The sequence below is a fragment of the Amycolatopsis sp. lyj-90 genome, assembly GCF_046549035.1.
In the GTDB taxonomy this organism is placed as follows: Bacteria; Actinomycetota; Actinomycetes; order Mycobacteriales; family Pseudonocardiaceae; genus Amycolatopsis.
Map to the genome: position 1 here is coordinate 110374 of NZ_JAJPWP010000007.1, position 113046 is coordinate 223419.

103 protein-coding genes (1 of these 103 only partly in view) are annotated in these 113046 nt (G+C 69.9%); 50 read left to right on the forward strand and 53 right to left on the reverse strand.

The genetic code is table 11. The features are described 5' to 3' along the window. The first annotated feature begins 108 nt into the window (after window positions 1-108). The gene (locus ACLJPX_RS26845) at window positions 109-2223 is read left to right on the forward strand and encodes a HelD family protein (RefSeq protein ID WP_101609800.1); all 2115 of its coding nucleotides are present in this window, start codon (window positions 109-111) and stop codon (window positions 2221-2223) included. A gap of 251 nt (window positions 2224-2474) precedes the next feature. On the opposite strand, the gene ACLJPX_RS26850 is transcribed toward ACLJPX_RS26845, so the two are convergent. Next, entirely contained in the window at window positions 2475-6269 is a 3795-nt protein-coding gene (locus tag ACLJPX_RS26850; RefSeq protein ID WP_410603478.1) for a helix-turn-helix domain-containing protein, read from the reverse strand. 194 nt (window positions 6270-6463) lie between these two features. On the opposite strand from ACLJPX_RS26850, the gene ACLJPX_RS26855 reads away from it, so the two are divergent. From ACLJPX_RS26855 to ACLJPX_RS26910, 12 genes are all read left to right on the forward strand, one after another. Continuing rightward, on the forward strand, window positions 6464-7459 hold the full coding sequence (locus ACLJPX_RS26855) for an LLM class flavin-dependent oxidoreductase (RefSeq protein ID WP_174720448.1): 996 nt from the start codon (window positions 6464-6466) through the stop codon (window positions 7457-7459). A gap of 436 nt (window positions 7460-7895) precedes the next feature. Beyond that, complete coding sequence (locus ACLJPX_RS26860) at window positions 7896-8690, forward strand: MlaE family ABC transporter permease (RefSeq protein ID WP_076155564.1); 795 nt, start codon at window positions 7896-7898, stop codon at window positions 8688-8690. Next, window positions 8690-9541: an MlaE family ABC transporter permease gene (locus ACLJPX_RS26865; protein ID WP_101609801.1), complete on the forward strand. Its 852-nt coding sequence runs from the start codon at window positions 8690-8692 to the stop codon at window positions 9539-9541. Before ACLJPX_RS26860 ends, ACLJPX_RS26865 begins: the two co-directional genes overlap by 1 nt. Further along, a complete protein-coding gene (locus ACLJPX_RS26870) occupies window positions 9538-10812 on the forward strand; it encodes an MCE family protein (RefSeq protein ID WP_410602780.1) in 1275 nt (424 codons plus the stop codon). The genes ACLJPX_RS26865 and ACLJPX_RS26870 overlap by 4 nt, the downstream gene beginning before the upstream one ends. Then, the gene (locus ACLJPX_RS26875; RefSeq protein ID WP_101609803.1) at window positions 10809-11810 is read left to right on the forward strand and encodes an MCE family protein; all 1002 of its coding nucleotides are present in this window, start codon (window positions 10809-10811) and stop codon (window positions 11808-11810) included. The genes ACLJPX_RS26870 and ACLJPX_RS26875 overlap by 4 nt, the downstream gene beginning before the upstream one ends. Next, window positions 11807-12796, forward strand: a complete 990-nt coding sequence (locus tag ACLJPX_RS26880) for an MCE family protein (RefSeq protein ID WP_410602782.1) — start codon at window positions 11807-11809, stop codon at window positions 12794-12796. The genes ACLJPX_RS26875 and ACLJPX_RS26880 overlap by 4 nt, the downstream gene beginning before the upstream one ends. Next, window positions 12793-13785 carry an MCE family protein gene (locus ACLJPX_RS26885; RefSeq protein ID WP_101609805.1) on the forward strand — a complete coding sequence of 331 codons (993 nt, stop codon included), beginning with the start codon at window positions 12793-12795 and terminating at the stop codon, window positions 13783-13785. The genes ACLJPX_RS26880 and ACLJPX_RS26885 overlap by 4 nt, the downstream gene beginning before the upstream one ends. Further along, the gene (locus ACLJPX_RS26890) at window positions 13785-14840 is read left to right on the forward strand and encodes an MCE family protein (RefSeq protein WP_410602784.1); all 1056 of its coding nucleotides are present in this window, start codon (window positions 13785-13787) and stop codon (window positions 14838-14840) included. Before ACLJPX_RS26885 ends, ACLJPX_RS26890 begins: the two co-directional genes overlap by 1 nt. Next, complete coding sequence (locus ACLJPX_RS26895) at window positions 14840-16033, forward strand: MCE family protein (protein ID WP_410602786.1); 1194 nt, start codon at window positions 14840-14842, stop codon at window positions 16031-16033. Before ACLJPX_RS26890 ends, ACLJPX_RS26895 begins: the two co-directional genes overlap by 1 nt. Beyond that, window positions 16018-16521, forward strand: a complete 504-nt coding sequence (locus ACLJPX_RS26900) for a hypothetical protein (RefSeq protein ID WP_410602788.1) — start codon at window positions 16018-16020, stop codon at window positions 16519-16521. The genes ACLJPX_RS26895 and ACLJPX_RS26900 overlap by 16 nt, the downstream gene beginning before the upstream one ends. Next, window positions 16518-17129 (forward strand): hypothetical protein, encoded by a 612-nt coding sequence (locus ACLJPX_RS26905; protein WP_410602790.1) that lies wholly within the window; start codon window positions 16518-16520, stop codon window positions 17127-17129. Before ACLJPX_RS26900 ends, ACLJPX_RS26905 begins: the two co-directional genes overlap by 4 nt. A 62-nt stretch (window positions 17130-17191) precedes the next feature. Continuing rightward, window positions 17192-17851: a hypothetical protein gene (locus ACLJPX_RS26910; RefSeq protein WP_410602792.1), complete on the forward strand. Its 660-nt coding sequence runs from the start codon at window positions 17192-17194 to the stop codon at window positions 17849-17851. A gap of 53 nt (window positions 17852-17904) precedes the next feature. Here the strand turns inward: ACLJPX_RS26910 and ACLJPX_RS26915 are convergent, their stop codons facing one another. After that, window positions 17905-18819: an RCC1 domain-containing protein gene (locus ACLJPX_RS26915; protein ID WP_410603480.1), complete on the reverse strand. Its 915-nt coding sequence runs from the start codon at window positions 18817-18819 to the stop codon at window positions 17905-17907. 345 nt (window positions 18820-19164) lie between these two features. Here ACLJPX_RS26915 and ACLJPX_RS26920 point away from each other — a divergent pair, with 345 nt between their 5' ends. Genes ACLJPX_RS26920 through ACLJPX_RS26930 form a run of 3 tightly spaced genes read left to right on the forward strand, consistent with a single transcriptional unit; the run spans window position 19165 to window position 21892 of the window. Beyond that, window positions 19165-19791, forward strand: coding sequence for a DUF6801 domain-containing protein (locus tag ACLJPX_RS26920; RefSeq protein ID WP_184894092.1), 627 nt, complete (start codon window positions 19165-19167; stop codon window positions 19789-19791). After that, window positions 19791-20483 carry a DUF6801 domain-containing protein gene (locus ACLJPX_RS26925; RefSeq protein ID WP_410602794.1) on the forward strand — a complete coding sequence of 231 codons (693 nt, stop codon included), beginning with the start codon at window positions 19791-19793 and terminating at the stop codon, window positions 20481-20483. Before ACLJPX_RS26920 ends, ACLJPX_RS26925 begins: the two co-directional genes overlap by 1 nt. Before the next feature lie 32 nt (window positions 20484-20515). Beyond that, complete coding sequence (locus tag ACLJPX_RS26930) at window positions 20516-21892, forward strand: DUF6801 domain-containing protein (protein ID WP_410602796.1); 1377 nt, start codon at window positions 20516-20518, stop codon at window positions 21890-21892. 79 nt (window positions 21893-21971) lie between these two features. On the opposite strand, the gene ACLJPX_RS26935 is transcribed toward ACLJPX_RS26930, so the two are convergent. The 5 genes from ACLJPX_RS26935 to ACLJPX_RS26955 form a co-directional block, all read right to left on the reverse strand. Next, window positions 21972-23252, reverse strand: coding sequence for a PucR family transcriptional regulator (locus ACLJPX_RS26935; RefSeq protein ID WP_410602798.1), 1281 nt, complete (start codon window positions 23250-23252; stop codon window positions 21972-21974). 230 nt (window positions 23253-23482) lie between these two features. Further along, window positions 23483-24277, reverse strand: coding sequence for an arginase family protein (locus tag ACLJPX_RS26940; RefSeq protein ID WP_410602800.1), 795 nt, complete (start codon window positions 24275-24277; stop codon window positions 23483-23485). Window positions 24278-24380: 103 nt separating this feature from the next. Next, window positions 24381-27758: a pyruvate carboxylase gene (locus ACLJPX_RS26945; protein WP_410603482.1), complete on the reverse strand. Its 3378-nt coding sequence runs from the start codon at window positions 27756-27758 to the stop codon at window positions 24381-24383. Between the two features lie 88 nt (window positions 27759-27846). Beyond that, window positions 27847-28746 carry a S8 family peptidase gene (locus tag ACLJPX_RS26950; RefSeq protein WP_410602802.1) on the reverse strand — a complete coding sequence of 300 codons (900 nt, stop codon included), beginning with the start codon at window positions 28744-28746 and terminating at the stop codon, window positions 27847-27849. 61 nt (window positions 28747-28807) lie between these two features. Then, a complete protein-coding gene (locus ACLJPX_RS26955; RefSeq protein ID WP_410602804.1) occupies window positions 28808-29992 on the reverse strand; it encodes an erythromycin esterase family protein in 1185 nt (394 codons plus the stop codon). Between the two features lie 31 nt (window positions 29993-30023). Between ACLJPX_RS26955 and ACLJPX_RS26960 the strand changes: the two genes are divergently transcribed. Next, window positions 30024-30638 carry a TetR/AcrR family transcriptional regulator gene (locus ACLJPX_RS26960; protein ID WP_410602806.1) on the forward strand — a complete coding sequence of 205 codons (615 nt, stop codon included), beginning with the start codon at window positions 30024-30026 and terminating at the stop codon, window positions 30636-30638. Window positions 30639-31454: 816 nt separating this feature from the next. Further along, the gene (locus ACLJPX_RS26965; RefSeq protein WP_410602808.1) at window positions 31455-31862 is read left to right on the forward strand and encodes a hypothetical protein; all 408 of its coding nucleotides are present in this window, start codon (window positions 31455-31457) and stop codon (window positions 31860-31862) included. On the opposite strand, the gene ACLJPX_RS26970 is transcribed toward ACLJPX_RS26965, so the two are convergent. From ACLJPX_RS26970 to ACLJPX_RS26990, 5 genes are all read right to left on the reverse strand, one after another. After that, entirely contained in the window at window positions 31852-32355 is a 504-nt protein-coding gene (locus ACLJPX_RS26970) for a GNAT family N-acetyltransferase (protein WP_410602810.1), read from the reverse strand. The two genes, ACLJPX_RS26965 and ACLJPX_RS26970, sit on opposite strands and share 11 nt — an antisense overlap. Before the next feature lie 2 nt (window positions 32356-32357). Then, window positions 32358-34442 carry a caspase domain-containing protein gene (locus ACLJPX_RS26975; protein WP_410602812.1) on the reverse strand — a complete coding sequence of 695 codons (2085 nt, stop codon included), beginning with the start codon at window positions 34440-34442 and terminating at the stop codon, window positions 32358-32360. After that, the gene (locus ACLJPX_RS26980) at window positions 34439-34819 is read right to left on the reverse strand and encodes a hypothetical protein (RefSeq protein ID WP_410602814.1); all 381 of its coding nucleotides are present in this window, start codon (window positions 34817-34819) and stop codon (window positions 34439-34441) included. The genes ACLJPX_RS26975 and ACLJPX_RS26980 overlap by 4 nt, the downstream gene beginning before the upstream one ends. A 98-nt stretch (window positions 34820-34917) precedes the next feature. Further along, a complete protein-coding gene (recG, locus tag ACLJPX_RS26985) occupies window positions 34918-37071 on the reverse strand; it encodes an ATP-dependent DNA helicase RecG (protein WP_410602816.1) in 2154 nt (717 codons plus the stop codon). A 4-nt stretch (window positions 37072-37075) separates the two neighbouring features. Continuing rightward, on the reverse strand, window positions 37076-38659 hold the full coding sequence (locus ACLJPX_RS26990) for a DAK2 domain-containing protein (RefSeq protein WP_410602818.1): 1584 nt from the start codon (window positions 38657-38659) through the stop codon (window positions 37076-37078). A gap of 133 nt (window positions 38660-38792) precedes the next feature. Here ACLJPX_RS26990 and rpmB point away from each other — a divergent pair, with 133 nt between their 5' ends. Further along, complete coding sequence (gene rpmB / locus ACLJPX_RS26995) at window positions 38793-38984, forward strand: 50S ribosomal protein L28 (RefSeq protein WP_007031450.1); 192 nt, start codon at window positions 38793-38795, stop codon at window positions 38982-38984. A 211-nt stretch (window positions 38985-39195) separates the two neighbouring features. Here the strand turns inward: rpmB and ACLJPX_RS27000 are convergent, their stop codons facing one another. From ACLJPX_RS27000 to ACLJPX_RS27015, 4 genes are all read right to left on the reverse strand, one after another. After that, window positions 39196-39873 carry a uracil-DNA glycosylase gene (locus ACLJPX_RS27000; RefSeq protein WP_101609826.1) on the reverse strand — a complete coding sequence of 226 codons (678 nt, stop codon included), beginning with the start codon at window positions 39871-39873 and terminating at the stop codon, window positions 39196-39198. A gap of 74 nt (window positions 39874-39947) precedes the next feature. After that, on the reverse strand, window positions 39948-40469 hold the full coding sequence (locus tag ACLJPX_RS27005; RefSeq protein WP_101609827.1) for a gamma carbonic anhydrase family protein: 522 nt from the start codon (window positions 40467-40469) through the stop codon (window positions 39948-39950). Window positions 40470-40477: 8 nt separating this feature from the next. Continuing rightward, window positions 40478-40948: a GNAT family N-acetyltransferase gene (locus tag ACLJPX_RS27010; protein WP_410602821.1), complete on the reverse strand. Its 471-nt coding sequence runs from the start codon at window positions 40946-40948 to the stop codon at window positions 40478-40480. A 62-nt stretch (window positions 40949-41010) separates the two neighbouring features. Beyond that, complete coding sequence (locus ACLJPX_RS27015) at window positions 41011-41967, reverse strand: thiamine-phosphate kinase (protein ID WP_410602823.1); 957 nt, start codon at window positions 41965-41967, stop codon at window positions 41011-41013. Window positions 41968-42100: 133 nt separating this feature from the next. Here ACLJPX_RS27015 and ACLJPX_RS27020 point away from each other — a divergent pair, with 133 nt between their 5' ends. Both ACLJPX_RS27020 and ACLJPX_RS27025 read left to right on the forward strand, forming a co-directional pair. After that, window positions 42101-42334, forward strand: coding sequence for an Lrp/AsnC family transcriptional regulator (locus ACLJPX_RS27020; protein WP_101609830.1), 234 nt, complete (start codon window positions 42101-42103; stop codon window positions 42332-42334). 19 nt (window positions 42335-42353) lie between these two features. Next, window positions 42354-42899 carry a DUF3515 domain-containing protein gene (locus tag ACLJPX_RS27025; protein ID WP_410602825.1) on the forward strand — a complete coding sequence of 182 codons (546 nt, stop codon included), beginning with the start codon at window positions 42354-42356 and terminating at the stop codon, window positions 42897-42899. On the opposite strand, the gene ACLJPX_RS27030 is transcribed toward ACLJPX_RS27025, so the two are convergent. Together ACLJPX_RS27030 and ACLJPX_RS27035 are read right to left on the reverse strand one after the other, a co-directional pair. Next, window positions 42900-43871, reverse strand: a complete 972-nt coding sequence (locus ACLJPX_RS27030; RefSeq protein WP_410602827.1) for a zinc-binding dehydrogenase — start codon at window positions 43869-43871, stop codon at window positions 42900-42902. Between the two features lie 33 nt (window positions 43872-43904). Further along, a complete protein-coding gene (locus ACLJPX_RS27035; RefSeq protein WP_410602829.1) occupies window positions 43905-45263 on the reverse strand; it encodes a PLP-dependent aminotransferase family protein in 1359 nt (452 codons plus the stop codon). Between the two features lie 90 nt (window positions 45264-45353). On the opposite strand from ACLJPX_RS27035, the gene ACLJPX_RS27040 reads away from it, so the two are divergent. Next, window positions 45354-46007 carry a pyridoxamine 5'-phosphate oxidase family protein gene (locus ACLJPX_RS27040; protein WP_410602831.1) on the forward strand — a complete coding sequence of 218 codons (654 nt, stop codon included), beginning with the start codon at window positions 45354-45356 and terminating at the stop codon, window positions 46005-46007. 78 nt (window positions 46008-46085) lie between these two features. Here ACLJPX_RS27040 and ACLJPX_RS27045 read toward each other — a convergent pair whose 3' ends face one another. Together ACLJPX_RS27045 and ACLJPX_RS27050 are read right to left on the reverse strand one after the other, a co-directional pair. Then, on the reverse strand, window positions 46086-47522 hold the full coding sequence (locus tag ACLJPX_RS27045; protein ID WP_410602833.1) for a sensor histidine kinase: 1437 nt from the start codon (window positions 47520-47522) through the stop codon (window positions 46086-46088). Continuing rightward, window positions 47519-48217, reverse strand: coding sequence for a response regulator transcription factor (locus ACLJPX_RS27050; protein ID WP_101613432.1), 699 nt, complete (start codon window positions 48215-48217; stop codon window positions 47519-47521). The genes ACLJPX_RS27045 and ACLJPX_RS27050 overlap by 4 nt, the downstream gene beginning before the upstream one ends. 146 nt (window positions 48218-48363) lie before the next feature. On the opposite strand from ACLJPX_RS27050, the gene ACLJPX_RS27055 reads away from it, so the two are divergent. The 6 genes from ACLJPX_RS27055 to ACLJPX_RS27080 all read left to right on the forward strand — a co-directional run bounded on the left by ACLJPX_RS27055 (window position 48364) and on the right by ACLJPX_RS27080 (window position 53362). After that, complete coding sequence (locus ACLJPX_RS27055; RefSeq protein WP_410602835.1) at window positions 48364-49710, forward strand: ferric reductase-like transmembrane domain-containing protein; 1347 nt, start codon at window positions 48364-48366, stop codon at window positions 49708-49710. A gap of 18 nt (window positions 49711-49728) precedes the next feature. Next, on the forward strand, window positions 49729-50154 hold the full coding sequence (locus ACLJPX_RS27060) for an FMN-binding protein (protein ID WP_410602837.1): 426 nt from the start codon (window positions 49729-49731) through the stop codon (window positions 50152-50154). Further along, window positions 50151-50888, forward strand: a complete 738-nt coding sequence (locus tag ACLJPX_RS27065; RefSeq protein ID WP_410602839.1) for an FAD:protein FMN transferase — start codon at window positions 50151-50153, stop codon at window positions 50886-50888. Before ACLJPX_RS27060 ends, ACLJPX_RS27065 begins: the two co-directional genes overlap by 4 nt. Window positions 50889-51047: 159 nt before the next feature. Further along, window positions 51048-51428, forward strand: a complete 381-nt coding sequence (locus tag ACLJPX_RS27070) for a VOC family protein (RefSeq protein ID WP_101609839.1) — start codon at window positions 51048-51050, stop codon at window positions 51426-51428. Next, a complete protein-coding gene (locus ACLJPX_RS27075) occupies window positions 51425-52249 on the forward strand; it encodes a class I SAM-dependent methyltransferase (RefSeq protein WP_410602842.1) in 825 nt (274 codons plus the stop codon). Before ACLJPX_RS27070 ends, ACLJPX_RS27075 begins: the two co-directional genes overlap by 4 nt. A gap of 96 nt (window positions 52250-52345) precedes the next feature. Further along, window positions 52346-53362, forward strand: coding sequence for an asparaginase (locus tag ACLJPX_RS27080; protein ID WP_410602844.1), 1017 nt, complete (start codon window positions 52346-52348; stop codon window positions 53360-53362). Here ACLJPX_RS27080 and ACLJPX_RS27085 read toward each other — a convergent pair. The 3 genes from ACLJPX_RS27085 to ACLJPX_RS27095 form a co-directional block, all read right to left on the reverse strand. Continuing rightward, on the reverse strand, window positions 53359-53838 hold the full coding sequence (locus tag ACLJPX_RS27085; protein ID WP_101609842.1) for a cysteine dioxygenase: 480 nt from the start codon (window positions 53836-53838) through the stop codon (window positions 53359-53361). The genes ACLJPX_RS27080 and ACLJPX_RS27085 overlap by 4 nt on opposite strands. Window positions 53839-54097: 259 nt before the next feature. After that, a complete protein-coding gene (locus tag ACLJPX_RS27090; RefSeq protein ID WP_410602846.1) occupies window positions 54098-55123 on the reverse strand; it encodes an NAD(P)H-dependent glycerol-3-phosphate dehydrogenase in 1026 nt (341 codons plus the stop codon). Continuing rightward, window positions 55123-55866 carry a lysophospholipid acyltransferase family protein gene (locus tag ACLJPX_RS27095; RefSeq protein WP_168214384.1) on the reverse strand — a complete coding sequence of 248 codons (744 nt, stop codon included), beginning with the start codon at window positions 55864-55866 and terminating at the stop codon, window positions 55123-55125. Before ACLJPX_RS27095 ends, ACLJPX_RS27090 begins: the two co-directional genes overlap by 1 nt. A 66-nt stretch (window positions 55867-55932) precedes the next feature. Here ACLJPX_RS27095 and cofC point away from each other — a divergent pair, with 66 nt between their 5' ends. Genes cofC through ACLJPX_RS27110 form a run of 3 tightly spaced genes read left to right on the forward strand, consistent with a single transcriptional unit; the run spans window position 55933 to window position 59871 of the window. Beyond that, complete coding sequence (gene cofC, locus ACLJPX_RS27100) at window positions 55933-56562, forward strand: 2-phospho-L-lactate guanylyltransferase (RefSeq protein ID WP_101609844.1); 630 nt, start codon at window positions 55933-55935, stop codon at window positions 56560-56562. 58 nt (window positions 56563-56620) lie between these two features. Beyond that, complete coding sequence (locus tag ACLJPX_RS27105; protein WP_410602848.1) at window positions 56621-58939, forward strand: RNA degradosome polyphosphate kinase; 2319 nt, start codon at window positions 56621-56623, stop codon at window positions 58937-58939. Beyond that, entirely contained in the window at window positions 58936-59871 is a 936-nt protein-coding gene (locus tag ACLJPX_RS27110; protein WP_410602850.1) for an NUDIX hydrolase, read from the forward strand. The genes ACLJPX_RS27105 and ACLJPX_RS27110 overlap by 4 nt, the downstream gene beginning before the upstream one ends. Window positions 59872-60362: 491 nt before the next feature. On the opposite strand, the gene ACLJPX_RS27115 is transcribed toward ACLJPX_RS27110, so the two are convergent. From ACLJPX_RS27115 to leuC, 3 genes are all read right to left on the reverse strand, one after another. After that, window positions 60363-61028 (reverse strand): HU family DNA-binding protein, encoded by a 666-nt coding sequence (locus ACLJPX_RS27115; RefSeq protein ID WP_101609846.1) that lies wholly within the window; start codon window positions 61026-61028, stop codon window positions 60363-60365. A gap of 253 nt (window positions 61029-61281) precedes the next feature. Continuing rightward, window positions 61282-61884: a 3-isopropylmalate dehydratase small subunit gene (leuD, locus tag ACLJPX_RS27120; protein ID WP_410602853.1), complete on the reverse strand. Its 603-nt coding sequence runs from the start codon at window positions 61882-61884 to the stop codon at window positions 61282-61284. Window positions 61885-61916: 32 nt separating this feature from the next. After that, window positions 61917-63335 (reverse strand): 3-isopropylmalate dehydratase large subunit, encoded by a 1419-nt coding sequence (leuC, locus tag ACLJPX_RS27125; protein ID WP_410602855.1) that lies wholly within the window; start codon window positions 63333-63335, stop codon window positions 61917-61919. A gap of 79 nt (window positions 63336-63414) precedes the next feature. Here leuC and ACLJPX_RS27130 point away from each other — a divergent pair, with 79 nt between their 5' ends. Next, window positions 63415-64116, forward strand: a complete 702-nt coding sequence (locus ACLJPX_RS27130; protein WP_005158149.1) for an IclR family transcriptional regulator — start codon at window positions 63415-63417, stop codon at window positions 64114-64116. Between the two features lie 72 nt (window positions 64117-64188). On the opposite strand, the gene ACLJPX_RS27135 is transcribed toward ACLJPX_RS27130, so the two are convergent. The 4 genes from ACLJPX_RS27135 to ACLJPX_RS27150 all read right to left on the reverse strand — a co-directional run bounded on the left by ACLJPX_RS27135 (window position 64189) and on the right by ACLJPX_RS27150 (window position 67709). Further along, entirely contained in the window at window positions 64189-64581 is a 393-nt protein-coding gene (locus ACLJPX_RS27135) for a hypothetical protein (RefSeq protein WP_101609849.1), read from the reverse strand. Between the two features lie 153 nt (window positions 64582-64734). Further along, window positions 64735-65397 (reverse strand): winged helix-turn-helix domain-containing protein, encoded by a 663-nt coding sequence (locus tag ACLJPX_RS27140; protein ID WP_410602858.1) that lies wholly within the window; start codon window positions 65395-65397, stop codon window positions 64735-64737. Window positions 65398-65406: 9 nt separating this feature from the next. Further along, window positions 65407-67056 carry a right-handed parallel beta-helix repeat-containing protein gene (locus ACLJPX_RS27145; protein WP_410602860.1) on the reverse strand — a complete coding sequence of 550 codons (1650 nt, stop codon included), beginning with the start codon at window positions 67054-67056 and terminating at the stop codon, window positions 65407-65409. Further along, window positions 67056-67709 carry a helix-turn-helix transcriptional regulator gene (locus ACLJPX_RS27150; protein WP_410603484.1) on the reverse strand — a complete coding sequence of 218 codons (654 nt, stop codon included), beginning with the start codon at window positions 67707-67709 and terminating at the stop codon, window positions 67056-67058. The genes ACLJPX_RS27145 and ACLJPX_RS27150 overlap by 1 nt, the downstream gene beginning before the upstream one ends. A 178-nt stretch (window positions 67710-67887) precedes the next feature. Here ACLJPX_RS27150 and ACLJPX_RS27155 point away from each other — a divergent pair, with 178 nt between their 5' ends. Together ACLJPX_RS27155 and ACLJPX_RS27160 are read left to right on the forward strand one after the other, a co-directional pair. Continuing rightward, a complete protein-coding gene (locus tag ACLJPX_RS27155; RefSeq protein ID WP_410602862.1) occupies window positions 67888-68553 on the forward strand; it encodes a response regulator transcription factor in 666 nt (221 codons plus the stop codon). Continuing rightward, the gene (locus ACLJPX_RS27160) at window positions 68550-69803 is read left to right on the forward strand and encodes a sensor histidine kinase (RefSeq protein WP_410602864.1); all 1254 of its coding nucleotides are present in this window, start codon (window positions 68550-68552) and stop codon (window positions 69801-69803) included. Before ACLJPX_RS27155 ends, ACLJPX_RS27160 begins: the two co-directional genes overlap by 4 nt. A gap of 21 nt (window positions 69804-69824) precedes the next feature. Here the strand turns inward: ACLJPX_RS27160 and ACLJPX_RS27165 are convergent, their stop codons facing one another. Genes ACLJPX_RS27165 through ACLJPX_RS27180 form a run of 4 tightly spaced genes read right to left on the reverse strand, consistent with a single transcriptional unit; the run spans window position 69825 to window position 75903 of the window. Then, entirely contained in the window at window positions 69825-70754 is a 930-nt protein-coding gene (locus ACLJPX_RS27165; RefSeq protein ID WP_410602866.1) for a hypothetical protein, read from the reverse strand. After that, window positions 70711-75225: a hypothetical protein gene (locus ACLJPX_RS27170; RefSeq protein WP_410602868.1), complete on the reverse strand. Its 4515-nt coding sequence runs from the start codon at window positions 75223-75225 to the stop codon at window positions 70711-70713. Before ACLJPX_RS27170 ends, ACLJPX_RS27165 begins: the two co-directional genes overlap by 44 nt. A gap of 13 nt (window positions 75226-75238) precedes the next feature. Then, a complete protein-coding gene (locus ACLJPX_RS27175) occupies window positions 75239-75541 on the reverse strand; it encodes a hypothetical protein (RefSeq protein ID WP_410602870.1) in 303 nt (100 codons plus the stop codon). After that, complete coding sequence (locus ACLJPX_RS27180; RefSeq protein ID WP_410602872.1) at window positions 75538-75903, reverse strand: YbaB/EbfC family nucleoid-associated protein; 366 nt, start codon at window positions 75901-75903, stop codon at window positions 75538-75540. Before ACLJPX_RS27180 ends, ACLJPX_RS27175 begins: the two co-directional genes overlap by 4 nt. A gap of 135 nt (window positions 75904-76038) precedes the next feature. Between ACLJPX_RS27180 and ACLJPX_RS27185 the strand changes: the two genes are divergently transcribed. From ACLJPX_RS27185 to mycP, 3 genes are read left to right on the forward strand one after another with little or no spacing between them, the layout of a single operon-like run. Further along, window positions 76039-76383, forward strand: coding sequence for a hypothetical protein (locus tag ACLJPX_RS27185; RefSeq protein WP_410602874.1), 345 nt, complete (start codon window positions 76039-76041; stop codon window positions 76381-76383). Next, the gene (locus ACLJPX_RS27190) at window positions 76380-77342 is read left to right on the forward strand and encodes a DUF6177 family protein (protein WP_410602876.1); all 963 of its coding nucleotides are present in this window, start codon (window positions 76380-76382) and stop codon (window positions 77340-77342) included. Before ACLJPX_RS27185 ends, ACLJPX_RS27190 begins: the two co-directional genes overlap by 4 nt. A 28-nt stretch (window positions 77343-77370) precedes the next feature. Then, window positions 77371-78630 (forward strand): type VII secretion-associated serine protease mycosin, encoded by a 1260-nt coding sequence (gene mycP / locus ACLJPX_RS27195; RefSeq protein ID WP_410603486.1) that lies wholly within the window; start codon window positions 77371-77373, stop codon window positions 78628-78630. A 168-nt stretch (window positions 78631-78798) separates the two neighbouring features. Here mycP and ACLJPX_RS27200 read toward each other — a convergent pair whose 3' ends face one another. Together ACLJPX_RS27200 and ACLJPX_RS27205 are read right to left on the reverse strand one after the other, a co-directional pair. Next, window positions 78799-79092: a hypothetical protein gene (locus tag ACLJPX_RS27200; RefSeq protein ID WP_410602878.1), complete on the reverse strand. Its 294-nt coding sequence runs from the start codon at window positions 79090-79092 to the stop codon at window positions 78799-78801. A gap of 25 nt (window positions 79093-79117) precedes the next feature. Continuing rightward, on the reverse strand, window positions 79118-79420 hold the full coding sequence (locus ACLJPX_RS27205; RefSeq protein WP_410602880.1) for a WXG100 family type VII secretion target: 303 nt from the start codon (window positions 79418-79420) through the stop codon (window positions 79118-79120). 134 nt (window positions 79421-79554) lie between these two features. Here ACLJPX_RS27205 and eccCa point away from each other — a divergent pair, with 134 nt between their 5' ends. From eccCa to ACLJPX_RS27230, 5 genes are read left to right on the forward strand one after another with little or no spacing between them, the layout of a single operon-like run. Beyond that, complete coding sequence (gene eccCa / locus ACLJPX_RS27210) at window positions 79555-83514, forward strand: type VII secretion protein EccCa (RefSeq protein ID WP_410602882.1); 3960 nt, start codon at window positions 79555-79557, stop codon at window positions 83512-83514. 33 nt (window positions 83515-83547) lie between these two features. Next, complete coding sequence (locus tag ACLJPX_RS27215; protein ID WP_410602884.1) at window positions 83548-83928, forward strand: hypothetical protein; 381 nt, start codon at window positions 83548-83550, stop codon at window positions 83926-83928. Between the two features lie 9 nt (window positions 83929-83937). Next, window positions 83938-85293, forward strand: coding sequence for a hypothetical protein (locus ACLJPX_RS27220; RefSeq protein WP_410602886.1), 1356 nt, complete (start codon window positions 83938-83940; stop codon window positions 85291-85293). A gap of 10 nt (window positions 85294-85303) precedes the next feature. After that, window positions 85304-85720 carry a hypothetical protein gene (locus ACLJPX_RS27225; RefSeq protein WP_410602888.1) on the forward strand — a complete coding sequence of 139 codons (417 nt, stop codon included), beginning with the start codon at window positions 85304-85306 and terminating at the stop codon, window positions 85718-85720. A gap of 10 nt (window positions 85721-85730) precedes the next feature. Further along, complete coding sequence (locus tag ACLJPX_RS27230) at window positions 85731-86867, forward strand: hypothetical protein (protein WP_410602890.1); 1137 nt, start codon at window positions 85731-85733, stop codon at window positions 86865-86867. 126 nt (window positions 86868-86993) lie between these two features. Here the strand turns inward: ACLJPX_RS27230 and eccB are convergent, their stop codons facing one another. Both eccB and eccD read right to left on the reverse strand, forming a co-directional pair. Further along, complete coding sequence (eccB, locus tag ACLJPX_RS27235) at window positions 86994-88427, reverse strand: type VII secretion protein EccB (protein WP_410602892.1); 1434 nt, start codon at window positions 88425-88427, stop codon at window positions 86994-86996. Between the two features lie 4 nt (window positions 88428-88431). Next, entirely contained in the window at window positions 88432-89814 is a 1383-nt protein-coding gene (gene eccD / locus ACLJPX_RS27240) for a type VII secretion integral membrane protein EccD (protein WP_410602894.1), read from the reverse strand. A 102-nt stretch (window positions 89815-89916) separates the two neighbouring features. Here eccD and ACLJPX_RS27245 point away from each other — a divergent pair, with 102 nt between their 5' ends. Then, window positions 89917-91347 (forward strand): serine/threonine protein kinase, encoded by a 1431-nt coding sequence (locus ACLJPX_RS27245; RefSeq protein ID WP_410602896.1) that lies wholly within the window; start codon window positions 89917-89919, stop codon window positions 91345-91347. Window positions 91348-91455: 108 nt separating this feature from the next. On the opposite strand, the gene ACLJPX_RS27250 is transcribed toward ACLJPX_RS27245, so the two are convergent. The 4 genes from ACLJPX_RS27250 to ACLJPX_RS27265 are packed head-to-tail and all read right to left on the reverse strand — an operon-like array spanning window position 91456 to window position 97808. Next, entirely contained in the window at window positions 91456-93624 is a 2169-nt protein-coding gene (locus ACLJPX_RS27250; protein WP_410602898.1) for a DUF3488 and DUF4129 domain-containing transglutaminase family protein, read from the reverse strand. Then, window positions 93621-94748 (reverse strand): DUF58 domain-containing protein, encoded by a 1128-nt coding sequence (locus tag ACLJPX_RS27255; protein ID WP_410602900.1) that lies wholly within the window; start codon window positions 94746-94748, stop codon window positions 93621-93623. Before ACLJPX_RS27255 ends, ACLJPX_RS27250 begins: the two co-directional genes overlap by 4 nt. A gap of 2 nt (window positions 94749-94750) precedes the next feature. Then, window positions 94751-95704, reverse strand: a complete 954-nt coding sequence (locus ACLJPX_RS27260) for an AAA family ATPase (RefSeq protein ID WP_184894217.1) — start codon at window positions 95702-95704, stop codon at window positions 94751-94753. Between the two features lie 28 nt (window positions 95705-95732). Next, window positions 95733-97808 carry a fibronectin type III domain-containing protein gene (locus ACLJPX_RS27265; RefSeq protein WP_410602902.1) on the reverse strand — a complete coding sequence of 692 codons (2076 nt, stop codon included), beginning with the start codon at window positions 97806-97808 and terminating at the stop codon, window positions 95733-95735. Between the two features lie 129 nt (window positions 97809-97937). On the opposite strand from ACLJPX_RS27265, the gene ACLJPX_RS27270 reads away from it, so the two are divergent. Then, entirely contained in the window at window positions 97938-99245 is a 1308-nt protein-coding gene (locus ACLJPX_RS27270) for a type VII secretion protein EccE (protein ID WP_410602904.1), read from the forward strand. On the opposite strand, the gene ACLJPX_RS27275 is transcribed toward ACLJPX_RS27270, so the two are convergent. Continuing rightward, on the reverse strand, window positions 99238-99714 hold the full coding sequence (locus tag ACLJPX_RS27275; protein ID WP_410602906.1) for a TspO/MBR family protein: 477 nt from the start codon (window positions 99712-99714) through the stop codon (window positions 99238-99240). The genes ACLJPX_RS27270 and ACLJPX_RS27275 overlap by 8 nt on opposite strands. 77 nt (window positions 99715-99791) lie before the next feature. Here ACLJPX_RS27275 and ACLJPX_RS27280 point away from each other — a divergent pair, with 77 nt between their 5' ends. From ACLJPX_RS27280 to ACLJPX_RS27290, 3 genes are all read left to right on the forward strand, one after another. Beyond that, entirely contained in the window at window positions 99792-100547 is a 756-nt protein-coding gene (locus ACLJPX_RS27280; protein ID WP_410602908.1) for a nucleotidyltransferase domain-containing protein, read from the forward strand. A 758-nt stretch (window positions 100548-101305) separates the two neighbouring features. Continuing rightward, window positions 101306-101737: a pyridoxamine 5'-phosphate oxidase family protein gene (locus tag ACLJPX_RS27285; protein ID WP_410602910.1), complete on the forward strand. Its 432-nt coding sequence runs from the start codon at window positions 101306-101308 to the stop codon at window positions 101735-101737. 82 nt (window positions 101738-101819) lie between these two features. After that, complete coding sequence (locus ACLJPX_RS27290) at window positions 101820-101945, forward strand: hypothetical protein (protein ID WP_007031507.1); 126 nt, start codon at window positions 101820-101822, stop codon at window positions 101943-101945. Window positions 101946-101991: 46 nt separating this feature from the next. Here ACLJPX_RS27290 and ACLJPX_RS27295 read toward each other — a convergent pair whose 3' ends face one another. Continuing rightward, window positions 101992-102843 carry a SigB/SigF/SigG family RNA polymerase sigma factor gene (locus ACLJPX_RS27295; RefSeq protein ID WP_410602912.1) on the reverse strand — a complete coding sequence of 284 codons (852 nt, stop codon included), beginning with the start codon at window positions 102841-102843 and terminating at the stop codon, window positions 101992-101994. A 105-nt stretch (window positions 102844-102948) separates the two neighbouring features. Further along, window positions 102949-103290, reverse strand: a complete 342-nt coding sequence (locus tag ACLJPX_RS27300) for an STAS domain-containing protein (RefSeq protein ID WP_410602914.1) — start codon at window positions 103288-103290, stop codon at window positions 102949-102951. Between the two features lie 65 nt (window positions 103291-103355). Between ACLJPX_RS27300 and ACLJPX_RS27305 the strand changes: the two genes are divergently transcribed. The 3 genes from ACLJPX_RS27305 to ACLJPX_RS27315 all read left to right on the forward strand — a co-directional run bounded on the left by ACLJPX_RS27305 (window position 103356) and on the right by ACLJPX_RS27315 (window position 105909). Continuing rightward, a complete protein-coding gene (locus ACLJPX_RS27305; RefSeq protein ID WP_410602916.1) occupies window positions 103356-103733 on the forward strand; it encodes a VOC family protein in 378 nt (125 codons plus the stop codon). Between the two features lie 75 nt (window positions 103734-103808). Continuing rightward, window positions 103809-104591 carry a GAF and ANTAR domain-containing protein gene (locus ACLJPX_RS27310; RefSeq protein WP_410602918.1) on the forward strand — a complete coding sequence of 261 codons (783 nt, stop codon included), beginning with the start codon at window positions 103809-103811 and terminating at the stop codon, window positions 104589-104591. 355 nt (window positions 104592-104946) lie between these two features. Further along, window positions 104947-105909, forward strand: coding sequence for a hypothetical protein (locus ACLJPX_RS27315; RefSeq protein ID WP_410602920.1), 963 nt, complete (start codon window positions 104947-104949; stop codon window positions 105907-105909). Here ACLJPX_RS27315 and ACLJPX_RS27320 read toward each other — a convergent pair. The 8 genes in view from ACLJPX_RS27320 to ACLJPX_RS27355 are tightly spaced (at most 2 nt apart) and all read right to left on the reverse strand, a layout consistent with a single transcriptional unit that may run on beyond the window. Further along, complete coding sequence (locus ACLJPX_RS27320) at window positions 105885-107267, reverse strand: MATE family efflux transporter (protein ID WP_410602922.1); 1383 nt, start codon at window positions 107265-107267, stop codon at window positions 105885-105887. The two genes, ACLJPX_RS27315 and ACLJPX_RS27320, sit on opposite strands and share 25 nt — an antisense overlap. Further along, the gene (locus ACLJPX_RS27325) at window positions 107264-108322 is read right to left on the reverse strand and encodes a PLP-dependent cysteine synthase family protein (protein WP_101609883.1); all 1059 of its coding nucleotides are present in this window, start codon (window positions 108320-108322) and stop codon (window positions 107264-107266) included. The genes ACLJPX_RS27320 and ACLJPX_RS27325 overlap by 4 nt, the downstream gene beginning before the upstream one ends. Then, window positions 108319-109665, reverse strand: coding sequence for a Y4yA family PLP-dependent enzyme (locus ACLJPX_RS27330; RefSeq protein ID WP_410602924.1), 1347 nt, complete (start codon window positions 109663-109665; stop codon window positions 108319-108321). The genes ACLJPX_RS27325 and ACLJPX_RS27330 overlap by 4 nt, the downstream gene beginning before the upstream one ends. Beyond that, complete coding sequence (locus tag ACLJPX_RS27335) at window positions 109656-110639, reverse strand: ornithine cyclodeaminase (protein WP_410602926.1); 984 nt, start codon at window positions 110637-110639, stop codon at window positions 109656-109658. The genes ACLJPX_RS27330 and ACLJPX_RS27335 overlap by 10 nt, the downstream gene beginning before the upstream one ends. Beyond that, window positions 110636-111265 (reverse strand): ABC transporter ATP-binding protein, encoded by a 630-nt coding sequence (locus ACLJPX_RS27340; RefSeq protein WP_410602928.1) that lies wholly within the window; start codon window positions 111263-111265, stop codon window positions 110636-110638. Before ACLJPX_RS27340 ends, ACLJPX_RS27335 begins: the two co-directional genes overlap by 4 nt. Before the next feature lie 2 nt (window positions 111266-111267). Continuing rightward, window positions 111268-112011: an ATP-binding cassette domain-containing protein gene (locus ACLJPX_RS27345; RefSeq protein ID WP_410602930.1), complete on the reverse strand. Its 744-nt coding sequence runs from the start codon at window positions 112009-112011 to the stop codon at window positions 111268-111270. Beyond that, window positions 112008-112814: an ABC transporter permease gene (locus ACLJPX_RS27350; RefSeq protein ID WP_410602932.1), complete on the reverse strand. Its 807-nt coding sequence runs from the start codon at window positions 112812-112814 to the stop codon at window positions 112008-112010. The genes ACLJPX_RS27345 and ACLJPX_RS27350 overlap by 4 nt, the downstream gene beginning before the upstream one ends. After that, on the reverse strand, window positions 112807-113046 hold the 3' portion of the coding sequence (locus ACLJPX_RS27355) for an ABC transporter permease (RefSeq protein WP_233223000.1). 777 nt of this gene lie beyond the right edge of the window; 240 of the gene's 1017 nt are visible here — the last part of the coding sequence; the start codon falls outside the window, past its right edge; it ends in the stop codon at window positions 112807-112809. The genes ACLJPX_RS27350 and ACLJPX_RS27355 overlap by 8 nt, the downstream gene beginning before the upstream one ends.

Genomic DNA, 113046 nt, shown 5'->3' on the forward strand with positions numbered 1-113046 from the left:
TCAACGGCATCCGCCGTGACGTTCGGCAGGACTTGGTGAAGCCGCCGCCCAGCTCGCGTAGAGTCGTCCTTCGCCCTCGGAGGCGATAGAAGCGTTTAGGAGCGTTGCGTGTCCGAACCTCGGGTCAGACGGGCCGAGATCGCCATCGAGCAAGCCCATGTGGACATGGTCTACACCAGGCTCGCCGAACTGCGAGCCCAGGCTGAGGCCATGCGTACCAAGGGCTATGAGATCGGCCATGGCGCCGGGCGTGAAGCGATCTTCGAACAGGCGTCGATGCTGTTCGAGCGGGACATGATGGTCTATCACGCCAATCAGACCCTCCAGACTCTCGACGCGGAGTACGAGGGGCTGGTCTTCGGCAGGCTCGACCACCTCGACAACGACCACATCTACGTCGGCCGTCTCGGCATCCGCGACGCCGAGTTCGACAACCTCGTCACCGACTGGCGCGCGCCCGCGGCGGCGGCGTTCTACCAGGCGACCGCCGAGGAGCCGATGGACGTCGTCCGGCGCCGGGTGATCCGGTGTTCCGGCCAGAACGTGCTCGACGTCGACGACGACGTCCTGATCGCCGACGCGGTCCCCGAGACCATGCAGATCGTCGGCGAAGGCGCGCTGATGGCCGCGCTCGGACGGTCGCGCGGCGAGAAGATGCGGGACATCGTCGCCACCATCCAGAAGGAACAGGACGAGGTCATCCGCGCGCCGTGGCGCGGGGTCACGGAGATCACCGGCGGCCCCGGTACCGGCAAGACCGCGGTCGCGCTGCACCGCGCGGCGTACCTGCTCTACCGCCACCGCCGTCAGCTCGGCGGCGCGGGCGTGCTGGTGATCGGCCCGTCCGGGGTGTTCACCAGCTACATCTCGCGGGTGCTGCCGTCGATGGGTGAGACGAACGTCGAACTGCGCGCGCTCGGAGAGGTCCTCGACGGCCTCGAAGCGACCCGTCAGGACCCGGCGCCGCTGGCGGCGATCAAGGGTTCGCTGCGGATGCGCAAGATCCTGCTGCGCGCGCTGCGGGACACGCCGGAAGAGGCGCCCGAGGACATGAAGATCGTCTACCGCGGCGAGGTGCTGCGGCTGGACGCGCGCGAACTCGACAAGGTGCGCCGCAAGGTGCACACCGCGGGCGGGCCGCCGAACCGGTCGCGGATCCGCGCCGCGGAACTGCTGCTCGACGCGCTCGCCTCGAAGGCCGAGCAGCACGCGAAGGACGACGGCCGTCAGATCGACAAGGCCGAGCTGGTCAGCGAACTCGGCGAGCGCATCGAGTTCCACCGGTTCCTGGTGGTGTGGTGGCCGATCCTGTACCCGGCGCAGATCCTGCGCTGGCTCGGCGTCGAGAAGCGGCTGGCCGGCGCGGCGAAGGGCCTGCTCAACCGCACCGAGATCAGCATGCTCGCCGCCGACTTCGCCGACCGCTCGCGCGGCTGGACCATCGCGGACATCGCGCTCCTCGACGAACTGCGCGTCCTGATCGGCCAGCCGCCGAAGAGCCGCCGCGGCCGCCAGAGCATCGAGGTCAACCCGGAGCGCGGCGGTGCCCCGACCAGGCCCGAGCACTACGACGAGTACTCGCACGTGGTCATCGACGAATCGCAGGACCTTTCGCCGATGCAGTGGCGGATGGTCGGGCGGCGCGGCAAGTACGCGAGCTGGACCGTGGTCGGCGACCCGGTGCAGAGCTCGTGGCCGGATCCGGCCGAAGCCGCGATGGCGCGGGACCAGGCCTTCGGGATCAAGACGACGCGGCGCCGGTTCACCCTGCGCACCAACTACCGGAACTCGGCGGAGATCTTCGATCTGGCCGCGAAGGTCGTCGCCGGGCACGCCGAGGCCGACGAACTCCCGCGCGCGGTGCGGCAGACCGGCATCACGCCGGAGGTCCGGCCGGTCGAGGCCGCCGGGCTGGAGGCCGCGACGCAGGCCGCGGTGAAGGAACTGATGGGGGCCGTCGAAGGCACCGTCGGCGTGATCACCGCCATGGACCGGGTGCCGGAGGTCGAGGGCTGGCTCGACGGGCTTTCGGACGAGCGGCTCAAGGTCGTCGGCAGTCTCGACTCCAAGGGCCTCGAGTACGACGCCGTCGTCCTGGTGGAACCGAACGACCTCATCACGGAGTCGACCACCGGCCGCCGGGTGCTGTACGTCGCCCTCACGCGAGCGACCCAGCAGCTGACCGTCCTGGCTTCCAACCCGGACTGGATCCCGGCCGCCTGATCCCGCAAGTCGTCCTCTAGTTGTGGTAGTTGGGATCGCGTACTACCGCGACCAGAGGACGACTTGCGGTAGATAAGCTGAAGGGCTCCTTCAGGGCACTGGTGAATGTCCTGAAGGAGCCCTTCAGACCCCCGGTGAGTGAACGTCGTGGGGACGTGTCGCACGTCCAGGGGTATTTCTAGCGCCTATTCGTTGTTCGGTGTCACGCCGCCGTCACCGAACAACAACGCCGAACAACGAATCGGCGGTGGTCACGGGCACGGAGGCCGGTAGTCGAGCCCCGGCAGGTGTTGCTCCCACTCGGCCGCCGTGATCCGCGGATGGACGGTCGCGCAGATGCGTTCGGCGGCCCGCTCGGGGCTCGTTTCCCACAACCGCACGCTGCCGTCCGCGACGGAGCCCGCGAGGGTGTGCCCGTCGGGTGCGAACGCCACGGCGTTGACCCGGTCGACATCGTCGGTCAGGTTGGCCGACGAGCGGACCGTCCCTGGATCGGAGACATCCCATAGTCGCACGGACCGGTCGTAGCTGCCGGTCGCGAAGGTCTTCCCGTCACCGCTGAACGCCACCGAGATGACGTTGTCGGTGTGCCCGGCGAGCAGCGCGGCTTCCCGGGGCGCCGCCGGATCGGCCACGTCCCAGAGCCGCGCGGTGCGGTCGGCGCTGCCGGTGGCGGCGAGTTTGCCGTCCGGGCTGTAGGCCACCGAGAACACCGTGTCGGAGTGGCCCTTCAGCACCGAAAGCTGCTTCGGCGCCTTCACCATGGAGATGTCCCACAGCCGCGCGGTGTGATCCCAGCCGCCGGTCAGCAGGGTGCGGCCGTCCGGGCTGAACGCGATCGAATGGACGTCGTCCTCGTGCCCGGTGAGGGTCGCGAGTTCGACCGGCCGCCGGATGTCGGCCACGTCCCACAGCTTCACCGTGTGCCCGCTGCCCGCCGTCGCGAGCGTCCGGCCGTCCGCGCTGAACGCGACCGGGTCGATCTCCTCCTCCGGCCGGTAGATGACCCCGGTGTCGACCGGTCGGCGCGGATCGGTGACGTCGATCAGCCGCATCGTGTGGTCCCACGAACCGGCGGCGAGGGTCCGGCCGTCCGGGCTGAACGCGAGACCGCAGACGCCTTGGCCGAAGCCCGTGACCTTGCCCAGCTCGCGCGGGTTCCGGGTGTCGGCGACGTCGACCAGGCGGACCACGCCGTCCTGGCTGCCGGTGGCCAGCAGTTTCCCGTCGGCGCTGTACACCGCCCGGCAGGCCGATCTCGCCGGGCCGCTGATCGCGGGTCCCGGCAGATCCCACAGCCGCACCGTCTGGTCGTCGCTCGCGGTCACCAGCGTGCGGCCGTCCTGGGAGAAGACCGCCCAGACCACCGCCGCGGTGTGCCCGGTGAGCGGCGGTTTCTCGCGCGGGTTCGCCGGATCTGTGATGTCCCACAGCCGCGCGTTGCGGTCGAAACCGGTCGTGGCCAGGGTCGTCCCGTCAGGGCTGAACGCCACGGACCGCACGATGGTCTTGTGCGCGGTCATCGTCCCCAGCGGAACCGGCGCCATCGGGTCGGCGATGTTCCACAGGCGCGCGCTCAGGTCGATGCTCGCGGTGGCGAGGGTGCGGCCGTCCGGGCTGAACGCCGCGGAGTGGACGCCGGCGGTGTGTCCGGTCACCACGCCGAGCGGCCTCGCCTTGAGCGGGTCGGCGACGTCCCACAACCGCGCGGTCTTGTCGGCGCCGGACGAGACGAGCGTCCGCCCGTCCGGGGCGTAGGCGAGCCCGTTGACGTTGCCGGTGTGCCCGGGGAGAGTGGCCACGAGCACCGGTTTCGCGAGGTCGCGGACGTCGAACAGGCGCACCGTGCCGTCGCCGTCCGAGGTGGCGAGCACCGCCGCCTTCGGGCTGAAGGCCACCGCGTTGACCCGGCTCGGATGCTCCCCGACCACCACACCCTGCCCGGGTTTCGCGGGGTCGGCGACGTTCCACAAGCGCGCGGTCTTGTCCCAGCCCGCCGTCGCGACGGCGCCGCCGTCGGCGCTGAACGACACCGAGTTGACGTTGGCGGTGTGCCCGGACAGCGTGGCCAGTTCGACCGGGTGATGGGGGTTCTTGACGTCCCACAGCTTGGCCGTCTGGTCCCAGCTCCCGGTCACCATCACCTGGCCGTCGCCGCGCAGGGCGGCCGAATTGACCCGATGGCCGTGTCCGGAGACCCGGGTCGAGTACGGCGACTCGAACATCCCGAGCACGCTGCCGCGGGTGTCCACGCTCGGATCGACGCGGTACGCCGCGAGCGCGAGCTGCGCGGCCAGCGCCGGGTTCGTCGCCCGCATCTCGATGGCCTGCCCGGCGACCTTCTGCGCGAGCGCGCTGTTGCGCTGGCTGGTCGCGGTCTGCTCGGCGCGGACGGCGTACACCATCGCGGCCGTCGCCAGCACCAGCAGCACGGCCAGGAGCGCGACCAGCTGGCGCAGCCGCCGGGTGCGGCGGCGCGCGACGGCCTGCTCGTGGTTCTCGATGGCCACGCTCGCGTCGAGGAACCGGCGCTCCCGCTGGGAGAGCGCGCTGTCGTGCTCACTCGCCCATTCCATGGCGATGGCCAGCCGCGCGCCGCGATGGAGCCAGCCGTCGTCGCGGCCGACCGATTCCCACGCGTCGGTCGCCTCGGTGAGCTGGCGGTGCACGCGCAGGCCCTCACGGTCCTGGGCCAGCCATTCGCGCAGGCGCGGCCAGCCGCGGATCAGCGCCTCGTGCGCGATCTCGATGCCGTTGTCGTCGAGGGTGACCAGCCGTGAAGACGCCAGCCTGTCCAGCACGACGGCGACGTCGGGATCGTCGGCGTCCAGCTCGTCGCGGGTGATGCGGCGTTTCGTGTCCTCGGTGCCCTCGCCGAGCGCGGTCATCCGCAGGAAGATCTGGTTCGCCAGCCGCTGCTGGTGTTCGCTCAGCGCGGTGAAGGTGTGCTCGGACGTCTGCGCGACCGACCGTTCGATCCCACCGGTGGACTCGTAACCGGTGAGGGTGAGCGTGTTGCCGTGGCGGCGGCGCCAGGTCTCCAGCAGCGCGTGCGAGAGCAGCGGCAGCACGCCGGGCTGGCCGGTCGCGTCGGCGACCAGCCGCGAGACCAGCGCGTTCTCGACGCGGTACCCGGCGTCGATCGCCGGCCGCGAGATGGCCTGCCGGAGCTCCTCGGTGCTCATCGGGCCGACGAGGATCTGCGCGTCCTGCATGGCCTCGACCAGCCCGGGATGCCGCGCGCAGTGGGTGTAGAAGTCCGTGCGGATGCCGAGGACGACCCTGGTCCGGCTCTCCGGCTCGGTCGTCGCGGTGACCAGCGCGGACAGGAAGGCGGCGCGCTCGTCGGCGTCCTGGCAGAGCGTGAAGACCTCTTCGAACTGGTCGACGACCAGGACGACGTCACCCTCGCGGTCGGCGACCAGCTGACGGGCGGCGAGGCCGAGGTTGCGCGGATGCTCGGTGAACTCGGCGAGCAGCCCGCCGGGAGCGAGCCCGAGCGCCGCCCCGAACTGGACCGCGCACTCCTGAAGCGGCCGCGAACCGGGGGTCATCAGCACCGTGGTGGACGTCTCGCCGACGGCGGGCAGAAGACCCGCCCGGAGCAAGGAGGACTTACCGGAACCTGATGCTCCCAGAACGGCCAGGAATCGCTGCCCCGAAAGCCTTGTCACCAGTTTTTCGACAAGTCGTTCGCGTCCGAAGAATCGGCTCGCGTCATCCGGCCCGAATGCGGTCAGGCCGATATAAGGGGCGGATTCCCCATTCAGCGGCACAAGCTGTGAATCGCTGACTCCGGTACGCGTGCGCTCGGTCACGTCGTGCCATCGGGCCTCCCACTCCGCCTCGGGTCCGTCACAGGCCCGGACGTAGGCCAAGGCCACCGCCAAGCTGGGCATCTTCTTCCCGCCGGCGGCTTCGGAGAGGGTGCCCGCGGAGTAGTGGGCACGCCTGCCCAGCTCCCGGTACGTCGGGTTCCCGGCTTTCTCCCGCAGGCGCCGGAGATCGGCGGCGAACTCCAGCAACGGATCGTCCCCAGGGCCCAAAGGTCGCTCCGGACGCGGCACCTTAATCCTTTCTTTTCAGTGGTTTTCCCACGGTCGCATTCGGGGGCAACCGTACCGTGAAAACCGATGAAGCCCGCCGAGTATCGGACACATCGCGTCGGTTAATTTCGATCGAGTGACAGGTGCCCGATGTCACGGGAAGGGATCGGGGCCCGGGCGCGTTGTACCGAAGCGTGACCTCTTTGCCTGACATCCCGCTGTCCGTGCTCGACCTCTCGCCCGTCGTGGCCGGGGGCGGCGTTGGCGACTCGCTGCGCAACACCCTCGACCTCGCCCGCCGGACCGAAGCACTCGGCTATCACCGGTACTGGCTCGCCGAGCACCACAACATGCCCGGTATCGCGAGCTCCGCGACCGCCGTGATGATCGGTCAGGTCGCGGCCGCCACCGAACGCATCAGGGTCGGCTCCGGCGGGGTCATGCTGCCGAACCACGCGCCGCTGGTGGTCGCCGAGCAGTTCGGCACCCTGGAGGCGTTCCACCCCGGCCGGATCGACCTCGGCATCGGCCGCGCCCCGGGTACCGACCAGCGGACCGCGCTGGCGCTGCGCGGCCCCGGCGGGCTCACCGCGGAGAACTTCCCGCAGCAGTTCGCGGAACTGCTGGCCTACTTCGAGCACTCCGACCAGCGCGCCGTCAACGCCGTGACCGCCGAGGGCAACAAGCCGCCGGTCTGGCTGCTCGGCTCGAGCGGCTTCAGTGCGCGCATGGCGGGCGAGCTCGGCCTGCCGTTCTCCTTCGCCCATCACTTCAGCGCCGAGAACACGCTGCCCGCCGTCGCGCTCTACCGCGACTCGTTCAAACCGTCGGACGTCCTGGACGAGCCGTACGTCATGCTCGGCGTCTCCGTCGTGGCCGCCGAGACCGACGAGCGGGCCCGGTACCTGGCCGCGCCCAGCGGCCTGACCTTCCTCAGCCTGCGCAAGGGCCGTCCCATCCCGCTGCCGACACCGGAAGACGCCGCGGCCTACCCGTACACCGACATCGAGCGCGTGTTCATCGAGGACCGGGCCGCGAGCAGCATCATCGGTTCGCCCGAGACGGTCCACAAGGGACTCGAGACGCTGCTGACCGACACGGGCGCGAACGAGCTGATGATCACGACCATGGTGCACGACCAGGCGGACCGGGTGCGGTCCTACGAACTGGTGTCGGACCTGGCTCGCTGACCGGGCCCCCAAGAGCGCTATGAAAGGCCCGTTACTTGCAAAATTTGCAAGTAACGGGCCTTTCATGTCACTTGAGGAGGGCGCGGACGAGACCCGGGCTCGAGACTCGAGGACCGATCGAGACTCCAAGCGGGTGACCCACCCGCCGTCACTCACCCTCGCCGGGCCTCCCCGCCGCCGAACACGAACGAACGGACAAGACCCACCCCCGCCTTTGTCACAAAGGAACAAGAATTCACCGGTTACCAGGACGTGATGTCTTGATCACACCGAAGTTCTTGTCACCAAGCAGGCGCGTGATTAGCGTACCGACCAGTAGCAAACAGCACGGTAACACCCCGTTGACCCTATTCAACGATTCCGTTCCTCCATTCGGAGCAAAGGAATAGCGCAAGCTGGGGTGTATTCGCCGTGCCCGGAAAACTGGAGGGTCGGCGTGGGCGTCCGGACTAACGCACCCTCATTTCCCGGCGCGGGTGCGCTCCGGGAGACCGGCAGGCTCTACTCACTCGGCCTCGACGTCGTCCGCCTGACCTTCCGGCGGCCGTTCCAGGCCCGCGAGCTGATCCAGCAGTTCTGGTTCATCGCGAGTGTGTCGATCCTGCCGACGGCGCTGGTCGCGATCCCGTTCGGCGCGGTGATCGCGCTGCACATCGGCTCGCTGACCGCGCAGATCGGCGCGCAGTCCTTCACCGGCGCGGCCAGTGTGCTGGCGATCATCCAGCAGGCCAGCCCGATCGTGACCGCGCTGCTGATCGCGGGCGCCGGCGGTTCGGCGATGTGCGCGGACCTCGGGTCCCGCACGATCCGCGAGGAGATCGACGCGATGGAGGTGCTCGGGGTCTCCCCGATCCAGCGCCTGATCGTGCCGAGGGTGCTCGCCGCGATGGGCGTCTCCGCATTCCTGAACGGAATGGTCAGTGTGGTCGGCGTCCTCGGCGGCTATTTTTTCAACGTCATCATGCAGAACGGGACACCGGGTGCGTATCTGGCCAGTTTCTCCGCTCTCGCGCAACTGCCGGACCTCTGGATCAGCGAGATCAAGGCGGTCATCTTCGGTTTCGTCGCGGCGATCGTCGCGTCTTATCGCGGGCTCAATCCCAAGGGTGGCCCGAAAGGCGTCGGTGACGCGGTGAACCAATCCGTGGTGATCACGTTCCTTCTCCTGTTCCTGTTGAACCTGGTGCTGACGACGCTTTACCTGCAGCTCGTCCCGGCGAAGGGCAGCTGATGACCACGACGACACCCACCCGCGCCACGCGGGTCCGCGAGGCCGTGGACCGCCGGTTCGGGTTCCTGGACACGCTCGGCGACCAGATCCTCTTCTTCCTCAAGGCACTCGCCTGGGTACCGCGCGCGCTGCACCGCTATCTCCGCGAGATCACCCGCCTGCTGGCCGAAGTCAGCTTCGGCAGCGGCGCGCTCGCGGTCATCGGCGGCACGATCGGCGTGATGATCGGGATGACCGTGTTCACCGGCACGGTCGTCGGGCTCCAGGGGTACTCGGCGCTCAACCAGGTCGGCACGTCGGCGTTCGCCGGGTTCGTCTCCGCGTACTTCAACACCCGCGAGATCGCGCCGCTCGTCGCGGGCCTGGCGTTGTCGGCCACCGTCGGCTGCGGCTTCACCGCGCAACTGGGCGCGATGCGGATCTCCGAGGAGATCGACGCGCTCGAGGTGATGGGCATCCCCAGCGTCCCGTACCTGGTGACCACCCGGATCATCGCGGGCTTCCTCGCGGTCATCCCGTTGTACGCGATCGGCCTGCTGACCTCGTATCTCGCGTCGCGCCAGATCACCGTCTGGTTCTACGGCCAGTCCGCGGGCACCTACGACCACTACTTCCTGCTGTTCCTGCCACCGGGCGACGTGCTCTGGTCGTTCGGCAAGGTGCTGGTGTTCAGCGTCGTGATCGTGCTCGCCCACTGTTACTACGGTTTCCGGGCGAGCGGCGGGCCCGCGGGCGTCGGGGTGGCCGTCGGGCGCGGGGTGCGGACGGCGATCGTGGCCGTCAGCGTGCTGGACTTCTTCCTCAGCCTCGCGATCTGGGGCGCGACCACGACGGTGCAGGTGGCCGGATGAGCCGGCGCGGGCTGCGCAAAGCCGGGGTCAGGACGGCCGGGGTGTTGTTCCTCGTGGTGATGTCCGCCCTCGTGCTGCTGTCGATCAAGATCTATCAGAAGGACTTCGTCACCTCGGTCCCGGTGACACTGCAGGCGGACCGCGTCGGCAACCAGTTGCGCGAGGGCGGGCAGGTCAAGGCGCGCGGTGTGGTGGTCGGCGAGATCCGCGGCGTCCGCGCGACCCCGGCGGGCGCGGAGATCGACCTGGCCATGGAGCCCGGCAAGGTCTCCCAGCTGCCGAAGTCCGTGTCCGCGCTGCTCGTCCCCAAGACCCTGTTCGGGGAGCGGTACGTGCAACTGTCCATTCCGGACGGATCGGCCGGTCCCCCGCTGGCCTCCGGTGACGTGATCACCCAGGACCGCTCGGCCAACGCGATCGAACTGGAGCGGGTCTTCGACAATCTGCTGCCGTTGCTCAAGGCGGTGCAGCCGCAGAAGCTCGCGACCACGCTGACCACCGTCGCCACGGCGCTGGAGGGACGCGGCGACCAGATCGGTGACACGCTGGCGACCGCGGCCGAGTACCTCAAGGAGTTCAACCCGAACCTCCCGGCGCTGAACGACAACATCCGCGACCTCGCCACGGTTTCGAGGCTGTACGGGGACATCGCGCCGGATCTGCTCGATTCGCTGAGCGCCTCGGCGGTCACCCTCGACACCGTCCAGGAGAAACGAGCCGAACTGGCCACCGTGTACCAGCAGGTGACGGCGTCTTCCCAGCATGTCACGACGTTCCTCACCAACAACCGCGCCAACATCATCGCGCTCGCCGCCGACAGCCGGGCACCGCTCGAAGTCGGCGCGAAGTACTCGCCGAGTTTCGCCTGCACGCTGGACGCGCTGGCGAAACTGAAGCCGCAGATGGACAAGGTCCTGGGCAAGGGCACCGACGAACCCGGTCTGCACGCGGAGATCGTCGTCACCCAGCCTCGCGGCAAATACCTGCCGGGCAAGGACGACCCGGTCTACAACGCCACCGGCGAACCGCGCTGCTATCCGACGAACGGCCTGATGAGCCCGGGGATCGCGGCGACCGGCAAGGACACCGGCGCGCTGCCGTTGCTCCCCGGCGCGGAAGGCGACCTCGGCCTGGCGAACTCGCCGCAGGAACGCGAACTGATCTCGACGCTGGTCGCGCCGTCGGCCGGCATCCCCGCCGCCCAGGTCCCCGCCTGGGGCAGCGTGCTCGTCGGCCCGCTCTACCGCGGCACGGAGGTGACCCTGCGATGAGGAACTTCGTGAGCCCGCTGATCAAGGGGCTGATCTTCGTCGTCATCACGACACTGGCCACGGTGCTGCTGGCGGTGTCCATCACGAACACCGGCCTCGGCGACACCAAGACCTACAGCGCGAAATTCCTCGACGCGACGTCGCTGAACGTCGGCGACGACGTCCGGATCTCCGGGGTGCGGGTCGGCCAGATCGAGGAACTCGAGATCGCCGACCACAGCGTGGCCCGCATCAGGTTCTCGCTCGACTCGCAGCGCAGGCTCCCCGCCGACGTGAACGCGGTGATCAAGTACCGCAACATGGTCGGCCAGCGCTACATCGCCCTCGAACGAGGCAAGGGTTCCACGGAATTCCTCGAACCCGGAGCGGAGATCCCGCTGGAACGCACGACTCCCGCGCTGGACCTCACGGAACTGTTCAACGGCTTCAAACCGCTGTTCCAGGCGCTGTCGCCCAAGGACGTCAACCAGCTCTCCGGCGAGATCGTCCAGGTGCTGCAGGGCGAAGGCGGCACGGTGGAAAGCCTGCTGGCGCACACGGGTTCGCTGACCACCACGCTCGCCGGACGGGACAAGGTGATCGGCGACGTGATCACGAACCTGGACACCGTGCTGAAGACGATCAACGGCAAGGGTGACGCCCTGTCCACTTTGGTCTCGACGCTGCGCGAGCTGGTCTCCGGCCTCGCCGGCGACCGCACCGAGATCGGGGAAGCCGTCTCCGGGCTCGCGGACCTCACCACCGCCACGGCCGGTCTGCTCGAACAGGGCAGGAAACCGCTCAAGGACAGCATCAACGGCGTCGGCCTGCTCTCGGAACAACTCGTGAAGGGCAAGGCGGACATCGAACAGTCCCTCACCGTGCTTCCGGGAAAGCTGAACGAACTGGGGCGGATCAGCTCCTACGGATCGTGGATGAACTTCTACCTGTGCTCGGCCGTCCTCCAGACCAAACCTCCCCGCGGGGTCCCGGCGACGGCGGAGAGGTGCACGTCGTGAAACCCTTCAAGGAGCGGAACCCGATCGTCATCGGTCTCGTCGGCAGCGCCGTCGCGGCCGGGCTGCTGACCGCGACGCTCAACTACGAAGACCTCCCGATCATCGGCTCCGGAACCACCTACCAGGCCGAATTCTCCGAAGCGGCCGGGTTGCAGGAGGACGACGAAGTCCGCATCGCCGGGATCAAGGTCGGCGCGGTGAGCGACGTCCAGCTCGCCGAAGACCACGTCGTCGTCAGCTTCCGGGTCAAGGACGCGTGGGTCGGCGACAAGACCGCCGCCGAGATCAAGATCAAGACCCTGCTGGGCCGGAAGTTCCTCTCGCTGCGCCCGACCGGCGAGGCGGTGCAGAACCCGAAGCAGCTCATCCCGCGCACCCGGACCGTGACGCCCTACGACGTCACCGAGGCGTTCAACGGGCTGGCCGACACCGCGGGAGCGATCGACACCGATCAGCTCGCGGAGAGCTTCACCACGCTCAGCGACACGTTCAAGAACTCGCCGGAGCACATCCGGAAGGCGCTCGACGGGCTGACGTCGCTGTCGAAGACGGTCTCCTCACGGGACACCGAACTCAACAGCCTGTTGTCGAACGCGCACGGTCTCACCACGACGCTCGCGAACTCGAACGACGACTTCGCCAAGCTCCTCTCGGACGGCAATCTGCTGCTCACCGAACTGGACAACCGGCGGCAGGCGATCCACGACCTGCTCACCGGTTCGCAGGAGCTCGCCACGCAGCTCTCCGGCCTGGTGCGGGACAACAAGGACCAGCTCGGCGGCGCGCTCAGCCAGCTCGGAGAGGTGACCGACATCCTGCAGCGGCAGAACGACAATCTCGCCAAGAGCCTCGATCTCGCCGCGCCGTACTTCCGCGTGGTGAACAACTCGCTCGGCAACGGACGCTGGGTGGACGGCTACCTGTGCGGGCTGATCCCGGAGAACCGGGACCCCTGTACGCCGAAGATTCCCGGAGGTGGCCGATGACCAGCAGGTTCGTCACCCTCGCCCTCGTACTCGCGCTGGCCGTCGTCGGCGGCCTCTGGTGGATCTTCTCCGGCAGCGGGCTCGACCGCGTCACGGTGTACTTCTCGCGCGCCGTCGGTGTCTACAGTGGATCCGACGTGCGGGTGCTCGGCGTCCGGGTCGGCCAGGTCGAATCGGTGGCCCCGGAAGGCGAACAGGTCAAGGTCGTGCTGACCGTCGACGGTTCGACGCCGATCGCCGTCGACACCAACGTCCTGGTCGTGGCGCCGAGCGTGGTGGCCGACCGGTACGTCCAGTTCACCAAGCTCACCCGCTCCGGGAACCGGCTGGACGACGGCGCGGTCATCCCGGTCGAGCGCACCGGCACGCCGGTGGAACTCGACCAGCTCTACTCCAGCCTCGACACGCTCGCCAAGGCGCTCGGCCCCAAGGGCGCCAACGCCGACGGCGCGCTGTCGGACCTGCTGCGCACCGGCGCGAAGAACCTGCAGGGCAACGGCAAGCCGTTCAACGAGTCGGTGCGCAACTTCGCCGACCTCGCCAGGACCCTGTCCGGGAACTCGGAGAACCTGTTCGCCACCGTCGACGAACTGCAGCGCTTCACCTCGATGCTGGCGACCAACGACCGGAACGTCAGCGAGATCAACAAGCAGCTCGCCTCGGTGACCGGCACGCTGGCGCAGAACAAGAACGAACTCGCCCGCGCGCTCAACGGCCTCGGCGGCGCGCTGGCCGAGATCCAGCAGTTCATCCGCGACAACCGCGCGCTGATCAAGTCCAATGTGGACAAGCTCGCGGTGACCACCGGGACGCTGGTCGACAAACGCGCCGCGCTGGCCGAAACCCTCGACACGATCCCGCTGGCGGTGACAAACGTGCTCGAGGCCATCGATCCGAAGACCGGGAAGCTGCAAAGCCGCGGCAACATGCTCGAGTACGCCCCGCTCCCGCTGCCGGTCGCCGGCGCCACCTACACCGGGGGGCGCTGATGACCGCGAAACGGAAGACCGCCGTACTCGCCGCCTGTTGCCTCGCGCTCACGGCCTGCTCCTCCGATTTCAAGGGCGTCTACGACCTGCCGCTGCCCGGCGGCGCGGACATCGGCGACCATCCGTACCGGGTGACCGTGCAGTTCGCCGACGTGCTCGACCTGGTCCCCCAGGCCGCGGTGAAGGTGGGCGACGTCCCGGTCGGCCGGGTCGAGACGATCAAGCTCGGCGAAGACGGCTGGACGGCCGAAACCGTATTGGCGGTCAACGGCGACGTCCTCCTGCCCGCCAACGCCATCGCACGGCTGCGGCAGTCCAGCCTGCTCGGCGAGAAGTTCATCGAGCTCGCCCCGAGTGCGGCGAAGGCCGAGGGCAGGCTGGGCGAGGGCGGGGTGATCCCCGTCGCGAGCACGAACCGCAACCCGGAGTTCGAGGAGATCTTCGGCGCGCTGTCCCTGCTGCTCAACGGCGGCGGGATCGGCCAGCTGCAGACCATCAACCGCGAGCTGTCGAAGGTGATGGACGGCAACGAGGAGGAGATCCGCTCGTTCCTGTCCACTGTGGAACAGCTGGTGTCCAACCTGGACTCGCACCGCTCCGACATCACCTCGGCGCTCGACGGGCTCAACCAGCTCTCGACGACGCTGGCCAACCGGAAGCAGCAGGTCGAAGGCGCGCTCACCGACCTCACCCCCGGGCTCAAGAGCCTTTCCGACCAGCGCACCCAGCTCGTCTCGATGCTGCAATCGCTGGACCGGCTTTCCGGGGTCGGCGTCGACGTGATCAAGAAGAGCCGGGACGACCTCGTCGCCGATCTGACCGCGCTCGCACCGATCCTCAAGCGGCTGGCCGACGCCGGCCAGAGCCTGCCCCAATCGCTGGAGATCCTGCCGACGTTCCCGTTCACCGACGCCGTGCGGGACGGGATCAAGGGCGACTACCTGAACGTCTACGCCTCGATGATCCCCGCGCCGGGCGTCGAACTCCCGCCCCCGGGCGAAGGTGTCCCATCGGAACTCCCGACACTGCCGCTGCCGTCCTCCGGAGGTAGCTGATGCTCACCACCCGTATCCGGATCCAGGTGATCGCGTTCGTCATCATCGCCTTGGCGACGACGGCGTTCGTCGGCGCCAGCTACGCCGGGCTCGGCCGGCTTTTCGGGGCGAGCGGGTACACCGTGAAACTCGCGCTGACCGACGGCGGGGGCCTGTTCACCAACGGCGAAGTGACCTACCGCGGCGTCGCCGTCGGCCGGGTCGGCGAACTGCGGCTCACCGCCGGGGGCATGGAAGCGGATCTGCTGATCGACGACGACGCGCCGCGGATCCCGGCGAACTCGCGGGCGGTCGTGGCGAACCGGTCCGCGGTCGGCGAGCAGTTCGTCGACCTGCAGCCGCGCACCGGCGACGGGCCGTTCCTCGGCGAAGGTTCGGTCATCCCGCGTGAGGCGACGAGTGTCCCGCTGCCGGTTCAACACCTGCTGACCGACCTGGACTCGCTGACCGCGTCCGTACCGACCGAAGATCTGCGCATCGTCGTCGACGAACTCGACAACGCCCTGCGCGGTTCCGGCGCGAACCTCCAGGTGCTGCTGGATTCCACCACCGACTTCACCAAGCGGGCCGCGCTCCACCTGCCGCAGACGGAGAGACTGCTCACCGACGGCTCGACCGTGCTCAAGACCCAGGTCGACTCGTCGCTGGAGTGGCGGCAGTTCAGCGACAACGCCAGGCAGTTCGCCGAACAGCTGTCCCGTTCGGACGGTGACCTGCGCAAGCTGATCGCGACCGCGCCCGACGCGGCGACCCAGCTCTCCGGGCTGCTGCGGGACAACGAGCCGGGGCTGCCGATCCTGCTGGCGAACCTGCTCACCACGTCGCAGGTGTTCTCCGCGCGTACCGACGGCCTGCGGCAGCTGCTGATCAACACCCCGAAGGCGGTCTCCGCGGTCGACGCGGCTGTCGACGAACAGTCCGGCAAGATCGCCCTGGTCCTGACCTTCTTCGACCCGATGCCGTGCACGAAGGGCTACGGGGGCACGCAGATCCGCGACAGCAGGGACCTTTCGGCGCTGCCGTTCAACACCGGTGCCGCGTGCACGCTCGAAAAGGGCAACCCGAGTTCGGTCCGCGGTTCACAGAACGCGCCGAAGGGCGGCGTCCCGCCCGCCGCCGTCCCCGGCGGGTTCGGCGCCGACGGCCAGCCGACGTCCACCAGCCTCGAGGAGATGTTGTGGCTGCGCAACTGAAGATCGCGATCGCCGTGTTCACCGCGGCCTGCGCGTTCGCGGGATGGGCCGGGTACACCTGGTTCACCGCGACCGGCTCCGAGGCCGCGTCGTACGGGACCTCGCGCGACGACGCGCTGAAGAACGGGCGTGAGCTCGTCGCCCGGCTGACCACCCTCGACCACCATCGGATCGACCAGGGCATCGCCGACTGGCTCGCCGCGTCGACCGGTCCGCTGCGCGACCAGCTGAGCAAGACCGACGACGCGACCAAGCAAACGCTGGCCAAGGACGCGACCGTCTCGACGGGCAAGGTGCTCGACGCGGCGATCAGCGAACTGGACGACCACGCGGGAACGGCCAAGATGCTGGCTTCGGTGGAGATCACGATGGCGCGGGAAGGCGCGGCGCCGACGACGAAGCGCAACCGGTTCGCCGCCGGGCTGACCAGGACCGGCGAAGGCTGGAAGCTCAGCGCGCTCGACCAGCTCCCGGTGGGTGCGCGATGACCGCCACGGCCGACACCGCCGACACCGAAGCCGGAGCCGATGCGGAGACCGAGCCCGAGACCACGGCCGAATCCGTCACCGAAGAGACCTCCGACGGGCCGTCCCGGCGGCCGAAGCTGCCACTGATCCTGCTGGTCGCGGCGGCCGTGCTGGTGGCGGCGGGGGTGTGGGGCACGCTGGAGGCGAGGTCGATCACGGCGGCGCCGTCGGCGGCCAACACCGCGCTCACCGACGTCGGGGCGACGGCCGAGGTGAACTCCGCGGTGACGGTGGCGCTCAACAAGGTCTTCTCCTATTCCTACGACCGGACCGACGTCACCGAAAAGGCGGCCGCTTCGGCGCTGAGAGGTAAGGCGCTGGAGTCGTACAACCAGTTGTTCGCGCAAGTCAGGGAAAAGGCTCCGGCGCAGAAACTCGTTCTCACGACCCGCGTCTCCTCGTCTGCCGTCCAAGAACTCGGCAACGGTAAAGCACGACTGCTGGTATTCCTCGATCAAGCGGCGACCCGGGCCGACAACAATTCTTCGACAGCGGCCGCCGCGCAGCTTTCGGTCACGGCCGAACGCGAAGGCGACACCTGGGTCATCACCGACCTTGTCCCCCGGTGACAAACCGGGCATTCCCCCTTTCGTCCGCGTTATAAAACAGGAGAGAAAACGAGGAGAAACCCATGTTCGGTCGAACGCGCCCGAAAACCGCCCGTCGCCGTCTCGGCACGGTCGTCGCGCTCACCTCCGCGATCGCCGTGGCGGGCAGCCTCGCCGCCACCCCCGCCCTCGCGGACGACCCGGTGGAGATCCCGGTGTCCTACACCGTCACCGGGAAGACCGTGGTCAAGAAGACCGGCGGCTCCCTCGACCTCGGCCCCGGTCAGCTCAACGGCGCCCTGGTCATCGACGGTGACAACGTCGGGATCCGAGGCGACCTCGCGTTACCCCCGTCGACGGCGAACATCTCGCTGGTCTCGGGTGTCTTCAAGATCAAGGCCCGCGTGCGGATCGAGCCGACCGGCCCGGTCACCGGCACGCTGGCCAACGGCGACCTGACCACCCGTTCGCAGGCGAACATGCTGATCGACAACATCGTCGTCGGCCTGTTCTGGCCGGTCATCCCGCTCCCGACGGTGCCGAACGCCTGCAAGACCGTCAAGCCGCTCGACCTGACCCTGGTGTCGAAGAACGTCGACCTGTTCGCGGAGACCATCCCGTCGTCGGGCGTGTTCACGATCCCCGAGTTCAAGGACTGCTTCATCAACGACCTCGCGCTGGGCGCCCTGATCTCCGGTCCGGGCAACACGATCAACCTGAGCATGAAGTCGAACCTGTCCTGAAACCTCGTGAGTGGTAAGGACGGTTAGAACCGTCCTTACCACTCACGACAGGTTCAGCAGAAGTACGGCGCGGTCGGGTCCACGAGCGCCACCCCGGTGCTGTCACCTGCGGAAACGGCGTAGACCGGAGTGCAGACGCCGGAGAACTTCCAGAAGTCCGTCGGCGGTTCGGTGCTGGCGTCCCGGCTTTCCGACTTCACGTTGCTGCCCCAGGCGAAGACGCTGCCGTCGGACTTCAACGCCACGTTGTGGTTGAAACCGGCGTCGATGGCGACGACACCGGACTGCGCCTCCGGCGGGACCGTGGCCTGGCCGTAGCCGTTGTCACCCCAGGCGATGACGCCACCGTTCTTCAGCGCGATGCTGTGCCGGAAGCCCGCCGACACCGCCGACACCCCGGATGTCGCCGCCGCGGGCACGGTGATCTGCCCTTTTCCGTTGCTGCCCCAGGCGACGACGCCGCCGTTCTTGAGCGCGAGCCCGTGGTCGCCGCCGGCGGAGATCGCCGAGACGCCGGACGAAACCGTCGCGGGAACGGCGGTCCGCGAACCCCAGCTCAGCACGCTGCCGTTCGTTTTGAGCGCCAGGTTGAAGTACGCGCTGGTGGAGATCGCCTTGACCCCCGAGGTCGCCGCGGCCGGGACGACGTTCTGGCCGTAGAACCCGTTGCCCCAGGCGATGACGCCGCCGTTCTTGAGCGCGAGTTCGTGCGCCCAGCCCGCGGCGATCGCCGAAACCCCGGACGTGGCCGCGGCCGGAACGGTGGCCTGGCCGTAACTGTCGTTGCCCCAGGCGATCACGCCTCCGTCCTTGAGGGCCAGGTGCGTGATCGCACCCGCGGAGACGGCGCTCGCCCCGAGCGCCGCGGGCGGGATGGTCCCCTGCCCGTAGTCGTTGCTCCCCCACGGCCGCGCTTCGCCGGTGGGCGCGGCGTGGGCGGTACCGGAAAGGGAAACCGTGGCGATCATTACGGCTATCGCGCCACTCGTCACGCGCCGTGTCGTGGATCGTCGATTCTCGGAAGCCATGGGCGAAATGTTAACCCGGCTCCGCCGATCGGCCGCGTCTTTGTCACCGCCGGACAAACTTCATAATCGCATTCAGCGCGCACTGACAAGAAAGAACGGGCTACTCACCCACCCTGAAACATGTAGACATGAATCCTTGTTACGTACATAACTCGCGGGTAACCTCGGTTTACCCCACCACCGAGAAAGCCGCTCAAGTCGAGCATATTTGATCAGAAAAATCCGCCGAAAGGCGCATGGGGAAAGCCGCCCGAGACGTAAACTGGATCAAAGGAGATGACAGGTATGTCCCGCAGACTTGGCAAGTTGTCAGCAGGCGTCGCCACCACCGGCATCGTGATGGGCGCGGTCGCCGTGCTCACCGCCGGCACGGCCCTCGCCGCGACCACCTATGCCACCGGCACGGTCGCGTACATGTGCAACTTCCCCGGCATCGGCCAGCAGCAGCTGGACGTGAAGGCCCAGTTCGACGGCCCGACGTCGATCGCCTCGGGCGCCACCGCCACCCCGACGAACATCTCGGGCACGGCGACGATCAACGCCACCATCAACGCCCTGCTCAACGCCGCCAACTACGACGGCGTCCGCGGCAAGGCCAACATGCCGATCACCATCACCAACGCCACCCCGGCGTCGGCGACGGTGACGAACCTGGACGTCCCGACCCAGATCAACCCCTACGTGCCCGGCCCCCGGTCGTTCAACATCGTCCAGGCCACCGGCACCGGCGTCCCGACGTTCACCGCCGGCACCCCCGGCTCGGCGACCGCTTCGCTCGGTACCACGATCAACGCGCCGCTGGACTTCCACAAGAAGGACGGCACCTGGACCGCGTGGAACTTCAACTGCACCGTGAAGAACACCAACCCGGCCCAGAACCGCGCGTTCAGCCCGTCGATCACCATCACCTGATGAACCCTCCGTGCGGGGCGGGGACGCCCGCCCCGCACGGGCTCCACCCCCGCGACGCGAAGGGAGTCCTCATGGGACAGCGGATCCGCCGGTCAGGCGCGATCGCGGCCGTCATGGTCGGCGCGGTCTCCCTGCTCACCGCCGCACCGGCGGCGGCCACCACGTCCTTCGCCACGGGAACCATCACGTACATGTGCAGCTTTCCGACGATCGGTCAGCAGCCACTCGACGTGAAGATGGCCTTCACCGGCCCCGATTCGGTGCCCGCGGGCGGCTCGGTCACCCCGGCCGGGATCACCGGGAGCCTCGTGTTCAACGCGACGCTCAACGCCGTGACCTTCAACGCCAGCAACAGAGACGGTCTCCGCGGCACGATGACCGCACCGGTGACCGGGACGAACGTCACCCCGCCTTCGGCGGTCGTCACGTCTTTGAGGATCCCCGAACAGCTCGCGCCGTATGTTCCGGGGCCGCGCACGATCCAGTTCACGCAGGACGCGAGCACCGTCGTCCCCGGCTTCGGCGCGGGCACGCCCGGTCAGGCGGTCCTCTCGCTCGGAACCACGCTCCGCATCGAGGCCGATCTTCATCAGAAGGACGGGACGCGGAGCCCCTGGACGTTCAACTGCACCGTGAAGAACACCAACCCGGCGCAGAACCGCGCGTTCGGCCCGTCGCTCCCGATCACCTGACACACTGGCTCAAGGCACGAGAGGAACCCCATATGATGCAGCAGGTTCGCCGGGCACTCGGGAGGTTTCCCGTTCTGGCGGGCGTCATCCTGCTCGCGGGGGTCAACGGCGCGCTGGCCTCGTCGGCGGCGACCGATCCGACGGCACCACCCAAGACGCCGCTGCAGGGCGAGGCCGCCGCGCAGCGGACCCTGGCCAACACCTGCGTCTTCCCGGATCCCGTCGGCGCGCGACCGGTCACAGTGGACACCAAGGCCACGTTGCCGAAGGTCGTCCAAACCGGAAAACCGGTTCAGGTCAAGGACTTCTCCCTGACCTTCACCATCGGCGAAGGAGCGCTCGGGGCCACCACCGAAGTCGCGGGTGAAACGGCCGTCGAGCTCACGGCCGCGAACGGGGACAAGAAGACGCCGATACCGGTGTCCCTGACGATCCCGGCGACGAAGATCCCCGCCACCGGCGAACTGAAGCTGGTCGCGACGGGCAAGGTCCCCGAGATCCTGCTGAACGTGCCGTCCGAACTGCGGCTGAGCACGGGGGTACCGTCCCTGGCGCTGACCGCCGCCGAAACACCGCTCAAGCCGATCACCTGCACCCAGGCCCCGGACCAGGACACACTGCTCGGCAGTGTCGCGCTGCTCCCCCTCGGGAAACCCAAGCCACAGTCCGGCAAGCCCGATGAGCAGAAGAAGCCCGGGGCCGACACGCGGGCCGCGGACGACGTCCATGCCAGCGGCCTGTTCCCCATCGCGTTGCAGCCGTTCGAACTGCAGGGCACGTCGTCGATCACCAAGCTCGGCGCGTTCGCGCGCCTGAAGCCCGCGATCATGATCAACGCGGTCTGGGAAGTCGACCTGGAGAACACCGAAGGGCCCGGAAAGGTCACCGGCTCGCTCATCATGCCGCCGAGCCGGATGACGTTCCTCGGCTACGGCTTCGTCCCGATCAGCGCGACCATGGAGTTGCTGCCCGAGGACCACGCCACCGGCAACCACATCATCGACGTCGACGGGGTGGCGATCCCGGAGCCGTCGGGGAGCTCGACGGTCCTCACTCCGCTCAAGGTGTACGGGAAGCTGAGCGAGGTCACCGTCAACGGGGTCGTCCTCGACGTCGGCGACAACTGTCTCACGGCCGAGCCGATCAAGATCAATCTTCGCGGTGAGAAGTACGGGATGTTCACCGGCGGTGTCGTGCGCACCGATCCGCAGTGGGAGGACCCGGCCTACAAGGACTTCACCTTGCCCGCGTTCTCCGGTTGCGGGGTGAAGGAAAACCTCGACTCGCTGCTGACCGGGATGGCGTCGGGGCCGGGCAACCAGGCGTGTGTCGGCATCAACCAGGTCGGCCTGCCCTGGGAGCTGGAACGCAAGTGCCCCAACGTGGATCCGCCGGTGGCGCGCCGCTGACGAGCGTCATAAAAGGGGCTTTCAGGACGTTTTCGTCCTGAAAGCCCCTTTCATGACATCCGGGTGACCACGTCCCCGCTCAGCTCGGCGTCCACTGGGGACTGCGACGCGGCACCGGAAGCACCTCCGGGATCGCGTGGTCGGTAGCCGGATGGGAAGCCTGGCCGACCCCCGCCCGCAGCGCGAGTTCCATTTCGAACCGCGCCCCCGGGTCCCGCAGATGCGCGCCGAAGGTCGCCTGCAGCTGCCGCATGCGGTATCGGACGGTCTGCGGGTGGACCTGGAGGCGTTCGGCGATGTCGACGACGTTGCCCTGGCTGTCGAGCCAGGCACGAAGGGTTTCGAGCAGTCGTTCCTGCTGCTTCCCGGTCATCTCGGCGAGCGGGGCGAACAGCCGGTCGCGCAGCTGGCAGGTCAGCGCGGCGTCGGCGTTCACGAGCAGGGTGGCGAGGTGTTCTTCGGCGCGGATCACGCGGCGTGCCTGGATGATCCCGCGTTCGGAGAGGTGCAGCGCGTCGCGGGCCCAGCGCAGGGAATCGGCGACGGAGTCCAGCGGACGGCACGGGCCGATCGACAGCCGGTAGTCCGGCAGCGCGGCCTGGAGGGTGGCCAGCCGGGCGCCGGAGATCTCGCCGGGGACCAGCAGGCGCGGCTCGGCGCAGTCGAGTTCGGCCAGGACGTCCGAATCCACCGCGTTGTGCCGCCGCGGTCTGACGGTGTCGTCGATCGGGAGCAGCACCACCGGCGTCGCGCGTTCGGGCACCGTCCAGCCGGTCAGCTGCGCGAGTTCCGCGATCGCCTTCGACGGCGCGGGCGGGGTTTCCAGCACCAGGTGCAGCAGCTTGCGGCGCCAGGTGTCCAAGGCGCCCGCGGTGCGAGCCTTCGCTTCGAGGTAGCCGTCCAGCGCGACGGACGCGAGTTCGTCCATGAACGCGAGCATGGCGTCGGCCAGTTGCGACATCACCGCGGACGAGAGCCCGCTGCGACGGCCGACGCGCATGATGCGCCGCCAGGAGACGCGCGCGCCGACCCGGTAGGCCGACTGGAGCGTGTCGAGGCTGCGGCCTTCCCGCATCTCGTTCTGCCCGAGCCGGTGATGGACCTCGTGCGACTGTTCTTTGGAGACGGTGGGATCGGCGATCTGGGCGACGAACAGCGTGATCGCGTACTCGACGCCCGCGCGGATCGACTTGCCGTAGGGACCGTCGAGCGGGCGCGCGTACGCGGGGATGGTCGCCCGGATCTCGTCGACGATCTCGTTGGCCAGACTGCCCAGCTCCGGCCGCAGAATGTCGGCCAGTTTGCGCGGTAGTGCTGCGGGATGCGGCGCAGCGTGTTCGATTCCGCGCTCCAACGACATCGCAGCTCCTTTGCTCCGCCCAGCGTCCGGCACCCCACAATCGTCGTGGGGTGACAACGAACACATCGCAAACTCGCTCGTGAATGTGTCACCTTCCGCAGAAGAAACCGATTTCTTGTCACCGTCGTGACAAAATCACGGGTCGTCCCTGAATTTTGATGACAAGTGCCCGGCAAACGCCTCGCGTGGTACGTACGAACGGCCGAAGGTGAGGCCGCCGTAACGGAGCGTCACCGCGGCGGGGTGAGCAATTCCCCGAGTGCTTCGAGCACGGGTTCGAGCACGCGTACCTCGGTGCCCACGCATTCGGTGATCCCCGCGCCGACGACCTCGAAGCCGCTCAGCCCGCGAAGCATCGCCACCAGACGCTCGATCGTCAAGCCACCCGGCTCCGGATAGTTCAGGCCGTCGAACTCACCCGGGTCGAGCACGTCGAGGTCGAGATGGACGTACACCTTGTCCGCGCCGGCCAGCCCGGCGGCGAGGTCGGCGGATTCGACGACGAGCCCGCGATCGAGGGCGGCCCGCTCGGCGTCGTCGAAGACCCGGGTCCCGGCGAGCACGACACGGCCGGGTTCGACCGGCGGGTTCGCGGCGAAGTCCGGGTCGCCCTCGCCGAGCAGCGAACGCAGCACCATGCCGTGGAACGCGCCCGACGGCGACGTCTCCGCGGTGTTGAGATCCGCGTGCGCGTCGAACCAGGCGACGCCGAGGCCGGGGCCGAAGCGGTAGCGCGCGACCCCGATCGGGACGAGCTCGACACCGCAGTCACCGCCGATGGTGAGCACCGGCCCGCCCGGTGCCTCCAGCGCGGCGAGCTGCGCGGCACGGTTCTCCCCGATGAGGACCTCGCGGTTGGCGACGCCGTCGACGACCGGCGAGGTCTCGCGCGTCTGCCGGATGTGGTGCACCGGCACGCCCAGCACGTGACCGGCCAGCTCGGCGAGCGCGACGCAGCCTTCGGGCAATTCCGGCGCACGCTTGGTCAGCGCGCCTTGAAACTGGGGTACGGCGTTGATCAGCACCGGACCACGTTAGTGGCTGAAGGGGCCTTTCACCGCATAAGACGCGACGAAGGGGCCCTTCACCGCGTCGCATGCGGCGAAGGGCCCCTTCAGCTCACGTCAGTCACTCCAGGACGAGCAGGAGGTCTCCGCCTTCGACCTGCTGGACGGCGTTGATCGCGCGCCGCGACACCTTGCCGCCGGCGGACGCGGTGATCGACGCCTCCATCTTCATCGCCTCGATGGTCGCGACCGTCGCACCGGCTTCGACCTCGTCGCCCTCGGACACCTGCAGCGTGACGACGCCCGCGAACGGTGCGGCGATCTGCTTCGGGTCGCCCTTGTCGGCCTTCTCCGTCGCCGGGATGTCCGACGCGATCGAGGTGTCGCGGACCTGGATCGGGCGCAGCTGGCCGTTGAGCGTCGACATCACCGTGCGCAGACCGCGCTCGTCGGCCTCGCCGATGGCCTCCAGCTCGATCAGCAGCCGGACACCCTGCTCCAGGTCGACCGAGTACTCCTCGCCCGGGCGCAGCCCGTAGAAGAAGTCCTTGGACGGCAGGACCGAAGTGTCACCGTACTGCTCGCGGTGCGCCTCGAAGTCCTTCGTGGGCCCGGGGAACAGCAGCCGGTTCAGCGTCTGGCGCCGGTTCTCGGCCAGCCCCTTGCGGTCCTCTTCGGACAGTTCCTGCACCGGCTTCGGCTTCGCGCGGCCTTCGAGGGCCTTGGTGCGGAACGGCTCCGGCCAGCCGCCGGGCGGGTCGCCCAGCTCGCCGCGCAGGAAGCCGATCACCGAGTCGGGGATGTCGAACTTGTTCGGCTCCGCCTCGAAGTCCTCCGGCGAGACACCGGCGCCGACCAGGTGCAGCGCGAGGTCACCGACCACTTTGGACGAAGGCGTGACCTTCACCAGATGCCCGAGGATCCGGTCCGCGGCCGCGTACATCGCCTCGATGTCCTCGAACCGTTCGCCGAGGCCGAGCGCGATCGCCTGCGTGCGCAGGTTCGACAGCTGCCCGCCGGGGATCTCGTGGTGGTACACGCGCCCGGTCGGCGAAGCGAGACCGGCCTCGAACGGCGCGTAGATCTTGCGCACGCTCTCCCAGTACGGCTCCAGATCGCCGATGGCCTGCAGGTCCAGCCCGGTCGGCCGGTCCGAGTGGTCGGTGGCGGCGACCAGCGCGGAAAGCGACGGCTGCGAGGTCGTGCCCGCCATGGACGCGACGGCACCGTCGACCGCGTCCGCGCCCGCCTGGATCGCGGCCAGGTACGTGGCCAGCTGGCCACCCGCGGTGTCGTGCGTGTGGATGTGCACCGGGAGGTCGAACTCCTTGCGCAGCGCGGTCACCAGCCGGACCGCCGCCGGCGCACGCAGCAGGCCCGCCATGTCCTTGATGGCCAGGACGTGCGCCCCCGCGCCGACGATCTGCTCCGCCAGCTTGAGGTAGTAGTCCAGTGTGTACAGCTTCTCGGCCGGGTTCGACAGGTCCGAGGTGTAGCAGAGCGCCACCTCGGCGACCGCGGAGCCGGTCTCGCGCACGGCTTCGATCGCCGGGCGCATCTGCTCGACGTCGTTGAGCGCGTCGAAGATCCGGAAGATGTCGATCCCGGTCGCCGTCGCCTCCTCGACGAAGGCGTTGGTCACCTCGGTGGGATACGGCGTGTAGCCGACGGTGTTGCGGCCGCGCAGCAACATCTGCAGGCAGATGTTCGGCACCGCTTCCCGCAGCTTCGCCAGCCGCTCCCACGGGTCCTCGGCGAGGAACCGCAACGCGACGTCGTAGGTCGCGCCGCCCCAGCACTCCAGCGAGAGCAGCTGTGGCGTGGTCCGCGCGACGACCGGCGCGACGGCGAGCAGGTCCTTCGTCCGCACGCGGGTGGCGAGCAGCGATTGGTGCGCGTCGCGGAAGGTGGTGTCGGTGACGCCGATGGTCGGCGACTCCCGCAGCCAGCGCGCGAAACCGTCCGGGCCGAGTTCGTCGAGCTTCTGCTTCGAGCCGGGCGCGGGTTCGAGGTCCTTGGCCAGCTTGGGCAGCTTGACCTGCGGTTCGAGGGTGCGCGGACGCTCGCCGTGCGGTTTGTTGACCGTCTTGTCGGCGAGGTAGGTCAGCAGCCTGGTCCCGCGGTCCGCCGAGTGGCGCGCGGTGAGCAGATGCGGGCGCTCCTCGATGAACGACGTCGTGACACGGCCTTCGCGGAAGTCCGGGTCGTCGAGGACGGCTTGCAGGAACGGGATGTTCGTGGCCACGCCGCGGATCCGGAACTCGGCGACGGCGCGGCGAGCGCGGCCGACGGCGGTCTGGAAGTCGCGGCCGCGGCAGGTGAGCTTCACCAGCAGCGAGTCGAAGTGCGCGCTGATCTCGGTGCCGGAGAACGCGGTCCCGCCGTCGAGGCGGATGCCGGAGCCGCCGGGCGAGCGGTACGCGCTGATCATCCCGGTGTCCGGGCGGAAGCCGTTGGCGGGATCCTCGGTGGTGATGCGGCACTGCAGGGCCGCGCCGCGCAGGTACACCTTGTCCTGTGAGAGACCGAGGTCGTCGAGGGTCTCGCCGGAGGCGATGCGCAGCTGCGACTGGACGAGGTCGACGTCGGTGACCTCCTCGGTCACCGTGTGCTCGACCTGGATCCGCGGGTTCATCTCGATGAAGACGTGGTTGCCGTCCTTGTCGAGCAGGAACTCGACGGTACCGGCGTTGCGGTAGCCGATCTGGCGGGCGAACTTCACCGCGTCGGCGCAGATCCGGTCCCGGAGTTCGGACGGCAGGTTCGGCGCGGGGGCCAGCTCGATGACCTTCTGGTGCCGCCGCTGGACCGAACAGTCGCGCTCGTAGAGGTGGATCACGTTGCCCTCGCCGTCGGCGAGGATCTGGACCTCGATGTGGCGCGGCTCGACGACGGCCTTCTCGATGAACACCGTCGGGTCGCCGAAGGCCGACTCGGCCTCGCGCGCGGCGGCCTCGATGGACTCGCGCAGCTGTGCGGGTTCCAGGACGCGGCGCATCCCGCGCCCGCCACCGCCGGCGACGGCCTTCACGAAGACCGGGAAGCCGATCTCCTCGGCCGCGGCGATCAGCGCGTCGATGTCGGAGGACGGTTCGGAGGAGCCCAGCACCGGCACCCCGGCCTCGCGCGCGGCCTTGACCGCGCGGGCCTTGTTCCCGGTCAGCTCGAGGATGTCCGCGCTCGGCCCGACGAAGGTGATGCCTTCGTCCTCGCACGCGCGCGCGAGGTCCGGGTTCTCGGAGAGGAAGCCGTAGCCGGGGTAAACGGCGTCTGCGCCCGCCTTCTTGGCGGCCGCCACGATTTCCTCGACCGACAGATAGGCCCGCACCGGATGACCGGGTTCGCCGATCTCATAGGCCTCGTCGGCCTTCAGCCGGTGGAGCGAATTGCGGTCTTCGTGCGGGAACACAGCCACCGTGCCCGCGCCGAGCTCGAATCCGGCGCGGAACGCGCGGATGGCGATCTCACCCCGGTTGGCGACCAGTACCTTGCGGAACATGCCGGTCCTTCCCATCTTCGGATCGGTAGGTGAGGCACGTTACCTGTTCGGTCCCGGAGGGCGGGAGTTGTTGCCCAGGTGATGGACGTCATCCCCGCTTGAGTTGCGCGCCGGGACTCTGCAGCAACCGGTTCGCGGTGCCCGCGTGGACACCGGTCAGGACGTCCACCGAAGCGAGGTCCACGAGTGCCTTCGTGACGTCCGCCGCCGAGACCGCGGGGTGCAGTGCGCGGTACAGCGCGGCCACCCCGGTGACGTGGGCGGCGGCCGACGACGTCCCGCTGAGCACCCTGCCGCCGCTGCCCCCGGCGTTGGGTCCCGGCACGTCCACACCCGGCGCGAACAGGTCGACGACCTCGCCGTAGTTCGAGGTGGAACCGACCTGGTCGCTGGCGTCGGTGGAGCCGACGGTGAGCGCTTCGGTCACCCGGCCGGGTGAGAATTGGCCTGCGTCGGTGGCCTCGCCGCCCGCAGGGAGGGCGACCGGGACGACCGCCGCGAGCGCGCGGACGGCGGCGTCGAGCTGGTCGTTGGGCGTGCCGCCGATGCCGAGGACGGCGACGGCGGGCTGCTGTGCGTTCTGCGTCACCCAGTCGATACCCGCGATGATCTTGTCCGTCGCGCCGCCGCCCTGCGCGTCGATCACCCGGACCGGGACGATCTGCGCGGCCTTCGCGACGCCGAAGGTCCTCGACGCGGCGACCCCGGCCAGATAGGTGCCGTGGCCGTTGGTGTCGGAGGTGTCCGTGCCGCCGTTGAGGAAGTCCTTACCGGGCTTCACCCGGCCGCCGAAATCCGGATGGGCGGCGTCGACCCCGCTGTCGATCACGTAGACCGTGACGTCCTTGGCGTCGGTCTCGTAGTGATAGAGCTGGTCGAGGCCCGTTCGCTGGTCGATCCGGTCCAGCCCCCAGTTCGGCGGGTTCTGCTGGATTTCCGTCGCGGAGGCGGGCTGCGCCACGAGCACCACGAGGGCGAGTGCGGCCATGACCCTTACCAGTCGAATGATCATTCCTCGGGCCTACGCCTGCCACCCGCGGGTGGCAACCTCAACCTCCGGTCGTCACCCGATCGGTTGGGGCTGGTCGGAGGTGGCCGCTGACCGTCGATTCCGGGAAGCAGACCAGCGCGTCGAAGGCGCTGACGACGTCGACGGCGTTGAACAGGTGCGCGTGACGGATGCTCCGGGGTCCCTCGGTTCCGCGCCGGGCGCGGAGGTCCACCAGCCCGGGGCCTTCGGTTTCGACGCTGCCGTCGGCCGGGTCGGCCAGATCCTGTTCGTACACGCGGAAACCGAGCCGCGCGGCCGGATCGGGCTCGAGGCCGGTGGTCTTCCCCTTGACCGCGGTGAGGGCCAGCGCGAAGTAGTCGTCGCCGAACTCGGCCGCGAGATGGGTTCCGGCCGAGGGCGAGGTGAGTCCGGGGAACGGCGAGAACGGCACGCGCTGCAAGTGTCCGTTGTGGAGCATCACGACGATCTTCGTGTCGTCACCCTGGAGCCTCCGGATCAGGCGGACGGTCTCGGCCAGATACGCGTCCCGCGAACCGCTCTGCAGGGCGGGCGCGTCACCGGACATCATCGCGGCCACCTCGGCGAGGTAGGTGTCGACGCGCAGCGCGCCTTCGGCGTGATGTTCCGCGACGGCTTGCGCCCCGGTGTTCCCGTAAACCGGGCGCAACGAGGTGAGATGCGCTTTGAGCCTGGTGAGCGCCGCGGTGGCCTTGTCCCGCGTGGCGGCGTCGAGGGCGGCGTACTTGGCGGGCGATTCCGCGCTGCTGACCGACGCGTACCCCTTGGTCGCCTCGATCGCGGCGTCGACCAGGCTCACGGCTGGTTCGTCCACAGTGGACAGGTAGCCGCGGACCGCGTCGAGCGACGGTACGGGCGAGCCCGCGGAACTCGGCACGTCGAGGCCGAAGTAGCGAACGTCACCGCGCTCGCGGAGCCAGGTCAGCATTTCGTGCGCCTCGGGCGACTCGCCGAGCGAGAAGGTGAAGCCGTCGCGGCCGATGTCGGCGACGTCTCCGGGAGCACCTTTCAGCCAGTCGTCGACGAGCTTCCCCTCGGCGAAGCCGGACTCGAAACCGACCACGCGGAAGCCGTGGTGCTCGACGAGGTGCTGGAGCAAACGCTTGCGCAGGTCCCCGAACTCGTGGATGTGGTGGTTGTTCTCACCGATGGCGACAATCTTCGCGTCCCCGATGAGTTCGGCGATCTTCGCTGGGTCTGACATACTGGCCACACTAACGCAACAGGAGTAGCAGTTGGCAACCTCCGGTACCCAGCGGCCCGGCGGCCGGACCGAACGCACCCGCCTGGCCGTCCTGCACGCCACCCTCGACCTGCTGGCCGAACGCGGCTTCAGCGAACTGACCGTGGACGCGGTCGCCGAGCGATCCGGCGTGCACAAGACGACGGTGTACCGGCGGTGGACGTCAGCGGACGGCCTCGTCGCGGCCGCGCTGCAGATGGGCGCGGAGGACGACTGGAAGGCGCCCGACACCGGGTCCCTCGAGGACGATCTGCACGAAGTGGCGGCGGAGGTCGTGCGGTACTTCACCGAACCGGCGCTGAAGGAGTTGCCGACGGCGTCGGTACTGGCGGCCTTCCAGTCGCCGCAGGCCGCCGAGGCGCTGCACGACTTCTATCGGGACCGGCATGTCCGGATGGCGCCGATCGCGGAGCGGGCCGTCGCGCGGGGCGAGATTCCTCCCGGCACGGACGGCGACGAACTGGTGCGGGCGGTGTGCGGGCCGATGTTCTACCGGCTGTTCCTGTCCCGGGAAGGCGTCACGGTGGCGGACGCGCGAGTCACGGCGCGAGCGGTGGCCCTTGCCGCACGGGAAGGCGCCTTCGTCCCGAGCTCGCATGGGTCGTAAGAACTTTTGGCCACTCGCCCGCCCGGCAGCGGTGGTCGCCTGAAGTACGTGAAGGCCCCCTTCACTGCATCTAGCGCCAGGGTTCCGGCAAAGTCGGCTATCCGCTGGTCGCAGGGGGTGACGGAGTGGGCTCGTCAACCGTGACCAGACACGCTCCTCGAATGTCCACAGAGGACACTTCCGGCGCATCTTTGCCTGATTTGGGCGGCTTGCGAGGGGGTCGTGAGCGGTAAAGGTCGTTCTAACGCTTCTTATCACTCACGACCCCCCGCGCGAAACCGCGCAAAGCGCTCTAATCGGGCATCGGGACCCGTCCTGCAGCCCTTGCGGACAGTCGCACCCGGCCAGGCGACAACCAGCCCACTGGAAGCCTTCGAAACCTGACACGTGCGGATAGGCCGACTTTGCCGAGACCCGGGCGCCTAGCGCAATGAAGGGGGCCTTCACTCGCTCGCGAGCTTCGGATGTTGCGAACGTGGCTTTCACAACCTTCAGCGTTGCGAACGTGACTTTCGCAACGCCACTCCCCGTCAAGCCCCACCGAGCTGCGGTGGTCGGGAGGTGCGTTCGATCGCGGCTTCGGCCTGTGAGGCCACGCGGCCGTGTCGCGAAAGCCACTTTCAGGACATCAGACGTCGCGAAAGTGGCTTTCGCGACACCCGGGACGGCTGGCGTGGCCCTCACCACGACCAGACAGGGCGTCAAAGCTCGTGAGCGGCAAGGACGTTTGTCACGGCCTGCGGACACTTTTACCCTCAACCGCGGATGACTTCCGGGCCCACACTGGCGTCTTCGTGCCGAGAGAGGGAGCCCGTCATGATCGAAGAAGTCCGGAACCGGCCGCTGGAAATGCCGCGCCAGCTCAGGTTCGTCCGCGGCTTCCTCTGGTTGCAGGCGGTTCTCAACGTCCTCGTCAGCACGCTCTTGACCTTCCTGTCGATCAACGAGCTCGACCACGGCAACGAAGAAGCGGGACTCTTGCTGGCGCTGGCGATCCTCGGCTTCGTGGTCTCCGCCGTGCTGATCGCGTGCGCGGTGCGGATCTCCCACGGTTCGGCGTGGGTGCGGCCGACGGTCATGGGCGTGGAGGGGCTGTCCGTCGTGCTGGGCGCGATCAGCCTGTTCAGCGGCGGGGCGATCACCCAGCTGATCGGGATCGGCATCGCCATCGGTGTCATCGTCGTCCTCAACAAGCCCGAGGAACGCGCCTGGTTCACCCGCTGACGAGGTCGATCCGGTAGCGCACTTCGGAAAGCGGGACGTCCTCGCCGGGCATGGTGTCGGTTTTCGCCGCCCCGTCCGGCGTCCATCCCGCGGCCGAGTAGAAACGCCGGGCGCGCACATTCGTGTCGAGCACCCAGAGCGTCGCCTCACGGTGCCCGGAATCCCGCAACGCGGCGACGGCGGTGTCGAGCAGCAGCCGTCCCAGTCCGGTGCCCCAGCGTTCCGGTTCGAGGTAGATCGCGCGCAGTTGCCCGCGAATCCTGTCGACGGCGGTGAACCCGAGGAGCGAGCCGTCCTCGATCAGAACCAGGACGTCGCCCCGGTTGGCGGGATCGGCGAGGATCCGCTGCCATCGGGCGGCCCGGCCCTCGACCGAAAGATCGCGCAGGTAGAGCTCGGGCAACAGGCCCTGGTACGCCGACTGCCACGACCGGACGTTCACCTCGGCGATGGGCCAGGCGTCCTCGACGGTCGCGAGACGGATCGTGGCCATCCTCAGGCCTTTCCCTGCTTCCTGAAAGCGGCGAAACCGGTGACGGCGGCGAGCGCCAGCACCGCTCCCAGCGCGATCCCCCAGCCGGCACCGGTCACGCGCGAACTGCTCGGAAGCGCGTAGGACAGCACGCACACCATGACGGTGCCGCCTCCGGCCACGCCGCCGAGGAAGGCGATCCCGAACACGGCAGGCCGCAGAAGCGCGCCGAGCACCGTCGCGAGCAGGAGAACCACCGAGACCATGAGATAGATCGCACCCTCGTCCGCGCGACTCGACGAGTAGTCGATCAGCTCGCCCGCCTGGATCGCCAGGCCGGTCGTGGCGACGAGGGCGAGAACGACGGCCGCCACGGCGAACCGGTCACGGGGTTTGCCCAGCCCGAGCCGGAAACTCCGGTCACGCCGCACCGCCACCAAAGCGCAGACGGCCGCGATGAGCAGGCATCCGTCGGCGAGCACGTAGACAGCCGAGCCGAACGGGATCGTCATGAGCAATGCCAGCCCGCACAGCGATCCCGGACCGACCATCCGGCGCGTCTTCGAGGCGAACATCGCGGCCGCCCCACCGAGTGCGAGCGCGATGAGCGGGATCACCGTCCAGCCACCGTCCTCGAAGAAATCTTCCACGTTGCCGCTGAGCGCGAAAGCGATGACCACCAGGTAGATCGCGGCCGTGATCGCGAACCCGCCCGCCACGCGGGTGAACGGGTCGACCTTGGTCCGCGGAGCCGCGGGTTCGGCCTGCCGCACGGGTTCGGGCACCGGTGGGAGCACGAGAACCGGGACGGGTTCCGGCGGCGGACTCGGCTCGGGTTCCGGCTCGGGCACCGGAACCGGCTTCCGTTCCTCGACGAGCTGGCCCTCGACCCGCACCACCGCCTCACCGGTCGGCCCGGTCACCGTGATCCGCCCCTCGAACGCCCCGAGTTCCACCAGGTCCAGCGAAATCTCGGCCCCGTCGGCGACTTCCGTGACCCGCAGCCAGGAATGCGACGCCGCGAAACGGCAGGCCCGCGCGATCGGCGGCCCGTCCAGCCGGATCCGCGCGGTCGGCCGCGATCCCCGGACGACCTCGCCGAAACGCACCTCGCCGGGCTCGGCCCGCACCCGTCCTTCCCGTCGCGCCAGCTCGGCCGCCTCGGCGATGTGCTGGATGTCGTTCTGCGCCATCGTGGTGAGGACTTCGTGGGCCCCGATGGCGACGGGAAGGTTCTCACTCGTCAGGCGCCGCTGGAGTTCCGTGACCGCGCCGAGGCGGGTGAACATGTTCGGATCCTCGCTCGCCGCGCGCAGATCGGCCGGGACCGGCGACGGTTTGATCCGGCGGCGCCTGCTCCTGGCCAGGTACAGCTCGCCCTGCATCTCGATGTCGCGGCTGGGCGTCTGGTTCGGGTTCCGCTCGCGGACGCTGTCGAACAGATAGTCGTAAAGCTCGCTGAGCGCGATCCAGCCGTCCTCGTCGCGGTCCGCGTCCCCCGTCCGGAGACCGTCGACCAGAGCCGAGGTGAACACCGACGGCCGGGCGTGCTCGTCGGCGAGATGATCGCCCTCGAAGGCGTACTCGATGGAGTTCGACGCGGTGATCACCGCCCGCCCGCGGCCACCGAAACCACCGCCGGGGAACGCGTCGAGCACGTTGACCTCACCGGAGGAGCGCACCGCGACCCCCTGGCTGAAAGCGCCGCCATAGCAGCAATCCAGCAGCAGGACGATGCTCCGCGACCGGCTCATCCGCATGCAGCGCTGAACGAAATCGGCGGGGACCGCACTCGACGCCAGCCGTTCCGGCCGGGTGTTGCGGGCGGCGAAGAACAGCTCACCCGACTCGCTTTTCAAGCCATGGCAAGAGAAATGCACCAGCAGGACGTCGTCGGCCGCGCTGTCGGCGAACAGGTCCTCGACCCGGCTCGCGATCACGTGCGCGGTCTCGTCGCGGACCACCTGGACCTCGAACTCGCTGACGTTGCGGTCGGCCAGGACCTCGGCGAGCGCCTCGGCGTCCGCCGCCGGAGAACGCAGGGAGCTCAACCCGGGGTTGTCGTACTCCCCGTTGGCGATGATCAGGGCACGCCGCTCGCCGGTCATGGCGTCGAATGCCTGCTCACGAAAAGGTCGACGAGCTTGTCCTGATCGGTGAGGCTCGCTTCGGACAGCTCCAGCACGTCGCCGTCGATCTCCAGCCGCACCGTGCGCTTCACCCGCCCGCCGCGCGAAAGCCATTCCCGCACGGCCGCGACGACCGAGCGCAGGCCCTCGGCGGACTTCCCCAGGGTGACCAGCAGCCCGCCCGCCGTCGCGACATCGAATCCGCGGGAGCCGGGCGGAGCCGGACCGGCGGGCAACGCCTTGACGTCGGCGACCCCGCGATCGAGCAGTTCGCCCCGCAGGTACCCGGCAAGCCTTTCGACACGCTCCGCGTCGGCCCCGTCCTCACCGAGTTGGATCCGCACCGCTGACGTCATCCCCGGCCTCCCTCGCCCGCACAGGAAGAGGCTGTGCGGAACAAGAACACCCCGCCGCCCGTCCGGCGGCAAGGTCCGATCGGGCAGAGATGTTCACGTCAGCTTTTTTCCAGGTACTCCACACGATCTTCGTCGACGACGTCGGCGATCATGTGTGCCAGCCCCAGGTAATTCCCCAAAGCCGGGTCCTTTTCGACTATTTCCAACGCACGGGCGCGTGCCTCGGCGATGACTTCCTCGTCCTGCAGCAGCGACAGCAGTTTCAGGGTCGACTTCTTCCCCGACTGCGCGGCGCCGAGGATGTCGCCCTCGCGGCGCAGCTCCAAGTCCATTCTGGACAGTTCGAACCCGTCCGTCGTGGATTCGACGGCGGCGAGCCGCTCCCGGGTGGTCGTGCCGTCCAGGGTTTCGGTGACCAGCAGGCAGAGCCCCGGCACGCTGCCCCGGCCGACGCGGCCGCGCAGCTGGTGCAGCTGGCTGATGCCGAACCGGTCGGCGTCCATGATCACCATCGCCGTCGCGTTCGGCACGTTCACGCCGACCTCGATCACGGTGGTCGCGACGAGCACGTCCAGGTCGCCCTTGGCGAACGCCTGCATCACGGCGTCCTTGTCGTCGGCGGGCATCCTGCCGTGCAGGACGCCGATCTTCAACCCCTTCAAGGGACCTTCGGCCAGCTCGGGGGCCACTTCGAGGACCGCGAGCGCCGGCCGTTTGTCGCCCTTGTCCGACGCCGGTTCGTCGCCGATCCGCGGGCAGACGATGTAGGCCTGGTGCCCCTTGCCGCATTCCTCACGGACCCGCTGCCACGCCCTGTCCAGCCACGCGGGGCGCTCCGCGACCGGCACGACCGACGTCTTGATCGGCGACCGGCCCGCGGGCATGACCCGCAGCGCGGAAATCTCCAGATCGCCGTAGACGGTCATCGCGACCGTCCGCGGGATGGGCGTCGCCGTCATGACGAGCACGTGCGGGCTGGTCTCGTCGGCACCGCGGGAGCGCAGCGCGTCCCGCTGCTCCACCCCGAAGCGGTGCTGTTCGTCGACCACGGCCAGGCCGAGGTCCGCGAAGGACACCGTGTCCTGGATCAGCGCGTGCGTGCCGACGACGATCCCCGCCTCGCCGCTGACCGTCTCCAGCAGCGCCTTCTTGCGTTCCTTGGCGCCCATCGAACCGGTCAGCAGGGTCACCCGCGTCGCGTTCTCCGCGCCGCCGAGTTCGCCCGCCTGCCCGAGGTCGCCGAGCATCTCGCGCAGCGACCGGGCGTGCTGCGCGGCGAGGACCTCCGTCGGCGCGAGCATCGCCGCCTGCCGCCCGGAATCGACGACCTGCAGCATGGCGCGCAGCGCGACCACGGTCTTGCCGGAACCGACCTCGCCCTGCAGCAACCGGTTCATCGGATGCTCGGTGGACAGATCCCGGGAGATCTCCTCGCCGATCTCCTCCTGGCCCGACGTCAGCGCGAACGGGAGCCGTTTGTCGAAGGCGTCGAGGATGCCGCCGTCGGTGTGCGGACAGGCTTTCGCGGGCCGGGAGACCAGGGAATGCCGTCGCTGCGCGAAAATCAGCTGCACCGCCATGGCTTCGTCCCATTTGAGCCTGCGGCGCGCGGAGTTCAGCGCGTCCCAGCCCGACGGGCGGTGGATGCCGCGCAGCGCGCTTTCCAGGCTGGGCAGGCCGTACTGGGCGAGCAGTTCCAGCGGCATCGGGTCCTCGTCGACCTCCAGCACGTCCAGCACCTGGCGCACGCTCTTGGCGATCACCCAGGTCGGGATCCCCTGCGCCGCCGGGTACACCGGGATGATCTCGGCGAGGAAGTCGTCCATCGCCTCGGCCTGGCGTTCCGCGTCGAACAGTTCGTACTCGGGGTTCGCCAGCTGCAGGACGTCGCGGAAGGCGGTGACCTTGCCCGCGAAGAGCCCGTTCTTGCCGGGCACCAGGTCCTTTTCGCGCCAGGCCTGGTTGAAGAAGGTGCACTGCAGGCGGCGTTTGCCGTCGGTGATCACCATTTCGAGCAAGGTGCCGTTGCGTGCCTTCATCCGGCGTTTGTTGACCCGCTCGATCCGCGCCATCACGGTCGCGTGCTCACCGAGTTCGAGACCGGCGATGTCGGTGAGCTGGCCGCGTTCGGCGTAGCGGCGCGGATAATGACGCAGCAGGTCGCTGACCGTCTCGATCTTGAGGCCCTTGGCGAGTGCCTTCGCCGTCGCCGCGCCCACGACCAGCTTGAGGTCCGCGCGCAGGTTCGTCATCCGGTCACTCCACCCCCATCAGCAGCACGGCGTCGGTCTGGCCGCCGGCGTAACTCGTCAACTCGACCTCGGGATGCTCCAGGCGGAGCTGATCGGCCAGCTCGCCGGGCAACCGGACCGGGACGTCGACGCCGGTCAGCACGGTGACCAGCTCGCCGCCGAGGGCCAGCATCCGGTTCAGCACACCGACCGCCGCCGCGACCAGGCTCGTCTCCGAGGCGGGCGCGGGCTCGATCAGCACGACCTCGCCGTCGACGAGACCGACGACGTCACCGGCCTGCGCCCGGCCCACCCAGGTTAGCGACTCCTCCTGCGCGATCCGCAGCTCGCCACGCCTGGTGGCGGCGGCCGCTTCGGCCATCGCGACGACGTCGTCGTTGGTGCGGCGGTCCTTGTCGTGCACGGCCAGCGCGGCGAGCACCTGAACGGGTGACACGCACGGGATGACGACGACGTCGCGGTCCGCGGCCATCGCGTGCCCCGCCGCCGCGTCGGCCGCCGCGGTCAGCCCCTGACCGCCGGGGAGGACGGTGACGTGGTGCCCGGCGGCCTCGTTGATCAGGCCCAGCATCTCTTCGACCGTCGGCGCGACGCCCGGCGGCACGGACAGCACCGCGACCCCCTCGGCCCGCAGCAGTTCGGCCAGCGGCCCGCCGTGGACCACGGCGACCACCGAACGGTCGATACCGCCGCCGACCTCGACCGGCGTGGGCGTGATCAGCGGCTCGACCCGGACCTTGCGCGGGCGGCCCAGCTCGATCCCGGCCTCCAGCGCCGCGCCGATGTCCGCGCAGTGCACGTGGACGGCGAAACTTCCCGCGCCGTCGCCGGCCACGGTGACGCTGTCGCCCAGGCCGCTGAGGGTCTTGCGCAGCCCGGGGAGGCTTTTCTCGTCGACGCCGTCGAGGAGGTACATGACCTCCCAGGCCGTCGGCGGGTCGATCGTGTGATGGCGGTGCGCTTCGAGCGGATGTTCCGGCTCGGTGATGCCGCCGGAGATCACGCCGGCAAGGGCGTCGAGGACCGCGACCAGCCCGCGGGCGCCCGCGTCGACCACCCCGGCCACCGCCAGGACGGGCAGTTGTTTGGGGGTCTCTTCCAGGGCTTCGGCGGCGACGCTCGCCGCGGTGGCGGCCACCTCTTCGAGCGACCCGGTCGCGTCGCGGACGGTCGCGGCGACGGTGTGGAGGACGGTCAGGATGGTCCCGGCGACCGGGCGGCTCACCGCCCCCGTGGCGGCCCTGTCCGCGCACCCGAGCGCGTCCGCGAGCCCGGGTCCGTCGAGGTCCCTGGCCGCCGCCGACTCGGCGATCCCGCGCACGACCTGCGACATGATCACGCCGGAGTTGCCCTTGGCCGCCGCGACCGCGCCCTTGGCGAAGGCCGCCAGCGCCTCGGCGGTGGTCCCGGGCTCCGCCTCCGCCAGCGCGTCGCGGGCCGCGGTCATGGTGAACAGCAGGTTGGAGCCGGTGTCGGAGTCGGCGACCGGGTAGACGTTGATGCCGTCGATCGCCGGCCGCAGCACCGACAAACTGTGCACACAGGCCGCCGACCAAGCCGACACCGCCGCCACGTCCAGCACCCGCACGCCGTAACCTCCTAGCTGTTCCAGCGAGGGTATCGACCCGGTGCCGGAGGGCTCTGAGCCACTGGTTACTATGGTCGAGTTGCCCAGCATGCTGGGCGCATCATTCTTTGTCCCAGATCCAGAGGAGTTCGACGTGGCTGCCGTGTGCGACGTCTGTGGCAAGGGACCGGGCTTTGGCAAGTCGGTCTCGCACTCCCACCGGCGTACCAACCGCCGGTGGAACCCGAACATCCAGACCGTTCACGCCAAGATCGGTCTGTCCCAGCGCAAGCGCCTGAACGCCTGCACCTCGTGCATCAAGGCGGGCAAGGTCGTTCGCGGCTGAGCCGGATTTTTGGGGAATGGCGGGTGCTCTTCGGAGCACCCGCCATTTTTTATGCGCGTTCGAGCTGCCTCCGCAGTCCGTGAAGGCCTCCTTGCCTACTTTGAGGGTAGGCAAGGAGGCCTTCACGGACTTGAGCGTCACCTCAGGAGTCACACCGGCCACAGCGACGTGCGTCGCGGGGTCTTTCGCAACTAGAGGACCAATCGCGCGGTCAGGGGAGCTTCCAGTCCACGGGGCCGGCACCCTGGTCGGCGAGCAGCTGGTTCGCCCGGCTGAACGGACGCGAGCCGAAGAACCCGGCGTGCGCCGAAAGCGGGCTCGGGTGGGCCGACTCGATGCACGGCACCTTCCCCAGCATCGGCTTCAGGTTCCGCGCGTTGCGGCCCCACAGGATCGCCACCATCGGCTCGTCTCGTGCGGCGAGCGCCTTGATGGCCTGCTCGGTGACGTCTTCCCAGCCCTTGCCCTGATGCGAGTTGGACTTGCCGGGCTGCACCGTCAGCGCCCTGTTGAGCAGCAGGACACCCTGGTCGGCCCACGGGGTCAGATCGCCGTTCGACGGCAACGGGTGCCCGAGGTCCTCGCCGTACTCCTTGTAGATGTTGATCAGGCTCTTCGGGATCGGCCGGACGTCCGGCGCCACCGAGAAGCTCAGCCCGACGGCGTGCCCGGGCGTCGGGTACGGGTCCTGGCCGACGATCAGCACCCGGACGTCGTGGAACGGCTGCTGGAAGGCCCGCAGCACATGTTCCCCGGCCGGGAGATAGGTCCGGCCCGCGCCGATCTCCGCGCGGAGGAACTCCCCCATCGCGGCGACCTGCGGCGCCACCGGTTCGAGGGCTTGCGCCCAGCCTGCTTCGACGATGTCCTGCAGCGGTCGTGCGGTCACGGCGAGCGAGCTTACCCAGGCCGGTCGGCGCCCCTTTTTTCCGGTGCACTGAGACACCGGTCACCAGCGCCGTCCTAGCCCAGCCGCCGGAGTTCGACCCGGAACCGGGCCGCGCGCTCGACGTACCCGTCGACGACCCGTTTGATCAGGTCCGGCCCGAACGACGTGTTCGGCCGGGTCTTCGCCGGGACGCCGAGCGCGATGTGCCCACCGTCCACATGGGACCCGTAGGAGAGAACCGCGCCCGCGCCGACCATCCCGCCGTCCTCGACGACGGTTCCGTTCAGCACCACCGATCCCGACGCGATCAGGCAGCCCTCGCCGATCCGCGCGCCCTCGATGTGCACGGAATGCCCGACGGCGGAGGACTTCCCGATCACCGTCGGCTCCTCGCGGGTGCAGTGCAGGACGCAGCCGTCCTGGACGTTGGACCGCTCGCCGATCTCGATGTACCCGTGGTCGCCGCGCAGCACCGTCTGCGGCCACACCGACGCGAACGCCGCGATCCGGACGTCGCCGATCACCGTGGCGTCGGGATGGACGTAGGCGTCGGGGTGGATCGAGGGTTCGAGGTCGCCCAGTGCGTAGATCGGCATGCGTTCTCCTAGATCAGCGACTTGCCGAAGCAGACGCTTTCCGGTTCGTCCTTGTAGTACCCGAAACCCGGCATCTCCCGGTAACCCGCCGACAGGTACAGCGCGATGGCCTCCGGCTGTTTGTCGCCGGTTTCCAGCACCATGCGCTTCCGCCCGGCTTCGGCGGCCGTCCGTTCGAGGTCGGCGAGGATCGCCCGCGCGAGCCCGCGCCCGCGTGCCGAGGCCATCACGAACATGCGTTTGATCTCGGCGTCGCCGGGCAGCAGCGGATCGGGTCCGTCGTGCGCGCGCCAAGCGCCGCACGCGACCGGGGCGTCATCGAGGTACGCGGCCAGGAAGAGCCCTTTCGGTGCGGCGAACTGAGCGCCGTCCATCGGCGTCTCGTCTTCACTGCCGTACCGGGCGGCCAGTTCGAGCTGGGCTTCGGCCAGCAGCTTCACCGCGTCGGGGTGGTCGTAGGGCAGCACACGAAGGTCCATGAGCGCGAGATTAGCCATCGGCCGTCTCGCGGGGGAAGCAGGTAATCGGCCCAACCGGGACGCTAGCGCCAGTGCTCCCAGCCGCTCTTGTGCCCGTACTGCTTTCCGTCCACCGTCACCCCCGAATCCGGCATCGTCACGACGCCGATCTCGGTCCAGCCCTCCGGCAGGTCGGCGAACGCGGGGAAAGTGGCCGCGAACGCGTGGTCCTCGCCGCCGGTGAGCACCCACTTCAGCGGATCGGCGCCGAGGGCGGTGCCGACTTCGGTCAGCCTGCTCGACACGTCGAGATCCGCCGTCCGCACGTCGATCCCCACGCCGGAGGCGGTGGCGATGTGACCGAGGTCGGACAGCAGCCCGTCGGACACGTCGATCATCGACGTCGCGCCGCCGTCGGCCGCGCGGACGCCCGCTTCGTAGTCCGGTTCGGGGCAGCGCTGCGCGTTGACCACGCTGACCGGTGAGCGGAAGCCCCGTCCGAGCACGGCGAGCCCGGCGGCCGCCCAGCCGAGGCGTCCGCACACCGCGACGACGTCGCCGGGGCGGGCGCCGGACCGCGTCACCGGTTCCCGGCCACCGAGGTCGCCCAGCGCGGTGACACTGATCACGATCTGGCCCGCGCTCACCATGTCGCCGCCGACGATCCCCACTCCGGCGCGGTCGGCTTCGGCCCACATGCCCTTGGTGAGCTCGACGACGAGCGACGTCTCGGTGTCCGGCGGGCAGGCGAATCCCATGAGGACGGACGTCGGGCGGGCGCCCATGGCGGCGATGTCGGTGAGGTTCACCGCGACCGCCTTGCGCCCCACCTGTTCAGCGCTGGACCAGTCGAGGCGGAAGTGCACGCCCTGCACCAGAACGTCGGTGGAGACCACCGTCCGGCCGTCCGGGGTGGCCACGACGGCCGCGTCGTCCCCCGGTCCGAGCAGCGTCGACTTCGGCTGTTTCCGGCCGGACGTCACCGCCTCGATCAACCGGAATTCACCGGTACCGGCGACCGTGCCGTCATTCGGTGACACCCGTCACCTCCACTTTCCCTTGTCCGGACAAATGTCGATCACCGATAGTCGGAAGCCCTAGGTTTTTCCCGGGGCTGGCGATACGTTGCTACAACGTTCCTACCTTGAGCCGACTTTTACGAAGGGGCGCGCCGTGGTCCACGCATACATCCTCATCCAGACCGAGGTCGGCAAAGCCGCCGCGGTCGCCGCGGAGATCTCCACCATCTCCGGTGTCACCAGTTCGGAGGATGTCACCGGCCCTTACGACGTCATCGTGAAGGCCGCTGCCGAAACCGTCGACCAGCTCGGCCAGCTCGTGGTCGCCAAGGTGCAGAACGTGGAGGGCATCACCCGTACGCTGACCTGCCCGGTCGTGAATCTGTAAGAGGTGGTGTAGTTGTCCGGTGGCTGACACGGACACCGGCGCTCCCCCGAAACCACTGCTGATCGCGGCCGCCTGCCTGGCGGTCCTGCTCGTCGCGGGCGTGGCCGTCTTCGGGCTGACGCGCGGCGCGGATCCCGTCACGGATCAGGCCGAAGCCGGGCCGCTCCCGCTCGTCCCGATCCCGGCATTCCAGTCGGGTTCACCCGACTGTGCGAAGCTCGTCGGCGCGCTCCCGCACGAACTCACGTCGTCCGGGAACACGCTGGTCCGGCGGAAGCTGGCCGAGCCCGCCCCGGAGGCGGCGGTCGGCTGGGGCACCGGCGACCCGGTGGTCCTGCGGTGCGGACTCGGCAAGCCGCCGGAGCTCAACCGGACCTCGCAGCTGCGGACGATCAACAAGGTCCAGTGGCTGCAGGTCCAGGGCGAGGGCACGGCGACCTGGTTCGTGGTCGACCGTCCCGTCTACACGGCACTCACCGTGCCGGACACCGCGGGGACCGGGCCGCTCCAGACCATTTCGGACGTCATCGCCGCCAACCTCCCCGCGGTGCCGCTGCGATTCTGATCAGGGAACGACCAGCAGGGTCTTCCCGGTGTACCGCCGTCCTTCGATGTCGGAATGCGCGGCGGACGCCTCCGTCAGCGAGTACGTGCGGCCGATGACCGGCGTCAGGTTCCCGCCCGCGGCCAGCCGCAGCACCTCCCGCACCCGGCGCGGCGCGTCGGGCCAGAACCCGGCCAGCTGCGCCATGTCCACAATGGTCAGCCGGGCCCGGTCGGCGTCGCCGATCACGGTCTCCACGCCACTGGACATGCCGTAGCCGGAGAACCGGCCGCCGTTCCCGAGCAGGGCGAGCGATGCCGCGCCCAGTTCGCCGCCGACGCCGTCGAACACCACGTCGAGCCGCTTGCCGCCGGTGAGTTCGAGGACTTCACCGGTCCAGTCCGCCCCCGAGTAGTCGACTGGCTCGGCACCCAGTTTCCGGGCGATCGCCGCCTTTTCCCCGCCGCGGACCGCCGCGATGACCGTCGCCCCCGCCGCGCGGGCGAGCTGCACCAGCAGACTGCCGAGACCGCCGACGCCCGGTGCCACCAGGATCCGTTCCCCGGCCAGGACCGGAGTCTTCTCCAGCAGCGCCAGCGCGGTACTGCCGTCGTCGAGCAGGGCCAGCGCGTGCTGGGAGTCGAGGCCCTCCGGGATCGGGAAGGTGCTGTCCGGCAGTGCGATGACCTTGTCCGCGTATCCCCCGCCGTACCCGCCCTTCGCGCTGGAGATGACCGGCTTGCCCAGCCAGGTCTCGTCGACTCCGGCACCGACCGCCTCGACGGCGCCCGCCACCGCGCCACCCGGCACGTACGGCGGCTCGACCTCGAACACGTCGGGACCGTCACCCCGCCGGATGAGGGCGTCGAGCCAGCCGACTCCGGCCGCCGTCACCGCGATGCGGAGTTCACCCTCCGCGGGTTCGGGGGTGGGTAGTTGGATCGGCTCGAGAACTTCGGGACCACCGAATCGGGACACTCTGATCACCTGCATGACCGAAAGCTACGACCTCCAGCAAGGTGGAGGTCAACCGAAAACGGCGAGAAGTGGTTTGAGGGCGGATTGGAGCGCTTCCCGCGAACAGCCCGCGTACCCGATGAGGTTCCCGAACACCGTCGGCGTCCCCGCGAAGTGACGGGCCAGACCGTCGAGCCGGATCCCGGCGCGTTCCGCCGCCGCCATCCGCGCCGCTTCCTCGGCCGCCGATCCGCACGGGACGACCAGATGCGCCCCCGCGTCGTCGCCGAGCACCGGGATCCCCGCCGACGTCAGCGTCGCCGACACCAGGGACCGGCGCTCCGACAGTTCCCGCCGGAGCTTCCGCAGGTGCCGCCCCAGATCGCCGTGCCGCGCCAGTTCGGCGAGCACGCGTTGTCCCGCCGGCGACGGGCGCGTCCCGGTTCCCTCTCGGTACTCCAGCACCGCGGCCGCGACCTGGGTCGGCGCGACCATCCAGCCCGCGCCCAGCGCCGGGGTGAGGATCTTGCTCGTGGTCCCGAGATGCGCGACGACGTCCGGGGCGAGCGCGGCCAGCAGCGGCAGCGGCGCGACGTCGAACCGCAGCTCCCCGTCGTAGTCGTCCTCGATCACCAGCATGCCCTCGGCGCGGGCGAGTTCGACCAGGTCGACCCGGCGGGACGCGCTCATCCGGCTGCCGAGCGGGTACTGGTGCGCGGGCGAGCAGTACACCGCGCGCACGTCGGCCGGGACGGCGTCCGGGCGCAGGCCCTCCTCGTCGACCGGGACGGGCACGACCTCCAGACCCGCCCGCCGGAAAGCCTGCACCGCGCGCTGGTAGCCCGGTTCCTCGATCGCGACCCGGTCGCCGCGCGAGAGCACCGCGCCCGCGAGTTCGATCACCGCCGCCGTCGTCCCGCCGGTGGCCAGCACCGTTCCGGCGGCGAGGCCGCGGTGACGCAGCAGATGTTCGGACACCGCGTCCCGGTACGCGGGCAGCCCGGCCCTGTCCTCGCGATAGGTCGGCCGCGGGTCGGCGGCGGCCCGCCAGGCACGGCGCCAGGCGGCCTTCTCGATGCCGTCGGCCCACGGCACGCCTGGGGTGAGGTCGACCAGCGTGAGCGGTGCGGCGGCCACGCCCGGCGCGGGGCCTTTCGACGGCCTGTCCGCGGGTGGTGTCGTGGTGACGTAGGTGCCGGAGCCGTGGCGACCGGCGATCCAGCCCTCCGCGTGGAGCTGCTCGTACGCCGCCGACGTCACCGTGCGGCTGACGCCGAGCCGGTGCGCGAGCGCCCTGGTCGAGGGCAGCCTGTCTCCGCCGCGCAGATGCCCGTCGCCCGCGGCGGCGCGCAACGCGTCGGCCAGCTGGACCGCGAGCGGGACGAGCGAAGCGCGGTCGAGGCTGACCGGCAGGGCGGTGTCGGACATGCTGTACCCCGCGCTCTCCGGAAGTGGCCTTCTCAAGTATAGGGGAATTGGACATTATTACAGTCCACTCTCGTGGGTGAGACTACTCGCATGTCCACCCCGCTCTCTCCCACCGACCGGACCACACTCGGCCGCAAGAAGAACCGCGCGCTCACCGACCGCTCGGCGCTGTACGCGGTGCTCGACGAAGCCCTGATCTGCCATCTCGGCGTCGTGCGCGACGGCGCCCCGCTGGTCATCCCGACCGGCTACGGCCGCGACGGGAACACGCTCTACCTGCACGGATCCACCGGGGCGAAGAGTATGCGCGACTCCGACGGCGTCGAGGTCTGCGTCACGGTGACGCTGCTCGACGGCATCGTCTACGCGCGCTCGGTCAACAACCACTCGATGAACTACCGCAGCGCGGTGATCCTGGGCAAGGCGGCCGCGGTCACCGACGCCGAACGGAAGATGCACGGCCTCCGGGTGCTGACCGACCACCTCGCGCCCGGCTCGTGGGAGCACGCGCGGGACGTCAACGCGAAGGAGTTCGCGTCGGTTTCGGTGCTGGAGCTGGACCTCACCGAGGCTTCGGTGAAGATGCGCGGCGAAGGGCCCGACGACCCCGAGGACGAGGTCTCGGCCGATCTGTCGTGGGCGGGGGTGCTGCCGGTGCGGACCGTTTTCGGGGAACCGGAACCGTCGGTCGACCTGGTTTCGGAGTGGACGGTGCCGGACCACGTGAAGACTCGCGTCGGGTAGGGGGTAGCCGACGCTAGGAAAGGCCCGTTACTGGCAAATTTTGCAAGTAACGGGCCTTTCCTAGCACTCCGCGAAGCGCTACGAGAGCCGTCTGGGCAGCCGCACGGTGAACGTCGTCGCCCCCGGCACGCTCTCGACCTCGATCGTCCCGCCGTGCGCGGAAACCAGCGAGCGCACCACCGAAAGCCCGAGCCCGGTCCCGCCGTTGCCGCGCGTGCGGGCGGTGTCGACCCGGAAGAACCGGTCGAAGATCCGTTCCCGCGCTTCCGGCGGGATCCCCGGCCCGGCGTCGCTCACCCGCAGGACGACCTCCGCGCTCGAGGCGGCGCCCGACAGCGTGACCGCCGTCCCGGGTGGCGTGTGCACCGCCGCGTTGGCGAGGAGATTGTCCAGCACCTGCCGCAGCCGGACCGGATCCGCTTGCAGGACAACACCTTCCGGAAGCGGGCCGAGGGTCAGCGGATGCTCTGGGCGCCCGGCGGTGAAGGCCTCGCCCGCGTCGGTGAGCAGTTCGGCGAGGTCGACATCGACCAGCCGTAGCGGCGCTTCGCTCTCCGGCGCGTCGAGGCGCGCGAGGAGCAGGAGGTCGTCGACGAGCACGCTCATCCGCTGGGTCTCTTCCCGGATCTTCGACAGATGCGCCTCGCGTTCGGCGGGTTCGTTGGCCGCCTCGTAGCGGAAAAGCTCGGCGTAGCCCCGGATCGACGTCAGCGGCGTGCGCAGTTCGTGGGAGGCGTCGGCGATGAACCGCCGCAGCCGTTCGTTCGCCTCCCGGCGCGCGACCAGCGAGGAATCGAGGTGCGCCAGCATCAGGTTGAACGCCGTCCGCAGTTCCTCGACCTCGGCGCCGCCACCGTTCGGCCGCGCGCGCACCGGGAGATCGGCGTTCGTGGTCAGATCGTGCGACGCGATGTCGTGCGCCGTCCCGGCCATGTCGCTCAGCGGCCGCAGCCCGCGCCGCAGCACCAGCCGTCCCGCGATCACCAGCACCGCCAGCGCCAGCAGGAACGCGACGACCTCGACCATCACCAGCTGGCTCACCGTCCGGTCCAGATCCGCCTGCGGCGCGGCGCTGACCAGCACGATGTTCCGGCTCGGCTCGATCGGGCAGGCCCGGACGCGGTAGGTGCCCTTGTCCTCGATGTAGACGGTGCGCAACACCTCGGTCCGCGTCGCGTCCTCGGCGACCTTTTCGAGCGCTTTCGTGTCCGGGGGCAGAGAACCGCCCGTCTGCGGTGACGCGTCGCCGTTCTGCACCGAGAAGACCGCCGAGAACCAGCCGTAGGCCTGCTGCGGTTTCCCGCCGTGCGTGGTGCGCAACGAGGGCACCTGGCTGATCTGGGTCTTGGCGAGCTGTTCGTCGAGCCGGTCGTTCAGGTAGCCCTTCATGATGCCGACCATCACGGTGCCGACGACGGCGAACACGATCAGCGCCAGGACACCGAGCCCGAGTGCCAGCCGGGTCCCGAGCCTCGATCGGCGCCAGGCGTCGTACCACCGGCGCAGCATTTTCATCTCGCCGCCTGCCGGACGACGTAGCCGACGCCGCGCACGGTGTGGATCAGCGGTTCGCCGCCGTCGTCGAGTTTGCGGCGCAGATGCGAGATGACGAGCTCGACCACATTGGACCGGCCGCCGAAGTCGTACTCCCAGACGTGGTCGAGGATCTGCGCCTTGGTCAGCACCGAAGGCGAACGCCGCATGAGATAACGCAGCAGTTCGTATTCGGTCGGCGTCAGCTCCGCGGGTTTCCCGTCGCGGGCGACCTCGCGGGTGTCCTCGTTCAGGGTCAGGTCACCGACCCGCAACACCGCGGCCGCCCTGGACTGGCTGGTGCTGCGGCGCAGGACCGCGCGCAGCCGAGCCATCAGTTCCTCGACGGAGAACGGCTTGACGAGGTAGTCGTCGCCGCCCCGGGTGAGCCCGGCGACACGGTCGGCCGTCGCGTCCTTCGCGGTGAGGAAGACCACGGGCACCGCCGTCCCGGCCTCGCGGAGCTTGTCCAGCACGGTGAACCCGTCGATCCCCGGCAGCATGAGGTCGAGCACGACGATGTCGGGCACGAATTCGGCGGCCTTGGCGAGCGCGGCCTCGCCCGATCCGGCGGTGACGGCCTGCCAGCCCTCGTACCGGGCGACGGTGGCCACCAGGTCGGCGATATGCGGCTCGTCGTCCACCACGAGCAGGCGGACGGGGTTTTCGGTGTTCACGAACCCCATCCTCCGTGAACACGCGCGCGAGAGCGAGGCGGGAGGGCACACGACAGGAAGCCGACAGCTTCCGCCAAGAAAGGTCACAGGTTGGCACAGGAGGCTCAGAACCTGAACCGGACCGGAAGGGACCACGTGTGACAACCATGACGCAGACCGCCGTGAAACCGCGCCCGGCGATCCGTCCCAGGATCGCCGCACGCGCCGGGCTCTTGACCTTCATCGGGGCCAACGTGGCCGCCGTGACCGTGCTCTTCTTCGCCGCCGGGCCGTCGGACAACGTCCTCATCAGCATCGGCAGGCTGGCCGGGCTCTACGGGGCGCTGGCGATGGCGTTCCAGCTGTTGCTGGTCGCCCGGCTACCGTGGCTCGACCGCCGCCTCGGCATGGACCGGCTCACCGTCTGGCACCGCTGGACCGGGTTCAGCCTCCTGTGGACGCTGCTCGCGCACTTCGTCTTCATCCTCTTCGGTTACGCGCAGGTCGAGGACAACGGCGTGGTGGACGAGTTCGTCACGATGGTGACCAAACTGGAGGGGATCCTGCGCGCGGTCGTCGCGTTCGCGCTGATCCTGCTCGTCGGCGCCGTTTCCGCGCGCTTCGCCCGCCGGCGTCTGGCGTACGAGACCTGGCACTTCATCCACCTCTACACCTACGCCGCGGTCGTTCTGGCGTTCAGCCATCAGATCGCGCTGGGCGGGTCGTTCGCGTCCTCGCCGGGCGCGCAGGCCTATTGGTGGGCGATGTGGGGTGTCGCGCTGGGCTCCGTGGTCGCCGGCCGCGTGATCCTGCCGCTGGCGCGGAACCTGCGTCACCAGCTGAAGGTCGTCGCCGTGGTCCCCGAATCCCACGACACCGTGTCCGTTTACATGACCGGCAAGCACCTCGACAAGATGCCCGCGAAGGCGGGCCAGTTCTTCCTGTGGCGCTTCATGACCAGGGATCGCTGGTGGCAGGCCAATCCGTTCTCGCTGTCGGCAGCGCCGGACGGCCGCACCCTGCGGCTGACCGCGAAGGCGGCCGGTGACGGCAGCGCGTCCTTGCGATCGCTGAAGGTCGGCACCCGGGTGTTCGCCGAAGGACCGTACGGCGCGTTCACCACGATGCACCAACAGAAACCGGACGCGCTGCTGGTCGCCGGCGGTGTCGGGATCACGCCGATCCGCGCGCTGCTGGAGGAGATCTCCGGGCACGTCGTGGTGCTCTACCGCGTCCGCACCCAGCACGACGCGGTGCTGCTGCCGGAGCTGATGGGGCTGGCGCGGGCGCGCGGCGCCGTCGTCCGGGTCCTCAGTGGACCGTCCGATCTGGCCGGTCCGCACGGTCCGGTTCTCGGCGCGCACAGCCTGCGGCGGATGGTTCCGGACGTCCGGAACCGGGACGTGTTCGTCTGCGGCCCGCCCGGGATGACCTCGGCGACGTTGCGCAGCCTGCGGGAGTTGCAGGTACCCGCCGGTCAAGTCCACGCCGAACGTTTCAGTCTCGCCGCCTGAGTCAGGGAGTCCCCGATCATGAAGAAGACCATCGTCGCCGCCACGGTCGCCCTGTCGGCCTTCGGCTTCCTCGGTGTCTGGCTGTACGAACCGGGTCCGCTCGGTTCGGAGACCGTGGCCGTCGCCGCACCGGCGCCCGCGCCGTCCACCGTGTCCTCTTCGGACGGTGGCGCGTCCGAAGGCGCCGAACGCACCGTCGACGGTTCGGTGGAGAGCAACCGGTACGGCACCGTCCAGGTGCAGCTGGTGATCTCGGCCGAAGACAAGATCGCCGACGTCCGGCTGCTGCGGCGGCCGACCAGCGGGCGCGGGGTCGACGCGATCCCGGTGCTCCAGCAGGAAACGCTGACCGCGCAGAGCGCCGACATCGACACCGTCTCCGGGGCGACTTCGACGAGCGAGTCGTACGTCAAATCGCTGCAGGCGGCGCTGGACGCCAGATGAACCGCGTCGAGCAGGTGATGGGACTGCCGGTCTCGGTCGACGTCCGGGCGGGCGGTGCCCTCGTCGACCACGCGATCGACGGCGTCTTCGGCTGGCTGCGGGAGGTCGACGCCCGGTTCAGCCCGTTCAGGGCCGACAGCGAGGTCTGCCGCTACGACCGCGGCGAGCTCGCTCCTTCCCAGCTGAGCGACGACCTGCTCGAGGTGCTTTCGCTGTGCGATCACTACGAACGGCTGTCCGGCGGGGCGTTCACCGCGCGGCTCCCCGGACGGCGGCTCGACCCGAACGCGGTGGTCAAGGGCTGGGCGGTGCAGCGGGCGGCGTCCCTGCTGCTGGCCGAGGGCCTGGACGTCTTCTGCGTCAACGCCGGCGGGGACGTGGTCACCGCCGGCGAACCCGAACCCGGCCGCGCCTGGCGGGTCGGCATCCGGCATCCCGAACGGCCGAACGCGATCTGCGCCGTGGTGGAGTCGTCCGATGGTGCCGTCGCGACGTCGGCGGAATACGAGCGCGGCGCGCACATCCTGGACGGGCGGACCGGGCGCCCGGCGACCGGGCTGCTGAGCGTCACGGTCGCCGCCGACGACCTCGTCACGGCGGATTCCCTGGCCACGGCCGCTTTCGCGATGGGGACAGAGGGAATCGCCTGGGTCGCTTCGCAGCCGGGGTGCCAGGTGCTGGTCATCGACGCGGAACGGCAGGTGCACCGGTCGCCGGGGCTGCGGCTGGCTTGAGTCGTGACGTGATGGTCTCGCCTGGTCGTGAAGGCCTCCTTCCCTACCCTGAAAGTAGGGAAGGAGGCCTTCACGGACCTACTACCCGGCAGGACGCCTTTGCACCGCTGCACTTAAACCGTTGGCCGGGCTTCGCGGGCTCGGGCAGACTGCGGCTCCATGACCTCTGTCGTACAGAATTTCTTCTTCGACTGCGCCGACGCCTACGAACTGGGCCGGTTCTGGAGTGGCGTCGTCGGCAAGCCGATGGCCGAGGACGACGTGCCCGGCGACCCCGAGGCGATCATCGTGCTGGACAACGGCGTGACCCTGTTCTTCGGGCAGGTCCCCGAACCCAAGACGGTGAAGAACCGGATCCATCTCTGCCTGGAGCCCGACATCCCGCGCGACGAAGAGGTGGAACGCGTGCTGGCACTGGGCGCGACCCTGCTGCACGACCGGCGTAATCCGGACGGCACCGGCTGGGCCGTACTGGGTGATCCCGAAGGCAACGAATTCTGCGTGCTGCGCAGTGCCGCCGAGAAGGCCGCGACCTCGTGACGGACTACGTCACCGTCAACCGCGCGAACTGGGACGAACGCGCTCCGGCGCACGCCGCGTCGGCGGATTACGGCTACGAACGGTTCGTGAAGGACCCCGCGCATCTCAGCGGGGTGGTCACCTTCGACCGGCCGCTGCTCGGCGACGTCTCCGGTGCGCGCGGCGTCCACCTGCAGTGCCACATCGGCACCGACACGCTTTCCCTGTCCCGCCTCGGCGCGCGGATGACCGGGCTCGACTTCTCCGCACCCGCGCTGGAGATCGCGCGACGGCTGGCGGCCGAGACGGGCGCGGAGATCGATTACCACGAGTCCGATGTGTACAGTGCCGCCGACGTGCTGGGCGCCGGGGAGTTCGACCTCGTCTACACCGGAATCGGCGCGATCTGCTGGCTGCCCGACATCGCCCGCTGGGGACAGGTCGTCGGCTCACTGCTGAAGCCGGGCGGACGGCTGTTCATCCGGGACATGCATCCGATGCTGGGCACCCTCGACGAGACCCAGCCGCTGATCACCCCGCACTACCCGTATTTCGAGCAGGCCGAACCGCTGGTGTTCGACGAACCGGGGACCTATGTGGACACCGACGTGTCGTTCGAGCACAACCGGACGCACGAATGGAACCACGGGCTGGGTGAGATCGTCACTTCGCTGCTCGACGCGGGACTGACACTGACGAAGCTGGTGGAGCACGACAGCGTGCCGTGGAACGCGCTGCCCGGGTTCATGACCCTCGACGAGGCGACCGAGGAATGGCGGCTGGCTAAGGATCCCCAACGGCTGGCAGCCAGTTTCACCATCGAAGCGTTCAAACGCGCCTGAAACCCTCCGCGTTTCGTCCTCTGGTTGCGGTGGTTCGGAGTGCCAACTACCGCAACCAGAGGACTAATTGCGGTGATTGAGTGAAGAATGGGGCACATGTCGAGTCAGTTCAGGCGGCCTCTGGTCGCCGTCGCCGCCTTGGGCGGCACCATCTCCATGGTCCCCGGCGACGGTGAAGACCACGCGGTCCCCAGGCTCACCGCGGCGGATCTGCTCGGCGAGCTGGGCGAGAACCTGGCGATGGACGTCCGGGCGGAGACCCTCGCGGGGATTTCCAGCGCTTCGATGGACTTCGCGACCCTCGTCAGGACCCGGGACTGGGCCGCGCGGGCCGTCGCCGACGGCGCCGAGGGCGTCGTCGTGGTCCAGGGCACGGACACCCTCGAAGAGACCGCGTATTTCTTCGAGCTGACTTGGGCTTCCGAGGCCCCGATCGTCGTCACCGGCGCCATGCGCAACCCGAGCCTGCCCAGCGCCGATGGTCCGGCGAACCTCCTCGCCGCGCTCACCGTCGCCGCCGATCCCCGCAGCCGGGGCCGCGGTTCGCTGGTCGCGTTCAACGACGACGTCCACGCCGCGCGCTGGGTCCGCAAGGCGCATTCGAGCCACGTCGAGGCCTTCTCATCGAATCCCGCCGGCCCGCTCGGGCTGCTCGCGGAGGGCGCCGTGCACTACTTCCATCCGGTCGCCGCCCGGCCGACGCCGTTGTCCCTGGAGAACGCGGACTTCGCCGGGCTGGTGCCGATCCTCGAGAGCGGCGTCGAGGACACCGGCGAACTCCTGGAGACGCTGGTCAAGGCCGGGCTCAAGGGAGTGGTGCTCGCCGCGAACGGCGCCGGTCACGTCTCGGCCGGGACGGCCGACGTGATCGAGCGCGCGCTCCCCGATCTGCCGATCGTGATCGCCGGCCGCACCGGCGCCGGGCCGACGTTCCGCGGTACCTACGGCTTCCGCGGTTCGGAGTCCGACCTGATCGCGATGGGCGCGACCATGGCGGGCTGGCTCGACCCGCGCAAATCCCGGCTTTTGCTGCACACCCTGCTCGCCACCGGTGCCTCCCGGGAGCGCGTCGAGGCCGAATTCCGGCTGCGCGGCGACCTGACCCAGGGCTAGTCCCGGATCGGGCCCGAGATGGGGTCCAGGTGGTACGGGCGCATGGTGCGGGTCTGGTGCCGGTAGACGTGCACGCTGACGGCGGGATCCGGGCCGTCGTTGCGCACTTCGTGGATGTAGCCGGGACCGAAGACACGCGACTGGCCTTCCGCCAGCGAATGCAGCTCCGTCACCGCCCGCCCGTCGGACGCGTGCCGGGCGACGGTCTCGCTCAGCTGCCCGCTGACCACGGTGAACGCGCCCGCGGCGAATTCGTGGTCGTGCAGGTCGGTGTGCTGGCCGGGCAGCCAGCTCATCAACCAGATCTCCTGCAGTTCGTCGGCGTCGACGAGGGCGGAAAACCGTGCCTCGGGGTCGTAGCGCAGGAGATGCCGCCAGCGGTCACGGTCCGCGGCGTACTCGATCGCGACCCGCACCGGGTGACGCAGGGCGGGGTTTTCGGGAATGACGAGCGTGTTGTCCGGGACGGCGAACATGAAGGAGTCCTCGCAAAGGAAAGAAGGTGTCGAACTGGGCCGGGGCGGGGTTCACCGACAACAGAGACACGCGCACGCGACCGCACCAAGACCCGAGAGGCCCCGCGACACAGTCATCCCACGTGCGAACATGCCCTCAGCGAACCAGTGCGGATCCCGGCGGTCAACCGATCTCACACCGTGGACCGTGAGTTCTGCACCTGCCGACCATGCTCGCAGCACGAATCGGACCCGGTCTGTCGCGATCCTGCGGTCTTGCTCAGGACCACTCGTGCTTCTGCGACCGCCCGAGCAGCTCCGCGCCCGCCCGCCGGGGGTCGACACCTTCGTGACAGACGCGGTGCATCGCGTCGGTGATCGGCATGTCGACGCCGAGACTCTTCGAGAGCTCCCGGATCGACGTGCACGACTTGACACCCTCGGCGACCTGGCCGCCGGTGGCCGCGAGCGCCTGTTCCAGCGTCTCGCCCTGGCCGAGCCGCTCGCCGAAGGTCCGGTTGCGGGACAGCGGCGACGAGCACGTCGCCACCAGGTCCCCGACGCCCGCGAGCCCGGCGAAGGTCAGCGGGTCGGCGCCGAGTTTCGCGCCGAGCCGCGCCATCTCGGCGAGCCCCCGGGTGATGAGCGTGGCCACGGTGTTCGCGCCCAGCCCCAGCCCCGCCGCCATCCCGCAGCTGAGCGCGATGACGTTCTTGCACGCCCCGCCCAGCTCGCAGCCGACGACGTCGGTGTTGGTGTACGGCCGGAAGTACTGGTTGAAGCTCGCCTGCTGGATCGCCTTGGCGTTGTCGTGGTCGGTGCACGCGAGCACCGCCGCCGCCGGCTGCCCGAGCGCGATCTCCTTCGCCAGGTTCGGCCCGGACACGACCACGATCTGCCCGTCGCCGACGCGGGCGATCTCGGCGATGACCTCGCTCATCCGCTTGAGCGTGCCCAGTTCGACGCCCTTCGCGAGGCTCACCAGGATCGCGCCGGAGGGCAGTAGACCGGACCACTCCGACAGGTTGGTCCGCAACGTCTGGCTCGGCACCGCGAGGACCACGGCCTGCGCGCCGTCGAGCGCCTCGGCCGGATCCGCCGTCGCGGTGATCCGCGCGGGCAGGTCGATATCCGGCAAATAGGATGAATTGCGATGCCGGTCCCGGATTTCGGCCGCGACCTCGGGCCGCCGGGCCCAGATGGTCACGTCCCGGCCGGCGTCGCCGAGCACCTTGGCGAACGCCGTCCCCCACGATCCCGCGCCGAGCACGGTCAGGCGCTGGACCTCGGTGGCGGTTCCGGCCATCAGGCGTCGTCCCCCGGCTTCTTCGCGGGCGGTTCCTCCTGGCGGATTTCCGCCAGGAGCGCGGTGATCTCGGTCATCATCAGCTCGGTGACCTCGCGCAGCTTGGACGCGCTGCGCGTGGAACCGTTCCGGTAGGCGGACAGGTCCATCGGCTCGCCGACCAGGTGCGTGATCTTCTTGCGCGGGAACGGCGTGAACTTCTTCGTGTAGCCGTTGAAGATGTGGTTCGTGCCCCAGCGGGCGATCGGGATCACCGGCACGTCGGTCTCCAGCGCGAGGCGCGCGGCACCGGTGAACGGCTTCTTGGGCCAGCCGTCCGGGTCCTTGCTGATCGTCCCCTCGGGATAGATCACCACGACCTTGCCGTCACGCAACGCCTGGTGGGCGGCCTTGAGACTGTCGCCGGCGGCGGCCGAACCGCGCGAGACCGGGATCTGGCCCGCGCCGACGAAGATCTTGCCGAAGACCGGCGTCCTGGTCAGGCTCTCCTTGCCGAGGAACCGCGGCACCCGCTTCTGCCGGTGCACGAACACCGCGTCCACCGCCGGGTCCATGTGGGACACGTGGTTGAGCAGCAGCAGCGCGCCGCCTTCGCGGGGGATCCGCTCGGCGTTGCGGTAGACCCGCTTGCCGATGGCCGTCGCCGGGTAGAACAGTGCGGCGGCGATGCCAACCCAGATGCCGCCCTTCTCACGCCGGGCCAATTCGTCCTCCTCCAAGTCGCGCGTGCCGTCCCAGAGCACTGATCCTGCCGCGCGCACGCGAGCGGGGTCCAGGGAGGGTCGGGTAAGAAGAGAGATGTGGACAGTATGGGCATCGACCTGATCGTGCCGATGAAACGACCGGCGGAGGGCAAGTCACGGCTTCGCGGCGCGGTCGTTCCCGAGCGGCACCCCGAACTGGTGCTGGCGCTGGCCTACGACACCCTGTCCGCGGCGACCTCGGCGGACGGGGTCCGCCGGGTGCTGGTGATCGCGGCCGACCCGGCGTCCGTGGCGGATCTCACCGAGCTGGGCGTCGAGATCGTCACCGAGCCGTCGCGGGGCGGGTTGAACGCGGCACTGCGGTACGGCGAAGAGCTGCTGCGCCGGGACACACCGTCCGGTCTCGTCGGTGCCCTGCAGGCCGACCTGCCCGCGCTGCGGACCGAGGACCTCACCGCCGCGCTCGCCGAAGCCGCCGGGCATCGGGCATTCGTCGCGGACCGGCAGGGAACGGGCACGACGCTGTTGCTCGCGGGGGCGGGCCGCGCGCTGGCACCCCGGTTCGGCGAGGGATCCGCACGGGCGCACACCGCCTCCGGTGCGACCCCGCTCACCCTTCCCGCGGACTCACTCCGCGCGGACGTGGACACCGCGGATGATCTCGCTCACGTCCGCACCCTCGGTGCCGGAAAGCGCACTTCAACACTGTTGGGAACACCCTGCGTGGTGATGTGACGAGAGTTCACCCCGACGACCCGCGCGCGGCGCACATAATCGCGCCGAGTGGTGAACAATGAAGCCCGTGAGCACAAACGACGGCGGCACCCCGAACTCGGCAAGGAAGCGGAAGACCTCCGCCGCGAAACCGGAACCGGACACCAGCGCGGCGGCCAAACCCGCCAGGGCGCGGAAGACCGGTCCCGTGGTGAAGAGCACCGGCAATCACCGCACTCCCCGCGCGACCCGCGGCGGGGCGGCGAGCCGTCCCGCACAGGAGTTCCGCGCGCTGCCCGCCGCGCCTCCCGCGGTGACGTCGGCGCCCACCGCCGTCGAGACGCTGCCCGATGACCGGTACTTCAACCGTGAGCTCTCGTGGCAGGACTTCAACGCGCGCGTGCTCGCGCTGGCTGAGGACGAATCGCAGCCGCTCATCGAACGCGGCAAGTTCCTGGCGATCTTCGCGTCCAATTTGGACGAGTTCTACATGGTGCGGGTCGCCGGGCTGAAGCGCCGTGACGAGACGGGGCTCCCGGTCCGCAGCGCGGACGGGCTCACCCCGCGCGAGCAACTGGCCTACATCGCCAAGCGGAACCAGGATCTCGTCGAGCGGCACACGAACGCCTTCGAACTGCACCTGCGGCCGCAGCTGGCCGACGAAGACATCCACATCGTCGGCTGGAACGACCTGACCGGCGCCGACCAGCTCCGTTTGTCCAACTACTTCAGCGAGCAGATCTTCCCGGTGCTCACACCGCTGGCCGTGGATCCCGCGCACCCGTTCCCCTACATCTCCGGCCTCTCGCTCAACCTCGCGGTGACCGTCCGCGACCCGGAGGGCGGCACCGAACGGTTCGCGCGCGTCAAGGTGCCGAGCAACGTGCCGCGCCTGATGCGGATCGAGCAGCAGCCGAGGGAAAGCCGCACCGCGACCTTCCTTCCCCTGGAGGAACTGATCGCCGCCCATCTCGGCGAGCTGTTCACCGGGATGGAGGTCACCGAGCACCACGCGTTCCGGGTCACCCGCAACGCGGACTTCGAGGTCGAAGAGGACCGGGACGAGGATCTGCTCCAGGCGCTGGAACGCGAACTGGCCCAGCGCCGGTTCGGCCCGCCGGTGCGGCTCGAAGTGGCGCAGGACATGAGCGAGCACATGCTCGAACTGCTGCTGCGCGAACTGGAGGTCGACCCGCGCGACGTCGTCGAGGTGCCCGGTCTGCTGGACCTGACCTGCCTGCACCAGCTTTCCGGCGTCGACCGGAAGGAACTCAAGGACCGGCCTTTCGTTCCCGCGACGCATCCGGCGTTCGGTGAGCGCGAGACGCCGAAGTCGGTGTTCGCGACGCTGCGCGAGGGCGACGTCCTCGTGCACCACCCGTACGACTCGTTCTCCACCAGCGTCCAGCGGTTCATCGAACAGGCCGCCGCGGACTCGAAGGTGCTGGCGATCAAGCAGACGCTGTACCGCACCTCCGGCGACTCCCCGATCGTCGACGCGCTGATCGACGCCGCCGAGGCCGGCAAGCAGGTCGTCGCGCTGGTCGAGATCAAGGCGCGGTTCGACGAGCAGGCCAACATCACCTGGGCCCGCACCCTGGAACGCGCGGGCGTCCACGTGGTCTACGGCCTCGTCGGGCTGAAGACGCACTGCAAGGTGTCGATGGTGGTGCGCCAGGAGGGTTCGACCATCCGCCGCTACTGCCACATCGGCACCGGCAACTACAACCCGAAGACCGCGCGCCTCTACGAAGACCTCGGCATCCTGACCGCCGACCCGACGATCGGCGCGGATCTGACGGATCTGTTCAACGTGCTCACCGGGTACTCCCGCCAGGACACCTACCGCAACATCCTCACGTCGCCGCACGGGATCCGCCGCGGCATCGTGCGCGCGATCGGCGAGGAGATCGAACTCGCGCGCGCCGGGCAGACCGCCGGGATCCGGCTCAAGTGCAACTCGCTCGTCGACGAACAGATCATCGACGCGCTGTACCACGCTTCGCAGGCCGGAGTGCCGGTCGACATCGTCGTGCGCGGCATCTGCGCGCTGAAGCCGGGTGTGGAGGGGCTGAGCGAGAACATCCACGTCCGGTCGATCCTCGGCCGTTTCCTGGAGCACTCGCGGATCTTCAACTTCCGCGCGGGCGGCACGCACTGGATCGGCAGCGCGGACATGATGCACCGCAACCTGGACCGTCGCATCGAGGCTCTGGTGCGGGTCAAGGATCCGAAGCTGACGGCGCAACTGGACTACATCTTCGAGTCCGCGCTGCATCCGGCGACGCGATGCTGGGTGCTGACCGCCACCGGCGAGTGGACCCCGTTCCCCGCCTCGGGTGACGACGTCCGCGATCATCAGGTCGAACTGGCGAAGCGGCACGGAGCCGCCGGATGAGCGGGGTCGTGCGGGCGGCGGGGGCCGTCCTCTGGCGTCGCGACGGGGACCGGACCGAGGTCGCGCTGGTGCATCGGCCCCGTTACGACGATTGGTCGCTGCCGAAGGGAAAGCTGGACCCGGGCGAGACCATCGCGGAAGCGGCGGTCCGGGAGATCCAGGAGGAGACCGGATTCGAGGCGGTGCTCGGCCGCTATCTGTTCCGGACCGAGTACACCGTGTCGGGCTTGCCCAAGACCGTCGACTACTTCGCCGCTCACGCCGCTTCCGGCTCGTTCGCTCCGAACGACGAGGTCGACGAACTGCGCTGGCTCGACGCGGAGACCGCGGAGAAACTGCTGACGCGGCCGGGGGACGTCCGGGTGCTGCGCGAGTTCTCCGCGCTGCCGCCGGAACTCGCCACGGTGATCCTGGTGCGGCACGCCAAGGCGGGTAAGCGGGACGAGTGGAACGGTGACGACGACCTGCGCCCGCTGTCGGAAGCGGGTCAGCGTCAGGCGGAAGCACTGCGTTCGCTGTTGAAGCACTACGCGCCCGGCAGGGTCCTCTCGGCGCCGCGGCTCCGGTGCGTCCAGACGGTGAACGGGCTCGCCGAGGATCTCGAAACCGAGATCCGGCACGAGCCGCTGCTGTCGGAAGAGGGCTACTGGCCGGATCCCGTGCTCGGTGTCGCACGGTTGCTGGCCATCGCCGGCGACGGCGGGACGCCGGTGATCTCCAGTCAGGGCGGCGTGATCCCGGACGTCGTCAGCGCGCTGGCGGACCGCGACGGCGTCGACCTGCCCGCCGCGCGCGGCGGTGTGGTGCCGTCGAAGAAGGGCTCGTTCTGGGTTCTGTCTTTCCGGGCGCCGACCGAGGAGGACGGGCCGGTACTGGTGGCCGCGGACTACTTCGCGTCGCCTTTGCCCACTCCTGCTCCGGCGCATCCCTGACGCTTTCTTGCGCGTGAAGGCCCCCTTCTCTCGGCTCAGCAGAGAGAAGGGGGCCTTCACGCGATTACGGAGCCGCGAAACCGCATTTTGTCAGCGACTCCCCCACGTGGGTGACGTCACCGGAAGTTCCACTTTGGAGTGCCACCGGACTATGCGTCCATCAGGGTGACCCGGGAAACCGCGCGAGCCCCTTTTCCCCGACGATTCCCGGGCAAGCGGATGGACCAATTCGGCGACGTGGTTCGCTCGGGCCGGACAATCGCTACAGGCACGGCGCATTCGGCCACAGACCGCCGCCGATCGGGTGCGGGGCCCCCTTTCCCCCGGAACCCGGATGCGAGCGTGTCAGGGGAAATCAGGCGGCCGCATCGGGGTGCTTCGCGGAGATCCGTCCACGTCAGCGGGTTCTGAGGGCTTCGTACCCGGAAAATGCGGCAGGGCCCCGCGCCGTGCGCGGGGCCCTGCCGTTGGCTCACTCTGGAAGAGAGAGCTTACTTCTTCTTCGCGGCCGCCGAAGTCCGCTTGGCCGGAGCCTTCTTGGCGGGAGCCTTGGCGGCAGTCGCCTTGGCGGCCGGCTTCGCGGCGGCCTTGGTGGCGGTCGCCTTCTTGGCCGTGGTGGCGCGAGTCGTGGCCTTGGCCGCGGTCTTCGGCGCCGCCTTGGCCGCTGCCGGCTTGGCGGCGGCCTTGGTCGCGGTCGCCTTGGCGGCCGGCTTCGCGGCGGTGCGCGTCGTCGCGGCGGCGGCGCGGGTCCGCGTGGTGGTGGTACGCGTCGCGGCCGGGCGGCTGGCGGCCGTCCGGGTCGTCGTCGCGCGGGTGGCGGCGGCCCGAGTGGTGGTGCCGGCGGTCGCGCGCTTCACAGCGGTGGCCTTCGGCAGCTTCTTCGAACCGCTGATGACGTCCTTGAAGGTCGTGCCGGCGCGGAAAGCGGGCACGTTGGTCTTCTTGACGCGGACGGTCTCACCGGTGCGCGGGTTCCGCGCGGTGCGGGCGGCGCGGGCGCGCTTCTCGAACACACCGAAGCCGGTGATGTTCACCTTCTCGCCCTTGTTGACCGTCCGGATGATGATGTCGACAAGGCCATCGACGGCCTCCGACGCGACCTTCTTGTCGCCCAGGCGCTCCGACAGCGCCTCGATCAGCTGGGCCTTGTTGGCCATTCCAGTCCTCCAAGAAGAACTTGTTGTACACGGCCCCGTCGGCCGACTTAGCGCACACGGTATTACCAATGCAGCACAAATTCCAAACGACGCGCGGAAATTTCCCTTGCCTCGGGGGCTGTTCCGCCTCTCGAGGGACCCCTCCGGGGCCTCTAGAGGTGCCGTTCGGTGTGGTTTCGGGGCTCTGCGAAGGACCCTCGGCCGGGGTGCGGATTCCCTGCTCAGCAAGGGAATCCGCCCCCTTCGACCGGGCCTAGGAGGTGGCCGCCGGGAGGGTCACCGGCTTCCAGGAGGGGCGCTGGATCTCGAAAGTGTCGATCTCCTCCGCGTGGCGGAGTGTCAGGGCGATGTCGTCGAGCCCTTCGAGGAGCCGCCAGCGGGTGTAGTCGTCGATCTGGAAGGGCGCGGTGAAGTCCTTGGCTCGTACCGTCTTCGACTCGAGGTCCACCGTGACCTCCGTCCCAGGCTCGTTTTCGAGCAGCTTCCACAGCAGTTCGACGTCGGCCTGCTCGACCTGAGCGGCGACGAGGCCCTGCTTGCCCGAGTTGCCGCGGAAGATGTCCGCGAACCGGGACGAGATCACGGCGCGGAAGCCGTAGTCCATCAGGGCCCAGACCGCGTGCTCGCGGGAGGAACCGGTGCCGAAGTCCGGGCCCGCGACCAGGACCGACCCGCTCGTGAAGGGCTCTTGGTTGAGGATGAACGACTCGTCGGAGCGCCAGGCGGCGAAGAGACCGTCCTCGAAGCCGGTGCGGCTCACGCGCTTGAGGTAGACCGCCGGGATGATCTGGTCAGTGTCCACGTTGGACCTGCGCAGCGGGACCCCGACGCCGGTGTGGTGGGTGAACGCATCCATGGTTGGGAACTCCTTCGCGGATGTCAGCGATGTCAGCGGGCGGTGGCGGGCTGCAGGTCTTCGGGGCTGGACAGGGTTCCCCGCACGGCCGTCGCGGCCGCGACGAGGGGCGAGACCAGGTGCGTCCGGCCGCCCTTGCCCTGCCTGCCTTCGAAGTTGCGGTTCGAGGTCGACGCGCTGCGCTCGCCCGGCTTGAGCTGGTCCGGGTTCATGCCGAGGCACATCGAACAGCCCGCCTGACGCCATTCCGCGCCCGCTTCGGTGAAGACCCGGTCCAGCCCTTCGGCTTCCGCCGCCTGGCGGACACGCATCGAGCCGGGGACGACGAGCATCCGGACGGATTCGGCGACCCGGTGCCCGCGCAGGACGTCCGCGGCGGCCCTCAGGTCCTCGATACGGCCATTCGTGCACGAGCCGAGGAAGACGGTGTCCACCGAGATCTCGCGCAGCGGCGTGCCGGGCTTCAGGTCCATATAGGACAGGGCCTTTTCAGCGGCGATGCGCTCGTTCTCGTCGCCGATCCGCTCGGGATCGGGCACCTCGGCGCCCAGCGGGAGACCCTGGCCCGGGTTCGTGCCCCAGGTCACGAAAGGCGTGAGCTCGTCGGCGTTCAGGCGAACCTCGGCGTCGAAGACGGCGTCGTCGTCCGTGCGGAGTTCGCGCCAGTTTTCGACGGCGGCGTCCCAGTCGGCGCCCTGCGGCGCGTGCGGACGGCCCTTCAGATACGTGAACGTCGTCTCGTCCGGCGCGATGAGCCCGGCGCGCGCGCCGGCTTCGATGGACATGTTGCACACCGTCATCCGGGCTTCCATCGACAGGTTCGCGATGGCTTCTCCGCGGTACTCGAGGACGTAGCCCTGTCCGCCGCCGGTGCCGATCTTCGCGATCACCGCGAGGATGACGTCCTTCGCCGTGACGCCGGGGCGCAGGGTGCCGTCGACGGTGATCGCCATCGTCTTGAATGGACGGAGCGGCAGGGTCTGGGTCGCCATCACGTGTTCGACCTCGGAGGTGCCGATCCCGAAGGCCATCGCGCCGAAGGCACCGTGCGTCGAGGTGTGACTGTCGCCGCACACCACGGTCATCCCGGGCTGGGTCAGGCCCAGCTGCGGGCCGATGACGTGCACGATGCCCTGTTCGGCGTCGCCCATCGGATGCAGCCGGACGCCGAACTCCTTGCAGTTGTTGCGAAGGGTGTCGACCTGCGTCCGGGACACGGGATCCGCGATCGGCAGCTCGATGTCGATCGTCGGGACGTTGTGGTCCTCGGTCGCGATGGTGAGGTCGGGGCGGCGCAGTTTCCGGCCGGCCAGCCGGAGTCCGTCGAAGGCCTGCGGGCTGGTGACCTCGTGCAGCAGGTGCAGATCGATGTAGAGCAGGTCGGGCTCGGCCCCCTCGCCGCGCCGCACCAGGTGCGACTCCCACACTTTCTCGGCCAGTGTCCGGGGCATTTCCGGCTCCTCACATGCGGTGAAATAGGTACTTCCCACCATCTGGACATCTCAAACTTCGGGAAGATAGTATCGGCTTGTGGGACAGCATAGCGGTATCGGAGTACTCGACAAGGCCGTGGCCGTGCTTCAGGCCGTGGCCGAAGATCCTTGTGGCCTGGCGGAACTGTGCACGCGGACGGGACTGCCGCGCGCGACGGCGCACCGGCTCGCGGTCGGTCTCGAGGTGCATCGCCTGTTGCGCCGGGGCCCCGACGGGCGCTGGCGGCCGGGGACCGCGCTCGCGGAACTGGCGGGCGGTTCGACCGACCCGTTGCTCGACGCGGCGAGTTCGGTGCTGCCGAAATTGCGCGACATCACCGGGGAAAGCGTTCAGCTCTACCGTCGCGACGGCGTCCAGCGCGTCTGCGTTTCGACCGCGGAGCCGCCCAGCGGGCTCCGTGACACCGTGCCGATCGGTTCACGGCTGCCGATGACGGCGGGTTCCGGCGCAAAGGTGCTCGCCGCCTGGTCGGATCCGCACACGCAGCGGACGATCCTTTCCGAAGCGGTGTACGGGGAGCGCACACTGCTCGAAGTCCGCCGTCGCGGCTGGGCCCAGAGCGTGGCGGAGCGGGAACCGGGTGTGGCGAGTGTCTCGGCGCCGGTGCGGGATTCGACGGGCACCGTCGTCGCCGCGGTGTCGGTTTCCGGGCCCATCGAACGCATAGGGCGTAAGCCGGGGGCCCGGTGGGCCGCGGATCTGCTCGCCGCCGCGGACGCGCTGCAGGAGCGCCTCTGAGCCCTCTCGGAATACGTGAAGGGCCCCCTGCTCATGCTGTGAGCAGGGGGCCCTTCACGTTCTACCGTCCTATCAGAACTCGTCGGCCCGGGTGAGCTCGTGCTCGAAGGCGTCCGCGCGGGCGACAAGGGACGTCAGCGGATGCCCGAACTCGTTCTGCAGGTTCAGGTCGGCCAGCGGGACCGTGTGCTTGAGCAGGGCGACGCCGTCCACGATCGCCGCGCCGCCGACCGAGTCGCCGCCCGCCAGTTCGAGCAGGCGCCGCAGGTCGATCTTGTCCGCCCAGCCGACCGGGGACGAGAGCTCGACCCATTCCAGCCCGTCGTGGTCCGGCAGATGGTGCAGGGTGACCTGCTGGCCACGGCCGTCTTCGGTGTCGACCCGGAACCGGAGCCAGTCGCCCCGTTCTTCGAGCACTTCGTATCGCGCCCGGACGAAATTGATCACGCCTGCCCAGATGGACACCCTCGTCACCTCTCGGTTTCGCCGCCTCGTGCGCTGTCGAGCATGGCACATCCGGGCCGGGTACAGCCCGCGGGCGGGGGCTGAAGGGGACTTTCCCCGCGTCTCACGAGGCGAAGGGCGCTTTCCCCGCATGACATGCGGGGAAAGCGCCCTTCAGCTCGGCGACATCCGGTAACCCGAGCCCCGCACGGTGTGGATCAGCGGCGGCCCCTTCAGCTTCCGCCTCAGCCGCGCGATCACCACGTCCAGCACGTTCGACGCCGGATCCGCCATCTCGTCCCACGCGTACCGGATCAGCTCCCGCCGGGAGACCGGCCGCCCGGACGCGGCCATCAGCCGTTCCATGACGAGATACTCCTTGCGGGTCACGGTGAGCAGCACACCCGCCCGCGACAGCTGGTGCCTGCCGGTGTCGAGTTCGACGTCGGCGCAGCGCAGGATCACCGCCTGCCCGGCCATGTCGCGTCGGCACAGGCTGCGCACACGGGCGATCAGTTCCGGCATCGCGAACGGCTTGACCAGGTAGTCGCCGCCGCCGACACGCAGCCCGTCGATCCGGTCGGCGACGCTGTCGCGCGCGGTCAGGAACAGCACCGGCAACGGCCATCCGGCGCTGCGCCGGTTGCGCACGTACAGCAGGGCGTCACCGGAAGGGAGCATCCGGTCGAACACCGCGCAGTCGTAGGCGTTCACCGTCAGCGCCTCGTCGGCGCCGGGCAGGTCGGCGGCGGTGTCCACCGCGAACCCGTCTCCGCGCAGGGCGAATTCCAGCGCCACCCGCAAGTTTTCGTCGTCCTCGGTCACCAGCACCCGCACACCTGCACGTTATCGCGAGATGGCGGCCTCCACGTCGGCCACGTGCAACCCGCGCAGTTCCTCGACGGCGGGCATCCGGCCCAGCAGCCGCAAGCGTTGCGACTGCGCCTTGCGCACCTTCTCGAACAACCGGCGCGCGTCCCGGGCGTTGCCGAAGTTGACGTCGCCGGAAACGAGCCGGAAGTGCTCCGTCAGCACCGGGGCGGCTTCGGGATCGAGTTCGTAGTCCCCCGCCAACGCCATCCGCCCGAAGATGGCGAGCAGTTCGCCGGGACTGTAGTTCTCGAACTCGATCGTCTTGCCGAAGCGGGACGCGAGACCGGGGTTGGCGGCGAGGAAGTCGACCATCTCGCCGGTGTACCCGGCCACGATCACCGCCACCTCGTCGCGATGCTCCTCCATCAACGGGACCAGGGTGTCGATCGCCTCCTGGCCGAAGTCGCCGCCCGACCCGGCGAGCCGCGAAAGCGTGTACGCCTCGTCGATGAACAGGACGCCGCCCTTGGCCTCCTCGAACACGGTCGCGGTCTTCTCCGCGGTGTGCCCGATGTACTGCCCGACGAGATCCCGCCGGGAGACCTCACGGAACTGGCCGATCGGCAGGACTCCCAGCGCCTTCAGCAGTTTGCCGTAGATCCGCGCGACCGTCGTCTTCCCGGTACCGGGCGCGCCCGCGAAGATCAGGTGGTGGCCGGCGGCGCCGATCGGCAGCCCGGCCCGGCGGCGCCATTCGTTGACCTGCAACTCGTCGACCAGCGCGCGGACCTCTTCCTTCACCCCGGGAAGACCGATCATCGCGTCGAGTTCGGCGAGCATCTCGTCCAGGGCGTCGTCCCCGGCTCCGCCGGGATCCGCGGTCTCGCTGAGGACCGGCGTCGCCCCCTCGGCGATCGAAATCCCCGGTTCCGCCGTGTTTCCGACCTGGCATGCGGAGATCTCGCCACCGCAGCCGGACGCGAACGCGATCCCCGAGCTGCGCGTGTCGGTGATCGAGCACCGCCTGAGCACCGGCGCGCCGTGATGCGCCACGGCGATCCCCTCGTAACCGGTGTGCGAGATCACGCAGCCTTCGATGACCGGCCGGGCGTACTGGTAGACGTAGATACCCCGCAGCCCGCAGCCGGTCACCGTGCAGCCGGTCACCACCGGATCGGCGCCCTGCCCGAGGGTGATCCCGTCCCCCGTCACGTCTTCGATGGTGGTGTCCGCGATCCTGCCGGGCGCGCCGTCGACGAGGATCCCCTGCTCCGCCGCCGAAATCACGCAGCCGGTCAGCGTGAACGCCGTGGTGCCGCGGATCGCGATCGCCGGCCCGCGCCCGCCGGAGACGGTGCAGCGCTCGACGGTCAGTTCCGTGTCATCGGCCTGGATGGCGGACGCGCCGCCCGCCAGGAGTTCGATCCCTTTCAGGACAAGTGCTCCGCCGGTGGTGCGGAAGGCGGGCCGGTCGGCGCCGCGGGCGTCGACGACGACGGTGGCGCCCTCCACCGCGGCGAGGGTCACCCGCAGGCGGGTGAGTTCGACGGTCTCCGCGTATTCGCCGCCCGCGATGGTGATGACGGCGCCGTCGGACGCTTCCGCCAGGGCGTCGCCGATGGTCGGATACGCGCCGGGCCGTCGCGCCACCAGCAGGACCCGGCCAGGAGTCGAGAGGGTCATCAGCCCGCCTTGGCCATCAGCCAGCCGCGGTCGACGGCCTTGGCGCCCGCCTGGAACCTGCTGCGCGCGCCGAGCCGGTTCATGATGTCGGCGACCATCCGGCGCACCGTGCGCACCGAGACACCGAGCCGTGCGGCGGCGGATTCGTCGGTCGTGCCGGAGAAGAGCAGCGTCAGCAACTCCTGCTCGCGGCCAGTCAGCATCGACGCGTCCTCGGGCTCCGCGAGGTCCAGCGGGACGAGCGGGGCGGCGGCCTGCCAGATGCGCTCGAACAGGCCGACCGTCGCGGTGACCACCCCCGGCAGCCGGAAGATAGCGGTACCGGCCTGCCTGCCGTCCGCGGGCAGGATCACCGAGGTCCGGTCGATCACCAGTGCGTCCATCGGGACCTCGGCGTCGGTCCGCACCTCGGCCCCGGCCCGCGAAAGCCGGTTGAGCGCGCCGGACATCCGCGCGGAATCCGGGGAGAGCACCTTGTGGCGGACGCCGGGGCGCACGTTCGCGAGCGCGATCCGCTGGAACGCGGAGTCCGTCCCCGTGCTCATGACGAGCACTTCGCCGGTCGCCTCCGCGAGCAGTTCGCCGAGCCCCGTCCGGTCGCGGGCCGGGGCCGCTCCCACGACCAGGCTGAGCTGTCCGGTCTGCACGGTCATCGCAGGTACCTCCCTCTTCCCCGGCGCGGTGCCGCCGACGACGTCCTGTTCATGCCAGTTCCCGCCGTCCGGGCCGTCCGTGCCGCCCGACGCGTTAGCGTTCAGGGGCGGCACGGCCTGCGCGGCGGGCCGGGGTGACTGCATGCGTCTACTTTCGCTGTCCGAACATGAGGTTTTGATGACACGGGTGATGGTCGTCGAAGACGACGGGAATCTGCGGCTCGCGCTGGTCACGCAGCTGCGCGCGGCCGGCTTCGTCGTCGACGACGCCGGCGACATCGCGACGGCGGACCGGCTGCTGCGCGGAACGCACCACGACTGCGTGGTGCTGGACCGGATGCTGCCGGACGGCGACGCCATCGAGTACGTCCACATGCGACGGCAGCTGGGCTGGCGGGCGCCGGTGCTGTTCCTCACCGCCCGCGACGCGCTCGCCGACCGGGTGGCCGGATTCGAGCACGGCGGCGACGACTACCTCGTGAAGCCGTTCGTGATGGCCGAGCTGACCGAGCGGGTGACCAACCTGTGCCGCCGGTCCGCGTTCGACCGGCCCTCGGTGCTGCACCACGAAGACCTGGTGATGGACTGCGCGCGGCGTGAGGTGCGCCGCGCGGGCGTGCTGCTCACCTTGACCAACAAGGAGTACGCCGTGCTCGAATACCTGCTGACCAGGGCGGGACTGCCGGTCAAGCGGGCGGATCTGATCGAGCACTGCTGGGACGAGCAGGCCGATCCGATGTCCAATGTGGTCGACGTGGTGGTGAAGCGGCTGCGCCGCAAGCTGAAGGAACCCGAACTGATCCACGCCGTCCGCGGCCTCGGCTACCGGCTGGGCACCCGGTGAACACCCATTCTTCGGCCGACCGGCTGCGCAGGCTGCGCTGGCTGCTGACCGCGTTGTTCACGGTGATGAACACGCTCGGGCTGGTCCTCTTCGCCTGGCTGCTCATCAGCGAAGACGGCGAGCAGGGCGAGCAGCGGATCGACGCGTCGCTGCTCCAGGTCACGTCGTCGGTCAGCAGGCTGGTCGCCTTCGACGGCACCGTCGACTTCGGCCTGGTCAACACCGATGTGCTGAACGACCGCTGCCCGCAGTTCGCGATCCTGCCCGGCGGGGCGCCCGCGTTCCAGGCACACCTTTCGCGGGCGAGTTGCGTCCCGATGAGCGCGCAGTTGTTGAACGGCCTCGCCACGGAAGCGGTGCGGACCGGCAAGCTGGTGCAAGGCCACCAGAAGGCGACCAACGGCGACGTGGTCAAGGTCCGCGCCGAACCGTTGCGCGACACCGACGGCAAAACGTTCGCGGCCGTCGTCGCGGTGCAGCCCACCGCGGTCGAAGACGACGCGCACACCCAATTCACGCTGCTGGTGATCGGCGGCACCGTCCTGTTGATCGCGGTACTGGGCTTCGCGGGCCATCTGCTGTCCGGCCGTTCGATCCGGCCCGCGGCCGCCGCCTTGCAGCAACAGGAAGTCCTGCTCGCCGAAACCGCGCACGACCTCCGCACCCCGGTCGCGGCACTGCGCGCGCTCGCCGAAACCGCGATGGCCAACCCCGCCCAGTCCGCGGAACTCCTGCCGCGCACCGTCCGCCTCGCGGCGAGAATGGGCGGGATCATCGACGACCTGCTCGTCCGGGCCCGGCTCGCCGCGGGCGTGGAACAGCTGAGCATCCAGCCGATCTGGCTCGACCAGCTGGTGGTCGGCGTGGTCGAGGACACCGCGACCGAGAGCGCCGAAGTCACCGTCACCGCCGCGCCCACGAAGATCAACGCCGATCCCGCGCTGCTGCAACGGGCGATCGGCAACCTCCTCGACAACGCCGTGCGCTACGGCCGCCAACCCGGCGCGAAGGCGTTCGTGCACCTGACCGTCGCCGGCGGCACCGTGACCGTCGCGGACCACGGCCCGGGGATCGACACCACGATGGCGGGCGACGCCTTCGACCGGTTCTCCAGCACCGGCGGGTCTTCCGGGCTCGGGCTGTCCATCGTGCGGTGGGTCGCGCAGGCACACGGCGGCACGCTCGCGGTGTACAACGCCGACGAGGGCGGCGCGATCTTCGAACTGCGGTTCCCGGTCATCCCGAACTGAGGCGGGAACCGCGCGGAACCCCTAGCGCCGGGGTTCCGCGCCTTCGCGCAGCCAGCCGGGAACCCGCTCGTCCTCACGCGGGTACATCCGCAGTTCCTCCTCGAAGAACCTCGCGTCGGGGCGGTGGTCCCAATCCGGCTCGTCGTACCAGCCGTATTCGGCGCCGAACTTCCCGCTGACCACGAGCTGGAACTTGACGGAGGTCCAGGTTCCTTCCCCACGCCTGTACATCCCGCCCCGCAGACCGGTGAAGAATGGGATCGCCTCCGGCGGCTCCCACTCGATCGCCTGCCCGAAAACGGTCAGCACCTGGGCGCGGACCTCCACATAGCCCCCGACCGACCGGAAATCGACGAAGACCTGCTGCCAGTCGACCGGCAGGTGCTGCGTCAGATGATCGCGGAACGCCGTGACCACCTCACCGACCTGCGCCTGGTTCAACGGGATCAGTTCGGTGACGTCCTTTTCCGGCGGGGCCGGGCGGTCCTTCCATTCGGGAAGCTTGTCGAGCAGCCACTCCGGGGTGTGTTCGAGTTCCCTCGCGAACAGCTTGAGATCCTCCGCGTAGTTCGAATCCTCGATGGCCGGATTCCAGTCCGGTTCGTAGTCGCGGTTGTAGCTGCGAAAGAACGCGCCCGACGACTCGAGGGTGAACCGCGCGGAGAACCAAGCACCACGCTCCGGCTCACGCCGGTACTGCGCGACGCGCAACCGGGCCAGGGGGCGGTTCAGTTCCACCGGCGGGGCGATCTCGAGAGACGAACCGTCGTCGCGGAGGACGGTCAGCGCCAGATCCTGCACCGGCACGGTCATCCGGCTGATCAGGTCGATCCGGCGCCAGCCCTGCTCCCCGACGAGGTCCACGAGCGCGTTCCCCACCTGCTGTTCCAGCTCGGCCGGGTCGTCGTCAGGCACGGAAGCCCGCGGGCCAGAGTTCGACGTTGTGGTCATTGGGGAAACTCCTCACGTGGATGGTCGTCCTGCCGTCTTCGTCGACTTCTCGCCACCGGACGTGGCGTGAGTGGGCGTCGTCCACCCCGCGATCACGAACCTCGAAGACATCTTCCCAAACGACGGTTCCCGCGTCGTCCTGGCTGCGTTCGAGCCCGTAGAACGAATCGTCCCGATGAGTCAGAGGACTGTGCTTCCCCTGGTTTTGATGCCGTCCTTGAGTGCCCTGGTTGATCGCCTCACCACCGCCGCCCCGGGCGGTACCGCGGTGGTGACCACCGTCGTCGATGTTCTTCGTCTTTTCGCCGGGGGCCGGTGTGTTCTTGCCGCCGCGGCCACCGACCTCCGACTGGGCCGACCAGTCCCGTCGTAGCTGGGTGTGTCCGTCCGGGTCCGGCACGCCCGAAGTCGCCACCGTGTTACCCCGCGCGTCGGTGCGATGGAAGGCGGTGCCTTCGTCCACGCTGACCACCGCCGACCTCGGCGGCCGGTTCAGGTCCGCGTCGAACGGTTTCCCGGTGTGCACATGGGTGACCGCTCCGGTGGGTCCGGTCTGGAAGGTCCCGTACGGCATGCCCTCCTTGTCCAGGAGGGTGAAGCGCGTGTTCGGCGGCAGATCGGTCCGATTGGTGAACTGTCTGCCGCGCTTGTTGTTGAAGTCCTTCGTCACCTGCTCGTGCTGCCGGGGTGTCCAGTCGTCGGTCTTCCCCCCGGTGAACGTCTGGTCCTTGGCGTTGTAGGTGACCTCGTTGTCGGGCTTCGGCCACGTGTGTTCGGGATTCTTCGCCCTCTTGGTCCCGTAGAAACCGTCTTGGGTGACGTCCGCGCCGATCTTGTCCCCGTGCTCGATTTCGGGATTCTTCCGCCCGCGCTGGCCGGTCTCCGCCTCGACGTGGGTGATCTTCCCGTCCGCGTCGGTGTAGTGGGTCGCGCGGGGTTGCCCGTATTCGTCGGTCACCGTATGCGCCCGCTTGGGCGCCAGCGTGGGGTTTCCGTCCGCGTCCAGCTTGGGATTCCCGTCGGCGTCCGAGTGCTTCCGGTTGAATGCCTCGGACTGACCGACCTCGCGGTCGTGGTGCACCGGAGGCCCTTCCGTGCGGGGTCGTTCGTACTTCACGCCGGGCTCGGGGATCCCGTCGGCGTCGACGCGGTACTCCTGGTGCATCGGCCCGCGGTCGATCCGGTAGTTGGCGTCGCCGAGGCGGTTCGCCAGTTCCGGGTTCGCCCGGCCCGGATGCTGGTCGGTGTCGATCCACTTGACCTTGCCCGTTTCGTCGGTCTGGAAGGTCCCGCGAGGATTGCCTTCGGCGTCGACCACGTGGTACCGGGTGTCCGGTGTGAGATCCGTCCGGCGGCTGAACGGTTCGTCCACTTTGGGCGCGGGGATGTCCTCGTTCGGTACCCGCACCGTCTTCGACGCCGGGTTCGGCGTCGTGACGTCCGCGTTGCGGGTCACGAACTGCCTGCCGTGAATGGTGTCCACAGGCTTCTTGGAGGTCACCGTGTGGGTCGTGCCGTCGGCTTTGGTCGCGAAGGAGTCCACCCGATGGCCGACCTGGACCCGGTAGTCGGCGTTGCGGCCGGGCCAGGCGACTTCCGGGTTGATGTGGTGCCGGTTGTTCGGCGCCACGGCGTCGACATGGGTCACCACACCCCGGCCATCGGTGTAGGCATGGCTGCGCACGGTGCCGTCGGGACCGTAGACGTCGTACCGGGTGCGGGCCTCCAGGCCGCCGGAGGAGGCGAAGAACGAATCGTTCTCGCCCAGATGTCTCGGCTCCACGTGGTCGAATTCGGGCTCGTGCCAGCGTGTCTGGATCTGCGGGTCCAGATCGGGGTCGGGCGCGCGGTGCGGGCCCAGTGGGTCCTGGTCCGGGACCCCCGTTTCCTCACGGGGCGGAGGCGGGTCTCCGGTGTCTCCCCCGTCGTGGTGGTTCCCGCCGGGAGACGCCGATTCCGGGTTGATGGCGGACTCGATGTCCCGTGGCGGCGGAACGTCCGGATCCGGTGTGCGGGGCGGATCCGGCGTGCGGACGGGATCCGGGTGCCGCGGGTGGTCGCCGCCCCGCGTCGGGAGCTCCGGCCGCCGGTGAAGCTGGTCGGGAATCAAGCCGCCCATCGGGAACCCCGAACCCGGCCTGCGCGGCCCGGGTTCCGGCCACAGGTCCCCCATGCCCCGGTTCGACGGATGCGAGCGGGTGGCTGTCGCGGCCTCTCCGGCACGGGCGGACGGTACTTGCCCCGCCGCCACGGGGTCGCCGTTCGAAGTGAGCGTCCGGGGCTCGTGCGCGGGTGGTATTTCGGCGGCTCCGCCCGCCGGTCGCGGAGTGGGATCCGGTTTGGGGTCACGCGGTCCGACAGGCGTCGGGTCGGGCGGTTCGGGCGTGGGGTCCGCCTCCGGGGGGTCGCCGTGGCGCGGTTTGCTCGCGTCGAGGTCCACGTCGACGAACGTGGTGTCGCGTTTCGGCGGAAGACCGGGGTCGCCGTCCGGCAGGGTGTCCGAAGTGGACTTCTTCTCCGGCGTCTTCTCCTTGTCCTTCGGCGACGGCTCCTTGGTGGGATGCGGGGTCGGCGGGTCGCTGCTGGGCGTGATGTGGTGCCCCAGCGCCATGTCCTCCCCGACGTGCACCAGCCCGAGGACGCGGGCCGTCGTGTAGATCGCCTTCTGGGTGGGCGTCTTCGGCTGGACGGGGGCGGCCGTCGCCCATTCCTGCTGCGCCTTCCGGACGGTCTCCTCCTCGGGGAGCCCCGTCGATTCGCGCGTGTCGGCCGGGTCGACCCGGTCGGACATCCGGACTTCGCCGGTCTCGGGGTTGATGGTGGCCTTCAACTCGTCCGCGTCCCTCGCCCGGTGTCCCGTCGCTTCGGGATCCCCGTTCGAGGTGTTCGTCCGCTCGTGATGGGCGGGCGCCTCGGCTGCGGGCCGGGTCGCCGCCTCGGGCGAGTTCTCGGCACGAGCGGGCGGCGCGGTCTCTTGTTCCCGCGTCGGGGCGGCTGGGGATTCCTCGTTCGCTTTGGGAGGGGGAGAACCTTGTTCGGGGACGTCCTTCCCGGGTGTGTGCCGCGAGCCCTGCTCCATGGCTTCGCCGACGGAACCGGGCCGCGTCGCCGGCTCAGGCCGGGTCGAGGGCTCGGGCCGGGTCGAGGGCTCGGGACGCGCCGCGGGATCGGGGCGCGTGACGGGTTCCGGAGTACGTTCTTCCGGCGCTCTGGTGGGCCGTCGCTCATCGGGAACGTGATCCAGTGTCCTGTCACCGGGCGGCCGGTTCGGCGGCCGCTCGGGCGGTGGGCCGTCCGGGGTCCGGGTTCCCGGCGGATTCGTAGGCGGCGTGTCGTCCGGCGTTCGCGGGGCGTGCTGCGGCGAGGGGGTGTCGACCGCGGGTGTGTGCCCGAGTCCCACCTTCGAGAGCAGCGAGTCGACGCCGGGGATCTTGCGGGCGGCCTTCGCGGCCAGTTCCGTGCCGGTGGGGATCTTCGTGATCGCCGTCCCCGCCTTTTCGGCGACACGGCCCACGGCGGCGACGGCGCTGACCTTGCTCCCGGCCGCCGCCGCACCGGCACCGCGGAGCCCCGCGCCCGCACCCTTGGTGCCGAGCACGGCGCTGGCGATGTTGAAGGTGGTCTTGCCCGCCGCGCGGGAAGGGTCCTCGCTCCAGGTGTCCCACGCGACCATCGCCTTGCCGGCTTCCTTCAGCGTGTCGCCCATGGCGCCGCGTTCGAAGCCGGGGAGTCCGACGGTCTGGTCGAGGTGTGCCAGGGCCGGGGACGTGTAGGTCGCGACGGCCAAGCCGAACTTGCCGAGGCCCTTCCAGGCTTCGCCGAAGGTCGACCAGGAGAAGTGGCCGTCACCGTAGCCCGCCAGCGCGGCGAATCCCACGAACATCTCGACGGCGCCTTCGCCGATACCGACGAAGAACGCGCCGACGTTCCCCCAGAACCCCTTCGGCTTCTTCGGCTTTTTGGTCTCTTCGCCCGCCGGTTTGCCGACCTTGGCCGCGAACTCGGTCATCAGCGTCGCGATCTGCTGGGCGACCTTGATGGCGAACACCGTCTGCGCCGCCCAGCTGGTGCACCGGCCGAAGAGCTCGTTGTTGTCGGAGATGTGCTTCCGGACGGCGTGCTTCGCCGAGACGATGAGATTCCCGTAGTCGCGGCAGGCCCCGGACAAACTGTCCATCGCGACGGCCATCTCCTTGATCCCCGTCTCGCCGGGCGAACCGTTGTTCAAGGAGTGGATGGCGTAGTAGAACTCGAAACCGGCGGCGTCCCGCCAAACCTTGCGCACCTCCCCCGCGGCGCTGTCGGAAAGCTGGACGGCGTCGCGCAGCGCCTTCGCGGATTCGGTCCACGCCGTCGCCAGGTCCCCGGCGGCGGTTTCGCTGTCCGACGGCCAGATGGCTTCCTTGGCCTGGCCGCCGTTCCGGACCACCCAGTTCCAGAGGTCCCCGTCCGGCTCGACGATGTCGGTCATGACCGCGGCGGTTTCACCGGTCGTACTGGCCGGCGGCGGCCTCGTCGGTGGCCTGGTAGGCCCGCACCGCCTGGCCGCCGTTGTCCGCCAGTTGCCGGTAGATCCCGGGAATCTGGTCCATGGCACCGGCCACGGCGGTCCTCGGTGCCGAGTAGAGCGTGGTGAAGGCTCGTCCCAGCGGGCCGCCGCCGATCTGGCCGGGGGCGTCGATCTTGCCGCGCTGGAGCAGCCAGGCCGGTTCTAGGACGTCCCCGGCGGCGCGCAGCCTGTTCAGCTGTCCCGTCGTCTCGCCGGGGGACATGTCGATACCGCTCACCGTCGCCTCCGATCCAGTTCGTGCAACAGCGGGTCGAACCGCAGATCCGTCGTCTCGGGGGCGGCGTCTGCGGGCAGGAAACCCGCGACGATCTCCATGACCTCTTCTTGGGACCGTTCGACGGCCCGGTGGAAGGTCCGGGTGATCTCCCGTGCCAGCGCGGCCGAATCCGGAGCGCGGTAGATCCGCGGGTCCAGCCACAGTTCGACGAGCTCACCCGCGCCGCCGACGGTCACGCCGATCAGGCCGTCGTCGGATTCGGCGGTGGCCCGGATCCGGGCCATCCGCCCTTGGGTGGAGCGGATGTCCTCGGCCAGCCGCCCGTATTCGGCCCGCATGTCCAGCTGGAACGGCGAATCCATGGCACCTCCCCTGTCGCGTCTCCGCCAGCTTGTCGTCGCTGAGGGCTTCGCGGGGCCGCATGACCTGTTGCTGTCACGGGCGCCGATCGCGTTCCCGGTGGCACGACCATGGGGGCGGAGAAAGGAGCGGACCGGATGACCTTCGACGTAATCGGCCTGTGCCGCCGGGAACCCGACGCCGACACCCTCGTCTCGGCGATCCGGGCCGCGAGCCCGCTGTCCGAAGTGGACGCCGACGAAGACCGCCTGCTGTTCCTGCTGAGGCATCCCGAGGGGCGGGTACTGCTGACCATCGAGAGCGCGCGGCTGGTCCGGGTGCCGGGCGAGGTGCGGCGGCTGCTCGGTGTGGAGGCGCCGCCACCGGTGTGGTGGGTGGAAGCCCGTGCCCCGGAAGGTGACGCCGAAGCGGAAACCGCGGCACGGCGGTTCACCGCCGCCCTGGTCGCCGCGACCGGCGGCACGTCGTGGGCGAGCCGATGAGCGGGCATCCCGGGGCCGACAGCACCACCTCCGAGGCCTTCGTGGCCGAACAGTTCCGAGCGGTGGTTCCCGCCTCCACCTGGCTGGTCGACGCGGCGAGGAACGCCGTGGAAAGCGGACGGGTGCTGCAACTCGTGACCGGCACGCGAAGCGGACTCACCTACCCGCTGGAGTCGCTGATCACCGACGCGCGCGCCGGCTGGGTCGTCCGTGAAGACTCCGGTGCGTATCGCGACGGTTTCCTGGGGCTCGCGCTGGCCTGGAACGGAGTCCGGTTCGTCCCGGAACCGGGTGCGACGATCCCCGCGCCACGGAAGTACTCACCGGGCAGCGGGGATCTCGAAGTCCGGATCACCACGTCGTATCCGGCGGGCGAACCGCTCCGGCTCGGCCGGAGTACCGAACTCGCGATGCGGACGCTCACCGGCGCCGGGCCGGTCGGCTGGGGTGTCGCGGAACCGGCCACCGAACCGTGGTCGATCTCCGGCATCTCCACCCATTGCCTTCTCCGCGCTCCGCGACCGGCCTCTCTGGTCGTTGTCGGGGAAGGCGTGACCGGGCGGCTCCAAGTGTCGCAAGTGGACGACGACGTCGTCGAGGAACTCCGGCTCAGCGGCCCGGCGGCGGGGTCGGTCGACACCCGCCGCATCGAAGACCTCGCCGCCGAATGCGCGGGCACCGTGACCCGCCTGGTCGTCGCCGCGCATCCCGGTCGGACCCACGGACTGCGCACCTCCGTTCCCGCGCCACCCGCACTGCCCTATGGAGTCCTTTTCGGACACGAGCTCGTCTCGGCGTTCGGCGTGGCACACGCGCGCCGGACTCCGGCCGCGCGGGTGAAGCTCCTGGGCACGGGATCGCGCAAGGCCGTCTGGTGCCGGTTCGACGGCGGTACCTCGGCACCGTTCGAGCAACTCACCGACATCCTCCACCACTACGGCAAGCCCGTCGGGAGCTGAACCAGTGAAGCGAAACCAGGTGGCCGCGATGGCCGCGGCGGTCGCCATGACGGCCCAGTTCCTCGGATCGACGCCCCCGGCCCGGGCGGCACCCCCGCCCGGCGCCTGTCACTCCCCGGAACCGGCGAGGCCGGCCGTACCGGCGCAGCCCTGGGCGCAACAGGTGCTCGATCCTCGACATGCCTGGCCCCACAGCCGCGGCGGCGGGGTGCTCGTCGCGGTGGTCGACTCCGGTGTCGACGCGGACCATCCGCAGCTTCAACGGCCGGGGAAAGTCCTTCCCGGCCGGGACTTCTATCTCGCCGGTAGCTACCCCGGCTCGTTCGACTGCGTGTCGCACGGGACCGGGGTGGCCGCCATCGTGGCCGCGGATCCGGCGGCCGGAGTCGGTTTCCACGGGGTCGCCCCGGACGCGCGGATCCTGCCGGTGCGGATCAGTGATCGTGACGTCGGCGACCAAGGCGAATCCCTGCGGATCGACCCGCAGGTCGTGGCGAACGGGATCCGGTACGCCGTGGACCAGGGCGCCAGGGTACTGAACCTCTCGCTGGCGGGGCACGAAGACTTCGCCGTCATCCGCGACGCCGTCGCCTACGCGGTCGCGAAGGACGTCCTGGTGGTGGCCGCGGCGGGCAACGCGCAGCGGGACGCGTCCACCGAACTGCCGTCCTATCCCGCTTCCTACCCCGGCGTGCTCGCGGTGGGGGCGGTGGACATCGACGGCGCGCGGATCCAGGGATCCCAGGTCGGCCGGTACGTGGACCTCGTCGCCCCGGGTGCCAAGGTGCTGACCGCGACGAGGGTGGCGGGCCACGCCTATGTCGACGGCACGAGCTTCGCCGCACCGTTCGTCACCGGCACCGCCGCGTTGGTGCGCTCCGCCTGGCCCGCTCTCAGCGCCGCCGAGGTCGCGCGAAGGCTGGTGGCGACGGCGGCTCCGGCCCGCGGCGGTCAGGGCAGTCCCGCCTACGGGGCCGGGCTGGTCGACCCTTACCGGGCGGTGACCGACGGCCTCGATCCGCAGAAACCCGCCGCCTTGCCCGCGTTCGTCCCACCGCCCCCGGATCAGGCGCGGCTCGACCGGGAGGCCGGCGACAAGCGAACGGCGGAGGTCGCGAAATGGCTCACCGTCGCCGCGGTGACCGGAATCGTGCTGGCCGCACTGATCGCGGTGATCGCGCCCCGTGGACGACGCCGCCGCTGGCAACCCGTCCGCGCGGCCGCCGTGCCGGATCAACCGCCCGTCGTCGAGCCACCGGAGCAGGTCTTCTTGATCTCCGAGCCTTGAGCGCAAGGCAGCGCACCGGCCGGCTGGTCGTGAGTGGCGTTTCGGGTTCCAACCCGAAACGCCACTCACGACCAACCCGACCCACTCGGTACCCGCACCCTGCCCCATGAGCGAAAAGAATCCCCGGAGCTTCGCGCTCCGGGGATTCTTCGTGCGTGACGCTTCCGGCTAGCCGAAAAGCGCGCTGCACTGGGTTACGCAGTCCTGGTAGCCGTCCGCGGTCGAGCTCGTGGCCCGGCCCTGGTGCTGGCCACGCTGGATGTCCTCGTCGGCGATCTTGCGATCCTGCATCACCCTGGCGTACATCTCTTCGTTGTTCTGGCCGCCCCAGAAGTCCTGCGAGCGCAGCGCTTCGTGCCGCTGGTCGTCCAGCGACTGCTCGTGCTGGCCCATGGCAGTCTGCAGGCCGCCGGCGATGGAGTGGAGGTCGCCGAACCTCGCCGAAATGAGTCCGTCAGACATTGCTGTTCCCCTTCAACCAATCCGGCTAGATGACCTGGGAGATGGCGGTGGTCGCCTGGTCGTCCGCGTCGGAGTAACGGCCGGCCGTCTGGACGATCCCATCGGCCATGGTGTCGATGTTCTGGGTGTTCGAGGTCCAGCTTCCCTGCCGGTTGATCTCGACCCCCTCGAACGCCCGGTTCGCCTGCCCGTTCCAGCCCCCGCTCAGCCCTTCGATGCTGCTGAGGCTCGACTGCACCTGAGCGTTGATGTCTTCGCCGATGGACCTGGTCTTCAGCCCGAACGAGGACATTTCCGGTGTGGCGCCGTAGATCTGGTCGTAACTCATGTGTTCCTCCATTCCACGACATCGGTGATCCCTTACCTCGTCCAAGTTAGTGAGCGATCACGGCCCCTTCCGGTGGTCGGCAGCTTCCTGCCAGCCCGGTCCCGGAGCCATTCCGGTGGCGGACGATCGGTGTCGTGTCGACAGTCGTGGTGAAGCGCCCCACCCGCAGGCCGGGCCCGGAGATGCCGTCCGGTGAGCTGATCCTTCAGCCACCGCCGGAGATCCCGCCGCCGCCCGCCCGGCAGTGGGCCCAGGTGCTGATGGTGCTCCCGATGGTGGCGATGACGGCCGGGATGCTCCTAATGTATTCGGGCAGCATGACGGGATCGATGCGCTTCGCCATCTACGGGATCATGGGCGTCGGCATGCTCGGCATGGTCGTCATGGGATTCCTTCAGGGCTGCGGCCCGAGCAAACGGGAAATGGGCCACGCCCGCCGGAAGTACCTGCGGCATCTCGCCCAGCACCGGTTGCGCCTGCGGCGGTCGATCCACAAGCAGCGCGAGGCGATGGCGTACCTGCACCCGGATCCGGACACCTTGTGGTCGCTGGCGGGAAGCTACCGTCTGTGGGAGCGGCGCAAGGAGGACCCGGACTTCGGTGTCGCCCGCATCGGTCTGAGCGCGCAGAGCCCGGGCACCACCGTGGTCGCCCCCGACACCAAACCGCTCGAAGAGCTCGAGCCGCTGTCCGCGCTGGCGCTGCGCCGGTTCATCACCACGTATTCCACTGTGGATGGATTGCCGATCGCCATCGCGATCAACGGCTTCAGCCGGGTGTACCTGCGCGGAGATTCCGACGCCGTCCTCGGCATGCTGCGCGCGACGCTGAGCCAGCTGGCCACCCTGCATTCCCCGGACGACCTGAGGATCGCGATCTGCACCGGCGAAGACCGCCGTGCGGCCTGGGAGTGGACCAAGTGGCTGCCGCACGCGCTGCACCCCGAGCGCTCGGACGCGCTCGGCCCGCTTCGTCTGGTGGCCCCGAGTGTCCCGGCCCTCGAGTCGATGCTGGAAGAGGAACTGGCCAAACGGCCGAGGTTCGATCCCGAATCGGACGTCCGGCTGCCCGGGCCGCATCTGGTGGTGGTACTCGACGGCGGAGCGGTCGCCGGTTCCTCCCACCTCATGGCCGGGGGCGGCGTCGAAGGGGTGACCGTCGTGGACCTGACCACGATGCCGCCGAGGGCGCTGGACCGGACCTCCGTCGTGCTCGCCGTCGGCGAAAACGGTGACATGCTCAGCGAGACGATCGACGGTGAGGCACCACTGGGCAAGGCGGACCGGCTGGGACCGGTCGCGGCCGAGGGGCTCGCCCGCCAGCTGGCACCGCTGCGGCTGACCGCGGGACTCCGGGGCGAGGCCCCGATGAGCACCGAACTCGGTCTCGCCGAACTGCTGGAACTGGGCGATCCGTACGAATTCGATCCGGCCGACACCTGGGAGCCGCGGCCGAATCGCGACCGGCTCCGGGTCCAGTTCGGCATCCAGGCCGACGGCGCCCCGATCGAACTCGATCTCAAGGAATCAGCGCAGGACGGCATGGGCCCGCACGGCCTGCTGATCGGGGCGACCGGCTCCGGCAAATCGGAACTGCTGCGCACGCTCGTCCTCGCGCTGGCGGTCACGCACCCGCCGAGTTCGCTGAACTTCGCGCTGGTCGACTTCAAGGGCGGCGCGACCTTCGCCCGGCTGGGCGCCTTGCCGCACACCAGCGCGGTGATCACCAACCTCGCCGACGAACTGCATCTGGTCGACCGGATGACCGACGCGATCAACGGCGAGCTGATCCGGCGGCAGGAACTGCTGCGGGCCGCGGGCAACTTCTCCTCCTTGCGCGACTACGAAAAGGCGCGGGCGGCGGGAGCGCCGCTGCCCGAGGTGCCGACGCTGCTGGTGATCTGCGACGAGTTCTCCGAACTGCTTTCCGCCAAACCCGATTTCATCGACATGTTCGTCCAAATAGGACGGGTTGGGCGTTCGCTCGGAGTGCACCTCCTGCTCGCCTCGCAACGCCTCGAAGAAGGCAGGCTGCGTGGCCTGGAAACCCATCTGTCCTACCGGGTCGGGCTCCGGACGTTCTCCGAAATGGAGAGCCGGGCCGTCCTCGGGGTCACCGACGCCTTCAAACTGCCGCGCGCCCCCGGGCACGGGTTCCTAAAGGTCGGAACCGAGCCGATGGACCGGTTCCGTTCCGCCTATGTCTCCGGGGTGTACCAGCGTGCCGAGGGCGGCGGCGTGACCACCACGCCGGGAGAACGCCTGGTGCTGCGGGAATACACCACCTCCTACGTCGCCGAGGAGTTCGACGTCGAACCGGAGGAGACCACGGAACCGGACGACGACGCCGCTGTCGGCGAGACCTTGCTGGACATCCTGGTCGACCGGCTGGAGGGCCGGGGCACCCCGGCCCATCAGGTGTGGCTGCCGCCGCTGTCGGATTCACCGACCCTGGACGCCTTGCTGCCCCCGCTGGTCACGGATCCCCTGCGCGGCCTCACCGCCGGGGCGGGCGGTTCGCTGCGGCCGGTGCTGGGCATCGTGGACCGGCCGTTCGAACAGCGGCGCGACCCGCTGACGCTGGACCTGACCGGTGCGGCGGGGCACGTCCTGGTGCTCGGTGCACCGCAGACCGGGAAGAGCACGGTCCTGCGCACGTTGATCACCAGCCTCGCGCTCACGCACACGCCACGGGAAGTCCAGTTCTACTGCCTCGACTTCGGCGGTGGAACGCTCGCCTCGATCGCCGGACTGCCGCACGTCGCGGGCGTCTCGGGCAGGCTCGACACCGGTGCCGTCCGGCGGACGGTCGCGGAGGTGTCGACGATCCTGGCCCAGCGGGAACGGATGTTCGCCGAGCACCAGATCGACGGCATCGCCACCTATCGCAGGCTGCGGGCCGAGAACCGGTTCCCGGCGGAACGGCACGGCGACGTCTTCCTCGTCGTCGACGGCTGGCAGACGTTGCGCAACGACTTCCCCGAACTGGAGGAGACGGTCGGCGACATCGCCGCCCGCGGTCTGTCCTACGGCGTGCACGTCGTGGCGGGCTGCTCCCGGTCGTTCGATCTGCGGATGAACGTGCGGGATCTGTTCGCCAGCAGGCTGGAACTGAAGATCGGCGATCCCATCGACTCCGTGATCGACCGGCGTGCCGCGATGAGCGTGCCCGCCGACGCGCCGGGCCACGGAATCGCCATGAGCGCGCACCAGATGCTGGTCGCACTGCCCAGGATCGACGGTGTCACGGACGCGGACGACCTCGCCGACGGCCTCGGAACGCTCGTCGAAGCGGTGAAGTCGGCTTGGCCGGGCGAACCGGCGCCGTCGGTCCGGCTGCTGCCCGGAATCCTTCCCTACGAAGAACTTCCTCCCGCCGACGGCACGGAAGGCGAGGAGCCGGGACTCGCGGTCGGGATCCACGAACGGGATCTGTCGCCGATGCGGCTCGACTTCGCCACCGACCCGCACTTCTTCGTGCTGGCGGACACCCAGAGCGGCAAGACGTCGTTCCTCCGGGTGCTCACCAAGCGGATCCAGAAGGCGTACCGGCCCGACGAGGCCCGCATCATCCTGGTCGACCACCGCCGCAGCCTGCTCGGCGAAGTGGACGAGGAACACCTCCTCGGCTACGGCACCAACGACGAGCACAGCGGACGTCTGCTCGCCGAGACCGCGACGGCGCTGAGGAAACGGCTACCCGGCAAGGACGTCACCCCCGAGCAGCTGCGGAAGAGGAACTGGTGGCAGGGGCCGGAGATCTTCGTCCTCGTCGACGACTACGACATGGTGGCCACGCACAAGGAACATCCGCTCATGGCCCTGCTGCCGCTGATCGCACAGGGTTCGGACGTCGGCCTGCACGTGGTGCTGGCCCGCCGTACCGGTGGTGCGGGCCGGGGCCTGTTCGAGCCCTTCCTCGGCAGGATGCGGGAAGTCGGCACGCCCGGCCTGATGATGTCCGGCGACCGGGACGAAGGCCCGCTGCTGGGCGGGATGCGGGCGCAGGTCCTGCCGCCGGGACGTGGCTGGCTGGTGGACCGCCGGGGCCAGAAGGACCTGGTGCAGCTCGCCTGGCTCCCCGCGCGGGACTGAGCGCGATGACCGGAAACGACGTGAGGAGTGACGATGAGCGGTGACCACATCAAGGGTGACACGGACGCCATGCGCGAGTTCGCGTCGCGGCTCATGAGCAGTATCGAAGCGACCCCGGTCAGCCCCATCTCCCGGATAGGCGAGGCGACACCGTGCCAGGGTGGGCTGGATGCCTTCTGCATCCATCTCACGCATGTGGAGAACGAAACCATTCCCAAGCTCCAGACCTTCATCACGAAGGTCGAGCAGGGATTCGCCGCTTACGCCGCCTTCGTCCAGCAGACGGCCGTGAACTACCTCCGGGCCGACGAAACGGGCCGCCAGGAGATCTTGACCGCTTTCGTCACCCGGCCCACGGGAAATCCTCCGGATCTCGACCCCCGGTTGCTCGACCCGCGTGCCGGACGGCGCTGAGAGGAAGCCGTGGCGTCCATCGAAGAGCAGTACAACCGGATCTACGCGGAAGTGCAGGGCCACATCCCCAAACTCGCGGCCACCCAGTGGCTGTGGCGGGAGGCGCGGACCTGGATCGGCGACCAGGCGAAACTTCTGCACCAGCAGGCGAATCAGCTCGTCACCCAGGACCACTGGCCGGACGCCGCCGGACGGAAATTCCTGGAAAGGGTGAATCAGGACCTCGCCGTCATGAAGTCCTGGACCGACCCGGGCACCAGGATCACCGTCGGGAACCACGTCACCGCGTCGAACGTGTTCGACACCATCAATGCCCTGGACAGCGGGCTGTGGGCGGCCCAGCGCGCCGCGGAGCGGCTGGTCATCCACTACAACGGACTGTCCGATGAGGACAAAGGCAAGCAGCGGCAGGACATCGAGGGGAAGATCGCCGCGGAGATCACCAAACTCGAGCCGCTGTACACGGCCGCGGCGCTGGGCATGCGGGGCGCCGTCGGCGTGGAATGGAAGGGCCCGCGGGCCGCCACTTCCCGTCAAGGCCGGCAGAGTCCGGCCACGAACCCCGGTCCAGCTTCGGCTTCTCCCAGTACCGCGCCGTCCCCCACCGACCCGCAACCGCAGGAGCCCTCGCCCACGGAACCGACGGCGCCGGAGACCACGGATCCGCTCAAGGCCGCCCTCGAGGCGGCGCCGGGAGCCTTGGACGCGTTGAGCCAGGCGATGCAATCGGCCCAGCAGCTGCTGGGCGGCGGAACGGGCTCACCCACCCCGACGCCGCTCGATCCCCTCGATCCACTCGGCCCGGGAGACTCGCTCTCGCCCTCGGAAGTCGCGCAGCGGCTCGCCCGGATCGGCGACGGCGCCCCGGATCCTTCGGGTCTGCCCAGTCTCGCCGGAGGCGGAGCGGGCCCCGTCGGTGGTTCCGCCGCCGGAGGATCGCCTTCCCCGGTCGCGCCGACCGGGCCGTCGTCGCCCGGTGGCATCGGCAACGCCGCCTTCCCGCCGGTGGCGGCCTCCCTGACCGCCACGGGTTCCGGCGGCGCGAGCACCTCCGGCAGTGCGGGGGCGATGCCGCCGGCACAGCAGCAACCACAGCACGGCGGGGCGAAAACGGGCGGCGGGATCAAGCCCGGCGCCGCCGAGCATGCCGCCACGGGAAGGTCTCGCGACCGCAAATCCGGGGTGACACCGGGAGTTTCGCTGGCCGGCCGGTCGGGACGTGGCCGTCCGGCCGTGCGGGCGGCGGAACCGGCTCCCGCGCCCCGGCGCTGGGACCGGGAAAACGACACGGTCCAGCTGCTCGACGAAGAGTTGTGGCAGGTCGAACAAGAAGACAGTGGTCCGCGCTACCGCGCCGGACAGTGAGGAGGGGTAGATGCCCGATCAAATCAACGCGGATACCGAATCGATGAGCGCTTATTCGAGCAAGCTCACCGCCCCGGAGATGCCGCCTTCACTCGCGCGGCTGGGGACGCCGCCGAACCTGACCGGCCTCTTCGAAGGTATCGCGATGTCGGTGCTGGACAAGGCGGCGACCGCGAGTATGGCCGCGTTCATGACGAAGATGACCGAAGAGATGGTCACCGACTCGACGAAGGTCAAGACCGCCGCGATCACCTACAGCGCGGCGGACGTCACCAGCGCCCTCGAACTGGCCACGTCCGCCACCAAAGTGCTCAAACAGGGCATCGACCTGGTGAAGAAGACGGCCGGTTCCGGGCAGCAGCAACCGTCCACCGCCGAAAAGCCGGCCGACCAGACCGCGGGCGAAACCCCGCAGGACCTTGTGTGAGGAGCTGATCATGGCTGTTCCCTACAACCTGCTGCCGATCGAAACGCATTTGGCGATGATCACCGCCGAACAGGCCAACGTCGCCGTCCTCACCGACGCGGCGCGCATGTGGACCGAATCCCGCGCCTGGATCGAAAGCGCCTCGACCGAACTGCACACCAGAGTGGGCGAGTTGTCACCGACCTGGCAGGACGACGCCGGCCGCGCCCACGAAGAAAAGGCGCAGCGTTCACTCGCCGAACTCCGGTTCTGGGGTGAGCGCATCGATCTGGCCCAGCCCGCCGAGACGCTGACGACGCTGGCGGGCGGGATCCAGGAGGCGATGCAGGAGGTGGCGCTGCTGCACGGCCAGTACATGACGGCGCTCTCCAGCCCGTTCACCGCCTGGGCGGCTCCGCTCTTCCAGCAGGCGTCGGGCGCGCGGATGACCGCGCTCGGCGCGCAGTTCGACATGTCGATGCTCAAAGTCGTCTCGGCCTCCGGGATCCAGCAGCCCGACCATCTGATGCCCGAGACACCGCAGGCGTCCGCGGAAGGGAACTCCCCCGCCGACTTCATCAAGGCGGCAGAAGCCGGGATGAACGCGCTGTCCGAGGTTCAGGGGCTCGCGGAATCGGCCGGCGTCGGCGGCGGGAGCGGCGGGACCCTCCCGGACGTCCCGATGCCGGACATCCCCGGCTACGACGGATCGTCCGGCGTTTCGCTCGCCGGGCTCGCTCCGCTGCCCACCGCGGCCGGTGCGATCCCCTCGCTCGGCGGACTGCCGGGCGGATCGGGTGCGCCGCCGGTGCCCACGGGTCTGCTCGGCGGTATCGGCGCGGCGGGCGGAATGACCGGTCTCCCGGTGGCCGCCAAGCCCGTCGGGACGAAGAAGGCCCCCAGCCTGGCTTCCGAGATCCAGCCGGGGGCCGCGACGCCGTCCACCGCGAAGGCCGCGGCCACCCCGATGTCACCGATGTCGCCGCCGCACGCCGGCGGGCAGAACACGGCGAGCACGCTTCGTCCGTCGTCGAGCGACCAGCCGACCGGACGCAACGGAGCCGGCCGGCGAGCGTCGTCCGGGACGAGCGACGGGGTTCCGGCGAAGCTGCGCGGCCGGGCCGCCAAGGGCGATCCGGACGGTCAGTTCACCCTGCGACGGGCGTAGCCGAAGGGCGCTTTCCCCGCATCACCTGCGGGGAAAGCGCCCTTTGTCATTCCATCCATGCCCCCGCCGCCACCCTCAAACGAGGCGCTGCGCGCCCAGCCTGGATTCACGCGGGGAAAGGTCCCTTCAGCCGCCCAGCGTTTGGCGCCGCGCGGCCGAAGGGTCGAGGCTCGGGCCTTCGGGCAGCCGCGCGACCAGGCCGGCGGGAAGCCGCACCGGACGCGCCGACGGGTAGCCGAGCATCTTCAGTACGTCGGGTGAAGCCAGCGGGTAGCGGCGCCCCATGTCGGTCACGACGGTCAGCGTCCCGGCCGGCGCCTGCGCCGACGGCATCGCCTCGACGACGATCGCGCTGCCCGGCGGCACGTGGACGCGGTCCGCGAGCGGGGTCCCGGACGCGGTCCGGCGGGCCGTGGTGGACATCGGATCCGCAGGCGGCAGCGTGGGATCGACGGCCAGCGAAGGGGCCGCCGCGTTGTCGCCGAAGGTGGCGCACACGGTGGCGTTCTGGTCGCGCAGGCGCGCGATGGCGGGCCGGGTGGCGGGCGCCGCGCCCGCTTCGGCCTGGATCGGGTCCAGTTGCCGGGACATCGTCGCCAGCGAAGGCGGCAGCGGCACCGTTTTCGGTTCGGTGCCGGGATAAGCGGCCATCATCTGGGCACTCGCGCGCTGGACGTCGTACTGCAGCTCGGTGATCGGCCGCAGGGCGTCCCGTTCGGCGAGGTAGTGCTGCTGCCCGCCACCGGAGGTCTGCACCATCAGCAGCATCCCGTTGCGGATGTCGGTCCGGCCCGGGACCGCGGTGGACACCTCGCCCGCCGCCGCCACCGGGAGCGGGCCGATCGGCGCGCCTTCCGGGAGCACGTCGAGCCACGCCCTGCCGACCCGCGCCCACGGTTCGGCGGTGAGCGCGAGGCCGGTGCCGACGGCGTTGTAGTCGTCGATCTTGTGCCGGTGTCCGCGCCACACCAGGAACCGGTCGCCGGTCGACGTCGATTCCACCAGCAGGGCCCCCTCGCCCAGTTCCGCGCCGCCGGACGGCGACGCGCCCGCCAGCAGGACCGACTCCTCGATCCGGCTGCCCGCGAGATCGCTGGCGGGGGCCGAGCACAGCGACCACGAACCGGTCAGGAGCTTTTCCGTGCCGGGCAAGGCGTCCGGCGCGTCGGCGATGCCGATCCGCGGCCCGCGCGGGACTCCGGCGAGCGAATCGCGCGAAACCCGTTCCGTGGCGCGGTGATCGCCGAGCAGCAGCAACGCCGACGTGTAGTTCGCGACGGGGTGCAGCCTGCCGTCCAGGAAGACGTACCGGGTTCCGGTCTCCTTCTCCAGGATGACCGCCGGTTCCTTGCGCCAGGCGTTGTTCCCGCCGGGCACGATCATCCCGTACACCCCGACGCACGCCAGCGCCACGATCGCCAGCGCGACACTGGCGAAAGCGGCACCGGACGGACGCCGGAACGGCGGCTGCTCCGGATCGGTCTCCCTGGTCACGAGCGCGGAAATCGCGCGCTGCACCAGGAATTGGTACGCCTGCAGCTGATCTCGTTTGGACGCCATGGTTTCAGCCCCCCAGTCCGCGCACGTAGCCGTACAGGCCGAGTACCGAGCACGCCACCGGGACGACGGCGATCATCACCAGGATCTCGAAGTACTCGGCGAGCCGTCCGAGATAAGGGTTGGCGGCGCGGGTGCTCAGCACGACACCGGAGGCGATCACGCCCGCAGCCACCGCCAGGGACAACGGCCCGGCCAGGACGAGCAGCAGCGAGCGGTCGGTCATCAGCGGACCCGCCAGCAGGCATCCGGCGCCGAAGATCCCGGTCACCAGTACCGGCAGCCGTTGCCGCAGGATCGGATACAACCTCGCCCGCACCAGGAAACCGGCCGCGAGCAGGGCCACGAGGATGACCGCGGCCTCGCTGTCACTGCGGATCAGCGACAGCTGGCAGTACATGACGACGATCGCCGCGCCGCCCAGCATCCCGGTGAGCAACGCGTCCGCTCTGGCCACGGCGGCGTGCACGAGGGCGAGCGGCGGCTGGGGATCGTCGCGGACGAGGTCCGCGGTCGAGCGCGGCAGCACCGGCATCGGCACCCGGCCGAGCCGCAGCGCCAAGGGCGCGAACGTGGTCGACAGCGCGAGTACCCCGCCGCCGATGACGGCGGCCGACCGGTAGCCCGCCAGGTCGTCGAAGGTGGCCAGCCAGCCGCCGAGCACGCCGAGCACCCCGATGGTGGCCGCCCCGGCGAACAGCTCCGGCGCGGCGGTCACCCCGAGATGCCCGACGACGGCCGCGAGCAGCAGCGCCGCGCTCGCCAGCAGCAGGTGACCGGCGGACAGCGCGCCGATCGGATCGTCGCCCGCCAGCAACAGCCCGCCGCCGGTGAAGGCGAACGGAAGCGCGACAGCGGCCAGGACCGCTCCGGCACCGGCGTCGCGCAGGGCCCGCGCGAGCAGGACGCCCGCGGCGAGCAGCAGCGCGGAAACCGCCAGCGCCCAGAACGCCGGGGACGTCCACGGCGGGCCGGCGCGCAGCACCGCGACCAGGCCGAACATCAGCGCCACCGCACCGGCCGCCAGCCCGGCCCGCCGCGTGTGCCGCGGTCCCCAGGCCTTGCCGGTGCGGCCGGAACCGGTGGCGATCGCGTCCACGAGGTCGTCGTACTCGGGCTCCGGCCATTCGGCGCGGCGCGGCGTCAGATGGAGGATCTCCCCGTCCCGGACCCGGTGCGCGCCCAGCGTCCGGTCCGGATCGAAGGCCGTCCCGTCGGCGCGGCGCAACTGCCAGCCGCCGCCGGCGACCCCGTCGTCGGCCATCCCCTCACCCGCCCGCGCGAGCAGGCCGGGGAGGATTTCGGCGACGGACGCGTGTTCCGGCAGCGCCATGTCGATGCGCCGGTGCGGAGTGGTGATGGTGACCCTGACCAGGCCGGCAGTCTGCATGGGAAAAGGGTGGGCCGGTGACCGGGCCGCCGGGCCGCCGCGGCAGGAACCTGCCGCCGGGAAAGGGCGACGGATCCGGCCTTCTTGCGCGACAATGGGGTCATGAGCATCGAGACAGGCGTCGGCGGACCGAGGCTACTCGCCCAGGGCCCCATCGCCACCGTCTACGCGGGCCGGGATCCCGTGACGGGCAACGATTTCGCGGTCAAGATGTTCCCCGGCTCCTTCGACCGCGAGACCTCTGCGTGGCTCGAGCGCGAACGAAAAGCTCTCGCCACCGTACGGTCGACGCGGTCGGTCCTGCAGATCGACGACGTCCAGTCCTACCCCGACGGCCGGTCCGGTATCCGCCGTGAGGTGTGCCCGGGTTCACTAGCCGGACTGCTGGAATCCGGTGCCCGCCTGGGGGTTTCCGACGTCCTCGCACTCGGCGCCTCGATCGCTTCGGCGCTCGCCGCGGCGCACGGAGCGGACGTCCTGCACGGCGGGGTGACCCCGCACAACGTGCTGTACCGCGCGTCCGGCGAATTCGTGCTCGCCGATTTCGGCGTGGCCCTGCGGCGGCGCTTCCCGCGCGATCCGATGTACGCGGTCGAGTACACCGCGCCGGAAACGCTGCGCGACGACACGCTTTCCCCCGCGTCCGACCTTTATGGACTCGGCGCGGTGCTCTACGCCGCGCTGACCGGCGCGCCGCCTTTCCCCCGGCACACCGGGCAGCAGCCCGGCGAGCGGATCCTCCAGGTGCTACGGGAACCGGTGGCGCCGATCCAGGACGCCGGTGTCCCGAGGGAGCTCTCCGGCACGATCCTCCGGTTGCTGGCCAAGGAACCGGCCGACCGGCCGCAGGACGTCGCGTCACTGGCCCGGCTGTTCACGAAGCTGCGCCTGCCGGGCGGCGAGGTCGTCACCGGCGATTCCCTTGACGCGCAAAGCGAAGAAGAGGACGTCGACGTCGAGTTCGACGACTTCGCCGAAGTCCATCGGTCCACCGCCCCGGTCCGCGCGGCACCCCCCGCGGTCCCGGCGCCGGTCCAGGTGGTGCAGGCGCCGCCCGCGGGCGGCCGCACGCTGATCCGCGAATTCAGCGGACCGCTCAAGACCGAACGCGGGATTCCGCGGCGTCCCGTCGCGCTGGCGGGCGCCGGCTTGCTCGTCGCCGGGATCGCCGTGCTGCCCCTGGTCCTCGGCCCGGCGGAGGTCGGCGGGCAGGCGGTCCCGGTGGCCGCCGCGATCCCGCCGCCGTCTCCCGCTTCCGCTCCTGCTCCGGACGTCAAGCTGGCCCTCGCCCCGCCTCAGGATCAGAGCGATCACGTGCGGCTGACCTGGACCGCGGAAGGTGAACTGGACTTCGTCGTGATCATGGCGGGCGAGCGGCTCGAGACGAAACAGCTCGTCGCCCACCGTCAGCGCGGCCTGGACGTCCCGGTCGACCCGGCGCGGCGGTACTGCTTCCAGCTCAGGGCGACCGACGGCCGTCACGTCTACACCACGGAACCGATCCCGATCCGCGGCGCCCGCTGCAACTCCTGAGGCGGGGCCACGCCTTCCCCAAGTACATGAAGGCCCCCTTCCTGTACCTAGGCGCAAGGAAGGGGGCCTTCACGTACTTCCGGCGACCACCTGGACCCACCACGCCGCTCAAGACCGGCGCGAAGCCTTGATCGGCACCAGGGTCCGCGGCTCGAGTGCCGCCAGCACCCGAGCCGCGAACGGTCTGGTGGCCAGGCCCCGGCGGACCTCGCCGACCTCCTGCCACGCCCGCCGGACGGCGCCGTCGCCCACCGGGACACCGGACCACAGCGTCACGTCCAGCACCTTGGCCAGCCTGGCGACAGGCTCGCGGATCCCTTCTCCGGCGAGTGCTCCCGCCGACTCGGCGAGATCGCGCGGGGTCATCCCGATCCGGAACGGCACGCCGTGCGCGCGCAACCGGTCGCGGATCTCGTCCCAGGCGCCGAGCACCCCTTCCGCACCAGACCGGCGACGCCGCCGCCGGGCACGGACGACCTTCGCCATCGGCACCCCGAAGAGCCACAGGAGTCCGAAAAGGACGATCAGGGCGGCGGCCGCCAGCCACCACCAGCCCGCTCCCACGTCGGCGCTCTGGTCCTCGGCGGCGTCCGGCGGGGTACCCGGCGGAAGCTGCGGCGGCCGAAGTTCCTGCTCGGCGGGCAGCTGGGCCCTCGCCCGGGCGACGGCCTTGCCGGGGCCGCCCTGATCCCGCCCCGCCTTGCCCGCCGTGGCGGTCGGGTCGAGTGCCACCCAGCCCGCCCCGGCGACCGCGACTTCGGGCCACGCCAGGACATCGCGGTTGCGGACGACGTTCATCCCGCCGTCGGTCTCGGCCGAACCGCGGAACCCGACGACCAGCCGTGCCGGGATGCCGCTCATCCGCGCCAGTACCACGTACGCGGTGGCGAACTGCTCGCTCGTGCCCCGTTTGCTCTCCAGCAGGAAGTGCCGCAACTGCGGCCAGCCGTGCCCGGTCGGCAGATCCTCCTTGCCCACCGCGACCTGGTAGTTCGTGCTGAGGAAGCGTTCCAGCTGCAACGCGGTCTGGAACGTCGGGCGCAGACCGCGCACGGCGTCCCTGGCCACCTGCTCGAGTTCGGGGGGCACCGCGCCGAGTCCGCCGAGCCCGCCCGGCGCCCGCGCGTCGACCTCCCCGGAGCCCAGGTCGACGTCGGGTGAGGACCAGCTGAGCCGGTAGTTCCGTTCTGGGCCGGTGGACGCCGAATCCATCATCAAGGTGCCCGCGGACTCGTCCACCAGCGGCGTCAGACCGTCCACACCGGTGAGATCCGGATGGCTCGGCAGCCACGGTCCCGCGAGCCCGCGCACCCGCAGTTCGGCGGAACCACCCGCACCGTCGGGAGCGCCGTCGAGTCCCGCGCCGAGCCGCCGGAGCCGGGAATCGGCCAGCCAGTTCGAGCCGTCGAAACCGTTCAGCACGATCAAACGCCATTGATCGACCGGGGTGTCGCCGCGGTAGCGGAACACCTCCTCGTCCGGCCGGGTGAGCCGCTGGGCGATGTCGTCCAGCGGATTGCCGAGCCTGCTCTTCGGCGGCGGCGCGGCCTGGGTGTCCTTGAGCGTCAGCGGATCGCGTCCGACCGGATCGAGCCCGGCGAGCACGACGGCGCCCGCGACGAGAGCGACCACAGTGGACAGTGCGGGCCAGACCGCCGATCCCGTCACGCGCCACGAGAACCGCGGCCCGCCGGGTGCCCGGACCACCTGCCGGCGGCCCGACCACAGCAGGAGCCCGGCGGGCAGCGCGTACCCCAGCGCCGCCGCCACCGCGCCGATTCCCGTCAACGCCTGGTACGCCTGCGCGAGTCCGGCGACGGCCAGGCTCGGCACGAGCGCCACGAGCGGTTTCTTCAGGCGCAGCACCAGTTCCAGCCCGAGCACGACGGCGATCAGCACCGACAGCGGGACGAACAGCAGCTGTTCGGGAACCGGCCGCGCGGGCCAAGTGGACTGCAGGGTGAGCTGCCAGCCTTCGGTGAGACCACGCGCCACCCCCTGCACAGAGGCCGCGGTGGGAAGGCAGGCGAGCGTGGTCGAAGTCAGCACCGTCTCGATCAGCCCCAGCAGGCCGAGCAGCGCCACGAGCAACGGCCGGTAGGGAACCAGCTTGGGGAACTTCGCCGTCAGCTCCGCGCAGCCGTAGCCGACGAGGACGACCACGAGCACCGGGACGAGCAACGCCTCCCGGCCGAACACCGGAGTGAACAGCAGCCCGGCGACCCCCGTCGCGCCGAGCAGCCCGGCGACCGCGATCCGGTCGAACCCCGCGCTCATGCCTTGCCCGCCAAGGAATTCCACTGGGCCGCGGCACCGGCGGCGTCGACGGCGATGATCAGGCCACCGGAGCCCGCCGACGGCCTGAGATCACCGAGCCGGACCACGGTGTCGGGCAGCCAGCGAGCGGCGTGGCCGAGGTCGGCGTCCGGTCCGGTGATCACGACCAGCACCCCTCCCGGGCGCTGACCGGCGGCCAGGACGGACGGCAGCAGGGGCGCGTCGTCCGCCGCGTCCTGCGTGACGAGCGCGAGTTCGTCCAGCAAGGTCCTCGCCGCGCGCACGCCGCTGTCGGTCAGGGTGTCCGCGCCCGTGGCGGTGATCAGGCGGCAGTGCTGTCCCGCCGACGCCGACGCGTAACACAGCGAGGCCGCCACCTCGACGGCCTCCTCGAAGACGGCGGGGCTCATCGACGAGCGCCGCGTGTCGAGCACGGCGGTGAACCGCGGCTGGGCCGGATCGGCGTACTCACGCACCATGAGCCGCCCGGTCCGGGCGGTCGCCTTCCAGTGCAGATGCCGGACCTCGTCGCCGATCACGTACTCCCGCACCGCGCGCAGATCCGCCGAACCGCGCAGCGGCGGATCGGTGATCGGGCCTTCGTGGTGATGCCGCGGATGGCCCGCCTGCGCGGCGCGCACCGCGTGCCGCCGCGGATGCACCCACAGCCAGGCGGTCCCGCCGACGGTCTGTTCGCCGCGGGCGAGGTCGAACAGATCCGGCCGGTGCACCACGAGCGGCCCGACCCGCAGTTTCCCGCGTGTCGTCGTCGGGAGTTCGTAGTGGTAAGTGGCTTCCGCGCCGGGGGCGAGCGGGCGGACGCGCAGGCGGTGCGTTTCGGTCCCGATCCCGTCCCCCGCGGCGAAACCACCGTGTTTGCGCGAAGCGGTGTTGCGCACGACGAGCGAGGCCAGTGCGGGCTTCCCGCGTTCGACCCGGTCCGGCCGGACCGTGCGGCCGATCTCCACCTTCGGCCGGAACCTGGTGGTGGCCAAGGCGATCAGCACCGCGGCCGCCGCGATACCGGCGAACGCGCGGAAGAACGGGTACCCGCCGAATTCGCCGAGCGCGTAGAACCCGGCGGCGAAGACGAGCACGATGACGCCGCGGCGAGTGAGCCGCACGCCTACCTCCCCATCGCGGCCATGGGCGCGGCCGTCGCGCCCAGGAGTTCGTCGACGATGTCGGCGGTCCGCCGCTGGTTGAGTTCCGCGTCGGGGGTCAGCACCAGACGGTGGTCCAGCACCGGATGCGCGACGTCCTTGACGTCGTCCGGCGTGACGAAGTCGCGGCCGAAGGTGGCGGCGAGCCCTTGTGCCGCGCGGATCAGCGCGATGCTGCCCCGGGGGCTCGCGCCGTAGCGGACATCAGGATGCGACCGGCTCGCCGCGGCCAGCCGGACGGCGTAGTTGACGATCTCCGGAGCCAGATGGGACTTCCGGACCTCGTCGATCACCTGCTGGACGTCGGCGATGCTCAGCACCGGCTTCAGTTCGTCCGGGGTCACCCCCGCGCAGTCCCCCATCACCACCCGCATCTCGGATTCCAGATCCGGGTAGCCGACGGAAATGCGCATGAGGAACCGGTCCAGCTGCGCTTCGGGCAGCCGGTAGGTGCCCTCCAGTTCGATCGGGTTCTGCGTGGCCACCACGAGGAACGGCCGCGGCACCGCCTGGCCGACCGAATCGACGGTCACCCGGCGCTCGGCCATCACCTCCAGCAGCGCGGCCTGCGTCTTCGGCGTCCCCCGGTTGATCTCGTCCGCCAGCACCACGTTGGCGAAGATCCCGCCGGGGTGGAACTGGAAGCGCTCGGTGTTCTGGTGGTAGACCATCACGCCGGTGATGTCGCCGGGCAGCAGGTCGGGAGTGAACTGGATCCGGCTCCACCGGCCGCCGATGCTGGCGGCGAGACAGCGCGCGATCGTCGTCTTCCCGACGCCGGGGACGTCCTCCATCAGCAGGTGCCCTTCGGCGAACAGCGCCGCCACGGTGAGCCGGACGACCTCCGGTTTGCCGCGCACCACCGATTGCACGTTCTCGGCGATCTGCTCGAAGGCGACCCTGGGTGTGAGCGTCACGGAACTTCCTCGTCCTTTCGTCGGCCGGTCACGACGGCACACCTCGCCAGGTGTCCGTGGCGGTGCCCGCCGAGGTCTTGATGGATGCGTCGATCGTGATGGCGCCGAGCCAGGAGACCTCCGAGATGACCAAGGTCGTCGCCCCGGAACAGGCCACCGGCTTGGTCTTGGTGAAGAACTCCGCCTGACAGGTCCCTGGAGCGCCCTTCCCGTCGGCGATCACGGAAACGAACAGCTTGTTGCCCTCGCCCCGCACCTGGGTGATGGTGATCGTCGGCGGCCCCGAAGCCACCGGCACGGTGACCTTCCGGCTGCCCGCGGCCCCGGTGAGCGCGGCGCCCGAACCGAATTTCGTCACCGCGCGGACCGTGATGGTGATGGCGCCCTTGACCCCGGTGAATTCCGTGGACCTGGCCGAAAGCTTGCGCTCGCCCTGGCCCGTCGCGCTCACCAGGTAGTGCACCAGCGTGCCGCCGCGGAGGTCGGGCTGGGTCCAGCTCACCGAGACCTTCCCGTCGGCACCGGCGTTCGCGGTGACGACCGGGGCGGTGGCGGGCCGCGACGCCGGACCCGGGACGACGGCCTTGGCACTGGCGCCCGCCCCGACGCCCGCCGAATTCTCCGCGACGACGGTGATCACGTACGGGGTTCCGTTCTTCAGCCCGGAAACGGTGGCCCCCCGTGCCGACCCGCCGACCCGGGTGGAACCGCCGGACCAGGTCAGCCGGTAGCCGGTGACCCGCGCGCCGTTGTCGGCGGCCGGGCTCCACGAGACCTTGATCGAGCCGTCCCCCGAGGTCGCGCCCACGTTCCTCGGCGCGCCGGGCGGGGTCGCCTTCGCCACCGGCGGAACCGGCTTCTGCGTGTTCGGCGGCGCCTGCTGGTGTTGCTGCGGTTGCTGCGGTTGTTGCTGCTGCGGCGGGGGTTCGTTACCGGACGGCGGTTCCGGGGTGGCCGACGGCGCTCCCGCGGTCTGGCTGCTGGCCGCCTTGTCGACATCGACGTCGAGCACCGTGCCGTCCTCGCCGTTGACGACCAGGACGTGCGAGCCGTCGGAGCTGTCGACGTAGATCCGGTTGTCCTCGCCCTTGGCCAGCCTCGCCGCCGCGGCCTGGCCCGGCACCTTCACCGTGGACTTGAGCTTGCCCGCCATGTCGTAGGTCAGGACTTCCCCGCGGGTTTCGTCGACCATGGCGAAGACGTTCGACGAGGAGACCGGGCCGTTGAACCGGCTGCCCTTGGTCAGCTCGACCGAAATCGGCTTCGCGGACGGGCGGTCCTGGTCGAGACCGCTGATGTCGATGAGGTGGAGCTGGTTGCGCTCCGGGTCGGCGATGGCCAGCCGGTCGCCGACGGCGCTGGTGGCCACCTGGGCCGACGGCGAGAGCTTGATGCCGAGGGGAAGGGCTTCGCCGAGCCCGTCGAGGCCGACCCGGTGGAGGCTGTCGCCGGTGGTGTCGAGCACGACCGGCCGGTCACCCACCAGTGTGAGCCCGCCGCCGTGCGACGGCGGGAGATGCGCGGTGCAGGTCAGGACAGCCGCGCCCTTGGGCAGCTCGCAGATCGAGCCGTTGTCGACGCGGTGCACCCACACCGTGCCCTCGACGGTCGCGACCGGCCGGGACAGTGGCCCCCCTGCGGGCACTGTCGCGGTCGGATCGCCGAGGCGCACGACCTGACCGGCGTTGCGGTAGACCAGGTACGGCCCTCCCATGACCTCCATCACGAACGGGGTCTCCGGCGCGGGCGGCGGCTTGGACTCGTCCACGCTCAAGGTCGCCTTGTCGAACTCCGTGATGCGGTTCCGCTCGACGACGTAGCCCGAGTCGTCCCCCTGCACGACCTGGCTGCCGCTTTCGGCGCCGGGCACGTTCGCGCGCGCGTCCACGCGGTTCGTCGAGCCGTCGACGTGGAACGCCGACTGGGCGGCGTCGTTGTAGACCCAGTGGCCGACCTGGACGAATTCCAGCGCCGCCGGGGTGGACGCCTGTCCGCTCACGGCCAGGCCGACCAGCGCCAGGCAGCCCGCGACCACCAGCGCCACGGCCATCCGGGTCCTGGCCACCACGCTGAACCGCTTCGTGCTCCGCTCGTCGGTGTTCACGCGATCAAGCTAGAGAGCGACCATGAAATTTCGATGAAACAGCCTGTCGGCGGACCTGCCGGGCCGTGTCATCGAAACCTCATGTTCGCCGGGGACGCTGAGGCGCACACGGCTTGAGGAGGCAGGACGATGACCGATCTCGGCGCGGCCAGGACGGGCGAGCGGTACCAGGCTCCGCCCCCGCCGCTTCCCCGGGCGGCGCCGGCCGTACCGCGGGCGGAGGCCCTGCCCGGCCCGCTCGCCTACGCGGCGCCGGACGCGAGGGCCGCCGCACGTGAGGCCGCGCTGGCCGCGTTGAGCGCCGCACGCCAGGCGGAACAACGACCGCGGTGGTCCGCGACGGCGCCCGTTCCCGCTCCGGTGCCCGGGCCGCCGCGGCCGGATCCGGTGGCACCCGCTTCGGGACGGCGTCCCCGCCGGATCGGTGTCCTGCAGATCGTCTGCTGGCAGCTCGTAGTCGTCGCGCTCGTCCTGGTGGCGGGACGGCCGTGGCCGCTGGCGGCCGCCGTGGTCACCGCGGCCGTGGTGACCGTCGCGCTGACCGCCGTCCGGGTTCGCGGGCGCTGGCTCTACGAATGGCTCGGTTCGGCGTCGGGATACCTGACCCGCGACCGCGACCGGGATCTCCGGAACGCGGGCGAGGCGGGCCGGGCGCTGCTGAGCCTGCTGTCCCCGGAAGCGGCGGGGACCACCGGCGAGATCGGCGGCGAGACGGTGTTCATGGTCAGCCGCGCCGACGGGATCACCGCTGTACTGCAACCGAAATCGGCCGCGCGAGAGCGGCCGATGCCGTCACCGCTGACGTTGCTGCCACCGTCGCGGGAACAGGCTCTGGACGTCGCCGCGCAGGTCATCCAGCATGTCGGCGCGGACCGCTCGCGGCCGCCGCGCGGCTGGGTCGCGCTGCAGGCGTTGCGCACCGTCGACGTCCACCACGACGCCGACGTGCGGCAGGCGCTCGGGAACACGGTCCGGCGGGTGCGGCGGCAACTCCGCCGCGACGGCCTGCCCGTGCGGTCGCTCGCCGAAAACGAGGTCCTCGGCGCGCTCGCGTCGCTGGCGCATGTCACCGCGGGCCGGGCACGCATCCGGGAGGAATGGCGGTTCTGGCACAGCGGCCCGATCTGCCAGGCGACCTTCCGCCTCGAAGGCTGGGACGCGTTGTCACCGGCGCTCGCGGCGGACCTTTCGCGCCGCCTGCTCGCCGCCGCGCCCCGCGCCGCGGTGACGCTCGCCGTGACCGCGCGCCGCGGCGCCACCGAGACCGAACCCCGGGTCAGCGCGGCGATCCGGGTCGCCGCCACGGGGGCTCAAGCGGTCGAGCACGCGGTGCGGGATCTGGAACTCGCCGTCCGCCGGGGCGGGCTCACCCTGGACCGGCTCGACGGCAGGCACGCCAAGGGAGTGGCCGCCACGCTGCCGATCGGGGTCAGTTGAGCACGACGATCGCGACGTTGAGCGCCGTCGCGTACAACGTCCAGGCGAGGTACGGCAGCAGCAACGCGGCCGAAACCCGGGAAGAGCGGCGGAAGTACAGCGCGGTGACGACGATGGCGACGTCGAGCAGCACGATGTCGGCCAGGGCGAGGCCGTACGCGCCCGCCGCGAAGAACAGCGGAGTCCAAGCGGCGTTCAGGACCAGTTGCACCGCGTACCAGACCAGCGCCCGTCGCTCGCCGCCGGATTTCCAGTACAGCCAGCCCGCCACCGCGATCCCGATGTACAGGACCGTCCACACCGGACCGAACAGCCAGGCGGGCGGCGCGAACGGCGGCAGTTCCAGTCCACTGTAGACAGATCGGGCGTTGCTCGCGGCCAGCCCGCCCACGAGCGCCGCCACCGCGACGGCGGCCAGAAACGGAAGTAACGCCAGCGGCGCGCGGAGCCGTCCCGGGATCGTGGTCATGTGTCGAGCGTAAGGCCGCGAGCAGGCTCTCGCGCGCTCAAAAACCGGTCGCGTTCGCCCGTAAGATCGATTACGCCATGAACGACGAAACCTTCCTCGCCCACGTCGCCGACAGCCTGGCCGCGCTGCCGTCCGTGCACGCCGTCACCCTCGGCGGGTCACGCGCCCAGAACACGCACGATCCCGGTAGCGACTGGGATTTCGCCGTCTACTACCGCGGCGGCTTCGATCCGGCGGACCTGCGCGCCGTCGGCTGGGACGGCGAAGTGTCCGAGATCGGCGCCTGGGGCGGCGGCGTCTTCAACGGCGGTGCCTGGCTCACGATCGACGGCAGGCAGGCCGACGTCCACTACCGCGACCTCGACGTCGTCGAACACCATCTCGCCGAAGCACGGGAGGGCCGGTTCCACTGGGAGCCGTTGATGTTCCACCTCGCGGGCATCCCGAGCTACCTGGTCGTCGCCGAACTCGCCGTCAACCGGGTGCTGCGCGGCGACCTGCCGCGGCCGGAGTACCCGGAAGCGTTGCGGGAGACGGCTCCGCCGATGTGGCGGGGCCGCGCGGAACTGACCCTGCGCTACGCCCGGGGCGCCTACGTCTCACGCGGCGCGGCCACGGAGGTCGCGGGCGCGCTGGCCACCGCCGCCATGGAGACGGCGCACGCGGTGCTGGCGGCGCGTGGCGAGTGGGTCACCAACGAGAAACGGCTGCTGCGGCGGGCGGGATTGCGCGAGATCGACGCGATCGTCGCCGGTCTGCGGCCGGATCCCGGCGTTCTCGCCAAGGCGCTGGACGAGGCGGACGCGCTGTTTCTCGCCGCTGTGGAGGGATAGGGCGAGGGTGACGGGTGGGTCGGGTCGGTCGTGAGTGGCGTGGCCGAGCCTCTGCGATGAAGGCTCCCTTCGCTGGCTTCAAGGCTGGGAGGTGGCCTTCGCGGCGTGGTTCTGGACCGGTCGGCGAGCGCCAGTCGTTCCTCGAGCGTCTACGGGGGGACTCCCAGACGGCTGAATGTCCGTTTGATGGCTAGATGTTCGGTTTTCGAGGAGGTCGTGAGTGGCAAAGAGGGTTAGAGCGGACCGGTATTTGGCTACCTGTGCGTGACCAGGGCGAAGGTGTGGTGCGGTAGTCGAAGGGGGTCGGTCCGGTCTTGGAGCTCGATGGCACCGGAATCTCACCGCGGCAGGTTCGAGCGTGGAGGATTTGGGACGTTCAACGTCCTGAATCCTCCACGCTCGGCTGGGGTGGCGGCTCACGCGTGTGTCGGGCGTTGACGATGAAGGATTTGGGACGTTGAGTGTCCCGATTCCTTCATTGTCGAGGGGTCGCTCCGGTCTTGGTACTTGATCGACGGAGGATCGGGGACACTCAACGTCTCCGATCCTCCGTTGATCAAGACCGTGCCACCCCGCAATCTCGCGGACGGCAGGAGCCAGTGGGCAGGCGAATACGGGTCCACCAGAACCCGCTTTGCCACTCACGACCCCCGAGACCAGGCACACCACCGTTGCCCTTTTCGCCACTAAGTAGCCAAAATCGCCCGATAGGATGGTCGAATTTGGCGGCCCGGCGCCGCCGGGTTCTAGTTGTCGCCATGTCCACGACCGATGTCTCCGCCCTCGCGCGGACCACACTGGCGGCGCACCAGTCGCTGTACCTCGCCACCGCCGGCGAGTCCGGCCCCTGGGTGAACGGCGTGTTCTTCGCCGAATCCGACCTGTTCACCCTCGTCCTCGTCCTCGAACGACGGGGGCGCACCCTGGCCGCCATCCGGAGCAACCCGGTGGCCTCGGTCATCGTCTCCACCGGCTCGCCCGCCGACCCGTTCCTCCAGGCGATGGTCCGCGCCGAGATCCTGGACGGCGACCGGGCCCAGACCGCCCGCGACCTGCTCGTGGCGAAGGTCCCCTACGTCGCGCCGTTCCTGGACACGCCCATCGAGACCGTCCAGCTGACCGTGGACTCCTGGCGCGTCACCGACATCCCCAACGGAATGCTGCCGGGCAAGGACCTCGCGGCCGTCTGACCCCTGTGGCACGCGTCACGGAATGAGCGGCGATCTCGAGCGCTACAGAGAGAGAAGACCCGTTCTTATCCAAGGGAGTGACATGTCCGCTACCGCCACGCCGGAAGAAACCGCTCTGGCCGTCCCCGCGCTCGACGACTTCGACTTCCCGCTCACCGACGGCGCCGCCTGCCGCATCGACGACCCGGACTGCGAAGCCTGCCAGTAAGCCGTTCGTATGAGGGGGACGGGGACGTACAGCGTCCCTGTTCCCCTCAGGTTTCGATCCTGCCGCGCAGGTCCTGAAGGATCTTCGTGAGCAGGCGGGAAACGTGCATCTGGGAGATGCCGAGACGTTCGGCGATCTGCGACTGGGTCAGGCCGTCGAAGAACCGCATCGTGACGATCGCGCGATCCCGGTCCGGCAGCCGCTTCAGCAACGGGACGACGGTGTGGCGGTCTTCGATGAGCTCGAAGCGGGAATCCAGCTCGCCCACCACGTCGGCGAGCGGCGCCGAGCCGTCACCGTCGTTGACGGGCTTGTCCAGCGACGAAGTTTGATAGCTGTTCGCGGCGAGCAGGCCTTCCCGGACGTTCTCGACGTCCACATCCAGGTGACCGGCGAGTTCGGTAGGCGTCGGCGCGCGGCCGAGGAGCTGGGTCAGTTCCGTGGTCCCCCGGGTGAGCCGGGTGCGCAGTTCCTGCATCCCTCTCGGGACGTGCACCGCCCAGCCGGTGTCGCGGAAGAAGCGGCGCACCTCGCCCATGACCGTCGGCACCGCGTAGGCCAGGAATTCCCCGCCCAGGCCGGGGTCGAACCGGTCCACGGCCTTCATCAGCCCGATCCGGGCCACCTGGACCAGGTCTTCCCTCGGCTGACCGCGTCCGCTGAACCGGACGGCGATGTGTTCGGCGACCGGCAGGAATTCGAGGATCAGGCGTTCGCGCAGCCGACGGCGCTCAGGGTGATCCGCGGGTAGAGCGGCCATTTCGTCGAACAGAGGGCGGCAATGCGAGTAGTCGTCACCCCGCCGCGTCTTAGTGCCGCTGCGGTCGCGCGAAACCGGTAGCGCCTCGTCACGCGAGGTGGACCGGTCGAGATCTTCCACGAGGGACGGCGCGTTCATCGAAGGCTCATCTGTCCCTTCCGGACCGGCGTGACGTTTTCCGTCAAAGCACTGATACCCGTCGGTCCGGAGCGGCAAACATCGACGCGCGACGAAAAACCCGCCCTACTCGACGATCTTCAACGTCGGCAACAGGCCGGTGAGTTCGATGGCCCGGCGCACCACCTTGGAGGGCACCAGCCCCAGGTCGGTCTCCGATTCCGCGCACTGGCGATTCAGCTGCACCAGCACGGACAGGCCCGAAGAATCGCAGAAGCCGACACCGGTCAGGTCGATCACCGCCGCGCGGGGAGCGCCCTTCAGCAGCGCGAGGACCTCGGTCAGGAGCCGCGGACTGGTCGAGATGTCGATATCGCCGGTCACTTCGATCGTGATGGCGTCGCCCGAGCGCGCCGCCCCGACCACGGTGAGAGGAGCGGACTGCCCGGTATCAGTGTTGAACGCCATTCAACGACGGTAGAAGGCCCCAGATCGGCCTGCAACCCTCAAGGCCGCTCGCTACCCTCGGCGCCATGGCCTGCCGCATCACCGAACTCGTCCTCGACTGTGCCGATCCCGTCCGAATGGCGGCGTTCTGGTGCGAAGTCCTCGGGTACGTGGAGCTCGGCGTCGAGGGTGAGGACGTCGAGATCGGCCCGCCCGGAACCGGATTCGGCGGCCCGCAACCCACCTTGATCCTGAGCCGCAGCGACGACCCGAAACCGGGCAAGCTCCCCTTGCATCTCGACGTGAACCCCACCGACCGCGATCAGGACGCCGAACTGGAGCGTTTGCTCGCCGCCGGTGCGCGGCCCGCCGACGTCGGCCAGACCGGGGAGGAGTCGTGGCACGTGCTCGCCGACCCCGAAGGCAACGTGTTCTGCCTGCTTCGCCGGCGCGTCGATCCCTGAGACACGCACCTCGATTGGAGGCGGCAGGCACGGGGTATCCGGTGAGGGACAAGGAAACCTAGTGGACGGGCTTCGATGGCGGACGAACGACTGTGGCAGCGTGACAAGGCGGAATTCGGCTCCGGCGCGAACGCGCCGGAGGGTCCTCTGTCGGAGCAGTTCGTCGAACTGACCCGTCTGCTGCTGGTCGCTTCGACCCCCGCACAGGTCCTCCAGCAGGTCATCGACGCCGCGTACCGGGTGGTACCGGGCGCGGATCTGGTGTCGATCACTCTCCGTGCCCCGGACGGGACCTTCCACACCCCTGTTTCGACCGGCGAGGTGGCCTTGGAGCTCGACGAGGTGCAGTACCGCGCCGGAACCGGCCCTTGCGTCGATGCCGCCGCCGACGGGAGCCCTGGCCACATTCGCAGTGACGACCTGGCGAACGAGACGAGGTGGCCGGACTTCTCCCTGGCCACCGTCCGGCACGGCTTCACTTCGATCCTGTCGACCGTGCTGGTGCCCGACGCGAAGCCGCCGAAGCTGCCCGGGGCGCTGAACATCTACGGCCGCCGCCCCGCCGCCTTCGACGCCGCTGCCCAGGACATGGCCCTGCTGCTGGCCACCCACGGCTCACTCGCCCTCGCCGCCACCAGCGCCGTGAGCCGGGCGGACCTGGAGGCGAGGCACCTCCGGCGGGCCGTCGAGTCCCGCGACGTCATCGGGCAGGCGAAGGGGATCCTCATGCAAAGACGCGGGCTGACCGCCGACGAGGCCTTCGACCTGCTTCGCCGCACCTCCCAGGACCTCAACGTCAAACTCGCCGAGCTCGCCGCCACCCTGGCCACCCGGCACACGGAACTCGACATCCCCTGAGGACGCGGACGGACCCGTTCACCGCGTGCCCGGCGGAGACCATCGGTCCGGTTGGTCGTGAGTGCAGGTCCCCTTTCCCGAGTACATGAAGGCCCCCTTCCTGTACCTAGGCGCAAGGAAGGGGGCCTTCATGTACCGCAGAGGAGAGCCAGAGCGGCAGTGGCGTGGCGGGCCGTTGTGAGGGCCGCGCCAGCCAGTCCGGGTGTCGCGAACTTGCGAACACTCGCACGCAAAATCCTGTAGGTACCTAGGGCGCCCTTGGCTATAACCCGAATCGCCACTCACGACCGCCGTTTCAAAAGGATCTACTCCGGGTAGCCGGTAACACGAGCCATGACTTGCGTGAGGTGAGTTCATGACAGGGACCGGAAAAGGCAAGCGGCCGGACCGCATCGGGATCACCGACGTGGAGCGCCTGGAAACCGCGGTCGACGTCCTGCGCGCGCTGGACTACCGGCAGGGCGGCGCCTTTTGCCGGGACGCGGTGCACGTGGTGAAGACGGTCAGCCTCCTGCTCCATTGGGGCGCCGTCCCGGCCGCGCTCCGGTCGCGGTTGCTGACCGTGCTCGCCGATCTGCACAATCTGCTGGGCTGGACGGAATTCGACATCGGCCACCGGATACCGGCGCGGATCCGGTTCGACCGCGCGCTCGACCTCGCCGCCGAGGCGCGGAACGACAATCTCGTGGCGAACATCTGCTATCGCCTCGGCAGGCTGGCCCTCCACCATGACGACGTCGAGGGCGGGCTCGGTCACCTGCGGCGGGGTCAGGCCGCCGCCCACCGGTCCGGATCCCGGCGGGCACAGGCGATCCTCACCGTCAACGAGGCCTGGGCACTGGCCAAAGCGGGTGACGAGCGTGCCGCCCTCACGAGTTTGGGACACGCGGAGAGCCAGTTCGAGGGAGCGGACGACTGGGCCACCGCACGCCCCTGGGAAGCCTTCTTCGGCACGACGGACATGGCCGCGATGCGCGGTACCGTCCTGACCGAACTGGCCCACGTCGTCACCCCTCGGCACAGCGACGAGGCGATCGACCGGCTTCGCGACGCCACCGCGGGCTACGGCGCGGACATGTCCCGCAGCCTGGCGCTCACCTTGATCATGCTCGCGCAGAACCACGCGCTCCAGGGCGATTTCGACGAAGCGGTCCGCACCGGGACAGAGGCGGTGGACCTCGCGCGCGGCCTCGGTTCCGCCCGGACCAAGGACCGCCTCGCCCCGCTGGCGGACCTGCTGCGGAGCCACGCGACCGATTCCGGCTCCCGCGACCTGCTCGACCGGATCGACCGCTACCGCGCGGAACCGGCCCCGTAGCCGGCGAAGCGCCGTCCGAGCAGGATCGCGGTCGCCGCGAAACCGAGACACAGACCGGCCCACACGCCCCAGCCGCCCCAAGCGAACCCGTAGGCGCACAGGAACATCGCGGGCACGCCGACCACCCAGTACCCCACAAGAGTGCAGCGAAGCCCGGAAACGGTGTCACCGAGCCCGCGCAGCAGGCCGACGAGGATGTTCTGGGTCCCCTTGCTGTACTGCTGCGCGATGGCGAACACCAGCAGGGTCGACGCGGTGCCGAGCACCACCGCGTCCGCCTCTCCGTGCAGGAACGGCCACAGCAGGAACTCGGGCACGACCAGGTATCCCAGGCTCACCACCGCCATGAAGCTCCACGAAAGGGTGAGTGCCTGACGCGCGATCACCGGAGCCCGCCGCGGTTCGCCGTGGGCGACCGCGCGGCTGACCAAAATGGACGACCCCTGCGACAGCCCGATGTTGGCCTGGTAGACGATGTAGGCGAGCTGGTTCGCGACGTTCGACGCGGCGAGCATCGCCGGGCCGAAAGCCCCCATCAGCACCGTCGCGATCGAGGTGATCGCGGCCTCCGATCCGTAGGTGAAACAGATCGGGGTCCCGTGCCGCACGATCCGCCGGACCACCGCCGGGTCCGCGCGCCAGAGCGCGAGCGAGACCATGGGGCGCAGCCGCGGGTCCTTGCGCACGGCCGAGGCGAACACGGCGAGCGTGAAGAACTGGACCAGCGTCGTCGCCAGCCCGATCCCGGTGACGCCCAGTTCGGGCAGCCCCGCCCAGCCGTAGATGAAGGCGGCGTTCAGGGCGGCGTTGACCGCGATCGACACGCACGTCACCGCGAGGAGCGAACCGGGACGGCGCAGCCCGACGGCGAACTGGCGCAACACGTTCAGCCACACCATCGGGAACAGCCCGCCCGCCAGCGCGAACATCATCGCCCTGGCGAGCGAGACGATCTCCGGCTTCTGCCCCAGCAGGGGCAGGGCGGCCGCCAGTCCACAAAGGACGGCCGCGCCGACCGCCGCGGTCAGGGTCGCGACGAGCAGCGCCGACCGCAGGAGCGACCGGATCTCGTCCCGCGCGCGCTCGTCGGGTTCGTCCGTGCCGGTGCGGAGTTCACCGGCCCCGGCGGCCGTGGCCACCAGGTTCCCGACGCCGGTGACCATGCCGACGCACATGGTGCGGATCTGGTTGTAGAGCAGGATCGCCAGGCCGCCCGCCGCCACCGCGGTCACCCCGAGCAGGCCGAGCATGGCCAGGTCGACGCTGGTGAGCGCGACCTGTGCCAGCTGGATCCCCGCGATCGGCGCGGCCAGCGCGACGAGCGCCCGGTAGCCGCGCGCCGCCACCGCCGTGGTCACGCGCCCACCGCCACCGGTGCCGAACGAGCCCGCCGGTCGCGCGTGGCCACCCGCACGGACTCGGCGTAGGTGGTGAACCAGCGGTCCATCCGGCGATGGGCCAGTTCGTCGAGCACTCCCCTGGCGCGCAACCACTCGTCGTCGTAGACCGAGTCGAGGTACTTCTCCCCGGCGTCGTTGCAGAGCACCACGACGACGCTTCCGGCCGGATACGAGTAGAGCCGCCGCAGCGCGACGTGGATCGCGCCGCCGGTCGTCCCGCCGACCAGGACACCGGTGCGCCGGGCGATGACGCGGGCACCGGCGAAGGCGTCGCTGTCGGACACGCGGTGGGCTTCGCCGATCACGGACCGGTCCACGTTGTCCCCCACCGGGAATCCGGCCGGGCTGCCCGCCCCGGTCTGGTGGTAGATCCCCGGCGCGCCACCGAAGATGATCGAGCCGACGGGTTCGACGGCCACCGCGTGGGTGCCCGCTCCCGCCGCGCGCAGGGCCCGGGCGGTCCCGCACAGGGATCCGCCGGTGCCGATCGCCGCGACGAGCACGTCGACGTCGCCGAGCTGCTGCACCAGTTCCCGCGCCAGTCCGGCGTAACCGTTGCCGTTGCCGGGATGGTTGTGCTGGTCCGGGTGATAGGCGCCGGTTTCGGCGGCGATCCGCGCCGCGACCTGCCGCCGCTGGACCGAGCTGACCCCGCCGTCCGGCGGGCAGTCGACGAACACCAGTTCCGCGCCGAGCGCCCGCAGCATCCGGAGCTTTTCGCGGGCGGCGTGGTGATCGACGATGGCGGTGAACCGGTAGCCGCGCTCCAGCGCGACCAGCGCGAGCCCGTTCCCGGTGTTGCCGGACGTGGGTTCGACGATGTGCCCGCCCGGCAGCAGACGGCCGTCGATCTCCGCCTCGTCGATCATCTGCCGTGCCATGCGCACCTTGCACGAGCCCGTCGGGTTGAGGTGGTCGAGTTTGAGCAGGAGCCGCGTGCCGGTACCGGTGCGCGCGAGCTCCAGCAGCGGCGTGCCACCGATCAGGTCGGACGCGCGCTGGACGATCGTCATCGGATCTCCTGGATCGGGTAGTCGGTGTCGACGTGCCAGCGGTCGCCGTCGAGCACCACCTTCGGCGGCAGGGGGAGCTGGTGGAAACCGCTCTCGTTCTTGTCCATCTGGTAGCCGGCCGTGTTGGGGTACACGAGCAGGTCGCCGCTCTTCGGCCGCGCGGGCAGTTCCACCGCGCGCCAGGTCAGCACGTCGTACTCCATGCAGCTCGACCCGGCGACGATCGTGCGCACCGGCTCGCCGCCCGGCCCGTCCTGGCGCACCAGGAGCGGATCCGGCAGGAACTCGCTGCCCTTCCACTGTTCGGACAGGCTCATGGACAGCCCCGCGACCGTGGTGATCAGGTGGTCTTCGGCCGGTTTGCAGCCCAGCACCGGGAACACCGAGAACCCGGCACCGTCGACGAGGGCCCGGCCCGGTTCGAGCAGCAGCTCGATCCCGGCCGCGCGCAGGCGATCCGCGAGCGGTTTCCCGGCGATGTCGTGCCGGAGGATGGCGGTGACCATCGCCGCGCCCGTCGGCGTCTGGTGATACGGGTAGGTCCGGGCCGGATTGCGGCCACCGTGGAACCAGCCGTCGTTCCTGCCGGACTCGAACCGCTCCCAATCGCCGGAGTCCACATAGGACACGGCGATCCCGCCGCCGATGCTGATCTTCGACGCGGGATGCCCGAGCGCGCGGGCGTCGCGGCAAAGATCGATCAGGTACGCGGCGAGTTCCGCCCGCGGCACGGGATCGTAGCCGTCCAGATGGAACGAGAAACCGCGTACGACGACGGAATCCGCACACTGGCGCACGGCCATCGTCAGCGCTTCGGGGGCGAACCCGAACCGGCTCTCCGGCGCGGACGGCGGCCGCACCCGCAGCAGCACCTCCGCCGTCTCACCGAGCTCGGCGGCCAGGCGCGCGACGCGTTCCAGTTCGTCGGCCGCGTCCACCGCGATGAGGCAGTGATGCCGCAACGCGAGCCAGAGGAGGCCGTCCGGTTTGGCCGCGCCGGTCACCCCGATCGCTTCCCCGCGCAGGCCGTTTCCGAGCGCGTGCACCAGTTCGGGCACGCTCGCGACGTCGACCCCGGCACCGGGCCGGGCACATTCCCGCAGCCACGTCGCCGCCTTGTTCGCCTTCTTCCCGTAGTAGACGGTGCCCGGCACGCGCTCGGCGGCGAGCGCCGCGATCATCCCGTCGAGGTTTTCGGCGAAGGATTCCGGATGGACCACGTGGAACGGACCGCCGCCGATCGCGCGGGCGATCTCCCACAGGGTCTCGGAATCGCGTAACCGTGGGGCCCACGGGCGTTCGAGCGCGGGCAAGGGCGGGGACAGGGTGTCGATCAGGTCCACAGCGCCACCTCGCGGCCGCGGCCCGCGGCGATGGCGCGGGCGGCCAGCGCGTGCGCCACCGGGATGTCGGTGATGATCATGCCGCTGCTGAAGGCGAACACGCGGTCGTCGTCACCGCGGCGGCCCTGCGCGCGGCCCGCGAGGATGTCCGGCAGCTCTGCGTCGATGCGGAACACGCCGTCCGGGCCCGCCATCCGCTGACCGGTCACCTCGACCTGCGCGCCGTTGGTGGCCACGGTGTAGTCGGCCTCGGCGAGCGTGCCCTCCTGGACTCCCTTGCTGGCGACGGAGATCAGCAGCCCGCCCGGCGGCAGCCAGCCGAGACGGATCTTCGGGTGCGCGGCCCGGCCCGAAGCGGCGACCACGATGTCGGACTCGCGCGCCGCGGCTTCCACGTCGTCGACGAGTTCGACCTCGCGGTCCGGGAACCGGTCCTTCACCGCGGCGACGCTGTCGCGCAGTCCGTCGGGATGCGTGCCGAACAGCCGCAGCCGTTCGAGCTCCGGCAACGCGGTGAGCAGGTACGGCAGGGTCCGGATCCCCTGCGCGCCGGTGCCGACCATGAGCGCGGTGCGCGCCCCCGGCCGGGCACAGGTCCGCGCGATCAGCGCGGTGCTGGCGGGCGTGCGGGTGGCGCCGACCCGATGGCAGTCCATGAGCGCGAACGGGAGGCCGGTGGTGTCGTCGTAGAGGGTGATCGTCGTGTAGTACTTCTCGGCCGACGTGCTTCCCTGCCGGTAGCTCGTCTTGAACGCGGCCTGTTCGAGGGAACCGTCGTAGCCGAGCATCGAGTACGCGACGGCGTCCCGCGCGGGATCCGGCATCGGCACCATCAGCTTCGCCGGGTTGCGCGACGCTCCGGACGCGTAGGCGAGGTAGCCGTCTTCGACCATCGTGATCGCCTCGTGCGGCGCGAGTTCGAGGTTGTGCAGATCCGTCCGGGTGAGGATGTGCAGCGAGGGGCCGGAGTTCATGAACGGTCGACCTTTCTGGTGGACAGGATGGTGGACGGTGCGACACGCGCGTCCCGGATCTCGAGAGCGCGATCGGAGCACGCACCGACCAAGGGCAGGTCATGGCTGATGAAGAGCACGCCGAGGCCGTCTTCGTCCGCGGCACGGCGCACGGTCGTGACGACGGCGGCGGTCGTCGCCGGATCGAGCGCGGCGGTCATCTCGTCGCACAGGAGGTACCGCGGTTCGCCGACGAGCGCGCGGGCGATCGCGGCCCGCTGCAACTGCCCGTCTGACACCTGGCGCGGGTACCGGTCCAGCAGTCCGGACGGAAGATCAGCCTTGGCGCACAAGCGTTCCCAGTCGACGCCGGACTCCGTCGCGCAGATCTCGATCGACCGTCGCAGGGTCAGGCGGGGATCGACGGACCGGCGCGGGGACTGGAAGAGCATCGCCACCCGGCCGCCGATGCGCACCTCGCCTTCCAGCGGTTTGTCGAGTCCGGCGAGGACGCGGGCCAGCGACGTCTTGCCGCTGCCGGACGGCCCGACGAGACCGACGATCTCCCCCTGGCCGACGTCCAGGTCGACGCCGGAGAGCAGCGGCGTGCGGCCGTGGCCGACCGCGACGGAACGAGCCGAAAGCATGATCAACTCCCGTAGTGACGGTCGGCGGGCAACGGATTCAGCCCGTTCTCGGGAAGCGCGGCGAGCAGGTCGCGGGTGTAGTCGTGCTTCGGCGTCGTGAGGACGTCGGCCGCGCGCCCGGTCTCGACGACACGCGAAGCGAGCATCACGGTCAGGTCCGCGTCGTCCGGCAGCACACCGAGGTCGTGGGTGGTCACCAGGACGACCCGGTCCCGGCCCAGCCCGGTGAGCAACGCGACGATGTCCCGCGAGCGGTCCCGGTCGAGCGCGGACGTCGGTTCGTCCGCGACCACCACCGGCGGATCGCCCGCCAGCGCGGCCGCGATCGCCGCCCGCTGCACCATCCCGCCCGAAAGCTCGTGCGGGTACTTCCTCAGCGCGCCGGCTTCGAGGCCCACGAGCGCGAGCAGTTCCTCCGGCCCGCGTTCGCCGCGAAGGTGGCGAACCGTTTCCGCGAGCTGCCCGCCGAGCCGCCGGACGGGCGTGAAGCAGGTCATCGCGGACTGCGGCACCACACCGATGACGCTTCCCCTGCGCGGTTCCGGATGGCCGTCGACCGACACCTTCCCGGTCAGCTTCGCGGAAGCGGGGAGAAGCCCGGTCACGGCCGCGCACAGGGTCGACTTCCCCGAACCCGAGCCGCCGATCACGAAATGCGGCCTGCCGGGCAGGGCGACGAGATCGACGTCCGTGAGCGCGTGACCGGCGGGGAACCGCACGTTGACGCCTTCGAGCGACAGCGTCACGCCATCACCTCCGGACGACGGGTCAACGACCGGCCCAGCGCCGAAAGCGCCAGGGTGACCGCGACGATCGCGCCCGCCGGGAACACCAGCCGCCACCAGTGCCCGAGCAGCAGCGCTTCCCCGGACTCGGCGAGCAGCGTGCCCAGCGAGGCCTGGTGCGGCGGCAACCCGACACCGAGGAAGGACAGTGTCGACTCGTGCCATACGGCGTGGGCGACCAGGAGTACCGCGGCCACCCCGGCCTGACCCGCCGCGACGGGCAGGAAGTGGATCCGCGCGATCCTTGCCCCCGGCAGTCCCCTGAGCCGCGCCACCTGGACGTACTCGGCGTCACGCAAGGAAAGCAGCTCGGCGCGCACGACACGGGCGGTCGCCGTCCAGTGCGTGAGCACGAGCGAAACGACGATGGCGACGAGCGAACCCCGGAACAACGTGACGATGAGCAGGGACAGCAGGAGACTGGGGATGGCCGTCATCGCGTCGGCGACGCGCATCCCGATGCGGTCCCACCAGCCACCGAACGCCCCGGCCGCGATACCGACGAAAAGCCCGACGATCGTGGACAGGACGGCGGTGGCCAGCGAGATCCCCAGCGACACCCGCATACCCATCGCGACCAGGGTGAACAGATCGCGTCCCGAGGCGTCGGTACCGAACCAGTTCGGGGTTCCGGGTCCCCGGTCCCCGGCGGCGAAGTCCGTGACGGCTTCGTCGATCGGGTGCACGATCGGGGTGATGATCGCGTAGGCGGCCAAGACCGTCACGGCCGCGCCCGCGATCCAGGCGGCACGTTTGTCAGCCATCGGCCTCGATCCTCGGGTCGACGGCGATCGCGGCGGCGTCCGCGGCGAGGTTGCCCGCCACGACCAGCCCCACCGTGAGCACGGTGACGATCGCCAGCAGCGGGAAGTCCAGCGCCCGCGCGGAATCCACGGTCGCGTCGCCGAGACCCGGCCACGCGAACACGGTCTCCACCACGGTCGCGCCGACGAGCAGCTCCGGCAGCCTTCCGCCGATGAGGGCGAAGAAGGGCGC

Excerpts from the sequence above, each read along its gene's own strand:
- ACLJPX_RS27225 (WP_410602888.1), top strand. The coding sequence starts at position 85,304 with ATGCCCGATCAAATCAACGCGGATACCGAATCGATGAGCGCTTATTCG.
- ACLJPX_RS26910 (WP_410602792.1), top strand. The coding sequence starts at position 17,192 with ATGTTCGGTCGAACGCGCCCGAAAACCGCCCGTCGCCGTCTCGGCACG.
- ACLJPX_RS27105 (WP_410602848.1), top strand. The coding sequence starts at position 56,621 with ATGAAGCCCGTGAGCACAAACGACGGCGGCACCCCGAACTCGGCAAGG.
- ACLJPX_RS26875 (WP_101609803.1), top strand. The coding sequence starts at position 10,809 with ATGAGGAACTTCGTGAGCCCGCTGATCAAGGGGCTGATCTTCGTCGTC.
- ACLJPX_RS27070 (WP_101609839.1), top strand. The coding sequence starts at position 51,048 with ATGACCTCTGTCGTACAGAATTTCTTCTTCGACTGCGCCGACGCCTAC.
- ACLJPX_RS26870 (WP_410602780.1), top strand. The coding sequence starts at position 9,538 with ATGAGCCGGCGCGGGCTGCGCAAAGCCGGGGTCAGGACGGCCGGGGTG.
- ACLJPX_RS27005 (WP_101609827.1), bottom strand. The coding sequence starts at position 40,469 with ATGCCGATCTACGCACTGGGCGACCTCGAACCCTCGATCCACCCCGAC.
- ACLJPX_RS27080 (WP_410602844.1), top strand. The coding sequence starts at position 52,346 with ATGTCGAGTCAGTTCAGGCGGCCTCTGGTCGCCGTCGCCGCCTTGGGC.
- ACLJPX_RS27245 (WP_410602896.1), top strand. The coding sequence starts at position 89,917 with ATGAGCATCGAGACAGGCGTCGGCGGACCGAGGCTACTCGCCCAGGGC.
- ACLJPX_RS27275 (WP_410602906.1), bottom strand. The coding sequence starts at position 99,714 with ATGACCACGATCCCGGGACGGCTCCGCGCGCCGCTGGCGTTACTTCCG.
- ACLJPX_RS27280 (WP_410602908.1), top strand. The coding sequence starts at position 99,792 with ATGAACGACGAAACCTTCCTCGCCCACGTCGCCGACAGCCTGGCCGCG.
- ACLJPX_RS26885 (WP_101609805.1), top strand. The coding sequence starts at position 12,793 with ATGACCAGCAGGTTCGTCACCCTCGCCCTCGTACTCGCGCTGGCCGTC.
- ACLJPX_RS27200 (WP_410602878.1), bottom strand. The coding sequence starts at position 79,092 with ATGTCTGACGGACTCATTTCGGCGAGGTTCGGCGACCTCCACTCCATC.
- ACLJPX_RS27155 (WP_410602862.1), top strand. The coding sequence starts at position 67,888 with ATGACACGGGTGATGGTCGTCGAAGACGACGGGAATCTGCGGCTCGCG.
- ACLJPX_RS27185 (WP_410602874.1), top strand. The coding sequence starts at position 76,039 with ATGACCTTCGACGTAATCGGCCTGTGCCGCCGGGAACCCGACGCCGAC.
- recG (WP_410602816.1), bottom strand. The coding sequence starts at position 37,071 with ATGACGAACCTGCGCGCGGACCTCAAGCTGGTCGTGGGCGCGGCGACG.
- ACLJPX_RS26920 (WP_184894092.1), top strand. The coding sequence starts at position 19,165 with ATGTCCCGCAGACTTGGCAAGTTGTCAGCAGGCGTCGCCACCACCGGC.
- ACLJPX_RS27150 (WP_410603484.1), bottom strand. The coding sequence starts at position 67,709 with ATGACCGTGCAGACCGGACAGCTCAGCCTGGTCGTGGGAGCGGCCCCG.
- ACLJPX_RS27040 (WP_410602831.1), top strand. The coding sequence starts at position 45,354 with ATGTCCACCCCGCTCTCTCCCACCGACCGGACCACACTCGGCCGCAAG.
- ACLJPX_RS26915 (WP_410603480.1), bottom strand. The coding sequence starts at position 18,819 with ATGATCGCCACGGTTTCCCTTTCCGGTACCGCCCACGCCGCGCCCACC.
- ACLJPX_RS26950 (WP_410602802.1), bottom strand. The coding sequence starts at position 28,746 with ATGGCCGCACTCGCCCTCGTGGTGCTCGTGGCGCAGCCCGCCTCCGCG.
- ACLJPX_RS27065 (WP_410602839.1), top strand. The coding sequence starts at position 50,151 with ATGAACCGCGTCGAGCAGGTGATGGGACTGCCGGTCTCGGTCGACGTC.
- ACLJPX_RS27110 (WP_410602850.1), top strand. The coding sequence starts at position 58,936 with ATGAGCGGGGTCGTGCGGGCGGCGGGGGCCGTCCTCTGGCGTCGCGAC.
- ACLJPX_RS27270 (WP_410602904.1), top strand. The coding sequence starts at position 97,938 with ATGACCGATCTCGGCGCGGCCAGGACGGGCGAGCGGTACCAGGCTCCG.
- ACLJPX_RS27090 (WP_410602846.1), bottom strand. The coding sequence starts at position 55,123 with ATGGCCGGAACCGCCACCGAGGTCCAGCGCCTGACCGTGCTCGGCGCG.
- ACLJPX_RS26905 (WP_410602790.1), top strand. The coding sequence starts at position 16,518 with ATGACCGCCACGGCCGACACCGCCGACACCGAAGCCGGAGCCGATGCG.
- ACLJPX_RS27230 (WP_410602890.1), top strand. The coding sequence starts at position 85,731 with ATGGCTGTTCCCTACAACCTGCTGCCGATCGAAACGCATTTGGCGATG.
- ACLJPX_RS26895 (WP_410602786.1), top strand. The coding sequence starts at position 14,840 with ATGCTCACCACCCGTATCCGGATCCAGGTGATCGCGTTCGTCATCATC.
- ACLJPX_RS27190 (WP_410602876.1), top strand. The coding sequence starts at position 76,380 with ATGAGCGGGCATCCCGGGGCCGACAGCACCACCTCCGAGGCCTTCGTG.
- ACLJPX_RS27055 (WP_410602835.1), top strand. The coding sequence starts at position 48,364 with ATGACGCAGACCGCCGTGAAACCGCGCCCGGCGATCCGTCCCAGGATC.
- ACLJPX_RS26965 (WP_410602808.1), top strand. The coding sequence starts at position 31,455 with ATGATCGAAGAAGTCCGGAACCGGCCGCTGGAAATGCCGCGCCAGCTC.
- ACLJPX_RS27335 (WP_410602926.1), bottom strand. The coding sequence starts at position 110,639 with ATGAACTCCGGCCCCTCGCTGCACATCCTCACCCGGACGGATCTGCAC.
- leuC (WP_410602855.1), bottom strand. The coding sequence starts at position 63,335 with ATGCCCCGGACACTGGCCGAGAAAGTGTGGGAGTCGCACCTGGTGCGG.
- ACLJPX_RS26865 (WP_101609801.1), top strand. The coding sequence starts at position 8,690 with ATGACCACGACGACACCCACCCGCGCCACGCGGGTCCGCGAGGCCGTG.
- cofC (WP_101609844.1), top strand. The coding sequence starts at position 55,933 with ATGGGCATCGACCTGATCGTGCCGATGAAACGACCGGCGGAGGGCAAG.
- ACLJPX_RS27300 (WP_410602914.1), bottom strand. The coding sequence starts at position 103,290 with ATGGCGTTCAACACTGATACCGGGCAGTCCGCTCCTCTCACCGTGGTC.
- ACLJPX_RS26930 (WP_410602796.1), top strand. The coding sequence starts at position 20,516 with ATGATGCAGCAGGTTCGCCGGGCACTCGGGAGGTTTCCCGTTCTGGCG.
- mycP (WP_410603486.1), top strand. The coding sequence starts at position 77,371 with ATGGCCGCGGCGGTCGCCATGACGGCCCAGTTCCTCGGATCGACGCCC.
- ACLJPX_RS26980 (WP_410602814.1), bottom strand. The coding sequence starts at position 34,819 with ATGACGTCAGCGGTGCGGATCCAACTCGGTGAGGACGGGGCCGACGCG.
- eccD (WP_410602894.1), bottom strand. The coding sequence starts at position 89,814 with ATGCAGACTGCCGGCCTGGTCAGGGTCACCATCACCACTCCGCACCGG.
- leuD (WP_410602853.1), bottom strand. The coding sequence starts at position 61,884 with ATGGATGCGTTCACCCACCACACCGGCGTCGGGGTCCCGCTGCGCAGG.
- ACLJPX_RS27010 (WP_410602821.1), bottom strand. The coding sequence starts at position 40,948 with ATGGACCTTCGTGTGCTGCCCTACGACCACCCCGACGCGGTGAAGCTG.
- ACLJPX_RS27035 (WP_410602829.1), bottom strand. The coding sequence starts at position 45,263 with ATGTCCGACACCGCCCTGCCGGTCAGCCTCGACCGCGCTTCGCTCGTC.
- ACLJPX_RS27085 (WP_101609842.1), bottom strand. The coding sequence starts at position 53,838 with ATGTTCGCCGTCCCGGACAACACGCTCGTCATTCCCGAAAACCCCGCC.
- ACLJPX_RS27145 (WP_410602860.1), bottom strand. The coding sequence starts at position 67,056 with ATGACCCTCTCGACTCCTGGCCGGGTCCTGCTGGTGGCGCGACGGCCC.
- ACLJPX_RS27180 (WP_410602872.1), bottom strand. The coding sequence starts at position 75,903 with ATGGATTCGCCGTTCCAGCTGGACATGCGGGCCGAATACGGGCGGCTG.
- ACLJPX_RS27315 (WP_410602920.1), top strand. The coding sequence starts at position 104,947 with ATGACAGGGACCGGAAAAGGCAAGCGGCCGGACCGCATCGGGATCACC.
- eccB (WP_410602892.1), bottom strand. The coding sequence starts at position 88,427 with ATGGCGTCCAAACGAGATCAGCTGCAGGCGTACCAATTCCTGGTGCAG.
- ACLJPX_RS27045 (WP_410602833.1), bottom strand. The coding sequence starts at position 47,522 with ATGAAAATGCTGCGCCGGTGGTACGACGCCTGGCGCCGATCGAGGCTC.
- ACLJPX_RS27030 (WP_410602827.1), bottom strand. The coding sequence starts at position 43,871 with ATGCAGGTGATCAGAGTGTCCCGATTCGGTGGTCCCGAAGTTCTCGAG.
- ACLJPX_RS26945 (WP_410603482.1), bottom strand. The coding sequence starts at position 27,758 with ATGTTCCGCAAGGTACTGGTCGCCAACCGGGGTGAGATCGCCATCCGC.
- ACLJPX_RS27170 (WP_410602868.1), bottom strand. The coding sequence starts at position 75,225 with ATGACCGACATCGTCGAGCCGGACGGGGACCTCTGGAACTGGGTGGTC.
- ACLJPX_RS27115 (WP_101609846.1), bottom strand. The coding sequence starts at position 61,028 with ATGGCCAACAAGGCCCAGCTGATCGAGGCGCTGTCGGAGCGCCTGGGC.
- ACLJPX_RS27060 (WP_410602837.1), top strand. The coding sequence starts at position 49,729 with ATGAAGAAGACCATCGTCGCCGCCACGGTCGCCCTGTCGGCCTTCGGC.
- ACLJPX_RS26955 (WP_410602804.1), bottom strand. The coding sequence starts at position 29,992 with ATGTCAGACCCAGCGAAGATCGCCGAACTCATCGGGGACGCGAAGATT.
- ACLJPX_RS27250 (WP_410602898.1), bottom strand. The coding sequence starts at position 93,624 with ATGAGCGCGGGGTTCGACCGGATCGCGGTCGCCGGGCTGCTCGGCGCG.
- ACLJPX_RS27285 (WP_410602910.1), top strand. The coding sequence starts at position 101,306 with ATGTCCACGACCGATGTCTCCGCCCTCGCGCGGACCACACTGGCGGCG.
- ACLJPX_RS27205 (WP_410602880.1), bottom strand. The coding sequence starts at position 79,420 with ATGAGTTACGACCAGATCTACGGCGCCACACCGGAAATGTCCTCGTTC.
- ACLJPX_RS27215 (WP_410602884.1), top strand. The coding sequence starts at position 83,548 with ATGAGCGGTGACCACATCAAGGGTGACACGGACGCCATGCGCGAGTTC.
- ACLJPX_RS27325 (WP_101609883.1), bottom strand. The coding sequence starts at position 108,322 with ATGACGATCGTCCAGCGCGCGTCCGACCTGATCGGTGGCACGCCGCTG.
- ACLJPX_RS26890 (WP_410602784.1), top strand. The coding sequence starts at position 13,785 with ATGACCGCGAAACGGAAGACCGCCGTACTCGCCGCCTGTTGCCTCGCG.
- ACLJPX_RS26975 (WP_410602812.1), bottom strand. The coding sequence starts at position 34,442 with ATGACCGGCGAGCGGCGTGCCCTGATCATCGCCAACGGGGAGTACGAC.
- ACLJPX_RS27295 (WP_410602912.1), bottom strand. The coding sequence starts at position 102,843 with ATGAACGCGCCGTCCCTCGTGGAAGATCTCGACCGGTCCACCTCGCGT.
- ACLJPX_RS27310 (WP_410602918.1), top strand. The coding sequence starts at position 103,809 with ATGGCGGACGAACGACTGTGGCAGCGTGACAAGGCGGAATTCGGCTCC.
- ACLJPX_RS27350 (WP_410602932.1), bottom strand. The coding sequence starts at position 112,814 with ATGGCTGACAAACGTGCCGCCTGGATCGCGGGCGCGGCCGTGACGGTC.
- ACLJPX_RS27290 (WP_007031507.1), top strand. The coding sequence starts at position 101,820 with ATGTCCGCTACCGCCACGCCGGAAGAAACCGCTCTGGCCGTCCCCGCG.
- ACLJPX_RS26935 (WP_410602798.1), bottom strand. The coding sequence starts at position 23,252 with ATGTCGTTGGAGCGCGGAATCGAACACGCTGCGCCGCATCCCGCAGCA.
- ACLJPX_RS27340 (WP_410602928.1), bottom strand. The coding sequence starts at position 111,265 with ATGCTTTCGGCTCGTTCCGTCGCGGTCGGCCACGGCCGCACGCCGCTG.
- ACLJPX_RS26970 (WP_410602810.1), bottom strand. The coding sequence starts at position 32,355 with ATGGCCACGATCCGTCTCGCGACCGTCGAGGACGCCTGGCCCATCGCC.
- ACLJPX_RS27165 (WP_410602866.1), bottom strand. The coding sequence starts at position 70,754 with ATGACCACAACGTCGAACTCTGGCCCGCGGGCTTCCGTGCCTGACGAC.
- ACLJPX_RS27305 (WP_410602916.1), top strand. The coding sequence starts at position 103,356 with ATGGCCTGCCGCATCACCGAACTCGTCCTCGACTGTGCCGATCCCGTC.
- ACLJPX_RS26925 (WP_410602794.1), top strand. The coding sequence starts at position 19,791 with ATGAACCCTCCGTGCGGGGCGGGGACGCCCGCCCCGCACGGGCTCCAC.